The organism is Lacibacter sp. H375 (genome assembly GCF_037892425.1).
GTDB lineage: Bacteria > Bacteroidota > Bacteroidia > Chitinophagales > Chitinophagaceae > Lacibacter.
On the sequence record NZ_JBBKTT010000001.1, the window covers coordinates 57672 to 173014 of the forward strand.

At 39.8% G+C, this 115343-nt stretch carries 101 protein-coding genes (2 of these 101 cut by a window edge); 38 read left to right on the plus strand and 63 right to left on the minus strand.

Annotation, left to right across the window (positions count from 1 at the left end; translation table 11 throughout):
* The 22 genes from WG954_RS00270 to WG954_RS00375 form a co-directional block, all read right to left on the minus strand.
* Positions 1 to 63 carry the beginning of an eCIS core domain-containing protein gene (locus tag WG954_RS00270; protein WP_340432446.1) on the minus strand. Its footprint begins 906 nt before the window's first position, so the window shows 63 of its 969 coding nt (coding positions 1–63); the start codon lies at positions 61 to 63; its stop codon lies off the left edge, out of view.
* Between the two features lie 9 nt (positions 64 to 72).
* Positions 73 to 5238 carry an eCIS core domain-containing protein gene (locus tag WG954_RS00275; protein WP_340432448.1) on the minus strand — a complete coding sequence of 1722 codons (5166 nt, stop codon included), beginning with the start codon at positions 5236 to 5238 and terminating at the stop codon, positions 73 to 75.
* A gap of 92 nt (positions 5239 to 5330) precedes the next feature.
* Positions 5331 to 6083, minus strand: a complete 753-nt coding sequence (locus WG954_RS00280) for a CHAP domain-containing protein (protein ID WP_340432450.1) — start codon at positions 6081 to 6083, stop codon at positions 5331 to 5333.
* Between the two features lie 100 nt (positions 6084 to 6183).
* On the minus strand, positions 6184 to 7527 hold the full coding sequence (locus tag WG954_RS00285; RefSeq protein ID WP_340432452.1) for a contractile injection system tape measure protein: 1344 nt from the start codon (positions 7525 to 7527) through the stop codon (positions 6184 to 6186).
* A 43-nt stretch (positions 7528 to 7570) separates the two neighbouring features.
* Positions 7571 to 10588: a hypothetical protein gene (locus tag WG954_RS00290; RefSeq protein ID WP_340432454.1), complete on the minus strand. Its 3018-nt coding sequence runs from the start codon at positions 10586 to 10588 to the stop codon at positions 7571 to 7573.
* An 11-nt stretch (positions 10589 to 10599) separates the two neighbouring features.
* Entirely contained in the window at positions 10600 to 13248 is a 2649-nt protein-coding gene (locus WG954_RS00295) for a contractile injection system baseplate wedge protein (protein ID WP_340432456.1), read from the minus strand.
* On the minus strand, positions 13245 to 16391 hold the full coding sequence (locus tag WG954_RS00300; RefSeq protein ID WP_340432458.1) for a baseplate J/gp47 family protein: 3147 nt from the start codon (positions 16389 to 16391) through the stop codon (positions 13245 to 13247). Before WG954_RS00300 ends, WG954_RS00295 begins: the two co-directional genes overlap by 4 nt.
* On the minus strand, positions 16388 to 16813 hold the full coding sequence (locus tag WG954_RS00305) for a gp25 family contractile injection system sheath assembly initiator (RefSeq protein ID WP_340432460.1): 426 nt from the start codon (positions 16811 to 16813) through the stop codon (positions 16388 to 16390). The genes WG954_RS00300 and WG954_RS00305 overlap by 4 nt, the downstream gene beginning before the upstream one ends.
* A 2-nt stretch (positions 16814 to 16815) precedes the next feature.
* Complete coding sequence (locus WG954_RS00310; protein WP_340432462.1) at positions 16816 to 17106, minus strand: PAAR domain-containing contractile injection system baseplate protein; 291 nt, start codon at positions 17104 to 17106, stop codon at positions 16816 to 16818.
* Positions 17107 to 17111: 5 nt separating this feature from the next.
* Positions 17112 to 18860 carry a type VI secretion system tip protein VgrG gene (gene vgrG / locus WG954_RS00315; protein WP_340432463.1) on the minus strand — a complete coding sequence of 583 codons (1749 nt, stop codon included), beginning with the start codon at positions 18858 to 18860 and terminating at the stop codon, positions 17112 to 17114.
* Entirely contained in the window at positions 18857 to 19561 is a 705-nt protein-coding gene (locus WG954_RS00320) for a CIS tube protein (protein ID WP_340432465.1), read from the minus strand. Before WG954_RS00320 ends, vgrG begins: the two co-directional genes overlap by 4 nt.
* 25 nt (positions 19562 to 19586) lie before the next feature.
* Positions 19587 to 19772 (minus strand): DUF5908 family protein, encoded by a 186-nt coding sequence (locus WG954_RS00325; RefSeq protein WP_340432468.1) that lies wholly within the window; start codon positions 19770 to 19772, stop codon positions 19587 to 19589.
* Between the two features lie 5 nt (positions 19773 to 19777).
* A complete protein-coding gene (locus WG954_RS00330; protein WP_340432471.1) occupies positions 19778 to 20224 on the minus strand; it encodes a phage tail protein in 447 nt (148 codons plus the stop codon).
* Between the two features lie 8 nt (positions 20225 to 20232).
* Positions 20233 to 20664, minus strand: a complete 432-nt coding sequence (locus tag WG954_RS00335) for a phage tail protein (RefSeq protein ID WP_340432473.1) — start codon at positions 20662 to 20664, stop codon at positions 20233 to 20235.
* A gap of 38 nt (positions 20665 to 20702) precedes the next feature.
* Complete coding sequence (locus tag WG954_RS00340; protein ID WP_340432475.1) at positions 20703 to 22661, minus strand: phage tail sheath C-terminal domain-containing protein; 1959 nt, start codon at positions 22659 to 22661, stop codon at positions 20703 to 20705.
* A gap of 24 nt (positions 22662 to 22685) precedes the next feature.
* Positions 22686 to 23876 (minus strand): hypothetical protein, encoded by a 1191-nt coding sequence (locus WG954_RS00345; protein WP_340432477.1) that lies wholly within the window; start codon positions 23874 to 23876, stop codon positions 22686 to 22688.
* The gene (locus tag WG954_RS00350) at positions 23873 to 24475 is read right to left on the minus strand and encodes a contractile injection system cap protein (protein ID WP_510182578.1); all 603 of its coding nucleotides are present in this window, start codon (positions 24473 to 24475) and stop codon (positions 23873 to 23875) included. The genes WG954_RS00345 and WG954_RS00350 overlap by 4 nt, the downstream gene beginning before the upstream one ends.
* 457 nt (positions 24476 to 24932) lie before the next feature.
* Positions 24933 to 25382, minus strand: a complete 450-nt coding sequence (locus WG954_RS00355) for a PepSY-like domain-containing protein (RefSeq protein ID WP_340432481.1) — start codon at positions 25380 to 25382, stop codon at positions 24933 to 24935.
* Positions 25383 to 25474: 92 nt separating this feature from the next.
* Positions 25475 to 26140 (minus strand): 16S rRNA (cytidine(1402)-2'-O)-methyltransferase, encoded by a 666-nt coding sequence (rsmI, locus tag WG954_RS00360; RefSeq protein ID WP_340432482.1) that lies wholly within the window; start codon positions 26138 to 26140, stop codon positions 25475 to 25477.
* Between the two features lie 82 nt (positions 26141 to 26222).
* A complete protein-coding gene (gene purS, locus WG954_RS00365; protein ID WP_182801900.1) occupies positions 26223 to 26468 on the minus strand; it encodes a phosphoribosylformylglycinamidine synthase subunit PurS in 246 nt (81 codons plus the stop codon).
* Between the two features lie 15 nt (positions 26469 to 26483).
* Positions 26484 to 27245, minus strand: a complete 762-nt coding sequence (locus WG954_RS00370) for a CDP-alcohol phosphatidyltransferase family protein (protein ID WP_340432483.1) — start codon at positions 27243 to 27245, stop codon at positions 26484 to 26486.
* 75 nt (positions 27246 to 27320) lie between these two features.
* Entirely contained in the window at positions 27321 to 28610 is a 1290-nt protein-coding gene (locus WG954_RS00375; protein WP_340432485.1) for an aminopeptidase P family protein, read from the minus strand.
* A gap of 289 nt (positions 28611 to 28899) precedes the next feature.
* Between WG954_RS00375 and pckA the strand changes: the two genes are divergently transcribed.
* Positions 28900 to 30504: a phosphoenolpyruvate carboxykinase (ATP) gene (pckA, locus tag WG954_RS00380; RefSeq protein ID WP_340432487.1), complete on the plus strand. Its 1605-nt coding sequence runs from the start codon at positions 28900 to 28902 to the stop codon at positions 30502 to 30504.
* A gap of 84 nt (positions 30505 to 30588) precedes the next feature.
* On the opposite strand, the gene WG954_RS00385 is transcribed toward pckA, so the two are convergent.
* From WG954_RS00385 to WG954_RS00405, 5 genes are all read right to left on the minus strand, one after another.
* Positions 30589 to 31224, minus strand: a complete 636-nt coding sequence (locus WG954_RS00385) for a deoxynucleoside kinase (RefSeq protein WP_340432490.1) — start codon at positions 31222 to 31224, stop codon at positions 30589 to 30591.
* A gap of 92 nt (positions 31225 to 31316) precedes the next feature.
* Positions 31317 to 32321 carry a tryptophan--tRNA ligase gene (gene trpS / locus WG954_RS00390; RefSeq protein ID WP_340432493.1) on the minus strand — a complete coding sequence of 335 codons (1005 nt, stop codon included), beginning with the start codon at positions 32319 to 32321 and terminating at the stop codon, positions 31317 to 31319.
* Positions 32322 to 32435: 114 nt separating this feature from the next.
* On the minus strand, positions 32436 to 33770 hold the full coding sequence (locus WG954_RS00395; RefSeq protein WP_340432495.1) for an OmpA family protein: 1335 nt from the start codon (positions 33768 to 33770) through the stop codon (positions 32436 to 32438).
* A 91-nt stretch (positions 33771 to 33861) separates the two neighbouring features.
* On the minus strand, positions 33862 to 34278 hold the full coding sequence (locus tag WG954_RS00400; RefSeq protein ID WP_340432497.1) for a septal ring lytic transglycosylase RlpA family protein: 417 nt from the start codon (positions 34276 to 34278) through the stop codon (positions 33862 to 33864).
* A 6-nt stretch (positions 34279 to 34284) separates the two neighbouring features.
* A complete protein-coding gene (locus WG954_RS00405; protein ID WP_340432498.1) occupies positions 34285 to 35982 on the minus strand; it encodes a L,D-transpeptidase family protein in 1698 nt (565 codons plus the stop codon).
* A gap of 228 nt (positions 35983 to 36210) precedes the next feature.
* Between WG954_RS00405 and WG954_RS00410 the strand changes: the two genes are divergently transcribed.
* Complete coding sequence (locus WG954_RS00410) at positions 36211 to 36774, plus strand: M15 family metallopeptidase (RefSeq protein ID WP_340432499.1); 564 nt, start codon at positions 36211 to 36213, stop codon at positions 36772 to 36774.
* Here WG954_RS00410 and WG954_RS00415 read toward each other — a convergent pair.
* The 11 genes from WG954_RS00415 to WG954_RS00465 all read right to left on the minus strand — a co-directional run bounded on the left by WG954_RS00415 (position 36767) and on the right by WG954_RS00465 (position 46404).
* The gene (locus WG954_RS00415; RefSeq protein WP_340432501.1) at positions 36767 to 37069 is read right to left on the minus strand and encodes a DUF952 domain-containing protein; all 303 of its coding nucleotides are present in this window, start codon (positions 37067 to 37069) and stop codon (positions 36767 to 36769) included. The genes WG954_RS00410 and WG954_RS00415 overlap by 8 nt on opposite strands.
* A gap of 2 nt (positions 37070 to 37071) precedes the next feature.
* Positions 37072 to 37515, minus strand: a complete 444-nt coding sequence (locus tag WG954_RS00420; protein WP_340432503.1) for a VOC family protein — start codon at positions 37513 to 37515, stop codon at positions 37072 to 37074.
* A gap of 9 nt (positions 37516 to 37524) precedes the next feature.
* A complete protein-coding gene (locus tag WG954_RS00425) occupies positions 37525 to 38520 on the minus strand; it encodes a chorismate synthase (RefSeq protein ID WP_340432505.1) in 996 nt (331 codons plus the stop codon).
* A 361-nt stretch (positions 38521 to 38881) separates the two neighbouring features.
* Complete coding sequence (gene aroA / locus WG954_RS00430; RefSeq protein ID WP_340432507.1) at positions 38882 to 40153, minus strand: 3-phosphoshikimate 1-carboxyvinyltransferase; 1272 nt, start codon at positions 40151 to 40153, stop codon at positions 38882 to 38884.
* A 47-nt stretch (positions 40154 to 40200) separates the two neighbouring features.
* Positions 40201 to 41223, minus strand: coding sequence for a 3-dehydroquinate synthase (gene aroB / locus WG954_RS00435; RefSeq protein ID WP_340432509.1), 1023 nt, complete (start codon positions 41221 to 41223; stop codon positions 40201 to 40203).
* Positions 41224 to 41352: 129 nt separating this feature from the next.
* Positions 41353 to 42441, minus strand: coding sequence for a chorismate mutase (locus WG954_RS00440; protein WP_340426545.1), 1089 nt, complete (start codon positions 42439 to 42441; stop codon positions 41353 to 41355).
* 47 nt (positions 42442 to 42488) lie between these two features.
* Complete coding sequence (locus WG954_RS00445) at positions 42489 to 42956, minus strand: GNAT family N-acetyltransferase (RefSeq protein ID WP_340432511.1); 468 nt, start codon at positions 42954 to 42956, stop codon at positions 42489 to 42491.
* Complete coding sequence (locus WG954_RS00450) at positions 42953 to 43801, minus strand: prephenate dehydrogenase (protein WP_340432513.1); 849 nt, start codon at positions 43799 to 43801, stop codon at positions 42953 to 42955. The genes WG954_RS00445 and WG954_RS00450 overlap by 4 nt, the downstream gene beginning before the upstream one ends.
* 20 nt (positions 43802 to 43821) lie before the next feature.
* Positions 43822 to 44976 (minus strand): pyridoxal phosphate-dependent aminotransferase, encoded by a 1155-nt coding sequence (locus WG954_RS00455; protein ID WP_340432515.1) that lies wholly within the window; start codon positions 44974 to 44976, stop codon positions 43822 to 43824.
* A 1-nt stretch (position 44977) separates the two neighbouring features.
* A complete protein-coding gene (locus WG954_RS00460) occupies positions 44978 to 45802 on the minus strand; it encodes a prephenate dehydratase (RefSeq protein ID WP_340432517.1) in 825 nt (274 codons plus the stop codon).
* 419 nt (positions 45803 to 46221) lie between these two features.
* Positions 46222 to 46404 carry a hypothetical protein gene (locus WG954_RS00465; RefSeq protein WP_340432518.1) on the minus strand — a complete coding sequence of 61 codons (183 nt, stop codon included), beginning with the start codon at positions 46402 to 46404 and terminating at the stop codon, positions 46222 to 46224.
* A gap of 142 nt (positions 46405 to 46546) precedes the next feature.
* On the opposite strand from WG954_RS00465, the gene WG954_RS00470 reads away from it, so the two are divergent.
* Both WG954_RS00470 and WG954_RS00475 read left to right on the plus strand, forming a co-directional pair.
* On the plus strand, positions 46547 to 47113 hold the full coding sequence (locus WG954_RS00470; RefSeq protein WP_340432520.1) for an RNA polymerase sigma factor: 567 nt from the start codon (positions 46547 to 46549) through the stop codon (positions 47111 to 47113).
* 1 nt (position 47114) lies between these two features.
* Entirely contained in the window at positions 47115 to 48218 is a 1104-nt protein-coding gene (locus WG954_RS00475; protein ID WP_340432522.1) for a S1C family serine protease, read from the plus strand.
* A 75-nt stretch (positions 48219 to 48293) separates the two neighbouring features.
* On the opposite strand, the gene WG954_RS00480 is transcribed toward WG954_RS00475, so the two are convergent.
* From WG954_RS00480 to WG954_RS00500, 5 genes are all read right to left on the minus strand, one after another.
* A complete protein-coding gene (locus tag WG954_RS00480) occupies positions 48294 to 48779 on the minus strand; it encodes a DUF3276 family protein (RefSeq protein ID WP_340432524.1) in 486 nt (161 codons plus the stop codon).
* A 112-nt stretch (positions 48780 to 48891) separates the two neighbouring features.
* Positions 48892 to 50712, minus strand: coding sequence for an ABC transporter ATP-binding protein (locus WG954_RS00485; protein ID WP_340432525.1), 1821 nt, complete (start codon positions 50710 to 50712; stop codon positions 48892 to 48894).
* A 110-nt stretch (positions 50713 to 50822) separates the two neighbouring features.
* Entirely contained in the window at positions 50823 to 51251 is a 429-nt protein-coding gene (locus tag WG954_RS00490; protein ID WP_340432528.1) for a CBS domain-containing protein, read from the minus strand.
* A gap of 98 nt (positions 51252 to 51349) precedes the next feature.
* On the minus strand, positions 51350 to 51844 hold the full coding sequence (locus tag WG954_RS00495; RefSeq protein ID WP_340432530.1) for a cupin domain-containing protein: 495 nt from the start codon (positions 51842 to 51844) through the stop codon (positions 51350 to 51352).
* A gap of 93 nt (positions 51845 to 51937) precedes the next feature.
* Positions 51938 to 52384 carry a hypothetical protein gene (locus WG954_RS00500; RefSeq protein WP_340432533.1) on the minus strand — a complete coding sequence of 149 codons (447 nt, stop codon included), beginning with the start codon at positions 52382 to 52384 and terminating at the stop codon, positions 51938 to 51940.
* A 187-nt stretch (positions 52385 to 52571) separates the two neighbouring features.
* Between WG954_RS00500 and WG954_RS00505 the strand changes: the two genes are divergently transcribed.
* Positions 52572 to 52727, plus strand: a complete 156-nt coding sequence (locus WG954_RS00505) for a hypothetical protein (protein ID WP_182801924.1) — start codon at positions 52572 to 52574, stop codon at positions 52725 to 52727.
* A gap of 148 nt (positions 52728 to 52875) precedes the next feature.
* On the opposite strand, the gene dnaK is transcribed toward WG954_RS00505, so the two are convergent.
* Positions 52876 to 54786 (minus strand): molecular chaperone DnaK, encoded by a 1911-nt coding sequence (dnaK, locus tag WG954_RS00510; RefSeq protein WP_340432536.1) that lies wholly within the window; start codon positions 54784 to 54786, stop codon positions 52876 to 52878.
* 470 nt (positions 54787 to 55256) lie between these two features.
* Between dnaK and WG954_RS00515 the strand changes: the two genes are divergently transcribed.
* Both WG954_RS00515 and WG954_RS00520 read left to right on the plus strand, forming a co-directional pair.
* The gene (locus tag WG954_RS00515; RefSeq protein ID WP_340432537.1) at positions 55257 to 56987 is read left to right on the plus strand and encodes a tetratricopeptide repeat-containing sensor histidine kinase; all 1731 of its coding nucleotides are present in this window, start codon (positions 55257 to 55259) and stop codon (positions 56985 to 56987) included.
* Between the two features lie 77 nt (positions 56988 to 57064).
* The gene (locus WG954_RS00520) at positions 57065 to 58327 is read left to right on the plus strand and encodes an aspartate kinase (RefSeq protein ID WP_340432538.1); all 1263 of its coding nucleotides are present in this window, start codon (positions 57065 to 57067) and stop codon (positions 58325 to 58327) included.
* Here the strand turns inward: WG954_RS00520 and WG954_RS00525 are convergent, their stop codons facing one another.
* The 3 genes from WG954_RS00525 to hppD form a co-directional block, all read right to left on the minus strand.
* Positions 58328 to 60274 (minus strand): T9SS type A sorting domain-containing protein, encoded by a 1947-nt coding sequence (locus WG954_RS00525; RefSeq protein ID WP_340432541.1) that lies wholly within the window; start codon positions 60272 to 60274, stop codon positions 58328 to 58330.
* Between the two features lie 80 nt (positions 60275 to 60354).
* On the minus strand, positions 60355 to 61527 hold the full coding sequence (locus WG954_RS00530) for a L,D-transpeptidase family protein (protein WP_340432543.1): 1173 nt from the start codon (positions 61525 to 61527) through the stop codon (positions 60355 to 60357).
* Positions 61528 to 61618: 91 nt separating this feature from the next.
* Positions 61619 to 62749: a 4-hydroxyphenylpyruvate dioxygenase gene (hppD, locus tag WG954_RS00535; protein ID WP_340432545.1), complete on the minus strand. Its 1131-nt coding sequence runs from the start codon at positions 62747 to 62749 to the stop codon at positions 61619 to 61621.
* Positions 62750 to 62973: 224 nt separating this feature from the next.
* On the opposite strand from hppD, the gene WG954_RS00540 reads away from it, so the two are divergent.
* The 5 genes from WG954_RS00540 to purE all read left to right on the plus strand — a co-directional run bounded on the left by WG954_RS00540 (position 62974) and on the right by purE (position 70256).
* Positions 62974 to 64098, plus strand: coding sequence for a 5-(carboxyamino)imidazole ribonucleotide synthase (locus tag WG954_RS00540; RefSeq protein ID WP_340432548.1), 1125 nt, complete (start codon positions 62974 to 62976; stop codon positions 64096 to 64098).
* Positions 64099 to 64229: 131 nt separating this feature from the next.
* Positions 64230 to 65273, plus strand: coding sequence for an efflux RND transporter periplasmic adaptor subunit (locus WG954_RS00545; RefSeq protein WP_340432550.1), 1044 nt, complete (start codon positions 64230 to 64232; stop codon positions 65271 to 65273).
* 6 nt (positions 65274 to 65279) lie between these two features.
* Positions 65280 to 68378, plus strand: coding sequence for an efflux RND transporter permease subunit (locus WG954_RS00550; RefSeq protein ID WP_340432552.1), 3099 nt, complete (start codon positions 65280 to 65282; stop codon positions 68376 to 68378).
* The gene (locus tag WG954_RS00555) at positions 68335 to 69648 is read left to right on the plus strand and encodes a TolC family protein (RefSeq protein ID WP_340432555.1); all 1314 of its coding nucleotides are present in this window, start codon (positions 68335 to 68337) and stop codon (positions 69646 to 69648) included. Before WG954_RS00550 ends, WG954_RS00555 begins: the two co-directional genes overlap by 44 nt.
* Positions 69649 to 69740: 92 nt before the next feature.
* On the plus strand, positions 69741 to 70256 hold the full coding sequence (gene purE, locus WG954_RS00560) for a 5-(carboxyamino)imidazole ribonucleotide mutase (protein ID WP_340432558.1): 516 nt from the start codon (positions 69741 to 69743) through the stop codon (positions 70254 to 70256).
* 180 nt (positions 70257 to 70436) lie between these two features.
* On the opposite strand, the gene bshC is transcribed toward purE, so the two are convergent.
* The 9 genes from bshC to WG954_RS00605 form a co-directional block, all read right to left on the minus strand.
* Complete coding sequence (gene bshC, locus WG954_RS00565; RefSeq protein WP_340432561.1) at positions 70437 to 72035, minus strand: bacillithiol biosynthesis cysteine-adding enzyme BshC; 1599 nt, start codon at positions 72033 to 72035, stop codon at positions 70437 to 70439.
* A 66-nt stretch (positions 72036 to 72101) separates the two neighbouring features.
* Positions 72102 to 72932 (minus strand): strictosidine synthase family protein, encoded by an 831-nt coding sequence (locus tag WG954_RS00570; protein WP_340432563.1) that lies wholly within the window; start codon positions 72930 to 72932, stop codon positions 72102 to 72104.
* Positions 72933 to 72959: 27 nt separating this feature from the next.
* On the minus strand, positions 72960 to 74204 hold the full coding sequence (locus WG954_RS00575; RefSeq protein ID WP_340432566.1) for an NAD(P)/FAD-dependent oxidoreductase: 1245 nt from the start codon (positions 74202 to 74204) through the stop codon (positions 72960 to 72962).
* 3 nt (positions 74205 to 74207) lie between these two features.
* Entirely contained in the window at positions 74208 to 76562 is a 2355-nt protein-coding gene (locus tag WG954_RS00580; protein ID WP_340432569.1) for a glycoside hydrolase family 127 protein, read from the minus strand.
* 8 nt (positions 76563 to 76570) lie between these two features.
* A complete protein-coding gene (locus WG954_RS00585) occupies positions 76571 to 78532 on the minus strand; it encodes a glycoside hydrolase family 127 protein (protein WP_340432571.1) in 1962 nt (653 codons plus the stop codon).
* A gap of 91 nt (positions 78533 to 78623) precedes the next feature.
* Positions 78624 to 79679, minus strand: coding sequence for a 4-hydroxyproline epimerase (locus tag WG954_RS00590; RefSeq protein ID WP_340432573.1), 1056 nt, complete (start codon positions 79677 to 79679; stop codon positions 78624 to 78626).
* Complete coding sequence (locus WG954_RS00595; protein WP_340432576.1) at positions 79679 to 81985, minus strand: VPS10 domain-containing protein; 2307 nt, start codon at positions 81983 to 81985, stop codon at positions 79679 to 79681. Before WG954_RS00595 ends, WG954_RS00590 begins: the two co-directional genes overlap by 1 nt.
* A gap of 24 nt (positions 81986 to 82009) precedes the next feature.
* A complete protein-coding gene (locus WG954_RS00600) occupies positions 82010 to 83494 on the minus strand; it encodes an aldehyde dehydrogenase (NADP(+)) (protein ID WP_340432578.1) in 1485 nt (494 codons plus the stop codon).
* A 17-nt stretch (positions 83495 to 83511) separates the two neighbouring features.
* Positions 83512 to 84408 carry a dihydrodipicolinate synthase family protein gene (locus WG954_RS00605; RefSeq protein ID WP_340432581.1) on the minus strand — a complete coding sequence of 299 codons (897 nt, stop codon included), beginning with the start codon at positions 84406 to 84408 and terminating at the stop codon, positions 83512 to 83514.
* Between the two features lie 126 nt (positions 84409 to 84534).
* Here WG954_RS00605 and WG954_RS00610 point away from each other — a divergent pair, with 126 nt between their 5' ends.
* The 11 genes from WG954_RS00610 to WG954_RS00660 all read left to right on the plus strand — a co-directional run bounded on the left by WG954_RS00610 (position 84535) and on the right by WG954_RS00660 (position 96388).
* Positions 84535 to 85413 carry an AraC family transcriptional regulator gene (locus WG954_RS00610; RefSeq protein ID WP_340432583.1) on the plus strand — a complete coding sequence of 293 codons (879 nt, stop codon included), beginning with the start codon at positions 84535 to 84537 and terminating at the stop codon, positions 85411 to 85413.
* Between the two features lie 36 nt (positions 85414 to 85449).
* The gene (locus WG954_RS00615) at positions 85450 to 86730 is read left to right on the plus strand and encodes a sterol desaturase family protein (protein WP_340432584.1); all 1281 of its coding nucleotides are present in this window, start codon (positions 85450 to 85452) and stop codon (positions 86728 to 86730) included.
* A gap of 125 nt (positions 86731 to 86855) precedes the next feature.
* Positions 86856 to 87416, plus strand: a complete 561-nt coding sequence (locus WG954_RS00620; protein ID WP_340432586.1) for an RNA polymerase sigma factor — start codon at positions 86856 to 86858, stop codon at positions 87414 to 87416.
* Positions 87406 to 87987 (plus strand): hypothetical protein, encoded by a 582-nt coding sequence (locus WG954_RS00625; RefSeq protein ID WP_340432588.1) that lies wholly within the window; start codon positions 87406 to 87408, stop codon positions 87985 to 87987. The genes WG954_RS00620 and WG954_RS00625 overlap by 11 nt, the downstream gene beginning before the upstream one ends.
* A 44-nt stretch (positions 87988 to 88031) precedes the next feature.
* Positions 88032 to 89042 carry a DUF4097 family beta strand repeat-containing protein gene (locus WG954_RS00630; RefSeq protein WP_340432589.1) on the plus strand — a complete coding sequence of 337 codons (1011 nt, stop codon included), beginning with the start codon at positions 88032 to 88034 and terminating at the stop codon, positions 89040 to 89042.
* Positions 89043 to 89310: 268 nt separating this feature from the next.
* Entirely contained in the window at positions 89311 to 90432 is a 1122-nt protein-coding gene (locus WG954_RS00635; protein ID WP_340432591.1) for a serine hydrolase domain-containing protein, read from the plus strand.
* Positions 90433 to 90578: 146 nt separating this feature from the next.
* On the plus strand, positions 90579 to 94166 hold the full coding sequence (locus tag WG954_RS00640; protein WP_340432592.1) for a sensor histidine kinase: 3588 nt from the start codon (positions 90579 to 90581) through the stop codon (positions 94164 to 94166).
* Positions 94163 to 94909 carry a LytR/AlgR family response regulator transcription factor gene (locus WG954_RS00645; RefSeq protein WP_340432594.1) on the plus strand — a complete coding sequence of 249 codons (747 nt, stop codon included), beginning with the start codon at positions 94163 to 94165 and terminating at the stop codon, positions 94907 to 94909. Before WG954_RS00640 ends, WG954_RS00645 begins: the two co-directional genes overlap by 4 nt.
* A 76-nt stretch (positions 94910 to 94985) precedes the next feature.
* Positions 94986 to 95540: an RNA polymerase sigma factor gene (locus WG954_RS00650; RefSeq protein WP_340432596.1), complete on the plus strand. Its 555-nt coding sequence runs from the start codon at positions 94986 to 94988 to the stop codon at positions 95538 to 95540.
* A 38-nt stretch (positions 95541 to 95578) separates the two neighbouring features.
* Positions 95579 to 95878 (plus strand): hypothetical protein, encoded by a 300-nt coding sequence (locus WG954_RS00655; protein ID WP_340432597.1) that lies wholly within the window; start codon positions 95579 to 95581, stop codon positions 95876 to 95878.
* 9 nt (positions 95879 to 95887) lie between these two features.
* Positions 95888 to 96388, plus strand: a complete 501-nt coding sequence (locus WG954_RS00660) for a Spy/CpxP family protein refolding chaperone (protein ID WP_340432598.1) — start codon at positions 95888 to 95890, stop codon at positions 96386 to 96388.
* A 137-nt stretch (positions 96389 to 96525) separates the two neighbouring features.
* On the opposite strand, the gene rimO is transcribed toward WG954_RS00660, so the two are convergent.
* Positions 96526 to 97836 (minus strand): 30S ribosomal protein S12 methylthiotransferase RimO, encoded by a 1311-nt coding sequence (gene rimO / locus WG954_RS00665; protein ID WP_340432601.1) that lies wholly within the window; start codon positions 97834 to 97836, stop codon positions 96526 to 96528.
* Positions 97837 to 97983: 147 nt separating this feature from the next.
* On the opposite strand from rimO, the gene WG954_RS00670 reads away from it, so the two are divergent.
* The 3 genes from WG954_RS00670 to WG954_RS00680 all read left to right on the plus strand — a co-directional run bounded on the left by WG954_RS00670 (position 97984) and on the right by WG954_RS00680 (position 101265).
* A complete protein-coding gene (locus WG954_RS00670) occupies positions 97984 to 98472 on the plus strand; it encodes a hypothetical protein (protein WP_340432603.1) in 489 nt (162 codons plus the stop codon).
* Between the two features lie 428 nt (positions 98473 to 98900).
* Complete coding sequence (locus WG954_RS00675) at positions 98901 to 100547, plus strand: DNA polymerase/3'-5' exonuclease PolX (protein WP_340432606.1); 1647 nt, start codon at positions 98901 to 98903, stop codon at positions 100545 to 100547.
* A gap of 133 nt (positions 100548 to 100680) precedes the next feature.
* Positions 100681 to 101265 carry a DUF998 domain-containing protein gene (locus WG954_RS00680; RefSeq protein ID WP_340438899.1) on the plus strand — a complete coding sequence of 195 codons (585 nt, stop codon included), beginning with the start codon at positions 100681 to 100683 and terminating at the stop codon, positions 101263 to 101265.
* 123 nt (positions 101266 to 101388) lie between these two features.
* On the opposite strand, the gene WG954_RS00685 is transcribed toward WG954_RS00680, so the two are convergent.
* Positions 101389 to 101787, minus strand: coding sequence for a hypothetical protein (locus WG954_RS00685; RefSeq protein ID WP_340432609.1), 399 nt, complete (start codon positions 101785 to 101787; stop codon positions 101389 to 101391).
* A gap of 336 nt (positions 101788 to 102123) precedes the next feature.
* Here WG954_RS00685 and WG954_RS00690 point away from each other — a divergent pair, with 336 nt between their 5' ends.
* The 3 genes from WG954_RS00690 to WG954_RS00700 all read left to right on the plus strand — a co-directional run bounded on the left by WG954_RS00690 (position 102124) and on the right by WG954_RS00700 (position 104185).
* Positions 102124 to 102567, plus strand: coding sequence for a DUF5990 family protein (locus tag WG954_RS00690; RefSeq protein ID WP_340432611.1), 444 nt, complete (start codon positions 102124 to 102126; stop codon positions 102565 to 102567).
* 93 nt (positions 102568 to 102660) lie between these two features.
* Complete coding sequence (locus WG954_RS00695; RefSeq protein WP_340432612.1) at positions 102661 to 103140, plus strand: nuclear transport factor 2 family protein; 480 nt, start codon at positions 102661 to 102663, stop codon at positions 103138 to 103140.
* Between the two features lie 55 nt (positions 103141 to 103195).
* Positions 103196 to 104185, plus strand: coding sequence for an alpha/beta fold hydrolase (locus WG954_RS00700; RefSeq protein WP_340432614.1), 990 nt, complete (start codon positions 103196 to 103198; stop codon positions 104183 to 104185).
* A gap of 116 nt (positions 104186 to 104301) precedes the next feature.
* Here the strand turns inward: WG954_RS00700 and WG954_RS00705 are convergent, their stop codons facing one another.
* A complete protein-coding gene (locus WG954_RS00705; RefSeq protein ID WP_340432616.1) occupies positions 104302 to 105012 on the minus strand; it encodes a YetF domain-containing protein in 711 nt (236 codons plus the stop codon).
* Positions 105013 to 105051: 39 nt separating this feature from the next.
* Positions 105052 to 105270, minus strand: a complete 219-nt coding sequence (locus WG954_RS00710; protein WP_340432618.1) for a hypothetical protein — start codon at positions 105268 to 105270, stop codon at positions 105052 to 105054.
* Between the two features lie 202 nt (positions 105271 to 105472).
* Between WG954_RS00710 and WG954_RS00715 the strand changes: the two genes are divergently transcribed.
* Together WG954_RS00715 and WG954_RS00720 are read left to right on the plus strand one after the other, a co-directional pair.
* Positions 105473 to 105766, plus strand: coding sequence for a hypothetical protein (locus tag WG954_RS00715; protein ID WP_340432619.1), 294 nt, complete (start codon positions 105473 to 105475; stop codon positions 105764 to 105766).
* 100 nt (positions 105767 to 105866) lie between these two features.
* Complete coding sequence (locus WG954_RS00720) at positions 105867 to 106040, plus strand: hypothetical protein (protein ID WP_340432620.1); 174 nt, start codon at positions 105867 to 105869, stop codon at positions 106038 to 106040.
* 1 nt (position 106041) lies between these two features.
* Here WG954_RS00720 and WG954_RS00725 read toward each other — a convergent pair whose 3' ends face one another.
* Together WG954_RS00725 and WG954_RS00730 are read right to left on the minus strand one after the other, a co-directional pair.
* Entirely contained in the window at positions 106042 to 106524 is a 483-nt protein-coding gene (locus WG954_RS00725; protein WP_340432622.1) for a hypothetical protein, read from the minus strand.
* A gap of 307 nt (positions 106525 to 106831) precedes the next feature.
* A complete protein-coding gene (locus WG954_RS00730; protein WP_340432623.1) occupies positions 106832 to 107275 on the minus strand; it encodes a hypothetical protein in 444 nt (147 codons plus the stop codon).
* Positions 107276 to 107809: 534 nt separating this feature from the next.
* On the opposite strand from WG954_RS00730, the gene WG954_RS00735 reads away from it, so the two are divergent.
* The 6 genes from WG954_RS00735 to WG954_RS00760 all read left to right on the plus strand — a co-directional run bounded on the left by WG954_RS00735 (position 107810) and on the right by WG954_RS00760 (position 113083).
* Positions 107810 to 108190, plus strand: a complete 381-nt coding sequence (locus WG954_RS00735; protein ID WP_340432626.1) for a helix-turn-helix domain-containing protein — start codon at positions 107810 to 107812, stop codon at positions 108188 to 108190.
* Positions 108191 to 108304: 114 nt separating this feature from the next.
* Positions 108305 to 110857, plus strand: coding sequence for a TrlF family AAA-like ATPase (locus tag WG954_RS00740; protein WP_340432628.1), 2553 nt, complete (start codon positions 108305 to 108307; stop codon positions 110855 to 110857).
* A gap of 151 nt (positions 110858 to 111008) precedes the next feature.
* Positions 111009 to 111500, plus strand: a complete 492-nt coding sequence (locus WG954_RS00745) for a hypothetical protein (RefSeq protein WP_340432630.1) — start codon at positions 111009 to 111011, stop codon at positions 111498 to 111500.
* A gap of 97 nt (positions 111501 to 111597) precedes the next feature.
* Positions 111598 to 112101 carry a hypothetical protein gene (locus WG954_RS00750; RefSeq protein WP_340432632.1) on the plus strand — a complete coding sequence of 168 codons (504 nt, stop codon included), beginning with the start codon at positions 111598 to 111600 and terminating at the stop codon, positions 112099 to 112101.
* Positions 112102 to 112169: 68 nt separating this feature from the next.
* Positions 112170 to 112520, plus strand: coding sequence for a DUF6572 domain-containing protein (locus WG954_RS00755; protein WP_340432635.1), 351 nt, complete (start codon positions 112170 to 112172; stop codon positions 112518 to 112520).
* Positions 112521 to 112543: 23 nt separating this feature from the next.
* Positions 112544 to 113083 carry a hypothetical protein gene (locus tag WG954_RS00760; RefSeq protein WP_340432638.1) on the plus strand — a complete coding sequence of 180 codons (540 nt, stop codon included), beginning with the start codon at positions 112544 to 112546 and terminating at the stop codon, positions 113081 to 113083.
* Positions 113084 to 113114: 31 nt separating this feature from the next.
* Here WG954_RS00760 and WG954_RS00765 read toward each other — a convergent pair whose 3' ends face one another.
* Positions 113115 to 113972 (minus strand): helix-turn-helix domain-containing protein, encoded by an 858-nt coding sequence (locus WG954_RS00765; RefSeq protein WP_340432640.1) that lies wholly within the window; start codon positions 113970 to 113972, stop codon positions 113115 to 113117.
* A 440-nt stretch (positions 113973 to 114412) separates the two neighbouring features.
* Between WG954_RS00765 and WG954_RS00770 the strand changes: the two genes are divergently transcribed.
* Positions 114413 to 115343: the 5' portion of a WD40/YVTN/BNR-like repeat-containing protein gene (locus WG954_RS00770; RefSeq protein ID WP_340432641.1), read on the plus strand. It continues 137 nt past the right edge of the window; only the first 931 of its 1068 coding nucleotides appear in the window; the start codon lies at positions 114413 to 114415; its stop codon lies off the right edge, out of view.

Below are 115343 nucleotides of genomic sequence, written 5' to 3' on the forward strand. Positions count from 1 at the left end.
AATGGAAGTAGGTTTTGTGGCTTTAGTTGCAATTTGCCTTTTCCCTCTACGTATTTTCTTCATACTCTTTATTTATAGATAGTATTGACCCTGAATGTCATTTGTAATTGTACGGTTGATATTGTGATCGGATGTAACAACTTCTTCTCCTACCGATGGATCTATTTCCTTGATTGTACACACGAATGTGGTTGGCACAAATTTTTCAGCCTCGAGAATTTGTTTCACATCAGTTAACTGCCCAACGCTATATGCATTTAGGTAAGTATAATCAGACGGCACAACAGGAGCAGCACCTAAAGGGGCATTTTTAAAAGCAATCAAACTGTCTACAATATTTATCAGGGCAGCATTTTGACTTCTGCTGTAATTAGCTGTAACAACATAAATAAACCCTTTTCCATTTTCACTTAATGGTCCTTTCAATCTTGTTTCAACTGCCGTCTCATGCGATCCAGAGCCATACCAATCCCTATTGTTCGCTTGCTGCGATAATATAGATAAGTTACTCCAGGTATCACCAGGGCCGCCCAGATTATCATTTAACAAGTGCGCTCTGATGTAAAATGTATCCTTACTTCCCATACTTGTCTTTCGCTTACGAAGAGCATCCCAATTTCCGCCACCAACAGATGGCTGACCACCTGTTGTTGCCGGATTACCATCTACTATTCTAACACGCATTGAAGAGCCAAATCCGCCATGTACACCACCATATCTTGGAGCTTCTGATGTTAACAATGCACCTGAGGTTTCTCTTATCAACTCAGCTATTTCCGGACCGATTATTTCAAGAATCGCTTGAATCTTTTGTTGCTTATCATCTTCGGACATAGTAGTGTTAGCTATTAAACCGTCTACCTGCTGTAACATTGAAACAAGACCTGCTTTTATTGGATTTAGCTTACTTTGTTTCTTTACAGGAATAACAATACTATTAATGAAATCTCCAAAAACAACTGGTGTTGATGCCATCATCATTTTTCTACTTCCTTTATTGAAGTAAAGTGTATGCGTTTCACCTTTTCGAACACTCACTTTTTTCTTTAGCCCAACCCATCCCATAATTTTTGCACCAACTTGTTTCACTTTCTCTTTGCCCTGCTTCACCTTCTCCTTCGCCCAATCTTTTGCATTATTAATACCACCTTTTACTTTCTTCACCAGTTTATCAAGCCCTAGTTTTTTGGAGAAGGCAATGGCTTTATCCAATACCCAATCAATTGCCTTGTTGATAGGTGTCTGTACAGCTTTAATAATCTTCTGTACTTTCTCAGTTATGCCATTTAACCCAAGTAATGCTGCTAGGAAACCAAGTGTGACAGGGATCATTTTTGCCAATGCATCTTCTACCATCTTTGCTGCCTGACCTAAACTTCCTTCAACGATCAATGCAACAGAATCAATGACAGCATTTACTAAATCCATGATCTGTTTGCCTCGCTCAACAAAGAACATCACTATATCATAAATGAGTTTACATGCTTTGATAAATGCACCTGCTGGATTCATTAGCCCGATCACCCATGTAATTCCTGCTTTAATGATTTTCTCAACTAAGAAATCCTGGATGGCATCCATTACCATCACCTGCAGGTTGCCCACTTTTTCTTTGATGTATCGCCACAGTCCCGGCAAACCTTCTTTGATGATGATCTGGAAAATATCAAACACTTCTTCCAAAGCTGCTACCACAGGTTCACCCATTTTCAACACTGCACGTTGGCGGATATTCGTCCATGTTAGACCGATGATCTGCATTACAAAATGGAAGATGCCCGGCAGATCCCATTTATCAGGAAGTTGCAAACCAGGCGGCATATTACCAAGCAGCCAGGCGATCAATCCCTTCTTCATGTGATCCATGATGTTCTTCACAAAATTGTCGAGCCCCATTTTCACTGCTGCAATAAGATTGCTGAGGAAACCAATCGGATCTTTAATGATCTTACCAATAACATGTGCCACTTTCGCCAAAGTTTCCAGCAACATATCTTTTAACCGGAGTATGGCTTTGATCACACCAGCTATTGCATCAACCGCTTTGCTTAGCCAACCTTGTTTTTCACTCTTGATCTTATCAAATGTTTCCTGCAACTTTTCTACATTCTTCACATAACGGTCGCCAAGTTTTTCCACTAACTCATCATGTTTTGCGTGTACGCTTTGTTCCAGTTCATCAAATTTTCCACCGATATCTGTTTTGGCTTCTTCACCAATTTTTTGCATTTCTGGTGTTAAGCTGTTCCAATATTCATCAATTGCTTTTTTCCCCTCATCAATTGCTGTAATAGCTGCATTGAGTTCTGTTTCAACTTTCGATGCAATGGAATTGATTGAAGTATTCATTGCATTCATGAATGTTGCTTTCTCTTCACGGAATATTTTTCCAATTTCCGGCGACAGTCCACCACGCATATAATCACCAACTGTGTCATCAACCGTTGTAATACCATAGTGATCATCTAAACGTCGATGTACATTCCGTTCAAACACTGTATTGGCTGCATTGGCTGCTGTATCAAATTCAGTAATGACGTTTGTTTCTAAATTAGTAAGCAGTGTGGTAACCTTTTCTTTTGTTTCGTTATAGATACGTTGAAGATTACCGGCAATTTCTTTCCGCTTTTCTTCATCTTTTGTTTTGGTGTTGTTTTTACCTTCATCAACTTTTGCCAATGCGCCTGCTCTGCCCTCATGCATCTCCGTTAGTTTTCCTGCAACTGTCGCTTTCGCCTGGTCTTCAGCTTTTGCAATTTGCGGCTGCTCCTTGGCTCTATATTCTGCCGGTGCATTGCGTGCCTGTGTTTGTGCTTCCTGTTTGCTGGAAAGTGCTTCACCAAATGTTGGTTCATTTGAATTTGCCAGTTGCTCTTCTGTAACATCGCTCTCTGCCATTTGATCATCTAACGACTGTGCATCTTTCTCCATCGAAATTTCTTCGTCTGTCTTCGGCTTTGGCGCTGCTGCTTCAGCTTTGGGAATATGCGGTTTCTTACCCGCATCTTCTGGCTGCATGTCTGCAGTCTCTTTTGGCTTTACTCCCTCTTCTGATGGTGGAGCAGAAGTTGTTGTTTCAATGGCATTACCGGCTTTTTTCTTTTCCTCTTTCACATCTGTCTTCATTCCGTCTTTTGCTTCACTCATTGCTTTTTCTGCCTTGCTTGGATGTTCGTAACGATCAACTGTTTCGTTATCATCTTTTGGCAATGCACCTTCTATGCGATCATTCAATTGTTTTTTAAATGCATCTGCATTGAATTTCTGTTTGTCCTGCAATTCCATTTCGTTCACCTTATGAAACTGCGCCTGGCTGCTTTTATCTAAGTCAACTGGTATTGCAGATGCAAGTTGTGCCGCATCGGCTTTCGATTTCGGTGTATCATGTGTTTTTTGTTTTGATTTTACTGAACCAGCCTGCTGCATGATCTGCTGATAAGCAGGATCTTCTTCCGGTGTTTTAGGTGATGTTGGAATCACTTCTGCCTTTACTTCTACCGTCCCTTCTTTTGTTTCTTCTGCCGGAACAACCGCAGAGGCTTCGTCTGTTACAGGAGCAGGCATTTCTGCTACAGTTGTTTCAGCGGGTGTGTATGGTTTTATTTCAGCAGCTGTTGAAGCAGGGGCTGATAAATATGAAGTTGACGATGCACCTGCATCGCTCATAATTTTATTGATCTCTTCAGGAGTCAGTGCTTCCGGATTTTGCGGCAGCTGTTCCTCCAGTCCATACAATGGATTAAAGAATAATTTCCACACACTCATCGATTGTGAACGTTGTTGTACCTGTGCACCAAGATTATCTTCACCAGCCGTGTTACCATCAACTGTATTCACCGTTGCATTCTTTGCACCACCTGTTGCGTTTTCTACAATTGCATAGTGATGGTATGGCGGACCTTTATATGCAATATCACCGGCACGTGGTGTATAACCGGGAGGATATGCAGACTTGATATCAACTGCAGCTTGTCCCAATTTCCATTTCTTCATTGGAATGCCACCCTTGTTCAATGCCCAGAATGTAAAGATGCCGCACCAGCTAGGCATTGCATCACGCATTACTGCCGGGCCGGTTGGATCCAAAGGATTCATTCCTTTGGCTTCTTTCTTATACCTGATATTATCAATGTGAACGCTTCCTGTTTTGTATGGTTGATTACCTTCAAGTATTGCTTCATCACCCATGGCTGTTTTAAAATATTCCACCAATCGATCTGCACCAACTCGCAAACCATCTGGTGTTGTTTGCGATGCATTTACTTTTCCTATTTGTGATTTTGCATGATGAACTGCACGTATTAATTCAGGCCGTGGTTCTGCAGTAAGTTGTTGTGGTTCTGTTTTGGTTTGAACAAAAGGAGATGTGGCAGGGCTTTTTGCCTTGCGATGAAGTGTTGCGGCACCTTGCTGAATAGTGTGCGTTAACTCATGGGCAAGCAACGAACCTCCGGATGAAGTATGAGGATTATACTTTCCGTGATTAAAATAAATATCATTACCATGTGTAAATGCCTGTGCATTGATATTGCTGCTGAGTTGTGCCGATGTGTTATTGTTGTGAATACGCACCGAGCTGAAATCAGCACCAAACCTGTTTTGCATATTATGCAATACACTATGGTTCAAAGGAGCACCTTGTCCTTTGCTTTGTTGTAATTGTGATGAGAACGTGGATGTGTGAGTTGTTGGTGGGCCACGTTCCTTGCGATGAATGACTGCCGCACTGCAGCAGTTGCTATCTGCAAATCGTTGAATGGTTTCTTCCTGTTCTTCTTCTTTTCGTTGTACTGTTTCTTCTTGCTCCTCTTCTGCTTCTTTACGCATCAACCCGGCACTATATAATTTTGGTTGAACAGTTTCTTCATTTACTTCACCCGGTTCTTCACTTCTCATCACTAAACTGCCACCGGCATTCACAATCATTTTTGGCTGGATCATTTCTTCCTGCTCATCTTCCTTACGTTGCAATTCATCTTCTTTCTTTTCTGCGATTGATGGCACAGCTGCATCAGGCATACGCATAACCTTATCAGCCGTTTCGTCGGCTTCTTTTTCCAATGGATCGTTCGGCTGACTGATATTTAATTTGGCCTGAACTGTTGAATTGAAAAATGATGGATTTGTTTTTGAACTAAAAAAACTCTCCTCACCTGCTTTCCTGAAGAAAGAAGTTTTGTCTGCAGTTGCTTTTACAGCACCTGCAGGTTTGGATGTTTTTTCAGCCGATGTAAACAATTCTTTAAAATTGAATTTGAAAAATCAAACTATAATTAACCAATTATGATCCGTCCAACGGAGCGTACTCATCATTCATTACTCATCACTCATCATTTGTATTCAATAAACCCCCGATTGATCTTTGCAATTTTCCGTTGAAGCCGAAACACGCCAATACCATTTCTGCTTCCCGCATTATTACTGTTGCCTTCTATGGTATGAATAAATCCGCCTTCTACTTTTTCAACTATCCCAGTGTGGCCTGCACTTCCGCCTGTGTTCATAATAAAAATATGTCCGGGCTTTATAAGAGATGGTTTGTTCACTGCTTCATTGGTTGTAATTTTTTTACCTGTTGTTTTATTCCAATGCGTCATTACATGTCCTGTCTTCACTAGTGGGTTTTTCTTACCCAATGTGGTTGATGCTTTATCGAATCCCCAATACACAAAGGCAGCACACCAGAACAAACCGGGAGGCAATCCAACACTTGCAAGGTATTGATCAACCACCGGGCCTTTATTACTGCCGGGAGGTTCTTCCATAACACCAAGTTGCTTGATAGCAGCCTTTACTGATTCTGCAAGCAAAGCATTGGGTGCAGTATCCGTTACAACAACAGTATCTGTGCCAAACAATGTTGACCACGTAAGCGAACCAACTTGTCCATCCACTTCAAGTGGATTACCAAACTGATCCATATGTGTTGCCTGAAAAAGTTTCACTGCATTCTTGGTTTTTACGCCATACGTGCCGGTTCCTTCGAGGTTACCAATATTCAATTCAATGAGCTTTTTCTGAATTGCTTTTACAATTGCTGTATTGCCTTCGCCTTCTTTGATAATTCTGCCTGGGTATTTCATACACTTGATTTTGGTTATGAGTTATGAGTTTAGATTTTCAAATTGCGTGATCCTCTTTCCTTATTCCTTGTTTCTTGTACATGGAGCCTTATGCCTTTTTCTAAGTCCATTCAACAAATAGGGCTTGTTTCATCCAGGGGTAACGGATAATTGAATAAGTCCAAGGTAAGTACTGCATCAACACGTCTTCTGTTCGTTGTTCCACTTGCAGCAACCATTTATCTTCTTTGTGCGACAACTTACCTGTTCGTTGCAAAAAAATTTGTTGTAACGAGGGTACTGACGATTGTTTCAATGCAGGCCAATGAACAATTACCTGTTGCAACAAGTGAAAACATTCTTCACGCTCTTCTGTAGTTAATTGCACATTGCCATCGATCACCTCATGCATTGGAACACCACACAATAATTTATATAAAGGATAGTAGATTTCATCCTGCTCTGCATCGCCAGCAAGAACCGAGAGCAAGGCACAGGCTTTCTGTTTATCTGTGATCGATTTGCGGTCTTCACTCAATATGTGCAGCTCATTAAATAAGGTAGAGATAAATGGCTGCAGTAACACAATTCCTGCATTGTGTATTATGATCGATTCCTGATCTGTCTGCAACGAAACATTTTTTGTTGCTGCTACTTCCTTCAACTCAGTTGATAATTGTTTTGATGATCTGTTATAAGTTTCATGATGATGCATCACCCATTCAACAGAAGGTAACTGTTCTTCGTTTAGCAAAACAGAACTGTTTTTTTCAGAAAGCAGAAACTGCAAATATGTTTTCAATTCAAAATGAGAGAAAGGAATCGTACGATTCCACCTCACACTTCCTGTCTCCAGCAATGTGTGCAATTCCGGATGGAGTTGTTCAAATATCCATTGTTGCACTCTTGATGGTTCATGTTTTAAAAAACGTTTCAACCTCTGCTCATCACTTAATTGAGAAATTAAAAACTGCTTCAACTGATTTGTAGACTGCACAAACGTTTTCTTCCACCAACTTAGGCGCTCATGCCATAATACAAAAGACATATACGCAGGTAAATAACCCCGCTCTAAATAAAATGCCCAAGCTTTTAATAAAAGGTTTACATCAGGTGTTCTTGCATCATTTTTCTGTTCAACTCCTGTTGAAGTCTGAGCAAACGTATTATTTTTTTGCTTCTGTACTTGAGCAACAATCTGCTCCCGTATCTGTTCACGCAAGTGGTACTCCTGCTTTTTCAAATCAAATGAATCACTTGCAATTTGTAGATCAATTGAAAGTTTCTGAATAAATAGTAACTCATCATTTAATGCAAACTCATCAAACACGTCTTCGGCCATTCGTACAAAATCATGTTGCAGGTAAGAAGCTGCGTGTTGACGCATAGTAAATACTTTTCCCGTTTCCACTCCTTTCAGGTGAAACGAAATTTTACCGATGCTATGTGTTACAGTTGCACTCATGGTATTGTTACGACTTTAATGATAGCTGGTTAACAGCCATTCATTACCTTATTGGTGGCCTGTTTTTAATTGTTGTTATTTCTCTGTTTACCACACCAATTGTTTGATCAAAGGCAGCTTTCTGCAGATTCAGTTTTTCAGTTGCCGATTTATCGGCCTGAATAATTACTTCGTTTTTAAGAGTTGCAAGTTTTACATCAACCACCTGTGCATTAGATGCCATATCACGGTTAACAACAGCAATAGCCGAATTTATCTTGGTATCAGTTGTTGCAACGGTTTGTACCAGCTTGGCATCAAATGCATTTTCAACAGATGTAACACGATCGTTTACCCCTTTAACATCCGCTGTTAACTTAGAAGTTAATTCGGTTCTTACATTGTTTAATTTACCATCAAGCAAAACAAGATCATTACCCGTTTTGGTTATTTGTGCTTTGGTTGCAGTAAGTTCGTTTGCAACAGTGGTAACCTTTGTGTTAATCCTGTTTTCTGTTTCTAATATTTTACCGTTGAACTCTGTTCTTACGCCTGTTATCAGCTCTTCAATATCGGCTCGGGTTGTTTCCCTGATACCTCCATCAGCGCTAACTTTAATACTACCTTTTGTAACAACTGTATCGTAAGATGATATTAATTTAGAGAAAGAAGTTTCATACTTGTCTTTAACTACCGCCACTTCTTTTCCAATATTTTCCCGGTTTACAAGCACATCCTGTCCAACTTTGTTTATCCTGATGTCGAAATCGTTTAATCTTTTGCCTACTGCGATATCAGCATTGTTTGTAAGATCTTTCACTCTCAACAATTCGTCTTTAACATTAAAAAGTTCAGTGTTTAAAAGTGGCCGTTTCAGAATATCTTTCGAAATGGTGAAGTTGATTTCTTTCACAGGCCTAATCGGTATGGTTGTAGTATCAACCTTCGATTCCACCAATTCGTCTTTAACAATATAGGGTAGATAAAAATCGGCTACCACTGTTTCAGTGTCGCCAATCTTCTCATACACTAAAATAAACGTACCACCTTTACAAACTCCTCCATTATGCATCATCGCAGGATTCTGTTGCAAAAATTTGCTGAAAATATAACCATCTTCAACCTGTTGTTTTTGCTTTTGCAAAATATCGCCAAGCCACAAAAGTATTCGTGGCTGATCCAGTACCCCCAGATTCTCAAGAGGTGAGCGGAAGGCTGCCGCAGTAAACAGTTTTGAATTTTTATTTATTTCTGCACCTGCATTGGCCATGCTGATGTGCAGATCGTCCCAGGCAACAGCACCAACAACTTCTTTTGACGGTTTGGATAAGGCAAGTTTTGTGGTTGCAATATGTGTATCCAATTCATTTTTTTTACTTACCAGCATATTTCTTAAAGCTTTGGGGTCGCCATAGTCTTTTGTAATGGCAGGCTGGTTTAGTTCATCGTCGTTAGGAAGATTCAATAGCAACGATTCATTATACTTCTTCACATAATCCAGCTTGGTATCCATGTGTATGCGTTCCTTGTCATAAAGCAAATCAAGGATGCCTGGACGTATTGCTTTTGGTGGTAGTTTTCTTATTCTTTCTTTTTGCAGTTGCACTCCTGCAATATCAAAGGGCAGATCAAACTGCTTTCTTATTTTATCAATGGCTATGTATGCATCATCATACGTTTTCCCAACATGCCCCTCAATTCTTAAAAATGGATATTGATCGATATCATACACAAGTGGGGTTGTTACATGTGGCAACGTGGAATATTGCTGCGAATGATAGGATAATATAGTATTGCTTTTGTTACGTCGCCACGCTTTTGCTGACCAGTGTTGTACAACCTTTTCCGCTTCATAGTAATATGGTATTGCCCTGTTACCAATTAATTCATTGATGCCTCCTGAAGGTGTGATTTTTATGATTGCCCTTTCAGGGATGTTGAATGATGCTACTAACTTTGCCAGTCTTGCAAAAAGATGCAAGGCATCTTCCAGTGCTTCGTTCTTGTTGTTGAGTATGGGCGACTCAATAAAACAGCTTCTGTATTTTTTGTTTAACCCAAAATCATCGCCTTGTAATAGTCCTAATGCCACATGCTTAGGAAAAGCATCAGGTGTAGTGCAACAGCCATAGCAAAGATCAAATACGCTTTCCTTGAATTCGCTATATGAAGCAGCCACATCTTTTAAAAAACCATACACATATTGTATACCACGAGCATTATCCGTTACGGCTTTCTTTGCAATTGAGGGAACTTTTGTGACGATATTCATTTCAACCTGGGTAAACAATTCTTTATACCCGCCATTAACCTTATAACACTGTAATAAATCACGGGCAGTTGCTGCTGCTGTTTTCAAACCTTCTTCAAGGGTATTGCTTCCATTGTTAATTGCAGTTCCATAAGTACGCAACAAATCGGCATAGCTGAAGATATTATCATTTTCATTCAACAACACACGTGGAATACTTACTTCCGGCAAACTGAAATATTCATCGCCACAACAGCCTGGATCATTATCGATCAGATCATAATCGCTACGGCTAATGGCAATAAACTTTAATTCTGAATGATGCACCAAACCTTTGTTCTCACATTCATCAGCAGAACACTGATCAGTATCAATTGTGTACTGACTCAGGTAAGCCAGCACAACCGTATTCTGTGGCTGATTATTTGCATTGAAGAAATCTGTTAACCCGGTTGCGCCTTCATTGCTTTCAACCAACTCTGATAAACGCAAAGTTCCATCCTCATTCTTAAGCTTTTCAAATGCCGGATAGTTTGCTTTATTGTCGTCAAGTTGTTTGGCCGCAACTAATACTTTGTCTGTTTCCAACACTATAAGATCACCATCGCTGGTTACGCCTACACCTTTTGTAACAGTAATATTATTTCGGTTAAACACTATGTTGAGGCCGCATACAATGCCCACACCCAACAGTCTTGCACGTGTAAGCCTTTCCTGGTAATCGAAATACTGAACTACATGATTCAGTTGCTCGGCGGTAAGCACCTGGTTATCTTCAAAATAATTGAAAGAGTTTTTTGGCGATTTGAGTTTTACAGGAATATGTTCCATACCAATTGTTTTTAAAGGTTACCTAAACTGGTTCGTCCAAGAATAAGCGGGTTGTCCGGTAGTTCGCCACAATCGGGCAGCACTCCTTTCGGCATTAAACTCCGCAGGTTAAATAAAATATCGATCAATGCTCTTGTTGCAATTAATCCTTCCGTTGTGTTTTGCTTTCCTTCCTGTTTTAGCGTAAGCCATAATTTCCATGCTGTTTCAAACTTTGCCAGCTGCTCATTATTCACCCAACATATTTTGGGATAAATGTGCGCTGGTGTTTGTTGGCGTATCAGGTTCTCCACCTGTTTCCTGAAATCCATATTTCGGAAACGTAATGTTTCAGCAGGCAACACAACAGTGATGCGGAACGAGTAAGGATCCTGCTCGCAATCTTCACAATCATTATCAGTACATACAGGTAAAAAATTCTCTTTGTTAAACAACTCATTTTCTTCTAGCAAAAAAGATGCATCCATACGCAGAAGTAAATGCTCAACCACAAACAATCCTTCATTGCTGTATTGTTCTTTTACCAGCAACATTAATTTCAGGATCGCTGCCTCGGCGATGCTTGCAGTGGCGAAGTATTCAAAACGGCGTGCAAGCAACTCTCCCATTTCATCAATTATATTAAAGTGATAGCGACCATCAGCTGCTTGTTTCAGGTCGTAATAATCACGAAGTGCTGCATGCTCCATTGCCTTTGCAAATACAGCTTCGGCTTCTGCTTTTGTTGCGTATTTCTTGGTATTGCTGAGCAATGTGCGGCTTGCATTGTCAGGATCGGCAATGCGAAACACATATTCAGCTGTTCCGTTGTTGATCTCTTCCACCACTTCTGATTTGATAGTTGAAATTGAATGACGGAAATAATTGCTGATACCAAGCAAGCGACATATCCTGTGTTCGAGACCACTTACATTATCACTATCCCACACCGGCACTTCTGTATAATTGTATCCTGCTGAACGATTTTTACTCAAATCAGGATATTCTTTCAATAGTTGAATTTTTGCCGCCAGCAATTCACTGTCCGAAACATTATCTGAAAGTGTGTACAACTGCACAGCATAATCAGTAAACTGTTCTGAAAATCGACTGAGGAGATGATCAGTAAAACGATTTAACCGGTTGGTATCTTTTTCAAAATTGCTTACGATTCCTGCGAGTGTTCCGCCGGGGTTTGCATAAGATGCTGTATCTATAATAATTTCCTCTTGATTGCTTTGTATTTCTCCGATATCATTCAGCTTTTGATAAAAGTAAGTTTGAGGTGACACAACATCTGTCAACGGCTTCTGTAATCGTAAGATATCCTTTACATGATGCAGTTGTGAAAGATAATTTCCGAGCAACTGATCATAAAACACGAGATAAGCTTTTAATTGCTTCGCTTGCGAACGACGTGTAAGATCAGCATGTGAAGGTAACCCGTAATCACTCACACCATAAACCAATGGCAGATCATTTCGTACAGAACGATATGTACTTACATTTCTGTCAACACCTTTTTCATACTGATAGTCTTCGTAGGTTTTATTTTTCTTCGCCAGCCTGTCAGCTTCCATTTTTTCCCTGTACAAATCGATGGCTTTTTGCTTATTCGCATTTACAGGCACTACATCTTTATAAAAATGTAAAGCCATCTTATCCAAGCAAAGTCCGGGCTTCCTTCCCCTGTCGATACAAAGCACCCATTCATTCTTTAATTCTTTCTCGTCATTGCAAAAATTGAACTTCACTTCTTTTACTGCAATCACATGTTCAACATCCATCATGATGGAAATGATGTCGGATAAAAACACTTTACGTTTCAAGCCCGATAGTTTTATTTCTTCATCAGGAATAAATCCGAATTGAAGAACCGGGCCATTAAAGATTTCATCCATGCGATACAGTTCAGCATTCGTTTTTTTCAACTGCCGCATTTCCGACAACGTGTATTGTCTGACATCGGGTGCTAAATAATTCTGTACCCGGTACAATATCTCCCCATACACTTCAAACGCATTCGCATTGGGTTGTATTTCCACATCAGCACAAATACGAATCTTTTGTTCTTCCACCAGTTCAATATTGCGCAGATCTTCGCAAAGATTTCTGTGTGCATGGAATCTTTCTCTTAGCTGGTCAAATACTTGCTGGCGTTTTTCATCATCCCAATCACCGCCATCAGTTGCTTTCAGATCAAGCTCCACTTTTACATCATAAATGCCATTTAACTGAAACTGGTAAAACTTATCATGTTCAGGCTTTCCTGCAACAATATGTTCATTCTTCACATCAACAAACAACGATTCATCTGCTTTCATCAACCAAGCATTTCGAATACCGTCAATATCAATGAACAGTTTTCGAAGATCGATCTCTGAAACAGGTCTTGTGGGAAGTATTTCTTTTGCAGAATAAAACTGCGATTTAAAATTGGCATCGTTGTTTTCAGCAGTTGATAAAATATCTTTCAATGGAAAAGCTGTGCGGTAGCCAAGATCAGTAATGGCATAAGAAAGCAATTCCATGATGGTGATACCGGGATCATGTGTATTGTAATCGGTCCAGAGATCCGACCCGTATCGTTCGATCCATTTCATCCCTTCTGCACGCAGAAAGGCATAATCCATGGAAGGCGATGCTGGTTTTTGTTTTGTTATGGTAACGGCATTCTTCATACGCAAACTTCTGTTTCCTGGTAAGCGGTGATCAAATGTTGGTTATGCGAAACAAGTATAGCAGCCGGGTTATTGATCTTTATTTCATCAGTATCTACACTCTGTCCGCCATTTACAATATGATACATGTTTAACTCAGTTACAAAATCAACATAGCTGAGTTCTTCAACAAAATTCAGTAACACGCTTTTACGAATATGTCCGCCAAATACAATATCGGTATCTGTTGAATAAGCCCAGGGTGTCAGGTATTTGATGAGATCATTATTTAACAGATCTGCATAAAAACCAAAATCGCCTTCTGTTGTGAATCGAATTTTAAATTGCAGCTTCACTTGCTCGTAAATAGGATTCTTTACTTGTGGTATTACAAAAAAAGGACAAAGCTCTTTCAAGTAATCTTCTATTCTTGTAATCAGGTCAAGACTTACTTTCGGTTCAAGCGGGCTGAATTGATTTTTATTCCGAACGTCCGGTACTACTACCAATGTTACATGACCGGGCTTTACAAAATCGCAAGCACAGTCTGCAGGCAGCACACTATGGTTCAAACATTTTACTTTATATACTTCGGGGAATTCCTGTAATACGATATGTTCATAATCCCAAAGATCAACTGCACGTTGTTTATGACGCAAACGTTCACTAACACGCAAATAGAAATCATCTTTTGATTCTACTGCTTTCCCTCCAAACGATGCATAAGGCTGATTTAATTTTTTTACTTCAGCAACTTTGTTAACCAGCTTATTGATGGTACCTGCAGGTGATTCATGCAATGAACTACTATTTGCAGCTGCTTTAAATGTTGCAGTTACTGCCTGCGGTATAACATCATTGAACAAACAAACAGCATCCACATCCTTTTCTACAACAGCACAAAGCCAGATCTTACCTGCATCAAGCAAGCTGTTATCGGTAGTAGCTTCAGTCGGTATCACCAAACGAATAATACCACTACGCAATAAGTGATTGGTTTCATACTTTAATATTTCCGTTTGCTTCAGTTTTCGCCACTCGTTATTACTCAACGCAAACCAATGAATATTCACAGCTTCCTTTTCCGGATTAGCTGTTCCTTCAGCTAGTTGAAAAAGAAAAGAAACCGATTGACCAGGCAGAGCTCCGGTTAATGAAAACAGAAAGTTTCCTTCGTTTTTATAAGACGGAAAAAGATAAATGCTCTTATTGAACGGAACAGTTGGACCGAATAATCTTGCTGTTTCAGTTTTTAAATAACCATGCTGTTCTGCCTGGCCAAACACCCCGAGATGAAATAATTGAATTTCTTTCCGGTTAAAATCACCAAAGCTTTCTGATGAAGGAATGATCTCTGTTGATGATGCTGTATAATTGAAACGTATTGTTTTTATTGTTGGAGTATAAGGCTCTTTTGGCAACGTAGCTACAGTTATTGGTGGTGTAGCAGTCATTGCAGTTGCTAATACATGCGGATAAATGCTATGCAAAAAATCTTTCTGTAATTCAAAACGAATAAATCCTTTCTCCGGCGAAACCGGCAGAATTGTTTTCTTAGCTACTGCGCTAACCAAATTAAAGTTATATCCAAAAAAGCCTGCGATATATAAATTGGGATTTGATATCAGCGAATGATAAGAGTTGTATGTTGAAATAAAATACGAATTGAGCCAGGGGTAAAATGAAAACAATCCTGGTGAACTTGCTGTGTTAGGCCATGTAACTGTCGACTCTGCATTACTCACATCAAACAAATTGGTTTCACCATTTTTTGATGTACTGCTTTTTACAAAGTAGTCGGCTTTAAAATATTCGTTCTTGTCAACAGGGTTTGATGGATAATTACTGTAATGCGTACTCAGCTTTTCGGGTGGCGCCAGCCATGTTACATCAAAAGAAAATGTGTCTAAATTTTTATGCAACACTTCTTCAAACCCAACATAAAATGAAGAACCTTTTCTAGGAAGAGATCCAAATGGCTGAAAAGGTTTCTTTGCATCAACTACTCCCTGATCGTTCTCCAATCGTAACCCTGCAACGCCATTTACCTTTACATCGATCTTTACTTTACTTACTGTAGAAGATTTTAATGCCCCGAATAAATTACCGGTATTGGTTGTATCGGCTTTTAATTGCATGACCGGCCAAACAGTATTAAATGATTGCCCGTGAATCGCTCCATCATATCTCACCACTTCTTCATCGTCACCTCCTAAACTATGTTTGATGGTGATGGATTGATTGCCTCCACTGAAATTATTTACTGGAGTAATGGTAGCTTCAAATGGGCCTACCCAGTTTTTCTTACCGGTATAAAACACTTCCAGCTTTTCACCATCTATACTTGTAATTGTTTGCAGCGATTGCGCAAGTCCACTCAACTGAATCGTGATGGTTACTTCTCTTGTTCCTTCTTTCAATAACAATAAGGGTGATGCCAATGCAAAACCAATTTTGGTTGATGAAAGATGTTTGCCACCAAAAGCTTTCCACCAGGGTTTTGTTGGGTCAGGTTTTGCACCAAGTCCATCAGGTGAATTAGCAACGCTTGCAAAACGAACCACATCATTTTCAGCAGGATTTAAATAGATCGTTCGCTTATCGGCAATTGTAGCTGTATTAATAATTGTGTCGTCATCTGTTGTATAATGAAGAGGTAATTTCGTTGACGCATCTTTTCCTGCATCAAACAATATGTTTTTTGCAGAGAAAAATTCGGAAGCGCCTTTCGCCAGTTCGTATACCACATGCACTTTATCAGGCTCTGCTTTCAGTTGATGCAGATCGATCACATGCTCATAATAAAAATCGAGATGCTGTTGTGTTAAGCTGTTCAATTGGTTTTGAGCAAAGCCAAACAATTTTATAAATACGAGATAAAGAGCAAACTGCGGATGAAAATCACTTCGGCTGTCAATACTCTTTTTCAGATCTGCAAGGTTAAGCCCTTGCTGAAAAAAATGTTTCCAGTTACCATCGATCGTCAATTGTTCGTTGAAGAAGTTTACCTGCTCTGCAAAATCAATAGCGAACTGCACAAGGTCGTCCATGTTTCGTTCATCAATATTCACATAGTTCTTATTAAGCAGAACTGTTGCTCTTCGCTTTAATCTGCTTGTTCCATCACGCAGCAATAATTGTTCGTATGGTTTACCCGTGATCATTCGCCTGTTGTTTTTAATTCTGTTGCTTCTGCTTTATAAAATGGGAACACATAGTTATAGCGGCTGTTGGTTGTCCGCACCTTGTAATGAATATCAATGAGTATTCTTCCTTCGAGTTCTCCTTCATCATCAATCTCCAGTTTCTCCACTTCAATACGTGATTCATAGATCAACAATGCTGTACGCACTTTGTCTGCCATAACTGTTTTAAATGTAGTGGTTACAGGATCAAACAAAAACTCATTCATATCGCACCCATACTTAGGTTGCATAATGCGTTCGCCGGTTATGGTTGATAGCAGGATATGAAGACTTTGATTAATATCTTCAACAGCTGCCACGGTATTTACCAGGCCGGTTGATTTATTAAATGATGGAGGAAAGCTCCATCCCTTACCTAAAAAATCATCTTTTACTTCCATGATTAACCTCCTATAATAACTGTTGGACAACCAATAACAATTGTTCCGCCATGTGCAGTGGTATCACCCATGCGTGCAGCAGGCATGCCACCAATTAACACTGTTGCAGATCCTTTGACAATACTATCAGGCGGTCCTGTGCAAACCAGCATATCACCAACACGTGCAGCAGGCATTCCACCAATCAAAACTGTTGGGCATCCTGCTGGCATGACAGGTCCACCAACATGCGGCACAGTTCCGTTTACCATTGGGCATACATGCATATCACCCACTCTTGCTGCCATTGACATACTGCTTAATTTATTTGTACAATCGAACCTTTTACTGTTGTTGACCCACTCGATGAAACTTCCATTGTTCCACTTGCATTCAGTTTTCCGCTGGCGCTTGCTTTCAGTTCTGCATTCAATGCTTCCATTTTAAGATCAGTCCCCGCTTTGATGTTAATTGCTTTTGCTGCTTCAATGGTGATGCCATCAGCATTCATTAAAAATTTATTACCATTTTCATCAGCTATCTGAATTTCACCTGCATCTTCATCAACAATTATTTTTTTACCGGCAGGTGTTTCTGTTGTGAACGATTTCTTTTCATCATTCCACACCCATTTCATTTCGCTGCGTGTTTGTAATCCTTTTTCATGATTATCGTTATTCTGTTGAAGCGGTGTTGCCTTTGCAGAACTATGTAAACCACCAAGGATAACAGGGTAGTTGGGATCTTCATTGAGAAATCCGATCAATACTTCATCACCTACTTCTGGCCGAAAGAAAAATCCACGATTGTTTCCTGCATCGGGCATCATCATGCGTGCCCACATACCTTCGTCCTGCATACTGATTGAAGGGATTTTTATTTTCACCCGAAATTCATTCAACGGATCTTCCAGGTCAGTTACAATACCGGTATGCAATCCTTTAATGGCCGGACCATATGCGGCTGCAGGAAATGCACTGATTGGTAATGCCGCTGCATAAGCCGTAGCATCTAAACCAAATTGTGCAGTGGTTGTCCAGCTGCCATCAAACAACTCATGACGAATACCACTGATGAAAGCATTACTGCTGAAACGATCACCAACTCCTGCAATAGAAATCATTTGACCCGGTTTCACATCTGCATAACCCTGGAACTTTGCACTGCCTCTTATTTTCGATATACGATTGCGCATGAGTTGTGCATCGGCCCATTGTTGTAATTGCGGTTCAGACAATGAACCTCCATGCTGAATGATTTGTTTGCTGTTTGCGGTTGCGTCCGACAAATCTTCAGGAGATAAATTTCCTGCTTTGCTGATGGTTGGTACTGTTGCTTCCACATCAACAAGTTCCTGGTTAGCATGGCTCCATGTTTGTGCATGAACAGTTGCAAACTGGCTACGTGCATCAATTTCTGCATCCATCTCCAGCATAGTTGCACCAAATAATACACTTAATGTTTCCGCAGCTGCAAGATCAGGTTTCTTTGCAATGAGCTTACCATCTTCACAAAAACAGATCAACCCGTTTGCTTCTGCACGTGTCATAATAAAATCCCAATCGCTTGCATGGTATTGCACAATTTCTTTTAATGCAGCACCGGTATTTTCAATCTCCGATTCCAATCCTGCATCCTGTATTATTTCTTCTATCACCTGTTGATCGCTCAACTCAGCAAAGTATCTGCTCTTTGCATACGTGCTTAGTTTAATACAGGCATCTTTTGCTTCTACTTCCAACACGGGTGATTTTTCGTTTCGTATTTTGATGGCTTGTTTTACAATGAAACCGGTGAACAACAGATCTTCATCAGCTTCATAGCCTGCCCATAGTTCAAGTTTCTTACCCGGAATAAACAAGTCTTCGTTGCTTGCAGGAAAATTTGATTGCGCAGGATCGCCATCATAAATAATCAGCTTGCAGGAAGGAATACGATAAGCCTGACGTTGTATCACAACAGAACTGATGTTGATACTGCGTGGCACATTTTCTCCTTCGATCTTTACGGTGAACGTAACAACATCGGTACCTGCTGAAGACGATGGTATGGTGCGGGTATCTGTCATGCTTTTATTTTTTCAACTGGTGGAAAAAAAAGTTCCTGTCCCACTTTTATATCACGGTAATGGTTGAGTTGATTAACAGCAGCAACCTGCAGGTATAAATTTTCATCTCCATAAATAGTATAACACATAAAGGGTAATGTATCGCCGTGCTTTACACGACGCACATGTGTCAGGTCCGGTGATTGTGCATTTTCTGCAGCTGTACGTTGCACATCTTCCACCGCACCTATGAACGAACATTTGGCTGATGCACGAATAGGTGTTCCATCGGGTTTGAATAATTTATAAGTAATACTCAGGTTTGTTAACCTGCATTTAAACAACATGGTACCCCAATAGATTTTTACGTATGGTGTTTCGTGGGTCTCTCCTACAAAATCATACACCACCTTTTTCAGTTTATTGATGGTATCGACAATTGAATGAACAACTGTAACAACAGGAACGCCACTTTCTGCAGCAGGAATACCATCACCGTTCAACACACCTGTTGCGTCGAACAAGAAATCAAATTCAAGATTTTGTGGACGGCTGCTGCTATAACGTGGCTGTGCAGCGCTTGTACCACCTGCTTGCTGCTCTGTATATTCAATCGTATGTGTAAGGGTATAAGATTCAGGATTTACCTGTACAGTAAATTCTCCATCCGGCAGTGCGCTGCTATCACTAAAATCTGCGTTGCCAAATGCCTTTAAGGTCATCTTTTGTAACTTACCCGGTATCATATCAACGTTCTTCTTTTTCTTTTAAAATGCGCAATACTTCTTCCACACAAATTTTCACAAGCGATTCTTTTTTTGTTTCATCATCTTTCTTTTCGCCTTCACTTCGTCCACGTTGCTGCCTGTTTTCCGTATTACCGGTTTCATTTACATAAGCAGTGATCTGTATTTCGTTAATAACAACTGGCATAAGGTTTAACGGTTAATGGGTGAGAAATAAGCACAGCTCAATACAAGTGTTTCCACCACTACTTCGCTGTTGTTGGCATTGAAAGATGATAACTCCCACTTGGTTGGTATGCTGTTATACACACGCCACATATACACGGGTGCATGTACTTCGTTGAGTAGGCTGATTGTTAAATTCAATGGACGGAATTCAAAATTTTCCATTGCATTTTTTACCCATCGATAGAGTTCAGAGTATTCGAACAAACCACGCTTTAATGTAATGTCACTGAAGTTTGCCCTTGTTGGCAGCTTATGTGAGAATCGGTTTTCACCACCTTCGTTGATCGATTCTGTTCCCATACTTACAGACAAGCCTGCCACTTCCTGGAAACGTACGTCAACAGGCGATTGCGGAAACAACTCAAAGGTTACCAGAAAATGAAAACCGGTAAGCGGATACTCAAATGGCATACTCTTGTTTATGGAAGTTCAATAACCAAACCTTCGTGTGCGAGTTCCATTGTTTCAATGGCCACTTCGTTACCGTCGGCTTTCAGATCGGATGATTGCACCTTTACCGGGAAAGCATTCTTTACTTTCCATACCATTACCGGTTCGTGCTGCTCGTTCAACAATGAGATGATCAGATCTCTTCGTTCGATCTTATTCATCTGCACGGTGTTTAGCCATGCATAATATTCATTGTCACTTTCAAACGTTCCCCGCTTAAGTGTTACGTTCGAAAACTTTTGCAAACCCGGCATTTTTATTTTTGAATATTCAGGACTTGCACCATCACGGTATTCAATTACATCCAGACTTTTATCTAAACCGGTTACTTCGGTAAAACCAATGCGTGTGCCTCCCCATTCTACCCGGAAATGAAATTTTGATAAAGGATAAGTTGCCATACAATTCGTTTTGTTGTGATTAATGTGAATTCAAAAAATTAAGACTCCTGCATTTTATGTGAGAAGCGTAGGATGATAAACTCTGCAGGACGAACCGCTGCTAAACCAATCTCTACAATCAATTTTCCTTCAAGTATATCCACTGCCGTCATTGTAGCTCCAAGTCCGCAGGCAACATAAAACGCATGCTCAGGTTTTGCACCTGCTAATGCACCTTGCCTCCATAATACGGTGAGATAATTTGAGATCATGGCTTTTACTTTCGTCCAGGTGTTTGCATCGTTGGGTTCAAACACAAATTGCTCGGTTGCTTTTTTCACACTCTCTTCAATCATATTAAACAACCTGCGTACAGAAACATAGCGCCATTCATTATCATTACCTGCTAATGTTCTTGCACCATAGACCAATGTTCCTTTTCCAGTGAATGCACGGATAGCATTGATGGATTTACCTGCTGTTACATCAATATTCAATGCATCTAATTGTCCCGCATTAAATGTAAATGCCGGCCCGATGATACCACTGATGCTCACATTTGCAGGCGCTTTCCATACACCTCGTGTGCGGTCAACAAATGCATAAATACCTGTTACTGATCCTGATGGAGGAAGAATGGTTTTTGTATTCTGAATACCATCAAGTATTGCTTTGTATGCAGGTAATACAATGGCTAATCCTTTATCTGCTTCCTGTTCTGTAAGTGCTGCGGTTTTCACAATTGCACTTGATAAATAACTGTTGATGAAATTAAATTCGGTTCGAAGCAAAGGAATAATACTTCTGATCATGGCTGCATCATCGGCACCCGTCATTACATTCAGAGAAGCAGGTGGCGCACTAAAGATGGTGCCCCAGTTTGCATGTGTGGGTGAAGAGATGGAATGTTGTACAGTATAAGCACCGCTCAATTCTGCATCTGCCTCCACTTCATAACTGATGACCTTTGAATATGCATTACCTAATGACGTGATGGTTGTTTCAAAACCCGGTTTCAGATTGCTGCTTACAGCATCAGCTGTTGCGCCGGTAAGTTTATCTATTTCACGCGCCACATCAAACAGAAAATCCATTACGTTTTGAAGATTGGTTGGATCGGGTGTTGCAGACAGTGCATTCTCCAAAACAGTATATCGTTCTGCTACTGTTGCTGATGCACCTCTTATTGCTGTGATTGATGTCGCAACTTTTCCATTGTCAGCAATTGCAGAAACAACTTTTGCGATCTGGTCTGTAATGGCGGCCTCTCCGCCTGTATAGATCTGGCTCAACGTAATATTTACACCCTCCCGCTGAAAACGATTGGGAGAAGCGGCTGTATTCATAAAATCGCTGTACTTGATCTGGCGTGGCATTATCACTTCCAACCAAGGCGTGTACACAGCTCCATACTTTAAATTGTTGATGCCGATACTGCTTCGGAATGCATCTCCCTTGTAATCATTATTCTTTACATCCATCACTACAAACCTGTCTTTCAGATTTTCACATTGCAGTAATGCTTCCTGGTACACTTCATAATAATCGTTACCATTTGTCAGCAATGAATTATCGGGAAAGATGAGCAAAGTTGGTTCATCTACTTTCTCAATCACTTTCAACCCTTTTCCGTCATCGAGGAAGTCGTTCTTCGATTTCGGATCGGTATAAGAGCCAACGGATACAATGTAGCAATCGCCACCACCATTCTTAAAAAACATCCGCAGCGAATCGTACATAAACAACGCCTGGCTGATGATGGCCGATTTAAAATTGTTCAATGCATCAACAGTCACTTGCGAAACCGCCAATGAAGGTGCACCGCCAAAATAAGTTTCATAATCAAGCAGGCTGCTGATCTTTACTGCTTTGTTTTTGAGATCACCGGGACCATACTCATCTGCTTTTGCGGTGTAACCTATAAAAGCGGGAATTGCGGTTTCAACCTGTGCTATGGAAGGAGGAAATTTCGGTACCTCTTCAATATACACACCTGGAGTTTTTACTGTTAATGCCATAGTTGACAATGTTTAGAATGATGATTAATGATTTAAGTAAACTGATGAACAATTATAGATATCACTACCCTGCTGCAACGGGCTGAGCCATGCTGCTGATGCATTGGGTAATGGACTGATGTTGCCATGTATTGCTGATGTGAATGACAATGTTTTTACCGGCACTTCACTCAAAGGAAAGGGTGCAACACTGACAAACTCAAGTTGATTAGCGGCATTTGAAAAATTGAGTATTGAATCCGTGTCCTGAACCGATGTAACATCGTTTGTTTTAGCAATGTATTTGATCAACACAGAACGATTGCAAAAGCGAAGACTGAACATTCGATCAACTGCTTTACCTGAATCCAGCAATGAAAAATTCGGAGCTGTACCTACCCGGTTGCATAATTCAATAACTGCAACGGGATGTTCAACCATACCAGGATCTTTTACGACAATGAATGATGATTCGCCATTTACATCAATACGATACTTACCGGCATCTAGTCCTTGCAGACTAACATCAACCAATGTTCGTGATGTTTCAAATTTTTGTACAACAGCAATCTTTGCTTCTTTATTAAACAAACCCGTTTGTGTATCGATACCAAAATGCCTGATCACAAATTCTTTTGCAGGCACAGCAACTGTAAACGGATAACTTGTGCTGTAAACAGTTGCTGTATCCTGCTCTGCTACAAACTGCCTCTTACTTCTTTTACGCCAAAAAGATTGATTGCTTATTAAGATACCGTTTGTTGTTGTTTTTAAACACTCATAAACATCAGTTCCATCAGTTACTAAACGACCGGGTTTATAAATAGTAGCGGCAACATGTGATGAAATGCGCTTTGACAAATACAACCTGTTGATGTTGCCCGATGGTAGTACTGGTTCAGTAAATGCGTTATTTGAAAAATTCGATAACCAGTTTGCTTCTGCTTTCGCAGGTCTATAATTTGATTGGGTGATATTATCGAACAAACCATTTTCGGAAACAACGTAAAACACAAATTTCATATCGGCTGGCCAGGCTTTCACCGGCTCAGCTGCATTATTCACTTTTACTGCAATGATGAGTTGATGATCGAGTTGCTTCCATTTAATATCATAGTTCCTGCATAGTTTCTCCGTTGCTGCTGAAGCTTTCAGCAAAAGATTCTTTGCTTTTGATTCACGGTAATAATCGTGCAGCATTTCAACCCGGCAAACTATTTTGTAACTACTGTTCATATTACAGTTGGAGTTTTGTCTTTTGCAATAGTTTCAATTTCAAGAATAATTCCGCCGCCATTCTGCACAAACCTGTCGTCAATTACTACCTGGCGTATTTTATATAACACTGATGGTAAATATTTTCCGCCGAGGCTTGCCCATAAATGATTCACCTGTTCAAAATTCAGTGTCACCAACTCACTACTGATTTGCCGAACAGGTTGCATTGTATCTGTAAACAGCCCGGGACTGTTTTGTGCTGTGAATATGTTTTTATGCTGAAAGAACTGCATCACATAAGAGAGATACAGCAATGCATCATCTGTATAATCACGGTTAACAGAAAACAACACATATAAATTCACAAGCACAGGAGGATTCTTATACTCAACACCTGTTCCTGTTGGCGATGGAAAACTATTGGATGGATGCTTGCTGATACGATCTTCTTCAATATTCACCAATGACATAACAATTTTGGAAGTAACCGAAGTGAGTTCTTCTGCTTTGGCAATATTAGCAGCCACCACAATTCCGGTTGGAGTTGCTGCTCCATTTCGGAGCATAATAAACCTGTTCAGCTCTTCAGTGAAGAACCGAAATACGTGTTGTATCAACCTTTTCCGTTTTAAATGTTAAAAGCAGTTACGTACAATGTGTGCGGTTGGGTGTTGTTAGCCAGGGAAAGATTAAATCAGGTTTTGCAATGGTAGATTCTCTCACATATCATTCGAATGCTAATATTGAAAGTTTTTTAAACATTGTCAATACCTCAAAGCGGTATAAATAAAAATTTCTGCAACAGACAATGCAGAAATTCATCTTTTAGAAAGTTTAAGATTGTATAAAACTCAATGCAGCATTATGTTTCATGATACTTACTGTTGTAAGTAATTTGAAAATTATTTTTTGATGAATAAGCTTGTAGAATAAACAATGCGTAAAATATACATGTGATTTTTACATCATCAGGGTAAAATTACTGACACGTTTGTAAACAACAACTAGCCTTGGCTTTTGAAAACCAAGGCTAGTTATTGAAAAAGAATATTAAAAATATCAAGGATGTTACTTCTATAAACTCAGCAACTCTTCATACAATCTTCCCTTTGTATCAAATACTAATTTCTTTTTATTGAGCACAGATTTCTGTACGATGATGTAATATTCGTTTGCCTCGATCCGTGGTTTTGTAACTGTAAGTACATCCTTCAAAGTCCAGTCTTTGTATTTGCTATTTTTAAACCCTTGCTGCACCACGTCCGGTAATGCTTCCAGTTTCACCTGCTCTTCAGTGCTAACCCAGTCGCCTTTGGGTGTGTAATCAGCTTTGAGCTTTCTTTCACCTAACGTAAACCGTACAACATGGTTATCTATTCCTCCACTCCATTTCAGATCTTTTGCATCAGGATATTGCTTATCAAAACTTTGTTTCACAATATCAGGCACTGAAAATATCTGTTGTGCATTACTAGCAGCATGCGAGAAAATTAAGAAGATCAAAAAAGAAAAAACATTTTTCATAACTCTTCATTTGTATACTGCAAAGCTATGCAGCTTTCGTGCCTTAATATGTTAACAGCACGTTGAATTAATTGACTAAGATTTTTGGAGATTTATTCTTTACCTGCAACGACAATAACAATTTCACCTTTGATGGCTTTGGCAGCAAAATGATCATGCACTTCTTTTAATGTACCACGTTTGTTCTCTTCAAACTTTTTGGTAAGCTCACGACTCACGCAACACAAACGATCTTCGCCAAAATACTGCATGAAATCATTGAGCGTTTTTAACAAACGGAAAGGCGATTCGTAAAAGATCATGGTACGTTCTTCTTCCGCCAATTGTTTGAGTGCAGTCATCCTTCCTTTTTTTTGTGGAAGGAATCCTTCAAATGTAAAACGGGTGGTTGGCAGTGCGCTATTCACAAGCGCTGGCACAAATGCAGTGGCTCCTGGCAATGTTTCAACTGCAATATCATTCTTTATACATTCACGAACGAGCAGAAACGCTGGATCGCTGATTCCCGGCGTACCAGCATCGGTGAGTAAAGCCATCTTCTTACCTTCTTTCAATTGATCTACCAAGTGCTGCACAATTTTATGCTCATTGTGCTGGTGATAAGGTGAGATGGGTTTTTGAATATTGTAATGATTCAATAACACTCCACTGGTGCGTGTGTCTTCTGCCAAAATAAGATCAGCTTCCTGCAGCACTTCCAAAGCACGGAGTGTAATATCCTTTAAATTTCCAATTGGAGTGGGAACAAGAATTAACATAATTTGAAAATTTGAAAATGAATGAATTTGAAAATGAAAACCGAAACTGATTCAATTTTCAAATTTTCAATTCTTCAAATTATCAATTAACTGAAATTTCGTACTGCTCCATCACCGGGTTGGCGAGGAGTTTTTTTGCAGCTTCTTCAGCAATTGCTTTTGCATCGTCGGCAGTAGCTGCATCGATCTGCATGCTGATATTTTTTCCAATACGTACATCAGCCACACCTTGTAAACCTAAATTACTTAATCCACCCATTACAGCTTTACCTTGGGGATCTAATAAATCTTTGAGTGGCATTACTTTCACCTGAACTGTGTACGTCATTGTCGTATAATTAAATTATGAGATTTGTTTACGAAGCAGCAAAGATAAAGCAACGTAGGTTAAATAAATAAGCGGAATAGCCGCCCATTGAAAAACGACCGCCAAAATAATGGAGATAACCGCCAGTATGATCTTGGGCCGATTTCCCTTAAAGCTGTAATCTTTAAATTTCAAGCTCATAATGGGCAGATCGGAAACCATTAAATAGCTGATAAGAATAGTGATGGTGTACAATACCCAGCGGTTCAATACAAATTGCGCCAAATCCCAGCTATTATAAAAAACTACCAATGGTAAGGCTGCTACCATAAAACCGGTGATGGGTGTAGGCACTCCACGAAAAGAAATGGATTGACGTTCATCGATGTTGAACTTTGCAAGGCGCCATGCTGCACCTCCAGCAATGAGTATAGCTGGCAATAAAAGCCAAATAGATGTATCGAAAGCTGTTTCCTCTTTAAGATAACTCATGCGCAGCAGTTGATACATGATCATTGATGGCGCTACACCAAACGTCACACAATCGCTCAACGAATCGAGTTGCTTACCCATTTCGGATGATGCCTTCATTAAACGGGCAAGAAACCCATCGAGAAAATCAACAATACCAGCAGCAAAAATGAAGAAAGACGCATACGCCATTTTCTCCGGGAGATTAATAACAAGGTTCTCTCCATTGATCGTTGTAATTGATTCGCCGGGCTGAAGAATAAGAATGATTGCAATACAACCGAATACAAGATTCAACAGCGTAAAAAGATTTGGAATTTGTTTCATGTAATTGTTCGTGGTTCATAGCGCATAGTTAATGGATCGCAGCTATGAACTATGAACCATCAACTATGAACTGTATTATTTCTTCATCAATGCTTCAATCTCTTCAACAGTAATGGGAATATTCTTCATGAGATCTTTATTTCCATTGCGGGTGATCCAGAAATTATTTTCAATACGCACACCCATTTGTTCTTCTTCAATATAAATACCGGGTTCGATAGTGAATACCATACCTGCTTTTACAGGTTCTGTTTTTGTACCAAGATCATGTACATCAATTCCAAGATGATGCGAAATACCATGGTAGAGATATTTACGGTAAGCTCTATTCTCTGCGTCTTCATTCTTCACATCTGTCTTTTTCAACAAACCAATTTTTAAAAACTGTTGTGTTGCTTCTTCTCCCACTTTATTTGTGTAATCAACAATGGTAATGCCTGGTTTAAGAATGCTCTTGCAATAGTTGTGAATGTTCAGGCATGCATTATAAACTGTTTTTTGCCGGCGTGTAAACTTACCATTCACTGGGACAGTGCGTGTAAGATCGGCGCAATAACCACCATACTCTGCACCAAAATCCATCAATATCAATTCACCATCTTTACATTCTCCGTTATTGTTAACGTAGTGCAATGTTCTTGCATTATCACCACTGGCAATAATACTTCCGTAAGCAGGACCAGTTGATCCCTGCGATAAAAATGAGTGATAGATCTCAGCTTCAATTTCATTTTCCAATACACCAGGTTTAATGAAACCGAGTAAGCGACGGAATGTTACATCAGTAATATCCATTGCCTTCTGCATCAGTTCTATCTCTTCTGCAGTTTTAATTGGACGCAACTCTCTCATAATTTTTGCAGCACGTTGAAAATTATGCAGAGGATATTTTGCTTTCATCTCATCAATGAAACGATAATCACGGCTACGGATAGGCGACGCTTTTCGATCGTTCTCGTTGCTGCTTAAATAAATGTTGTCAGCCAAGTGTACCCATGCCTGTAACAATCCTTCAATACTATCTAACCAAACTATTGTTTGAATACCTGAAATCCCTCTTACCTCATTTGCACGTAAGCGTTTACCATCCCACTTTTCTTTTAATTCGTTGGGACGAACAAGCACCAACACCTCCCTGTATTTTGGATCCGGATTATCGGGGAAGAGGATCACCATACTATCTTCCTGCATCACACCGGTAAGCCAAAATAGATCGCTGTTTTGTTTGTACGCATGCAATGCATCACCATTCATGGGCCACTCATCGTTGCTTACAAAAACAGCAATTGAATTTGGCTGCATGGCTTTGATAAAACGTTCACGGTTTTTTGTAAACAGTTCGGGCTTAATGGGCTGAAATTTCATATATCAAGAATTTGGTGCGCAAAATAAGCCATCGGACGGGGCTGCCCAATTCTGCAGTCAATTAATCCACGAAAAGTGAAAAACTAACGACCGTTTGATAAATATTTATAAATCCTCCACCTGCTCTTGGATATTGTTCAATAATATTCATAATAGTAAGCTCATTTTAAAAATTATCAACCAAATCCTTGATTCTGTTTGATTTAATATAGTCGGGAACGATTGCGTAATTTTTCTGGAATCGGCCAACCCTGTATTTTTGACGAGCTATATAAACGAACTATTGATTATGTCTATACCAAGTGTATTCTTTCCTGAGCAGAAACTATTGAAGCTCGGTTTAAAACTATCGAGTAATATCCATTATCAACTCAGCCCAGAAGAGTTAGCCGAACAAACAATTAACCGTGGACAAGGCAGGTACAACGACACGGGTGCGCTTTGTATCAATACTGGTAAGTTCACCGGTCGCTCCCCAAAAGATAAGTTCATTGTACTTGATGATATCACAAAAGACACGGTTCATTGGAATGATTTTAACCAAGCCATTGATGAAAAATATTTCCATATTCTTTATAAAAAGATGATGGATTACCTGGGCAAAAAAGACGAATTATGGGTGAGAGATTCCTATGCCTGTGCCGACAATAACTATCGTCTCAACATTCGTGTAGTGAATGAAAATGCATGGAGTAATTTGTTTGCCTATAATCTTTTTCTTCGTCCCACAGATGAAGAACTGGAAAGTTTTGAACCTGATTGGCATATTATACAAGCCCCCAATTTTACAGCCAACCCCGAAACCGATGGTGTGCGCAACTGCAACTTTTCTATTGTAAGCTTTACTCACAAAATGATCCTGATTGGTGGCAGCGGCTACACAGGTGAAATGAAGAAAGGAATTTTTACCGTGCTTAATTATCTGTTGCCTCAGCAAAAGAATGTATTGAGCATGCATTGCAGTGCGAATGTTGGACAGGATGCTGATGTTGCTGTGTTCTTTGGATTAAGCGGCACTGGTAAAACAACCTTAAGTGCAGATCCTGCACGTAAATTAATTGGCGACGATGAGCATGGATGGAATCATGGTTCCGTTTTTAATTTTGAAGGTGGCTGTTATGCCAAGTGTATTGATCTTACTGCCGAAAAAGAACCGGAGATCTTTCATGCTATCCGCCCCGGAGCATTAGTAGAAAATGTTCAGTTCTTCGAAGGTTCAAATAAAATTGATTTCAGCAGCAAAGCCATCACCGAAAATACAAGAGTAAGTTATCCCTTGCATTTTATCAGCAATGCTTTGGAGCCTGCTGTTGGTGGTTTACCAAAAAATATTTTCTTTCTTACCTGCGATGCAACAGGCGTTTTACCTCCTATTGCTAAACTTACACAAGGTCAGGCAATGTACCAGTTCATAAGTGGCTATACTGCAAAAGTTGCGGGTACAGAAGCTGGTGTTACAGAACCTAAATCAACCTTTAGTGCATGCTTTGGCGCACCTTTCCTCCCATTACATCCGGCAAAATACGCAGAGATGTTAGGTAAGAAGATGGCTGAAAATAAAGTGAATGTTTGGCTGGTGAATACCGGTTGGACAGGCGGTAGTTATGGTGTTGGTAATCGTATCAAACTTTCATACACAAGAGCATTGATCAGTGCGGCATTGAATGGTGAATTGAATGATGTGGACTATGAGAACATGCCTGTGTTCAATCTTGCAATTCCAACTGCATGTAGTGCAGTTCCGTTAGAAATATTAAATCCCCGCAATACCTGGACAGATAAAGCAGCTTATGATGCAAAAGCGAAGTCTTTAGCTGAACAGTTTATAACTAATTTCAAAAAATATGCTTCCGGCAGTGGCGAAGAAATTCTAGCCGCAGCGCCGCAAGTGTAAGTGGTCGTAATCGATTGTTTGCTAAGAACAGAAAACCCCGCTATTCCTGGCGGGGTTTATTATTTACAAAATGGTTATGTTCTTCTAAAACAATCCGTACAACTGCGAATCGATGCGATTTATGATCTCACCTAAATGCTCTTCATTTTCTGCAAATTTGTTCTGATCAACATCAATCACCAATAAACTTCCTTCTTTATATTGATCGATCCACTTGTTATAATACTCATTGAGTTTTTTGAGATAATCAAGTCGGATATTTTCTTCATACTCTCTGCCTCGCTTTTGAATCTGTGCTACCAACGTTGGTACCGATGCTTTTAAATAGATCAACAGATCAGGAGGAGAAACCATTGTTTTTAATGTGGAGAAGAATGAAAAGTAATTCTCAAAATCACGTTTGCCCATCAATCCCATATCATGAAGATTGGGTGCAAAGATGTGTGCATCTTCAAAAATGGTACGGTCTTGTATAACGGTTTCTGTTCCACGTTGAATTTCCAATACCTGGTTTAGGCGATTGTTTAAAAAGTAAATCTGCAGGTTAAAACTCCACCGTGGCATGTCTTCGTAAAAATCGTTGAGGTAGGGATTATGATCCACATCTTCAAACTGGGGTATCCATTTGTAATGCTTTGCCAGCATTTCAGTAAGGGTCGTTTTTCCAGCGCCGATGTTACCGGCAATAGCCACATGTTTTGGTTTTTTACTTTTCGCCATAAATCAGATAATTCCAATGTCTACCATCCAAAATAGAAGGACGTTCAAAGTAAAACTTCTTTTTGGATTTTGGGTTTTGGACCTTGTGTTTTTTAAAAATAATTAAGTCCCATTGCTTCTCTCGTTAATTCAATGGTTTTGCGGGCACTGATCCTTGCTTTTTCAGCTCCTTTCAACATCACTTCTTTCAAATATGCATCATCGTTTTCAATAGCTTTTGCTTTTTCACGAATAGGCGAAACAAATTTGACCATATCTTCACCCAGTTGCTTTTTCATATCACCATAACGAATCACACAATTATTGAAATCGTCTTCAAACTTCTGAATGGTATCAGGTGTACTTACCAAACGCATCAACTGGAAAATATTTTCAATATAGTCAGGCTTTGTGGAATTCTGCTCAGTTGGACCAGCATCCGTTTTTGCTTTCATCACTTTTTTACGGATCACTTCATCCTCATCTGCCAGGTAAATCGTTGCGTTTTGGTTTTCACTCTTACTCATCTTTCCTGTTCCATCAAGGCTGGGCACTTTTATCAACTCCCCTCCAAAATTAAACGCAGATGGCTCAGGGAATACGTCTCCATAACGGTGGTTGAAACGGTTGGCAAAATTGCGGGCCATTTCAAGATGCTGCTCCTGGTCTTTACCAACCGGAACATAACTGGCTCGAAACAGTAAGATATCTGCTGCCATTAACACCGGATAAGTAAGTAAGCCTGCATTTACATTATCAGGATGCGCTCTCACTTTATCTTTAAAGGTTGTTGTTTTTTCCAGCTCACCTTTATAGGCCATCATGTTGAGATAGAGATAAAGCTCCGCTGTTTCATATATATGACTTTGACAATAGAACGCCACTTTTTCAGGATCTAATCCGCAGGCGATGTTCTCTGCAAACACACGTCTTACATTTGCTTTCAACTCCTTTGTATCAGGATGCGTGGTAAGTGAATGCCAATCGGCCACCATAAAAAAACATTCATACTCATCCTGCATTTTCACATAATTCTTCATGGCACCAAAATAATTCCCGAGGTGAAGATAACCTGTTGGGCGGAGGCCACTCATTACTATTTCTTTCTGTTTGCTCATACTATTTGATCTTTCTTACACAAATAAGTGGGCGAAGATAAAACTTGTTTTCTGTGCTATGGACAAAAAAATCCCCCCGTAAATCGGAGGGATTTCAAAATAAATATCTTTCAATTAATAACTTCTCAATTTCAATTCAACCCTGCGGTTTTTCGCTTTACCGGCAGCTGTTTTATTATCAGCAATTGGTTTATCAATTCCATAACCGGCAGAAGTCAAACGGCTCTTGTCAATACCTTGCGCAACCAGATAAGCCTTTACAGCAGCAGCACGGTTTTCAGATAATGTTTGATTCTTAGCCGCATCACCACTGTTATCAGTATGCCCTTCAACATCCAACTGAAGTGTTGGATTATCTTTCAATATCTGCGCCACTTCGTTTAACGGAGCATATGATTTCTTCTGCAACTGATAGCTACCAGTATTGAAGAAAATATTGCGTGCAGCAAATTCAACTTTTGTTTTGATTTCTTCCTTTACTTCCGGGCAACCTGCATTTGCTGCAATACCTGCAACAGCCGGGCATTTATCTTCTTCATCATTCACCCCATCCTTATCAGTATCAGGAACAGGGCAACCGTTGTAACGTGCTACACCTGCCTGTTGAGGACATTTGTCTTCTTCATCATTAATACCATCCTTATCGCTGTCGGGGATTGGGCAACCACTATAACGGGCCAAGCCTGCAACATCAGCACATTTATCATCTTTATCAGCAACACCATCTTTATCCTTATCAGGACATCCACGTAATGCAGCTACACCAGCTTCATCGGGACAAACATCATCCACATCCAATACACCATCGCCATCCTTATCTTTCGGAGGTTCCGGAGTTGGGGGAGGCGGAGGAGGTGGAGCTACCCTTTCTTTAAGTGGTACGCTTACCCCAAAAGAATGCACCAATCCATAATTAGCCCTTGATGTTACCGGAACACGGTAACCAGTGTTAAGATGAACAAATACCTGGTTGAATAAATTCACCTGTAGTCCTGCACCAACTGGAATTTGTGCCATCCAGTTTCCCCTTTCAACTGAAGCGCCTATACCGGCTTGTAAATAAGGGACTACCCAATAATTATCAGGAAGCAGTTTTATGTTCAGATTTGCGTCTATTTCACCATAAAATTTATCACTTGTGCCAACATCCAAGGTATTTCGGGAAGGGTAGGTTAAGAAAGTTCCGCCAATCCTGGCCATAACATCAATATTGTTTGTAATTCCTTCCATATAGTGAAGCGTAAGCCCAGGTTGCAAACGATCCCTTTTTCCCAAACTCTTTTCCCTAAGTACAGTTGAAAGACCTTTATTTTTTATATCAACGCCAGACTGAAAATCGAACATTGAAAACTGAAACCCAATTGAAGGCAGTTTTTTTAGATCCTTATTCTGAGCGCCTGCAGTTAAAAAACAGCAAAATGCGACCAGTAATACGAGCGATTGTTTCATAATATGAATTGTTTTGGAATGAGCAAAAATAACGGTAGGTAGCATAATGGTAAAATTAATTACCCACATTCTTATGAACTTAAGCCTCAATTTATTTCGATGGCGGCTTTTTACCCAGTACCTCAACTTTTACACGGGTTAGTCCGCTTTTGATGAATCCGAGTTTTGTTGCCGCCAGTCTCGACAGATCAATAATACGTTTGTTCTTGTGGTGCAGCCGATCATTTATTTTAACTACAACTGAGCGTTTGTTGCGAAGGTTGGTTACCCGTACATAGGTGCCTAAAGGAAGGGTGTTGTGTGCTGCAGTTAGCTTCTGATTACTGAAAATTTCGCCATTGGCTGTTTTGCGACCGTTGAATTTATTGGAGTAAAAACTGGCAAGCCCATATTGGATCTTTGATTTGCCGTTTGATTTTTTTACAGATTTTGTACTGTCTTGCTGAGCCGTAACATTGAGTACCGATGCTGAAAAAACCAAAACAAATAGAAGGCAGAATTTCTTCATCAATCGTTATTTGGTTGAGAAATAAGCTTCACGTGCCACTTTATCTTCGTTGTAAATATCTTCAAAGAAAATAAGCTTCCCCTCTTTCCCGGCTGCGGTAAAGTAACGGAAATAAACGGGAAGTTTGGTTTTTACCTTAACAACATGTTTCTCTTTTCGTTCAAGCCAAACTTTAATAGAATCACTTTCAACACGGGATGGATCAAATTCATAATTGATACTGTCAAGGGCAGAAATATAGTAGGTGAGTTTCTCCCATTCCTGCACACGAACACAACCATGACTTAAAGCACGTTTTGCATTCTTAAACAGATACCGTTGATTTGTATCATGCAGGTAAACAGAATATTTATTAGGGAAATTAAATTTCAGAATACCTAATGCATTATCATCTCCACTACCTTGTACTACTTTATAGGGAATTCCTTTCTTATATTTTGTCCAATCTACAGCATACGGATCCACCTCTTCGCCCTCCCAGGTTAGAAGTGAATACCCTTTTTTTGCAAGATAGCCAGGATCTCTTCGAAGAGAAGGAACAATTTCCTTCATGATGATACTGTTAGGAATGGTCCATTGCGGATAGGTAACCATATCGCTGATACGGCTTGTCAACAAAGGTGTTCGTGTATTTGGTTTACCCACCACCACTTTGCTTTCAAGACGAAGAGTATCATTATCCCACAGCTCAAGTTTATAAGCGGGAAGATTGACCCATATATAGCGCTCGGGCATTTTTGGAGGTAACACTTTATAACGGTCGAGATTAATAGCGATGCGTTTGAATTTTTCTGCATCAGTATTGTTGAGAAGACGAACCACCTGCACCCCAAATTTGCCATCAACAGTTAACTCTCTTTTCTTTTGCAGTTTAATAAGTGCTTCTTTTAATTGTGCTGAATCAACATTTTCTAATTGCCAGCTTAGCATTCCTTCTTCCTGTAAACGTTTCATCAACGATTTTACAAAGGCCAATGAATCTTTATAGGGATAGGAAACATAAGTATATTTTTTTTCGAAATCGGCACTGTCAATAAATTGCTTTGATGCCACTTTTAATTCAACATAACCATCGTGTGATGGTTCTAATGCATGAAACACTTCCGATATAGATTTTCCATTTATTACAGCATTCAGATTCGACTGATAAAATTTATCCGTGAGCACAGAATCCGGATTCATGAAGGTGCTATCAACTTTCAAACGACCCACATGCAGATGAGCAGCGATATTGAAAAATGCGTCCGTCAATAATACGTCAGCCTTCGACCAAAGAGCGGCATCCCTCCTGTCTCCAACAGCAGCCGTATCTGCAGCAAAACGTGCAGCAAGATTCTTCAGAACAGGATAATGATAATCGTTGGGAAATAAACCATACAATTTTGCCTGTTGAATAAACAACAACATCGAATCGGCTAAAGAAAGAAATTGCTCGTCGCTGCTCCAAACAGCTTTATATCCTGTTTGCTTATAGTAAGCATCAACAACATTTGGACGGGAAACTTTGGTACTGTCATCGGCTTTCCCATCATCTTCAATACGGGAAAGTAATTCATTGATATTTTTCTTAACCCGTTCGTTCATTTGTTCGGGTTCAACAACAATATCTTTCACCTCTTTTGTTTCTCCATCGCCACAAGCATTCGTGGTCAACATAAAAACAAATAACAGGAACAAGGAAGAGGCGGTAAACTGTTTTCTCATCTAATGATTACATTTATCTTTCCATCACCAAAAAGTTCAGTAATGGATGTTTTTCAGATAGTCAAAATAGCGAAACGGTTGCACATAGCAATAACCGCTGTCTTGTTTTTTTCCCTGTTGGTTTTACCCTCATTTGCGCAAAAGCTGAAAACCAGCAGATATGGCGTTCGGTATATTGCTTCTGAAAAAAGTTTCCGTCAAACATTAACATTGGACAGCAATAAAAAAATGGTCGAATTGAAACAGCTGATGCCCGCACTTATTTATGAATTTCACTATGCAACCAGTGACAATTTTGTAAAACGACCCTTATATCCAGTGAATACTGATTTCACCTTTTTAAGATTACCTGCTGCAAATGCCTTGCAAAAAGTACAAATAGAGCTGAATGAAAAAGGATTTGGGTTGAAGATTTTTGATGCTTACCGTCCCTACTCTGTTACCGTAAAATTCTGGGAACTGATCAAAGATGAACGTTATGTTGCCAACCCGACGAAAGGAAGCGGGCATAACCGTGGCCTTGCTGTTGACTTAACCATTGTTGATTTGAAAACAGGTGTTGAATTAAATATGGGCACTGACTTTGATAATTTTACTGATACTGCACATCATACATTCGCACAATTAAACACAACCATTTTGCGAAACAGGAAACTGTTGAAAGAGTTGATGCTGAAACACGGCTTCAATTTACTGGAAACAGAATGGTGGCATTATTACTGGCCGAATGACAGGAATTATGAAGTGTTGGACCTTGATTTTAAGAAACTGAAGAAACTTTCTTCTAATTGATTGCAACTACATCAACAACTGCATCAACATTAATTGTTCCATACACATGCGGAAATGTATCTTCAGTTGAAGGACTCCACTCAAATACAAAACGGCTTGTCAATTTATCCGTATCGACCACAAGTTTAACTAAATCAGTTTTGCCGGCGAAATAACGTTCAAGCACACCTGCCACCTGGTTTTCCTGTGAGCAATGAATAAACCCTTCTTCTTTGAGAGAAGGCGTTTCATAGTAGCCGTTTGCTTTTGCTGCATTCCATTCAGCAGCTGTGGTAACATGATAAATAATGGGCATCGTTAACGTTTTACTTCGTTCAGTTCAATTAAATAACCATCGGGATCGGCAAGATAGATCTGCACAGCACCATCAAAACGAACTTGTTTATGAAAGTTCATATTATGTTGCGTTAAATACTTTTCAGCAGCAGCAATAGAAGTTACAAACAATGCAAAATGACCGCCGTTGCGATCGTTCTTTACTTCAAAATTTCTTCCTGCCAGTAAATGTATCTGTTGATCAGTTCCCAACTTAAACCAGGAACGGATTGCTTTTAATGAATCAGGCACTGCAACAGGTTCAAGCCCCATTACTTCTTTATAAAATTTGGTACTTGCTGCAATGTCTTTTACGTGTAAGGCAACATGATTGTGTTTCACCACTTCGATCTTTGCATCTGTTTGTGCAAAAGAAATTGTTGTGATGAGTAAGGCAAAGAAGGCAATCGCTAATCGTTGAAGCATACTGTAAAGTTAAGAGACAATTCGTTTGATCCGTTGTTCCTGCAACATAAGATCAGCCAATACAATAGCTGTTGCAGCTTCTACAATAACAGGGGCACGCAAAGCAACGCACAGATCATGACGTCCCTTGATGGAAAACTTTTCCATCTGTTCTGTATCCCAATTTAAACTGGTTTGTTCTTTTGGAGTTGAAGATGTTGGCTTAATGGCAATACGGAACACTAATTCATTTCCATTGGTAATACCGCCTACCACACCACCGGCATGATTGGTCACTGTTTTACCAATCATATTTTCAATCGCATCATTATGTTCGCTGCCGAACATTTTTGCAGCAGCAAAACCGGTTCCGAATTCCACACCACGTACTGCAGGAATAGTAAACATCATTTGAGCAAGCAATGATTCAACGGAATCGAAATATGGTTCACCTAAACCAACAGGTAAACCCGTTACTCTGCATTCAACTAAACCTCCAACTGAATCTTTTGCATCAATTGCATTTTGTAATCCTTTCTCTAAATCTTTTTCGCCGCCGATCTCTTTTACTTCTGCATGAATAGAAACACCAGTCATGAGTTTTTTTGCAATGGCACCAGCGGCAACTAAGCCTGTTGTGAGTCGTGCACTAAAGTGTCCGCCACCACGATAATCTTCATGTCCGCCAAACTTTTGATGTGCCACCCAATCAGCATGACCGGGACGTGGAATGCTGCGTTGCTTGTTATAATCTTCGCTGCGTGTATTATTATTTTCAAAGAAAATGGCAATAGGAAAGCCGGTGGTCTTCTCATTAAACGTTCCACTTTTGAAAAACGGATAATCCGCTTCCTGGCGTGGAGTAGTTCCTTTTTGTTTGCCACCTTTTCTGCGTTCGAGATCAGGTAAGAGATCATCAGCTGTTAACGACAATCCTGCCGGACAACCATCTACTACAATACCTACGCTTTCGCCATGCGATTCGCCAAAGATGGATACACGAAATAATTTACCGAATGAGTTCATATAACTATTTAACCTTTCGTTTTATTAACAAGCGTACTAAAAATAATATTCTTTCTATGGTAAGTGCATAGGAAAATGAACAAACCAAAATTGGCAGCATGAAATCCCAAAACCACCCAACTGAATCCCAAAACGAAAAAGACCTACATTGTCGACTTACTGGATAAACTAATTTATCATACAACCCTTTGAAAAATGCCTGGTGAGCGCTGAGTTTATCGTCATAATTTTTTGAGTCAAGTGCAACAATTAATGCCCAGCAAAACAAAAAAACAAGGGAAACGAATATTCCCAAAAATATCCACAGTTTAAATCCTCTGAATATTAACTTGAATAGCTTCTCCAACTTTCATTTAATGAATCAGTAAGATACGGAAGCTTTTAACAATTTAAGATGCTCATAAAAATCAGGGTATGATTTGTTGATTGCTTCAGCTTCTTCAATCGTTACATCACCATCTGCTTTCAACGCTGCCACTGCACAAGCCATGGCAATACGATGATCGTGACGTGAATGGACAGTAGCGCCTTTTAATCCGCCGCCGCCATGAATAATCATGAGATCATCCTGCAACTCAATCGTTACACCCAACTTCGCAAATTCTTCCTGCAAGGTGATTGCACGGTTACTTTCTTTATGTGTTAAACGAGTTGTTCCTTCAATCACTGTTTTGCCATTGCAATAAGCTGCCAAGGCAACCAACGGCGGAAACAGATCGGGACATTCCGTTGCATTGAAATGAAAAGGCTTCAACGGAGCCGGACCAATTTCAATTTGCTCAGGTTGAATAGAAATAATACAACCGCAATCCATCAAGGCCTGCAACACGGCTTTATCAGCCTGTGTTGAAAATACATCTAATCCTTTCACTACGATGTTTCCTGCAACTGCACCTGCAACGAGTAAGAATGCAGCACCACTCCAATCGCCTTCTACAGTGTAATGGTGAGTCGTGAGTGGTGAGTCGTGAGTGGTCGGAGCAAAATAAAATGATTCGTAATTTTTATTCTCCGGCACTTTCAAACCAAACTGTTTCATTACATCAAGTGTAAGATCGATGTATGGTTTGCTTTTAAGATTAGTAACAGTAATTGATACATCACTTGCATTACTTGCTGCATAAGCCAGCAACAATCCCGTTAGGAACTGTGAGCTGAGTGAACCATCGATAGTAATATTTTTCGGAACGATTGGTCCTTGAATATTCAACGGCAATTTTCCTGCATTGCTTTTCACCTGCACATCAAGTTGCGGCAATATCTCATCGAAGAAATCCATTGGTCTTGTAGTTAAACTGCCGGTGCCGTTTACTGTAAGCGCATGATTGCTTAATGCAACCAACGGTGTAAACATACGGATGCTTAATCCACTTTCGCCGCAATTAATTTCACTGCTCACAGGTTGCACACCATTACTTTCAATGATGAGTTCATTTCCATTATTGGTGAGCGTTCCACCCAGGCGTTGCGTAATATCCATCGCCGCTTTATCATCGTTACTATGACCGGGATTTTTAATGATGCTTTTTCCCTTTGCCACCAAAGCTGCAGCACATGCACGCTGCATCGAACTTTTTGATGCGTTCGATTGAATAGTTCCGGTTATGGTTGATGGATGTATTGTTACTTTCATGACTTCATACGGTGGGTCACTCCCAAGTGTGGCCACCGGCTTGTTACTTATAATTTATAAATTAATTCTTCTAGCTGCACCAACGGAATATTCATCACTTTGGCTTCGCCTATTTTATTGAGCACAACATATTGCATTACATCCTGCGCTTTCTTTTTATCCTTCTTCAATGTTTCAAATGCTTCAGCTTTATCAAAAGTAAATGAAGAAGTGAGTCCGTATTGTTCAATGAGTTTGGTGAGGCGTTGTGTTTCAGTTGAAGAAAAATTATTGATCTCTTCCGAAATTTTTGCTGCTGCCACCATACCAATACTTACTGCATGTCCATGCATCAATTGATATTTATTCTCAATGGCATGTCCCAAAGTATGACCGAGATTCAACAGCTTACGATCTCCTTTTTCAAACTCATCTTCCTGCACCACTTTTGTTTTAATTAAACAGTTACGTTCAATTAATTGCTGCAATGGTTCTTTGTTATCCTGGTAATAAGTGATAGCATGTCGCTCCAGTTCATCAAACATCGCTGCATCTTTAATGGCAGCATGTTTAATTACTTCAGCAAAACCATTCTCCCATTCTTTCAGCGGCAACGTTTCAAGTAATGAAACATCATACAACAAAAAAGAAGGCTGACGGATAATACCCACCATATTCTTATATACTCCTACGTCAATTCCATTCTTACCACCAATGCTTGCATCAACCATGGCAAGAATAGTTGTAGGAATAAATCCGCAGGCAATACCACGCATGTACACAGCAGCAATGTAGCCAACCATATCAGTTACCACACCGCCACCAACACCAACCAGTGTTGATTTACGATCGGCACCCAGTTCAATCAACTGACCAATCACATCATCAACTGTTGATTGTATTTTATGAGCCTCACCTGCTTTCATGACAATGGTTTTCCAACCATCGAACTTTGCAGTATGTGCTGCAAATACATTTTCATCGGTGATGAGCACAGTGCCGTTCTTATCTGCAACAGCAGATAATTGTTCCATGCTGCCGTTGAAATAATCAACCGATGCCGTAGAAAATTGATAAGTCTGTTTTACCATAATATCATTGCCGCAAAGGCGCTAAGTCGCAAAGAAAAAAGATGAATAGAATTGTTACAGCACAAGTGAGTGACACAACGAAAGCAAAATAATTGCACTGCAGCCCACTCACAACTCAGCATTCACCATTCACGAATCAAGCACCTTCTTCTGATGATTAATGCTTTCCATATGCACCGCATCAAAATACTTGGTGATGAAATCTTTACTCAACCCTTTACGCTCACCTTCTTTAAATGCACGCTCAAGGATTTCGTTCCAGCGGTTTGTTTGTAAGATGGTGATGTTGTTATCTTTCTTGTACTGACCAATGTTCTCAGCAATTTTCATACGCTGACCAAGGATCTGCATCAACTCATCATCGAGTTGGTTAATTTGCTGACGTAATTTTTCCAATGCCTGGTGAAACTCATCTGATGCTACATCTTCTTTACGCCAGATGATGCTGCTCAGCATTTCTGCCAAACGCTCAGGAGTAACCTGTTGTTTCGCATCGCTCCACGCATTATCCGGATCAATATGACTTTCGATCATCAAACCATCAAAGTCGAGATCAATTGCTTTTTGTGCAGTCTCCTGTAAAATATCTCTGCGACCGCAAATATGTGAAGGATCGTTAATAATAATCTGATCAGGATTGCGACGCTTCATTTCAATCGCTAAATGCCACATCGGTGCATTGCGATATTCTGTATTACCGTAAGAAGAAAATCCACGGTGAATTAAACCAATTTGTTTGATGCCTGCACGAGCCACACGTTCAACTGCACCACTCCACAATTCAAGATCAGGGTTGATCGGGTTCTTGATCAACACCGGAATATCGACACCACGTAACGCATCAGCAACTTCCTGTACGCTGAAAGGGTTCACAGTTGTACGTGCACCGATCCACAATACATCCACTTCAAAGTTCAATGCATCTTCCACCTGTTTACCCGTTGCAACTTCAACAGTTGTTGGTAAGCCTGTTAATGCTTTTGCTTTTTGCAGCCATGGTAAACCTTTTGCGCCAATACCTTCAAACATGCCGGGTTTGGTACGTGGTTTCCAGATACCTGCACGCAACATATTTATTTTTCCTGTTGCTGCCAGGCGCTGTGCGGTTGATACTAATTGATCTTCGGTTTCGGCGCTGCATGGTCCGCCAATGATCAGTGGCTTTTTACTCCATGCTTCCTGCACTTTCTCTTTCATGTTTGCTTCTAATGTTTGCATTGTTATTGGTTGTAAAGTTAAGTTTTATGTTGCGAACACTTGTTCTGCTATCTGGCTGCTGTTGTGTCACTCACTTCAGCGTTCTTTTTCCAATCTTCTTTTTTCATTTCAAACTTTATCTCACCTTTTCCATACACACCTTTTTCAATCCATCCCTGCCTGCGATAGAATGTTTCTGCTCTTGTACCGGGGCTTGTACTCAACCACACCGTTTCATTTGTTTGACTGAAATACCAGTTCATCATCAGATCATGTAACTGCTTGCCGATTCCTTTTGCTTCACAGCTCGGGTCAACAAACAACGCCCAGATATTATGATCTACTAAATCAGCAATAGAAAATCCAACCACCACATCATCAATTACACAAACCCAACCTTTACCTCTTCTTGTGATGTAATCTTCCACATCTTTATCTGGCACCAATGCAGGATTGCTCAACACATTTTCTTTTACAGCGTTGCGTACAACCTGTATCTGCTGAATATCCTGTATCGTTGCTTCACGATAGGTCATTTGATGATGCGTCTTATTTTGTTTGCGTGTTCAATTAAATTTTGTAAGTCTGTTCCTTTATCATCTCTGATGCTGTCTCTGAATTTTGTCAACTGTTGTATATGTTCATTCAACACATCCAGCACATTTACTTTATTCTGCAAAAAGATCGGCACCCACATAGCCGGATTACTTTTTGCCAAACGAACCGTACTTTCAAAACCTGCACTCGCCATTTCGAAAATGGCATTGTCTTCTTTCTCTTTTTCCAAAACTGTATTTGCCAAAGCAAATGAAGTGATGTGTGAAATATGACTTACATACGCTGCATGCAGATCATGTGCTTTTGCTTCCATGCTCAGCAGGTGCATGCCTATTTTTTTGTACATATATTTTGTCCACTCCAGTGCATCGAGATCGCTATCACCTTCATTGCAAATGATCACTGCTTTATTTTCATACGCACCACGTACTGCTGCTGCCGGACCGCTGTACTCCGTACCCCACATGGGATGCGTTGCAACATAACGTCCACGTTTTGGATGGTTTGCTACTGCTTCCGTTAATTGTGATTTGGTAGAACCCAAATCAACAACAATCTGCTGATCTACTTTATCAAGAATAGAAGGCAACAATCTCACCATGAGATCAACCGGAAAAGCAAGAATCACTACGTCGCTTTGTGCAATGGCTTCATCCAATGGCAATATTTCATCTACCAGTTCAAGTTCTAAAGCTTTTGATTCATGTTCTTTATTGGCATCAGCACCAATCAAACGTGATGAGATCTTTTTCTCATGCAGCTGAATGGCAAGTGAGCCACCAATTAAACCCACACCAATGATTGCAATACGTTTACGTTCCATACTTTTTCACTTTTGACCTTTTACTTTTGACTTATACGAGCAATTGCTTCTTCGAATCTTGCAACCGGCGCACACAAACTCACCCGTATGTATCCATCACCTGCATTTCCAAAAATGCCGCCCGGTGTAATAAATACATTACTGTTATACAATACTTCGTCACTCAACTCATAGCCGGTTTTATATTTCGCTGGGATCTTTGCCCATACGAACATACCAACCTGATCTTTTGAATACACACAGTTCAACAGATCCAATAATTCAAATACTTTTTCTCTGCGTTCACGGTAAATTTTGTTTACTCCATCATACCAATCTTTGCCAAGATTCAATGCTGTTGCCGCAGCCAATTGCACTGGCAGAAACATACCGCTATCCATATTACTTTTAAAACGAAGCACTTCATCAATACGTTCTTTTGCTCCGCTCAGCATACCCACTCTCCAACCCGCCATATTCTGACTTTTGCTGAGTGAGTTTAATTCCAGCACACAATCTTTTGCGCCATCAATACTCAATAAACTCATCGGATGCTCATTCAAAATAAAACTGTACGGATTATCATGAATGATGAGGATACCTGTTTTCTTTCCGAATGTAACCAGTTGTTCAAATAATTTCCTGTCGGGCAACTGTCCGGTTGGCATCTGCGGATAATTCACAAACATCAATTTCACTTTTGAAAGATCAGCTGCTTCCAATGCTGTAAAATCAGGTGCATAGTTGTTGTTTTCTTTCAAATCGTAATTCACCGAAACCCCACCTGCAAGTTTTACAGCACTCCTGTATGTTGGATAGCCCGGATTCGGCACCAATACTTCATCGCCTTCATTTAAATACGTCATACAGATATGCATGATCCCTTCTTTGCTACCAATGAGCGGAAGAATTTCAGTATCAGCATTCAAATCAACATTGTACCATTTCTTATACCAGTCACTCATAGCCTTGCGTAACACAATTGAACCCTTGTACGATTGATAAGCATGTACATTCGGCTTCGCACTTTCTTCCTGCAAGGTTTTAATTACATCCGGGTGCGGTGGTAAATCGGGGCTGCCAATACCCAGATTGATGATTTGTTTACCTTGCTTGTTCAGTTCATCGATTTCCCGCAACTTCTGCGAGAAATAATACTCACCAATACCATCCAATCGTTTTGCTGTCTGTATCATATTAAACTGTCTTTCCGTTTTTATATACACCATAGATTTTCAACTCAACAGTTGAAGGTTTAATTGCTTCAATTACTTTCTGAAACTGCTCAATGGTTTCAAATTCCATATCTGCATGAAAGCTGTATTTAAAATCTGTCCCGGGTATCGGGAAACTTTGCAGCTTACTTAAATTAATGCCACCATCTGCAATTTGTCCCAGCACTCTTGCTAAACTTCCTTTTGAATGATCGGTTACAAAATTCACCGATGCTTTATTGGCATGTTCAATAGATCCGTTTTGTTCACGTTGTAAAATGAGGAATCTTGTATAGTTGTTCTTCATGGTTTGAATGGCCGGAGCAATAATGTTCAACCCATATAATTCTGCAGCCAGTTTACTTGCAATGGCTGCAATATGCTTGCTCTTGTGTTGATGGATATGTTTTGCACTCAACGCCGTGTCTTCTGTTTCAACCAACTTCCATTTATACTTATCCAAAAAATCGTAACACTGCTGCAAAGCCATCGTGTGCGAATGCACTTCCTTAATGTCTTCCAGCTTTACTCCCTGGTTAACGATCAGGTTTTGTTTGATGTGCAGATACACTTCGCCAACAATCACCAGGTTACTTTTCTGTAATAAATTATAGTTGGGCAAAATGCTGCCGGCAATAGAATTTTCAATCGCCATCACTGCGCCGTCGCTTTCTTTTTTATTGGCGCCGATCTTTACCACCTCCCTGAACGTTGCACAGGGGATTACTTCCACATCCTTTCCAAAGAATTGTCTTGCCGCTTCCTGGTGAAAACTGCCTTCGTAACCTTGTATCGTAACTTTTGCCATAATGCTTAAAATGAAGAATCCCGACCTTTTGGCCGGGATTCTTTATGTTGATTCGTTTCGTTCGTTTAGTTCGCATTCAACAACAGGAGTCCCGGCTTCATTCTAAAATAAAAGAAGCTAAAATAAAAGAAACGGTATCCTTTGTTGATTGTCATCAAGTCAAAAATAAACCAGAGCAAGCATAAAACAAGTGTTAGTCGTAAAAAAAATCTGTGCAACCGTTTGGAGCAAGTTCAGGAACTATTAGTTTTAAATTGATGGTTGAAGTAAAAACGGTTGATTCAAGACACGAAAAAAGCCATTCCAGGAATGGAACGGCCGTTAACGATTGCTTGCCATATGAAAATCTTTATCCTCGGGCTTAGTCACTACCCGGCAAGCTGGGATTTTCTTTCTTCACGAAAGCCCAGGGTAACTAATTACTTTTTAGTTGTGTCAACTGCAGCTGGAGCTGTAGTATCTTTCGCTGTAGTATCAACGATAACTGGAGCAGTTGTGTCAGCAGGAACTACAACTGTTGTGTCAGTAGTTGCTTCTTTTTCACCTTCATTGTTACAAGCTACAAAACCGAGGATAGCGAACGCTAATAAAACCTTTTTCATTCTTTCTAATTTTTAAAGTTTAAGATAATTATCAGGGATTAATACAGGAAGCGGGAAAAGGTAACCCGGTTTTTTTAAAAAATATTTTTAGCCGTTCTTTGGGTTACAATTTGCCCTTTTGGGTATTAAAATAACACAGCTAGTGAAACCTGAGATAAACGAATCGGAATTATTGGAAGGATTGGCCCGTAACGATAGAAAGGCGGTTGAAACCCTATATAAGCAGAACTATAGTATGGTTCAAGCGTTTATACTGAACAATAACGGTACAACAGACGATGCAAGGGACGTTTTTCAGGAAGCTATGATCGTTCTTTATGAGAAGGCAAAAAATGGACAACTGGAGCTGAATTGCCAGATCAAAACTTATGTTTACTCGGTTTGCAGGCGGCTTTGGTTGAAACGTTTACAGCAGTTGCAACGTTTTGGGGCTCCGGTTGAAAGTTTAGAAGATGTGGTACCGGTTGAGGAAGAGCTTGAAGAACATGATCGTAAAAACGAAGCGTTTGGGGTAATGGAAAAAGCACTGAACCATTTAGGTGAGCCCTGCAAAAGTTTACTGGAATCGTATTATATCCAGAAAAAACAAATGCTGGATATTGCCGCTGAGTTTGGCTACACCAATGCCGATAACGCCAAGAACCAAAAGTATAAGTGCCTTATGAGACTAAAGAAGTTATTCTTTGCTCAATATAAAAAAGTGGACTGAGATGGATGAAATTTTACTATTAGATGCAACTGAGCGTTACCTCAACGGCGAAATGAATGCCGAGGAGAAAGCTATGTTTGAGAAACTTCGGGAAACAAACCAGGAAGTTGACCAGATGGTAGTGGAGCATTCGTTTTTCCTGCAGCAGTTTGAACGTTACGGTGGTGTGAGGGAAATGAAACATTCGTTGCATGAGGTGCACAACCAATTGCTCCAGGATGGAGAGATAAGAGAAGAGGTACTGTCAACCAGCGCTAAAGTGGTGAACATGTGGAAGCGTTACAAACGAACCATGACCATTGCTGCTTCTATAGCAGGTATTACTGCTATCTCTATCAGTGGAATGACGTTGCTGTTTACTCCAAAAAGTAACAATAAGCAGGTACAGGAGTTAGTGAATACGGTGAACGTGATCAAGGAGAAACAAAGACAACAGGATAACCGTATCAATCACATAGCCAACGCAACAAAAATACCTACCGGAACTTCTGTAACAGGATTTGGTTCTGCATTTTTAGTTGATGGCAAAGGCTACCTCGTAACCAATGCACACGTATTGCGAAATGCAAAAGGTATTATCGTATTAAATAGCAAGGGTGATGAATTCAAAGCAATCATTGTAAAAGTTGATGCAGCAAAAGATATTGCTATTCTCAAGATCGTAGATAAAGACTACAAATCACTTGGTACACTTCCGTACGGTATCCGCAAATCATCAACCGATATTGCTGAACCTATTTTCACACTTGGTTATCCACGTAATGAAATTGTTTACGGTGAAGGTTACCTGAGTGCCAAAACAGGTTTTAACGGAGATACTCTCAGTTGCCAGATAGCTGTTGCGGCTAACCCCGGTAACAGTGGTGGACCGGTATTTAACAAGAATGGTGAGGTTATTGGTATCCTGAGTACAAAAGAAACAAAAGCTGATGGTGTTGTATTCGCCATCCAATCGAAATATATCATTGAAACCGTGAATCAATTGAAAAAAGATGATTCAACCATTGAGCTGAAACTGCCTTCTAAATCTTCAGTAAAAGGAATGGGTGCAAGCGAACAGGTGAAGAAGATCCAGGATTACGTTTACATGGTGAAAGTATATTGATGTTTTTCTGTCCGGTTATGAAACTAAAAACCCCCAACTAGTTGGGGGTTTACTTTTATCAGTCGGTTTCGGTTCTTACCATTTATCAACCTCTTCGTTAGCGAGGTTATCGCCACTTGTTGCAGGTACTTGTTCAACTGCAGGTGCAGCAGGTGCATCCTGAACAGGGGCCGGAGTTGATGCCGCAGGTGCAGCAGTTGCTACAGGCGTCCCATTTGACGATTCAATTGCCTCATTATTGCTGTATTCACCATCGCCACTTGATGGAGCATCTTCATGGTTGAATGCATCAAAATCAAAATCGGGCATTAATTCTGTTTTCACATAATCAACCGCTTCATTCAATCCTTTAATAAACTTGTTGAAGTCTTCTTTGTACAGAAAAATCTTATGACGGTCGTACCCTTCACCCGTAAAACGTTTACGGCTCTCCGTAATGGTGAGATAATAATCGTTGCCACGTGTAGATCTTACATCAAAGAAATACGTTCTTCTCTTACCAGCACGGATGCGCTTGCTGTAAATACTTTCCATCCGTTTGTCATTGTTTTCGTACGCCACAGTTTTTAGGTTTTAGTTTGCAATGCTTTTTTTCAAACAGCGACAAAGATATATTTCTTTTCGATTTGGCAAAATTTTCCAAAAAGCTTCAAACGACGTTGATTTTCACCTCTCAGGAAGGAGTTTCCTCGAGCTGTTGGCGATTGTATAAATCAGCATACAAACCCTGCTGCTGCAGCAATTGCTCATGCGTTCCCTGCTCAGCAATCCGGCCTTTGTCCATCACAATGATCCGATCGAATTGAAGAAGGGAAAATATACGATGGGTAATAACGATGGCCGTTTTATGTTGCAGGTAAGTTGCCAGATGTGTAAGTATTTCCTTTTCAGTCCGGGCATCCACCGCATTCAAACAATCATCCATAATAATAAGACCAGGATCTTTCACCAATGCACGGGCAATAGAAATACGTTGCTTTTGTCCGCCACTAAGTGTTACACCCCTCTCCCCAACCATTGTTTGGTATCCTTGTGGGAACGATTGAATATCCCGGTGCACCGATGCAGACATTGCTGCGGTTTTAATTTCCTCCTCAGTATTATTCCCTGTTCCAAATGCAATATTGTTCGCAATGGTATCACTAAACAGAAATACCTCCTGTGGTATATAACTTACCTGGCTGCGGTAATGCTGTAATTCCAGTTGCTTTATTTCAATACCATCAATCCGCACAGTTCCTTTTGATGGGTCATAAAATCGAAGTAGCAATTGCGCAATGGTTGATTTGCCTGAACCTGTGCGACCAATGATGGCCACCTTCTCCCCTTTCTTTATGTGAAGGTTGAAATCTTTCAATGCAACAATACCGGTGTGTGGATATACAAAACTCACGTTTTCGAATTGCACATCACCTTCCAGTTTATTTTTTATACCGTCAACAGGTGTTGGTATAGTTGTTTTTGTAAGTAAAAATTCATTTAACCGTTGCTGTGAGGCTGCTGCCCGTTGAATGGTACTGGCCACCCAACCGATGGCACTCACAGGAAATGCCAGCATCGTGAGATACATAATGAAGGCAGCCATATCGCCGAAATTGATCTGGCCTTCCATATATTTCAATCCACCCACCAATATAACCAGCAATGTGCTGATGCCAATGATAAGACCCATGATGGGGAAATAAATAGCTTCAACTTTATATAACCCTGTTGCACTGTTTCGGTATTGTTCACTATTGGTTTCAAAGAAACGCAGCATGGCTTTTTCCTGTACAAAAGATTTAATGACTCGAATGCCAGAATATGATTGCTGTGCGTTGGTAGTGAGATCAGAAAGCTTGGCTTGAACCTCTTCGCTCTTTTTATGAATGATGTTGTTTACAAAATAAATAGTGATGGCAAGGATAGGCATTGGTGCCAATACATACAATGACAGCTCTGCATTCTTCTTCACCATATAAAATACACTTAGAGAAATAAGCGCAATGAGGTTGATGAGATACATGATGGCAGGACCAGTGTACATACGCACCCTGCTCACATCTTCAGCCATGCGATTCATGAGATCTCCTGTTTCATGGGTCTTATAGAAGTTAGCATCAAGTTGCAGGTAATGTTGAAATACTTCGTTTTTTTGATCGAATTCAATATGCCTGCTCATCACGATGATGGTTTGCCGCATCAGGAACATAAAGAAACCCCGCAACACAGCAAACAGTAACAACATTGCAGCAAGCATTGCCACAATACCTGTTGGCGACATCGACATTTTTTCGATCCCGTTAACAGTAGCAACTACCAGCCAATCATCTTGCCGGAGTAAGCCCTTGGGAGTGCTGCTTGTTAAGAATGCCTGTACCTTATCAATAATATAGCCGGTTACCTGCGGTGCTAATACCGCAAAATAGTTGGAGATGAAAATGAAAATAATACCCAGCAACAACCGCCACCTGTACTTCCAGAAATATTTATTGAGATACGAGAGATGTTTCATGCAGCGGCAAAGTTACACACGGAAAGGCCACGGCAAGACCGTTCATCAAATGATGGAATAGTTTAACGGAATGTTTTCTTTGGCCGTTACTGACTGCCGGCTATTAAAATTTATGATTGGATATAATTCTGCAACTGTTCAATTGTTTCCTTCTGCGAAAGGATGGTTTCTGTAACCACATCATTAATTGATATAATACCAGTTACCTGATCGTTCACAAACACAGGCAGGTAACGGATATTACTTTCGCTCATAATGTGCATGCAGGTTTCAATAGAATTTTCAGGGGTAATGCGTGGCAAACCTGTGGTCATAATATCTTTTACAAATGTTTCGGTTGATGATTTTCCTTTCAGGATAACCTTACGGGCATAATCACGCTCCGTCATTACCCCAAGGTATTCACTTCCCTCCATCACCATAACCGAACCGATATTTTTTTCGGCCATTAACTGCAATGCATTGATAACAGGCAAGCCTGGTTCAACTGAAATAACATTTTTGCCTTTGCGCTGGAGTATATGCGAAACTTTTCTCATTCTATACGGGTTTAATTCAGGTTTAAGTTAATGAAAATCCATAAAAAAAGATGTGCAGATTTTACAACACATCTTTTCATTTTATCAGCTAGTTACTTCTACCTGCCAAAATCATCCTGCAAACGAACGATATCATCTTCATCTGAAGGATTTGCTGTATCGGTGTGCTGCCATATCTCAGCAATTACACCCCAATCTTTTAATCCAACCAAACGATGGCGCTGACCGGTCGACAGTACAATAATATCTCCCGCTTCAAATATATTCACTTCTGTTTCTTCATCGGTATCACTCATTACAACACCCACTTCTCCTTCAACCACACGCCATATCTCAGCACGACGATGATGGTATTGCCATGATAAGCGTTTGCCAGGTTCTACTACCAGAATCTTTGGGCTGAGTTTATTACCCAGCATTAAATCTTCTTTTTTATAAGTAGGAAAGTATGTTTCAATGAAAAGATCGGCCTGGCTTTCATCCAACACAAAAAATCCACCCCATGGACGGCTGAAATCAAATGAATGAATGCGAAATCCATCCTGCTCAATATACCGCTGCTGTTCTTCTAAAAATTGCTGTTTGTCGCTCATATATAAGTTTGTTTCGAAGTAAAAATAAACCAAGGACGTATCAGGGCAAAAAAAAACCCTCAAACTGAGGGTCTTTTTTATAAGTAGATTGAATTAAGCTGCTATCGCTATCAACCAAAGGATAAAGAAGATCACTGCTGCCAGCCATGCTAGGCCAGACAGGAACCAAACGAATGGAACAAACCATCCAATGATTGCCAAAACAATTGCAACCAATGCGAAAATGATCCACAAACGAAGCATTTGTCTTTCATCCTTTATATCAATTGACTTGCCTTTGTTGAGTTGTTTGCTCAATTTCTTTTGTGCCATTTTCAGAGCAATCTTCTGGCCGAATGTCATTTTCTTGCCAGTCATTTCTTGGACTTTTGCCGGAGTAAGGGCCAGGAATGCATCCATATTGGTTGCTTTTACTTTTTCTATGGTGGTTTCAACACCAGCTTTTGCATTGTCTGACGCATTTGCAGGAACATAGATAATGCCTGCATAAGAAGAAACACTGAATACGGCTGCTAATAGGACGATGATAATCTTTCTCATAGTAGAGCTTTGTTTTTTGGTTAATAATGGCAGCAAAGTACTGAAAATGAATTAATAAAACCAATAACATATACATGTGATGTTACAAATGGCCTACAGGAAGTAATTATGGGCAGGTGAATTGAGATTTTCTACAGTACTTTTCTGTTCACTCCTCTTCCCTTATCTTCGCAAAAATTTTTAACGCATGGAAAAGAAATCATCTGCATTAAACTGGATCTTGTTTTTTGTTTCTGTAGCTGCTTGTGTGATATTTTACTTTACTCCGGCTTTTGCCAATTACATCACCGCAACTTTTCCTTTTATCTGTTATTACTTCGTAAAGGCGCTGGACCTTATTTAATTATTAGTGTAACTTTATTATAAATGATTGCCCGTTGCTGAATAGCGACGGGTTTTTTAATGCTCCCATTTTCTTCATAATAGAAAAGCCCCGACAAATTTGTCGGGGCTTTTCTATTATAATTAATGCTTCAATTCAATTGAGCGGCTTATTTCACCTCTTCAAACTGTGCATCTTCTACATTATCACTTTTCGGACCTGCTGAAGCATCCGGACCGGCACCTCCATCAGCACCAGGTTGCGCACCCTGTGCCTCCTGTGTTGCTTTGTACATTTCTTCACTTGCTGCTGTCCATGCCGTGTTCATTTCTGTCATAGCTGCATCAATAGCTACTAAGTCCTGTGCTTTGTGAGCATCTTTCAGTTTAGTAAGAGCAGCTTCAATAGGTGCTTTCTTATCAGCTCCAATTTTATCGCCGTACTCTTTCAACTGCTTTTCTGTTTGGAAGATCAAACTATCAGCCTGGTTGATCTTTTCTACTTTTTCTTTTTCTGCCTTATCAGCTGCTTCGTTGGCCTTAGCTTCATTCTTCATCTTTTCAATTTCTTCCTTGCTCAAACCACTACCTGCCTCAATACGGATCTTTTGTTCTTTACCTGTGCCTTTATCTTTTGCACTTACATGCAAAATACCATTAGCATCAATATCAAAAGTTACTTCAATTTGAGGAACACCACGTGGAGCTGGCGGAATACCATCGAGGTTAAACATACCCAAGCTCTTATTATCCTTACTCATCGGACGCTCTCCCTGCAATACATGGATTTGTACACCAGGTTGATTATCGGCCGCAGTAGAGAATGTTTCACTTTTCTTAGAAGGAATAGTTGTGTTGCTGGCGATCAACGTCGTCATTACACCACCCAAAGTTTCAATACCAAGACTCAGCGGAGTAACGTCGAGCAACAATACATCCTTCACTTCACCGGTTAATACCGCACCCTGAATAGCTGCACCAACTGCTACTACTTCATCAGGATTTACACCACGGTTTGGTTTTTTACCAAAGAATTTCTCAACGATCTCCTGCACTTTAGGGATACGTGTACTACCACCTACTAAGATTATTTCATCAATATCGCTGGTAGAAAGACCTGCATCTTTCAATGCGGCTTCGCAAGGCTTCAAACAACGGGTGAATAAATTATCAGCTAATGCTTCAAATTTTGCACGGGTTAATTTTAATACAAGGTGTTTTGGAACACCATCAACTGCTGTAACATAAGGCAGGTTGATCTCAGTTTCGCTTGAAGAAGACAATTCAACTTTTGCTTTTTCAGCAGCTTCTTTCAAACGTTGTAAAGCCATAGGATCTTTACGCAGATCAATTGCTTCCTGGTTTTTAAATTCATCAGCCAACCAATCGATGATCACTTTATCAAAGTCGTCACCACCAAGGTGTGTATCACCGTTAGTAGATTTTACTTCAAATACACCATCACCTAATTCCAAAACTGAAATATCGAATGTACCACCACCAAGATCAAATACGGCGATCTTCTGGTCTTTGTGTTTTTTATCGAGACCGTAAGCCAATGCCGCAGCTGTAGGTTCATTCACAATTCGACGAACATTTAAACCTGCAATTTCACCGGCTTCTTTTGTAGCCTGGCGTTGTGCATCGTTAAAGTAAGCAGGCACGGTAATAACCGCTTCTGTTACTTCCTGTCCCAGGTAATCTTCAGCTGTTTTCTTCATTTTCTGAAGCACCATTGCTGAAATTTCCTGCGGCGTATACAGTCTGCCATCTATGTCAATACGAACGGTATTATTGTCACCTTGAGACACTTTATAGCTCCAGTGTTTGATCTCTTCGCCCACTTCGTCAAACCGACGACCCATAAAACGCTTCACGGAGCTAATAGTATTAATTGGGTTTGTGATGGCCTGGCGCTTTGCAGGATCACCCACTTTACGTTCACCGTTTTTCAAAAAAGCCACTACCGACGGGGTTGTACGGCGCCCTTCATCGTTTGCAATTACAACAGGCTCGTTCCCTTCCATGACGGACACGCAGCTATTTGTTGTACCTAAGTCGATTCCTATAATCTTTCCCATGATCTGGATTGTTTTTAAGTTCACTTACTCTACTCAATGATAATGCCATGGGTGCCGAAGGTGAAAAAATGGCAGAAACGGAAACGTATATCCTTTCTTGTTTCACTATTTAAGAGATCCAGCAATCGCTTTAATGGACAGGCATTTTGATTATTTACCAACCCGGGTGGTCTATTTCCATTAAACTAAGCTCATTTTACAACTGTTAGCTTTACTTTTTTTACCTTTCCCTTATTCAGTTTTTCAAAATTACCCAAAACCAGTTTTCAGCATTGTACCGTTACCTATTACTCTTACTTTTCCCACTGTGCTTATTAACAAAAGTTATTGCTCAAAAGAATGACTCTTTGTTAATGTTACTAGAACGGTCAGATATACATGACACAACACGTATCAACAGCAACAATATCATAAGCAGAAACCTTGCATATGTTAAGCCCATTGAGGCGCTTTCTTTTACTCAGAAGGCAATGGAGCTTTCTCTCAGGATTAGTTATAAAAAAGGTATTGCTGAATCGTACCGTAATCTCGGCAGCATTTATACCTATTTTGGCAGCTATTACCATACGGTATTTAACCTCCAAAAGGCAATTGAAGGTTATCGGGAATTGCACGACTCTGTAGGATTGGCAAATTGTTATATTTCAATGGGGCATATGTACCGTTACTTGAACGACATACCGAAAGAAATAGCCTATCATAAATTATCATATGAAATCCATTCACGGCAAGGTATACTTGAAAGAATAGGCGTTACGGCCCATAACCTTGGAGAAAGCTACTTTAACAACAAGGAACTTACAAAAGCAAAAGATTTAACGGAACGGGCTATCGGCATCAATAAGTCAATAGGCAATGTACAAGTTCTCTCCTCCTGCTATAAGGTAATGGGGAAAATCCTATTGGCTGAGAATAATGCAGATGAAGCTGAAATATACTTCATCAAAATTCTACAGATCTCCGATTCACTGAAAGACAATTCGCAAAAAATTGCCACCATTGAAGCTTTTCTGGAACTGGCAACAATCAATAAATTAAGGAAAAATTTAAAACATGAAGAGTTTCACTTGCATGAAGCTGCATCATTTGTATCACATTACAAACTTACACGTTACACAAGACAGATTTATCTGAACCTGATAGATCTGTATACCAGAACTAACCAGAAAAGCAAAGTACTTGAATACACTTCAAAATTCATACAAGTATCTGACAGCCTCGCAAAAATTGAGATGCGTGATAAAAATCAATTGGTTGCAGGCTTTACCAAAATGTATAAGGTTGAAAAAGAAAACAGTGCCCTTGAGATTGAAAACAAACTAAAGGACGAACGTGCAAAACAAAAAAATATAATTCTTTATTTTATTGGTGGTTTCTCCTTTATTACAATAATCCTGCTTCTATTACTGATCAGGACAATTAAAAAAATTCGTACTACCAATGAACAATTGGAACAAAAGAATATTATTATTGAAAGCCAGAATGAAAAACTGGCAGAATTAAATCATACAAAGGATAAATTTTTCAGCATTGTATCGCACGATTTACGTGCACCACTTAATGCTGTTTCCTCGTTTACTCATTTTTTATTCTCGGGTCAATTAAAAAAATTGCCCGATGAACAAATGCAAGAGTTAGTAACAGAATCGAAAAACCTCATTGATAATGCACGTAAATTAACCGATGACCTTATTACCTGGGCCCAGCTACAAATGAAAAAAGCAGAAGTACATCCTTCGTTATTTACAGCAGCAGATGTAGTAGATGAAACGATAGCTGTCTTTAAAGAGCCGTCGGCAAAAAAACAAATAACCATCAGCCATACAATTGATGAAAATATCAATTTGTTTGCTGATAAAAATCAATATTTATTTATTATTCGAAACATTATAAACAATGCAGTGAAATTTACAACAGCCGGTGGCACTATCAGTATTACCGCTGCAACTGATGGCATTAATTCTACGGTATCTGTTACCGATACCGGAACCGGGATGAGCAAAGAAGTATCAGATTCTATTTTTACGGTTGGAAAGGTGGCCAGTAAAAATGGTACCGAAGGTGAAATGGGCACCGGTCTCGGGTTAATTATTGCTCAGGAATTTGTTCATCTCAATAAAGGAGAAATAAAAGTATTCAGCGAGTTAGGAAAAGGCAGTTCATTTTCTGTTACAGTACCCTCTTACGAATTTAAATTGTAAGGTCATGGCTATAGTGCAGTAACAAATATCATCAGACCATAGCTCTGCCCTATCTTTGCCAATCAATTTTCAAATGCATGCGTGTTTTCAAATTCGGTGGTGCCAGCGTCAGTAACTATGAAAAAGTGCAGAACCTTGGCAACATCCTCAAACAATTTCCTGATGAGCAATTGATGATCGTTATTTCGGCGATGGGCAAAACAACCAACGCATTGGAGAAAGTAGCCGAAGCTTTTTTTGCTGGCAAGAAAGAAGAAGCATTGCAATTGTTCCGTGCAGTGAAGCTTCAACATCTTGATGAAGCAAAGTATTTGCTCGTTACACATTTCAATCCGTTGATGGTGCAGTTCAATAATTTCTTTACGGAAGTGGAATGGCTGTTGCATGATCAACCGGTTCGTGATTATGATTATTATTACGACCAGATCGTTTGCCTTGGTGAATTATTGAGCACCTCCATTGTAAGCGCATACCTTAATGAAATTGGCATCAGCAATCAATGGATCGATGTTCGTGACGTATTCCGTACCGATGATAATTTCCGTGATGCTGCTATTGATTTTTCATTTACACAACAACAAGTAAATACAATCATCAAACCTTTATTTACAATCAACAATATTGTGGTGACGCAGGGTTTTATTGGTTGTACTGATGAAAATGAAAGTACCACACTTGGTCGTGAAGGAAGTGATTATACTGCTGCGGTATTTGCATATATGCTCGATGCAGAAAGCGTGTCCATCTGGAAAGATGTAAAAGGTGTAATGAATGCTGATCCGAAATTATTTGCCGATGCACAATACATCAGCGAATTGAATTATGATGAAGTAATTGAAATGGCATATTATGGTGCACAAGTGATCCATCCAAAAACCATTAAGCCACTACAGAATAAAAATATTCCGTTGTATGTAAAATGTTTTGCTGATGCAAGCTTACCCGGCACTGTTATTCATAACAACCCCGTAAAGAATCTGCCGCCGATCATTGTCATCAAACAAAACCAGGTATTGCTGCAACTGCACACGAAAGATTTTTCCTTTATTGGAGAACAACCCATGAGCGATCTGTATGAAATAATGGCGAAGCTGCACATTAAACCCAATCTTATTCAAACACATGCCGTGAATTTGCAGTTGTGTATTGATGATCGTACTGACAAAGTGGAGAAACTTGCATTAGCTGCCTCCGATGAATTTGATGTCCAAGTGGAGAAGGGATTAACGTTGCTCAGCATCCGGCATTACGACTCTGAAACCATTGAGCGGTTAACAGCAGGAAAAACAATTGAATTAAAACAGCAAAGCCCTGAAACGGTGCAGATGCTATTGTTGTAATTATTGCTTCAGCAGTTTTGCTGAGTACGAACCATCTTTATTTTCTAAACGAATATTATAAATTCCAGCAGGTAAGTGTTTCACCGAAACAACAGTATTGATTTGCGATGATTGAATAAATAGTTGTTGATTGATGACTTGTCGACCAGTTATATCGGTTACAACTACATATGTTTTACCAGTGAAATTCGCTGGCAATTGAATTGTTACATCATCGTTTGCAGGATTGGGATAAAGATGAAATGTTTTTCGTTCCGGCGCTTCAATAAATACATGATTCGAGTATTGTCGTTCGCCGTTCAACGCATAAAGCACAAGACGATAAGTTGCATTGGAGCTTGTTTCTTCATCTGTATAAAAACCATTTACAGTTGAAGGGTTAATTTGTTCAGCTATTTTTTTAAACTGTTCATTACCTGTTTTTCTCTCCAATATAACTTTTTGAACGTTTTCAACATTCGTCAATGTCCAGTTTAGTTGAATAGATCGGTTGTTTCGCTTACCAGTAAATTGTTTCAACAGATCAAGTGGCAAAATAGAACAGTCGATAGTATTGGTTCCTTGAGGTGCGACGAAACCTGATTGAACAATACCAGCGGTTCCAGCAGCAGCACCGTTGGGTAATCCCTCACACGATGGATTATGTGATGGTGCATTTTTGATAATACCGCTTGCACCACCACTTACATTAGTTGTAATTGTACCTGGTAAAGTTCCACTGTGCCAAATAACACCACCACCACCACCACCACCGGGACCTGGGCAAGCAGTCTGAAAACCAGCGTTGCTGCCATTTGCCCCCCTTGCTTGTATAATTGCACTGCCGGTATAAGCCGTTATGTTTAGCATAACCGCGCCGGCGCCACCACCGCCACCACCGCCGTCGCCATTGGCTTCTGTTTTAACCGGTAAGCCAGGATTTACACCCTGCGCTCCGTTTGCTGAGATAGTAAACCCATTTCCGACTAATTCGTTTGCTTTAATAAAAATCAATCCACCTCCATCTCCACCAGGGGTTCCTTCAGAAACTGAAGCGCCACCATAATCATTATTACTTTCTCCGTTTCCTCCGGCACCACCTAAAAAAACTCTATTGTTTGAGGATGAATATCCAAATCCACTCAAAGCAAGGCCGGGTTCGCCATGCACTGTGGCAACACATGTCACTGATTTATTCCCGCCATTACCACCAGCCGCATAATTCGATCCACCACCACCACCGGTATTATCTTCATTCCCACCACCACCACCATTTGCCTGCTTTCCCCTCCCATATTCTTTATTACTGATAAATGCTGCAATACCCTCTCCTTTGGGGGCTCCTTCGTTTCCTATTAAGCCGTAATACCAAGCAGTTTCAGAACCACAATGATATGTTGTGTTTCTAAACAGTGGCCCGCCTTTAAATCCTGCACTATCGGCACTGATATTTGCATTCAGTGTAATTGTACCCGTTGCTTCAAAAGCAATAACTCCTCCAGTTTCAGAAGCGGGATTCCATTCTGTTGCTAACAATGTACCAGCAACTGTAACATCTGTAAATACGGGTACACGTATCACCTGAACGCTCGAAACATCATACGTATTCAATAAATGGTTGCTTAATACAATTGTGTTATTCAAAAACCCACATATAGATGAAAATTCATACTTACCTGCATTTCCGACATTTGCGATTGAACTGATATTTCCAAAACTTGAAGTATTTGTTTGATCAATCGTTGCTCCCTTCATTTGAATGATAAGGACACGATCACCCGTTGAAAGGCCAGCAATACTTTCCAGAGTGATTCCTGTGTATGAGTAAGAATTGTGTGTGCCGTTGACAATAGCCGTTACGTTATGATAACTGTTTATAACACCGGATATAGATTGCCCCTCGCTTCTTTTTGGAGATAAAAAAGCAGTTAGAGATAAGCAGGTAATTATAAACTGTCCAAATTTCATGTGGTGGGTTTTTCCACGGCGTACAGATCGCTTTACATGAATGCTGGATGTTGGGTTTTGTGGTTCGAACTCGAAAGATACTATAAATCTTCGGGTGCTGCAATATTGAGGTTCTGAATCAGCTTTGTATTTACAGGCTGGCCATCTTTAGTAGCCGGTTGCCATTTCAATTCTTTTTCAAATTTTTCTTTCACTACTCTGTTCAATTCGGCATGGCCACCACGAATTACCGTTGCTAATGCAGTGTTGCCATTTTTATCAACAATGAATTCAACCTGCAGAGACATTGAAGCATTTCCTTCCAAATATGGAACAAGAGATTGACTTAAATTAAATAACCATTTTTGTAAGGCTGCATTACCATCTTTATGAAAAGGAACACGATCAACCTTTTCTTCTAACGCCCAGGCAGCATATGGATTTGCCTTATTGTTGGTTTCAATTACTTTAATACGCTTTACTTTCGGTGTTTCAGGATTTGTGGCCACTACATAACTGCCATCCTTTGCAATTAGTACCGTAGGCAGCTGATGCGTGTCTTCAAAGAATTCATATGCATCTTTGATCTGCTTTGCAAACTCCTGAACATCCTGCTTGTTTTTTGTTTTGGTCACAAGCTGCTCCATGCCCTTTTGATTATCGTATCGAACGGGGTAAATATGAACCGGGATAAAATCCTGCCCCTGATCTTTTACAACTGATGCGAGATAATACACTTGCTCAATCAACGAATCTGTCAAGGGCAAACAACCAATGGTTACACAGTTGCCATGAATGTAAATATCGCCACCAGGTTTGGTATGATCACTTAAAATAGCATCAGATGCATTAGGATAATTTAAACCCAAGGCTAAATGATAATTACTGTTGGGTTTAAATTCATTTATATAATAGAAACCTTCGGGAATCTGCTTATCGCCTTCTTTACGCTTTGGTCCGTAGGTGCCGGATGTGGCACATACCTTGTATACTTTGAAGAGTTCAAATTTTTCGTCCCAGTCGTTCTTCAGCCACACTTCCAATTGCTTTTCGTGTTTAAAGGCACGCACATACATGTACTTTAAAGGCCATTGAAAACCTTTGTCTTTTAACTCTTTTCGTAATGAATCTTCTACTTTGGAAAATATACCAGCACCTTTAAAGCTACGTGCGGCAGAGACGGTAGCACTACTCCCCTCATATGGCGATTGTGCAGATACACCTGTTACGCACAGGCTCAAACTAAGAATAAGTAAAAGGCTTTTATTGAGCATACTGGATTTGTTATGAACGGACTGTTGTCAAAAATATTTCAATTTGTGGATAAATTCAAATGAAAAGGGGCAGTAAAACTGCCCCGTAAAATTACAGATTTCCTCTGGCTTCCTGCTCTCTTTCTATTGCCTCGAACAAGGCTTTAAAGTTTCCTTTACCAAAACTCTGGGCCCCTTTACGCTGAATGATCTCAAAAAACAGCGTAGGTCGGTCTTCAACAGGCTTGGTAAATATCTGAAGTAAATATCCTTCATCATCCCTGTCAACCAGAATACCTAATTCTTTCAACGGTGCAAGATCTTCGTCAATATGGCCAACACGATCGAGAAGATCATCATAATAGGTAGTAGGGACCTGCAAAAATTCTATTCCTCTGCTGCGTAATTCAGTAACCGTTTCTACAATATTATTGGTAGCCATGGCCACATGTTGCACCCCTTCGCCATTATAATAATCGAGATATTCTTCAACCTGTGATTTCTTTTTCCCCTCTGCCGGTTCATTGATGGGGAACTTTACATAACCGTTTCCATTGCTCATTACTTTACTCATCAAAGCTGAATATTCTGTTGAGATGTCGTTGTCATCAAAGCTGAGAATATTGCGAAAGCCCATAACATTTTCATAAAACCCTACCCATGGATTCATTTGGTTCCAGCCAACATTACCAACACAATGGTCAACATATTGCAAGCCCGTTTCTTTTACTTTGAAATACGGATTGCTCCACTCCTTGTAACCGGGCATGAACACGCCTTTGTAATCTTTGCGTTCAATAAATAAGTGAACTGTATCGCCATAAGTATGAATACCACTGATAACAACTGTTCCATGATCATCGGTTAAGGTTGTTGTTTCCTTATAAAGTTTTGCACCACGGCTGGTTGTTTCATGCAAAGCCGAAGCCGCATCGTCAACCTTTAAAGCCAATGCTTTTACGCCATCGCCATGTTTATAAATATGATCAGCCATTTCATTATCCGGACGCAATGGTGTGGTGAGCATCAGCGTAAGTTTGTTTTGACGTACCACATAACTTGCCCTGTCTTTGATACCTGTTTCCGGACCGGCATAAGCCAATGGTTGAAATCCAAATGCTGAAATATAAAAATGAGCGGCCTGCTTGGCATTGCCTACATAAAATTCTACGTAATCAGTTCCGTGCAACGGAAGAAAATCTTTTTGTACAGCCTGTTGTTTGTTAACAGCAATTGTTGACATGATTGTTGATTTTAAAATTCAATAAAAGAGGAACAAATCAGGTTCAAAGAACAGAACCTTTCTCAAACAATCAGTTGGAGTCAATCGCCAATACTTCCATCAGCAAACAGTAATTGCTGCGTTTATCGTGGAAGCGTTTATTGGCATAATCAGGGTGCATAGGGCAAAATTAAATAAAACCGGCAACTTCAAACAGAAACCTTCTAAGCAATTATCTTTGCCGCATGCAAAAAATCGGCATCCTCGGCGGCGGACAGTTAGGCCGTATGTTATTACAGGCAGCAGCCAATTATCCTGTTGAAACATATATACTTGAAAATGATGAGCATTGTCCATCGGCACATCTCTGTCATCACTTTACAAAAGGCGATATCAAAGATTTTGAAACCGTTTACAACTTTGGCAAAGGATTGGATGCTATCACCATTGAAATTGAAAGTGTAAATGTGGAAGCATTGGAAAAACTGGAAGCAGAAGGCGTAAAAGTTTTTCCAAAACCAACTGCTTTGCGCATCATCAAAAATAAAATTGAACAAAAGAAATTCTATCAACATCACCAGATACCAACATCTGAGTTTGTAATCACCGAAAACAAAGAAGAACTGAACGCATTGGTTTCTTTTTTACCGGCGGCACATAAAGTAGGCATGGGTGGTTATGATGGTCGTGGTGTTGAAATATTAAAAACAGCAAAAGATCTTGAACGTGGTTTTGATGCACCTGCAGTATTGGAAAAACTGGTACCCATTCAAAAAGAAATTGCCATGATCGTGGCAGTGGGACAAGATGGTGAAACAACCATGTACCCGCCAGCTGAAATGGTTTTTGATCCACATTTAAATTTGTTAGATTACCAGGTTTCCCCTGCCGAACTTCCTGAAAAAACATTCTGGAAAGTGGAAGCTATTGCCATGGCGGTTGTACGAAATCTTGAATCGCCCGGTTTATTTGCTGTAGAATTATTTGTTGATAAGAACGGCGATGTATTGGTGAATGAAACAGCCCCACGAGTACACAACAGTGGTCATCACAGTATTGAAGGAAATTACTCATCGCAATTCGATATGTTGTGGCGCATTATGCTTGGTTACCCACTTGGCTGTACCGATGCCATCATGCCATCCGTTATTTTAAATATTGTTGGTGAAGAAGGTTACAGCGGAGCTGCATACTATGAAGGTCTTGATGATGTATTGAAAATGGAGAATGCCTTTGTGCATATTTATGGCAAAACACATACCAAGCCGGGTCGTAAAATGGGCCACGTTACCGTTATTGGTAAAGACCGAAGCGAGCTAACATATAAAGCCAACCGCATCAAACATTTATTGAAAGTAAAAACGAAGTAAACGCCCCTTTTATTCATAAGAATTCGTATACAAGCAATTATTTCCGAAGACTAACCAATGTTTTTACCACTCATCCAACTGTAGGGGCATAAAATTGTTCTATGCTTACCTTTAGCCATTCTATACAACACATGAGAATAATTACATTGGTAGCAGCTGCCATATTCGTATTGGCAACAAGCTGTAAAGACGAAAAAAAACAATCCGCAGCACCACAGGGAGGCCGTCAGCAAGCACCGATGACGGTTGTTGGTTATATCGTTAAAACAGGATCTGTAAGCGAGCCCGTTCAACTTCCCGGTTCACTTTTGCCGATGGAAGAAACACAGATACAGGCTGAAGTAAGTGGTCGTGTAGTTTCACATTCCATTAACGAAGGGGCTTACGTTAATAAGGGAGCATTGCTGGTAAAATTGTTTGATGGTGATCTGCAGGCACAATTAAAAAAGCTCCAGGTACAATTACAAATCGCTGAAAAAACAGAAGAACGCAATAAAGAGTTGTTGAAAATTAGTGGTATCAGTCAGCAAGATTATGATCTTAGTTTTTTACAGGTGAGCAATATTAATGCAGATATTGAACTGCTGCGTACGAACATAGTAAAAACAGAGATTCGTGCACCATTTAATGGCAAGATCGGTTTCAGAAATATTTCAAATGGCGCATACATCACTCCGGCAACTATCATTACCAGTCTTCGGCAGTTAAGCCAAATGAAACTGCAGTTCAGCGTTCCTGAAAAATATACTTCCAAAATACGCATCGGTCAAACCATCAGCTTTTCAACTGAAGGTAGCAGCAGAAAATTCCTGGCAAAGGTGTATGCAACTGAATCAACTGTAAGTGAAACTACACGTGGTTTAAATGTGCGTTGTATGGTGCAGCAAAATGATGCCGCATTAGTGCCTGGTTCCTTTGCAAAAGTAGATATGGACTTTGCAAGAAATGACTACGCTATCCTTGTTCCATCGCAAGCCATCCTGCCACAGGCAAGAGGTAAAAAACTGATTTTATACAAAGATGGTATTGCCAAATTTGTAGATGTCCAAACAGGTATTCGTGATTCAGCCAACGTAGAAATTACAAGTGGCGTTGTTCCTGGTGATACTATTATTACAACCGGACTTCTCGGTTTAAAACCAGAAGCAAAAGTGAAACTCTCAAAAGTTCAATAATTAAGTATGACTATTTCCGAACTGAGTTTGAAACGACCCGTGCTGGCCATTGTGATGAACATCATGATCGTTTTGTTTGGTGTCATCGGGTTTCGTTTTTTAGGTATTCGTGATTATCCTGCTATTGATCCTCCCAATATAAGTGTACGTACTTCTTACCCCGGTGCCAATGCCGACGTTATTGAATCGCAGATCACCGAACCGTTAGAAAAATCGATCAACGGAATTGCCGGTGTAAAAAATATTACCAGCAGCAGCAGCCAGGGTAACAGTAATATCAACGTTGAGTTTGAATTGGGTTTTAATCTTGAGGAAGCAGCAAATGATGTGCGTGATAAAGTATCACAAACAGTTCGTTCGCTGCCAGCCGATCTTGATGCACCACCTGTTGTTACAAAAGCTGATGCCAGCAGTGATCCGATTCTTTCAATGACCATTCAAAGTGAAAGCCGGAACCCGCTACAGGTTACAGAATATGCTACAAATAATTTGCTTGAACGTATACAAACCATTCCCGGCGTTAGTACTGTGAATATCTGGGGCGAAAAAAGATATGCTATGCGTATCTGGTTTGAACCTGAAAAATTATTATCATATAAGTTAACTGCAAAAGACGTGCAGACAGCACTTCAACGTGAAAACCTGGAATTACCATCTGGTAAAATTTCAGGTAACACCATGGAGTTAACTGTTAGAACCTTTGGCCGTTTAACTACGGAAGAAGATTTCAATAATCTCATTGTTGCAAATATTGAAGGGCGTGATATTAAATTAAAAGATGTAGGACAAGTTATACTTGGTCCGGAGAATGAAGAAAGTGGTTTGAAGGAAAGTGGAACACCGATGATCGCCCTGGCAATTGTTCCTCAACCCGGCAGTAACTACGTTGCAATTGCCGATGAATTTTATAAACGTTACGAACAAATAAAAAAAGAAGTACCTGCAGATATTACACTTGATGTGGGTATGGATCAAACAAAGTTTGTACGTAAGTCCATTGCTGAAGTAGAAGAAACGCTTGTGCTTTCTTTTGCATTGGTGGTGCTCATCATCTTTCTCTTTTTCCGAGACTGGATCGTTGCAATCCGTCCTTTGATCGATATTCCTGTTTCATTGATCGGTGCATTCTTTATTATGTATCTGAGCGGCTTTACCATTAATGTGCTTACACTACTAGCCATTGTATTGGCAACGGGCCTTGTGGTGGATGATGGAATTGTGGTAACAGAAAACATCTTTAAGAAAATGGAACAGGGCATGGACAAATACAAAGCTGCCCGTGAAGGTTCTAAAGAAATTTATTTTGCGGTTATTGCAACGTCCATCACATTAGCCGTAGTATTTCTTCCTATCATTTTCTTAGAAGGATTTGTGGGACGCTTGTTCCGTGAGTTTGGTATTGTGGTAGCGGGTGCGGTATTAATTTCTGCATTTGTATCACTCACATTAACACCTGTACTCAACGTTTATCTTACCCGCAAAGGAGGAACCAAACATGGTTGGTTCTATCGTGTAACAGAACCATTCTTTACCGGTATGGAACGTGGCTACCATAAACTGCTTATCGGTTTTATGCGTGTAAGATGGGTGGCACTTATTTTAATCCTCGCTTGTTTTGGTATCATCTGGTTAATTGGGAATACGCTGCAAAGTGAACTTGCACCAATGGAAGATCGTAGCCAGTTTCGTTTACAGGTAAGTGCTCCAGAGGGAACCAGCTTTGAAGCAATGGATGCTTATATTGATAGACTGAATCAACTTGTCCTGGACAGTGTGCCAGAAAATAAGGTATTGATCTCCGTTACTGCGCCGGGTTTTACAGGAGCAGGATCAGTAAACAGTGGTTTTGTCCGTTCGCTACTTGTTGATCCCGATGAACGTGACCGTTCGCAACAAGAGATCGTCGATGTGATCAATCGAAATCTTCCAAAGTATAATGAAGGAAGGGCATTTGCCATTCAGGAACAAACCATTTCAGTAAACCGTCGTGGCGGTTTGCCAGTAGCATTTGTGGTGCAAAACAATAATTTTGACAAGCTGAAAGAAGTATTACCAAAGTTTTTAGAAGAAGCACAAAAAAATCCTGTGTTCTCCAGTGTTGACATCGATCTCAAATTCAACAAACCCGAGCTACGTTTAAATATTGATCGTTTACGTGCAAGTGAATTAGGTGTAAGTGTATCCGATATTTCTGAACTGATGCAGTTATCACTAAGTAACAGAAGACTGGGATATTTTATTAAAGATGGTAAGCAGTACCAAGTGATTGGCCAGGTATTAAGAAATGATCGTGATGATCCAACCGATCTGAAAAATCTTTTCGTTCGAAATGCTGGCGGACAAATGATCTCTGTTGATCAATTCGTAAGTTTCGAAGAGGAAACTACCCCGCCAACGCTTTACCATTTCAACCGTTATAAATCAGCAACTATCAGTGCAGGTTTAGCACCGGGCAAAACAATTGGTGATGGCATTAAAGAAATGGAAGCTATTGCAGATAAGTTGCTTGATGAATCGTTCAACACAGCATTATCAGGTAACTCAAGAGATTTTGCGGAGAGCAGTGGCAATACATTTTTCGCATTGGGCCTGGCATTGATATTGATCTTCCTTGTATTGGCGGCGCAGTTTGAAAGTTTTATTGATCCATTAGTGATCATGTTTACTGTACCATTGGCTATCGCAGGTGCATTATTCTCGTTGTGGTTATTCGATCAAACCATCAATATCTTTTCACAAATTGGTATGATCATGCTGATCGGGCTAGTGACCAAGAACGGTATCCTGATCGTTGAATTTGCAAATCAGAAAAAACACACAGGCATGCTGAAGAAGCCTGCGGTTATTGAAGCAGCAACGATGCGTTTACGTCCTATTTTAATGACGAGTCTTGCGATGGCACTTGGTGCATTACCATTGGCATTGTCATTAGGTGCAGCATCAACAAGCCGCATTCCGTTGGGTATTGTAATTGTGGGCGGAATTATGTTCTCGTTGGTATTAACACTGTTTGTAATTCCTGCCATGTATTCGTACCTGTCATCCAAAAAAATTAAAGTGCATGAAGAAGAGACTGAAACTGTTATCACTAAGCTTTCTGATTAACATCCTTGCATTTGCTCAGGAACCGTCAAAGCTGAGTGTTGATGATGCTATACGCATGGCCGTTGAAAAAAACTTTGATGTTGAGATCGTAAAGAATGAACAACAGATCGGCGCTATCAATAACAACTGGGGCACTGCGGGTTTGTGGCCCAATATCAATCTTAACAGCACACTTGGTATTGCTTCTAATAATCTTGAACAACGTTTATCAAACGGCACAACCATTAAACGTAATGGTGCTGTTCTTCGTAACCTAAATGCAGGTTTGGCTGTAAGCTGGCGCATCTTTGATGGTATGCGGATGTTTGCAAGCAAACGCCGTTTAGAAGAATTAGAAAAGATCGGCGAACTCAGTTTCCGCAGCCAGGTAAATACAACAGTGTTTAATGTGATTGCTGCTTATTATGAAATTGTACAGCTTAATCAACAACGAAAAGCATTACAGGCAACCATCAAGTTTTTTGAAGAACGTAAACTGATCGCTGAAAGCAGGTTTACAATTGGCACTGCACCTAAAACAGATTTCCTGCAAGCCGAAGTAGATCTCAATCAACAAAAAGGAAGTTTGTTAGCCATTGAAAATAATATCCGTATAGCCAAAGCCAATTTCAATAATCTATTGGCCCGCAAACCTGATACAGTTTTTGAAGTAATGGAAGTGATTGAACCAGATGCTACAGTTAGCTACGCAACACTGCAACAAAAAGCTACAACAGATAACTATGATCTGTTACTGGCTCAAAGTAGCTTGTCTGTATTAGTACAACAAAAGCGTGAGATCATTTCACAACGTTTACCATCAGTTACACTCAACGGCAATTTCAATTTATCACAAAGTAAAAACGATGCAGGTTTCACCTTATTCAACCGTAACCTCGGACCTAACGGGAATATTGGAATAGCCATTCCTATTTTCCAGGGTGGTAATATCAAACGCCAGGAACAGGTGGCTGATATTGGCATCAAAAACCAACAGATCGTCATAGACCGTTTAAAGAACCAGGTAAATACAAGTTTGCTGAATGCTTTTTATAATTTTCAAAACGCACTCAATCTGGTAAAGCTTGAAAAAAACACATTGGCATTGATCGAAGAAAATAATGTGATCGCTACTGAACGTTTCCGAAAGCTGGCCATCACATCACTTGAATTACGCCAGGTGCAGATCGATTATATCAACGGACAAACACGTTATATCAATTCTCTTTACATGGCTAAGCTCGCAGAGGCTGAAATGAAGTTGCTGGCAGGAGATCTCAACAAACTTTAATTTATCTCAACATATTTTACAGGTCCGGTACATCAGCCGGACCTTTCTTTTTTTACTGCTTTTAGTTTTGTTTCTTTGCAGCAAATCAATTTATGGCAACTCCAATCATTGGTATTATCATGGGTAGCGACAGCGATCTTCCTGTTATGCAACCAGCAGCCGACATCCTGAAAGAATTTGGCATCGATTATGAATTAACGGTTGTGTCTGCTCATCGCACACCCCTTCGTATGGTGGAATATGCAAAAACTGCAAGAGATAGAGGATTGAAAGTAATTATTGCTGGTGCAGGTGGTGCAGCACATTTGCCGGGTATGGTTGCCAGTATAACAATTTTACCTGTAATTGGTGTGCCTGTAAAATCATCGAACTCGATCGATGGTTGGGACTCTGTTCTTTCTATTTTACAAATGCCGAATGGTGTACCAGTTGCTACCGTTGCTTTAAATGCCGCAAAAAATGCAGGCATACTTGCAGCAGAGATCATTGGAACATTTGACGAAACAGTGGCTGCGAAAATTTCAACTTATAAAACAAGTATGAATGATGAAGTACTCACCAAGGTTAACAAGTTGAAACAACAGGGCTGGGATAATAAGTTTGATTAACATATATGATAAGAACTATAGCAGAGATCATTGTATGCACTTTGCTATTGTGTGCCTTTTTACTTCCTTTTATTGGCTATTTCTTGGACTACAGAAGAGATAAAAAACTTTTTCTAAAGGAGTTAAAAGACGCCGGAGAAATGGTAACTAATTTCTTTATAAGGATGTTCAAATAACATTTTACTTAATGGTTAATACTACAAAATCCTGTTCCAGTGAAAGAGAGTGTTGATACAATGCATCAATAAACTCACCTCCCTGCTTTGCATAAAAGCTTAGAAAACTTTCTTTACGTTCCTGCAAGCCATTACCGGGAAACAGTTGTTGTTTGATCGTTTGTATCTGGCGTTGTTCATCGGCATACTTTCTTTTTTCTGCACGAATAATCTTCTTTTCCAGTTCCTGCAAGCGATAAACAGCTTTTACTTTTAATGCTTCAACATGTTGCAACAAGGTGGGATCAACAGTTGCTGCCTGTTCCTTCAATAATTCATACAACTCTTCGGCTTTGGTTAAACTGCCGTTGAGTTGAATTTTATTGACTGTTGTGCGATGTACATATTGATTGAGTAATGCTTCGCTGCTTTTGAAAAAATCTTCAACCGTAAAACCAAGCTTATCTATCTTCCCGATCCATTGCTTTTGTGTTACAAGGAAAGAATTACGCAATACCAACACAGGAAAAGGAACATGATGATGTGCAAATACATTTTTCAACTCTAACCAATAAGCCAACTCTCCCCCGCCACCAATAAATGCAATGTTGGGAAGAATCGTATCCTGGTATAACCCACGCAAAATTACATTGGGACTAAATCGTTCCGGATGTTCATTCAATTCCTTCAACATTTCATCTTTCGTAAACTTAATTGTTGAATTTGCAACCGCAAAACCTTCACCATCAGCTTCTATCCTTTCACGCAGGTCTTCATCAAAATAAAATAAATTGATCTCTCTGCCACCTGCCTGTACTTTATAATGCTCATCAAGTTTAGTGATTGTATCTGCCACTTTTTTTGCCGATGAACGATTCAGCAACTCATCTTCAAATACCGGGATCATTTGCTGCTTAAGTTCTTTCGCATCAGCATTGATCACAATTAATCCAAACCGTTCGAACAGAAAATGTACAAACTCAAATGTTGCATCCTGTATGGTTGTTTTCTCTTTGTAACAAGCGAGCAATGCATCTACTATTTCTTTGCCATGTGGTTCAACCAGTAACTGTCCACTAATTGCATGGATGAGTTGTGTGATATGCTTATCAACAACCATTCTTCCAAATGCTCCGTTCTGTTTCGTAGCCCATTGATATTTTACCCCATTCACTGTAGCATAGCTCAATTCTTCAAAGTCTGCATCTTCGCTACCCATATAATAAACAGGTACGAAGTTGTATTGCGTCAATTCCTGTTTTAAAGTATCAGCAAGTTTAATGGCATGCAGAATTTTATAAACGAAATAAAGCGGACCGGTAAATAAGTTGGGCTGATGCGCCGTGGTAATAGTGAATGTATGTTCGTTCAGCAACAAATCGATATTACGGTTAACCGCTACTGATTCACTTACGGAACTATATTGTTTTTTTAAATGATCGACCAACACTTTACGGTTGGTCTTATACGCCGAACGTTGTGCAATTGCCTGCTTAATACCTTCAAGATTGGGCCTGTGCACATAGAAAGGCTGCAATGCCTCAGCATTATCCAGGTAATCCAATACAATTGATGAGAAAGCAGCCGTGTTACGGTAAGTGATCCGTTGCGATGTACAGTCCATACGTTTTGTAAAATTAGGAACATCCGAACGGTTACACACAACCGTCCGACAAGTTTTCACATTCCTTTATTTAAGCTCGTAGGCTACCACCGAGTTCTTCCAGAAAGTGGGGATGTATACGATACGTTTCGCAGCATCGTAACCAATATCAGCGGAGTTAATCTTTTGTTCCCTTCCATCAAGCAAAACCTGTTTGGTTCCATCAGCATTTACATAATAAACTACACCCCCCCAGGTTGAGACGATGTAATCGTTGCCTCCAACGTTTTCAATACCATCTGTGCCACCTTCCATTCCTTCGGCCAGTTTGGTGAGCGATCCATCTTTTTCCATGCGATACATGCTACCGGCATCAAGCACATATAAACTGCCTTTGTGCTTTAATATGCCATTCGGTCCTTTCAGTTTTGAACTGTCGATCAGCATTGATGCTTTACCGTCTTTCACTTCATAAACACGTCTTGCACGTGAGTCGGTTACATAAACAGTTCCATTTTCATCGGCCGACACATCATTCAAACCTCCAGCACCTTCAATTGCAATTCGTTCAATAATAGTTCCGCTCTTTACATCTATCACTACCAATTCAGTAAGATCGGCAACGTATAATTTGTTTTTGTGTAATCCCATGCCTTTGGGAGCCTGCAAACCACTCACCCAATCAACAGCAATGATCTTTCCATCAAGCCCAACTTTTCCAATCGAGCCTTTTCCATCATTCGCCCAGGGTTGACCATCAATATTTGCTACGTACAAGACATTATTCTTCCCATCAAATAAAACAGATTCAGGAACTTTTAAAAGCGTATCAGTTGACCACAATTTTACTAATTGCTTTTGAGCAGATGCCACTGTGAAGAGAGCAGCAGCAATAACAAGCAGAAATATTTTTTTCATATCGTTTTGAATGATTAGAATAGCAATTTACGAAAATCGGTGAGGATCGTAAGGTTTTAAATCAACACTGGCTAGTTGTTCGTTGGCCAGTTCTGCCACCAGCTTTCCTGTTCCTGCACCTAAGCTCAAGCCGATCATTGCATGACCGGTTGCAATAATTGTATTACTGTTCAATCTGCCAATGTAGGGCAGCCCGTCGGGGGAACAAGGTCTATAACCGTACCATATTTTATCTTCGGCAGGTAGTGGTATTTTAAATTGGGGAACGAAACGTTCTACTGCGTTCAGAATGCCTTCCACCCGTTTAAATCGTGGAGGAGTTTTAGTTGAGGTAATTTCCATTGTGCCACCAAAGCGGATCTTGTTTCCATCCATTGGCGTAATAGCAACACGACCTTCCTGCAACACAGCAGGATGATTAAATATAAAAGGCGAATCTTCTAACGTAACAGAATAACCACGACCGGGCATTAGTGGCAAATTCATTCCAACCATTGCCGCAATTTCTCTCGACCAGGAACCGGTTGCTATCACCACCACATCTGCATCGTAAGTTTTTGTTGAAGTTTTTACAGCCGTTATTTGTTTGCCGCTTTTAATAAATCCATTTACTTCCGAATCAGGAACTAACTGCACACCGTTGCGTTGCAGAATACCCATCAACCCTTTCATTAATTTTTGTGGATACAAATGCGCATCGCATTTAAAATACAAAGCACCACGTATGTTGAGTTCAACCTGAGGTTCCATGGCCTGTACTTCATCTTTCGACAACATCACTGCATCCAAACCTAGTTTGTGTGATACTTCCGCAACATGATGCGAATGCTCTTCATTCGCTTCTGTTTGATACATTTCCAGCAGCCCTTTTTTCTCATATCCAAAATCAAAGTCCGGAAGTTTCGTCCACTCTTCATAAAGCTGCTGACTGAATAATGCAATGTCACGCAAAGGCACTGCTGTATCAGCAACATGTTTTGCAGTGGCACTCTTCATAAATTTTAACCCCCATGAAATAAGGGCAGCATTTAAACGTGGCTCAACATAGAACGGGCTTCTTGAATTCCACATCCATTTCAAACCTTGTGTTACAATACCCGGAGTTGCCAATGGTACAAAGTGGCTCGGACAAACATACCCTGCATTACCATATGAACAGTTATCGGAGAAATCGCCTTTATCCAATACCGTTACATCCCAACCGCTTTGTTGCAGATAGTAAGCAGAACTTAAACCAATAATGCCGCCGCCAATGACAATTGCTTTGCCCATAATTTATTGTTGATCCTTTATTGTTCGTACGCCAAAAACACGACCTGCAGTTTTTCCATGATTCGCATCGATCTTCACAATGATCTTTGTTTTACCACTGATCATGGTTGCAGGCAGCTTGTATTCAACATCAAAAAACTTACCCGTCTTACCTCCTTTCCATTCTACCGTAACAAGCTTTACGCCATCCACTAAAATATCAAATACTCTGTCTTTATCATCACCAATGTAGGTAAACAACAATGAATTATTTGTTGATGCATCCACTTTCATTTCAAATTCAAAAGAATTATTACTCCTTGCTTCACGCCCCATTCTGTCCATCGCATCGCTTACATAAGAACGTTCTGTTGCTTTAAGGTTATGATCACGCTCGGGTTGCATTTCACCAACACGGAAGTTATCGATGGTTCTGTTTTCAATTTGTTGCAAACGTTTTTTCTCTGCGTCATAATCGGCCTGCAGTTTGGTGAATTCTTCCGGGGTAAAATAATCCCAGTAAACGCTGTAATACTGATCATAGGTTTGGTAGAAAGGAATAAGCTTTACATCAAATGGTTTACCAACCGCTTTCATTTGAAATTGCAACGAAGAAGTTGATTGGATCCAATCACTCACATTGCGGTTTGAAGTCAATAACACTGGCACACCAATAACAGGATCGGGCTTTTCTTTGCCCAACAAACCAGCCAACACCAATGGCCCATATTTGAATGCGATACGATTAGGATTATCCGGCATTGCTTCGGTGTAAAGTTCCATCTGCAGATCAACTGTTACTACATCGCCGGTTTTCCATAAACGTGTTGCAGTTAAGTACCTGGCTGCATCTGTTTCTGTTTTTACAGGTGCATTGTTCACTTTTATAACAGCAGTTGCATTACTCCATGATGGCTTACGGATCTTCAGTATAAACGAAGTTGGCGTTGCAGCGGTAACAACAAGTCTAACCTGTTTGCTTTCCGGAATATAATTTGTTTGTGTGATGCTGATCTTTTTATCTTTCCAGTTTAATACCGATGGAATAAAAAGATTCACAAAGAGAATATTCTTTCCATCGTAACTGTATATCTGTTCGGCATACTTTGCATGATTTTCGATACCGCTGCCCACACAACAAGTGAATGTATTGAACTGATCACTGAACTGCTTCTTTGTTCCCATACGTAATGGAACAAAATAAGTCAGCATGCCATTCTCGGGGTTTTGCGATGCAAGAATATGATTGTACAAAGCACGTTCGTAATAATCCATTAACTGTGCAGAAGGTTGCCATGCAAATAAATGTCTTGTCAGCTTCAGCATATTGTAGGTGTTGCAGGTTTCGCAGGTGTTATCGCTTAAACGGTCGTTTAGTTTACCTGATTCGCCGCAATACTCGTAGTTACTGTTGCCACCAATTACATAGCTGTGATTATGCACCATTGTTTCCCAAAAGAAGGAAGCAATAGTTTGATCACTTTTGTTTCCGGTTAACTCATATTGTCTTGCACTGCCAATTGCTTTGGGCACATTGGTATTGCTGTGTTTGCCGGGCAAAGGATCGATGCGTTGTGCCAGTTTACCCATTACAAACTCATCGTAAAATTTATACGAGAGATCAAGATATTTTTTATTGCCGGTGAAGGAATAGATATTCGCCAGCACATCATTCATACCGCCATATTCACAGTTCAACATCATTAATCGTGTTGAATCGGGTAAATGATCGACGGTGTTGTATGTCCAATCGGCCATGCCAGTTACCAGCTTCAATGCTTTGTTGCTGTTGCAATACAAATACGCATCACATAAACCGGCCATTACTTTGTGCACGGTGTACCAAGGGCTCCATCCACCATTCAAATCAAAACCGGATGATTTGATTTCTCCTTTTGCTACTTTACCAAATATGGAATCCTCTTTTGGTATGGCGCCAATATAACCGGTTTTGCGTGCCAGCTGACAACGTTCCAGTTCTGCAACGATATAATCAACACGCTTTTTAAATTCAACATTTCCTGTTGACACATACATCATCGATGCAGCCGAAAGATAATGACCCAACGTGTGACCTGATAAACCTAATATCTCCCATCCGCCATACACAGAATCTTTCACGGGCAATCCTGCATTTTCATAAAAACGATACAGCAACCGATCTGCACTTAACGATAGCAGATAAGCACTATCTAACTGCATTGCTTTTGCAAAAGGACTTTGTAACAGTTTCACATCACTCAACGGAAAAGCAAATGCTTTTATCTGTACAACAGGCTGCACTTTTACTTTTGCATTCTTCCTTTCAGGAATATACGATTGTGCAGCACATAAAAGCAGCGAAGACAATAATGTAACTGTACAGATTAATTTCTTCATAGTTGTTATCAGTAATTAATTTTCACATCCTTAATAGTTGTAGGCAACCACACCTGCATTTCATTTTTACCACGGTTGGCCCATGTGTAATAAGGGATGGCAATGATCTTTCGTTTTTCTGTACGGATCGACAAGCCATCTTCCGCAACAAGAACAACAGGTACTTCAGCTGTTAATGCTTTCACCGGTTCATCCATTATTTTATAATCGATCGTTTCAAACTTTGTGTTTGGCGGCAACACAATATTCCATGCTTTATTATTGTTATCTGCACCTTCAACACAATATACAATTGGTCCACGTTGAATGGCAATGCGGCTGTTGTTTTGCTTCACTGAATCTTTTGCCATAACAACCTTTGTTTCCATTGGTAATATCCATAACACTTCATCGCCAGATTTCCATTCTCTTTCAATAACAACATAGCCATTCTCGTTTTTATAAGGTACCGGTTTTTTGTTCACCACTAAAGCAGCTATATTACCGGTTTTATTTGCAATACTGTAAAGATTTCCTGTATTGCTGTTGTCTTCCACCCAACTTGGTATCCGTAAGAACAATTTAAACTTTTGTGTCTTTGTTACATTCAATGTCACTTTCACCTTTCCCTCCCAGGGATAATTCGTTTCCATCTTTACATCCACTTTTGTTTTCGGCAACTGAATACTTGTATTGCTGCCAACAAACAAATTCACATAAATACCATCGTTGCTCTTTGCATAAATATAATCACCGAGCGATGCTACCATGCGTGCAATATTTGCCGGACAGCAAGCCGTACCAAACCATTCCCTGCGTTGATGTTGTCCACGTGATGCAAGCGGATTACCGTAAAAGAAACGATCGCCGGTTAAACTCAAACCATCCAAAGCGCCATTGTATAAACTCCGTTCCAACACATCCATATACATGGCATCACCTGTAAGTGCATTCATCCGTTGATTCCAGAACACCATACCTACACTTGCACAGGTTTCGCAATAAGCCTGTTCATTCGGCAGATCATAATCATTACTAAAACCTTCGTTACTTCCTGCAGAGCCAATACCACCTGTGATATACATGTTGCGATACACCACATCTTCCCAAACCTTTTTCATGGCACGCATATAATCTATATCACCTGTTTGTGCTGCCACATCTGCTGCACCTGTGTACATATACATGGCACGTACAGCATGACCTGTAATTTGTGTTTGTTCTTTCACCGGCAATACATCCTGTGCATAAGCCGTGTCTTTCCAATCGGTCCATGTATATCCTTTTGCTAACCGTTTACCACGTTCGCTCAATAACCAATCGGCCAGCTTTAAATATTTTTCATTCTTAGTTGTCTTATACAATTTCACCAATGCCAACTCTAATTCCTGATGACCCGTTACCCAATGACGTTTACCGGGGCCAAACAAGGCATCAAAATGATCGGCCCATTTAATACAAACATCTAAAAATTTGCGCTTGCCTGTTGCATTGAAATATGCAACTGCTGCTTCAATCATATGACCTGCATTGTAATCTTCATGCATACTCATATCGGTGTAACGATCCTGCAAGCCTTTTAAGGTGTACCATGTGTTGAGATAACCATCGGGTTGTTGTGCAGCAGCGATCTTATCGATCCACTCATCGCATTTCTTTTCCATTTCTGCATTGGGATGTGTCTTCAATGAATAGGCCATTGCTTCCAATGCCTTGAACACATCACTGTCATCGTAAAAAATACCTTCGTGTTGTTCACCTTTGTTTCTTGCAACACGTTCAAAATTGCGGAGACGTGGTGTGGCTACTTCTGTTTGATAAATACAGGCAGCTAATGTTTTGGTCGCAACTTTATCAATCTTTGGCTTCCAGAATGCATCCGTCACATTCACCTGTGAAAAATTAATGAACTCAATTTTTTGCAAACCGTTTTGTGCAAACAGGTTTAATTGAAACAGACAAACAAGTAAAAGGAGAAATACTTTTTTCATGTAACCAGCTATTGAAAACTTGTAAATAAATTATTGTTATGCGAAAACTCTGTTTTCTTGATTCCATCTTGTTCATCCTATAAATCATGGTTCAGATAACCTGAAACCCATACGCATACGGATCATCATCTTTATCAATGCTGATGGTATTGTAACCATAGATCTTTGCCCAACCTTCAATACCGGGCCTGATCGCTTCGATGCCATTCAACTCTAACTCTTCTTCAATGGTACCAATGAACTTACTGCCGATAATACTTTCATGAATAAACTGATCACCTTTCTTCAGCTTACCTTTTGAATACCATTGCGCCATACGTGCAGAAGTACCAGTACCGCATGGACTACGATCAATTGCCTTGTCGCCATAGAACACCGCATTACGTGCAGTGGATGTGGGATCGATCACGGCACCCGTCCATAAAATATGACTGCAACCATTGATCGTTGCATCTTTCGGATGAACGAACTCATATTTTGCGTTGATATTCTTCCGTAACTCTCTTGCCCATGCAATGAGTTTATCGGCTGCATAATGTTCCAGACCTTTAAAGTTTTTCTGCACATCCACAATAGCATAAAAATTTCCACCATAAGAAACATCCACCACCAACTCACCCAACTCAGGACATTCTACGATTAATTCTGTTGAGTGTAAATAAGCAGGTACGTTCTTCAATTTTACACTTTTCACTTTCGATTTTTCACTGGTGTATTGAATTTCCACGAGCCCCGCTGGTGCTTCCATACGAATAACACCCGGCGTTTTTGGTACGATCAATTTTTCTTCAACAGCAATGGTAATAGTGCCGATGGTTCCATGTCCGCACATCGGCAAACAACCGCTTGTTTCAATAAACAATACGGCCACATCATTTTGCGGATCATGCGGTGGATAGAGAATACTTCCACTCATCATATCATGTCCACGTGGTTCGAACATCAACCCTTTTCGAATCCAATCATATTCTTTTAAAAAGTGCTGACGTTTTTCACTCATGTTCTTTCCTTCCAAAGCAGGACCTCCCTCTGCAACCAAACGAACAGGGTTACCACAAGTATGCGCATCAATGCAATGAAACACCCAACCGCCGAAACGATTGAGCGAACTGTTGGGATATTTTTTTATGATCGGGCTAGTTGCCATTATTGTAAACTGTTTAAATCGTCGAGCACATACACACCTCGGCCGTATGTACCGATCACTAATTTTTTATCTCTCGGATGAATAAACAGATCGTTCACAGAAACAGATGCAGGAATATTTCCGTTTACAGCGATCCATTTCTTACCGCCATCCTTACTCATGTACACACCAAAATCGGTTCCGCAGAATAAAACATTTGCATTGTCGGGATGCTCGGCGATTACATTTGCGGGAGAAGCCGGTAAATTAGAAGCAACCGATTTCCATGTTGCACCATAATCATCACTTACATATACATAAGGCATGTGATTATCCGCACGACGATCATTCAAAACAAGATACACTCTTGATGATTTGAATTTAGATGCAGCAATTTTTGCTACATGTTTATTATACGGAAGCCCTTTAGTGATTTCTTTCCAGCTACCACCATCGTTTGTAGTCAACCAGACACGACCATCATCAGTTCCGGCGTACAATACACCTGCCTTATCACCTTCAGCAACTGCAGTGATGGCCTGGTGATAAATTAAGTAAGGATAATTTCCGTTGCGTTGTTTCTTGTTATACGACAAATCGCTGCTGATCATCTTCCATGTTTCACCGCCATCTTCTGTTTTGTACAAATGCTGCAAACCATGATATAACACTTTGTTGTTGAACTTGCTCATTATAGTTGCTGCCAGCCATTCGCCACGCAAGGAATCAATACGACCTACATCAAATTGCTTGAACTGTTTTGTGCCTTCCCTTCTTCCTTTGCTCATATCAGTACGCATCAAGCGTCCATAGTAAGAGGAAGCATACACAATATTTGCATCAATAGGATCAACTGCAATTTGTGTTCCTTCACCACCTGGTGCCATGCGCCACGGACGAAGTGTTGTATCTGCTGCTATTCCAAACGTATTGCTCACGTTGCCGCTCATTGTTCCTTCATCCTGCACCGCACCAAAAATGTTGAAGGGCGTTTGCATATCGTATGCAACCGTATAGAATTGTGTTGTAGGAATTTCATCGAAGAAGTTTTTCCATTTTGCACCGGCATTATACGTAATCGAAACACCACCATCATCGCCCATGATCATACGATCAGGATTTTCTTCATCGATCCACAATGCATGATGATCACCATGTGTCCACTCACTTTGCTTATCTGTTGCTTCCCAAACCTTCCATGTTTTACCACCATCTTCGCTGATCGCCTTCTCTACACCAAATGCATATACACGGTTTTCATTTTTCGGATGCACTCTTATCTGGCTGAACACCCAACCATAGGTTCCTGAAAATGGTTTTAAGAAATCATGCACTTCACCCATCTTCTCCCAGCTTTCACCTTTGTTAGTGCTTCGATAGATAGCAGCGCCAATCACTACCTTCTGCACTTTACGTTCATAGCTATCCGTTTCACCTGGATTGGGATCACGTTTTTTATTATGATCATCAACAAATGCATATAATACATTCGGGTTAGAGCGACTAACTGCAAGGCCTATCCTTCCGGTGAGTTTTGTATCAGGCAAACCTTTGCTGATCTTCTTCCATGTTTTACCGCCATCGGTTGTTTTATAAATATGATCGCCAACTTCAGGCACTGGATCGCTCCAGCGTTTGCGGATGCGGTTCCACATGCTTGCGTATAATGTGTTGGGATCACCTGGATCCATCACCAGATCAATACAACCGCTCTTCTCACTTTCAAACAAAATATTCTTCCATGATTTACCGCCATCAGTTGTGAGATATACACCACGGTCTTTGTTATCCGTCCACTCGTTACCGCTTGCAGCCACATAAACAACGTCTGCATTTTTTGGATGAACAATGACACGTGCTATCGTTCCTGTATTTTCCAAACCAATATGCTGAAATGTTTTACCTGCATTGGTTGATTTATACATACCAATTCCCGGCAATGATGCACGGAAAATATTTGCTTCACCAGTACCAACATATAATACATTGGAGTTTGACGGAGCCAATGCAATATTGCCAATGGATTGTGTAGCTTCCTTATCAAAGATGGGTTTCCATGTAGTGCCTGCATCTTCTGTTTTCCATAAACCACCTGTTGCGAAAGCTGCATAAAACACATTCGGATTACCGGTAATACCCACCACGTCGGTACTGCGGCCACTTCGGTTATCGGGCCCTGTTAAGCGCCACTGCAGATCTTTATACGGCGATTGCTGCAATAACAATTGCTGTTGCTTAAAAGCAGCGATCTTTTGTACGCCTGTTGTACTCTTGTTTTGCGCAACAGCACAAAAAGGCAAGATCAGAAAAAGAAAAAAATTTCGCATGGATGGTTCTGTGATTAAAATGATTCAGACGGGTTTCTTCGTCAACTCACTGTCCACTCTTCTCCAGATATTTAATGGATTTTCATTCTTCAATTCATCGGGCAATAATTCATTATCCCAGTTTTGTAAAGAGATCGGTCGTGCAAAACGTTTAATACCGTCAGCACCAACACTTGTAAAACGACTGTCGGTTGTTGCGGGAAACGGGCCACCATGGTGCATACTTAAACAAACTTCTACACCGGTTGGCACACCATTCAATATAAAACGACCGCAGATATTTTTTACAGCTTCGATCAATTCTTCATTCTTCTTCAACTCATTTGTTGTTGCCATGAGTGTTGCCGTCAACTGTCCTTCCAGTCGCTGTGCAACAGCCAACATCTCTGCTTCATTCTTACAACGGATAATGAGTGAATACGGACCAAACACTTCCTGGTGCAACAATGGATTGTTTAAAAATGTTTCTGCACTTGCAGTAGCAACTGTTGGTAATCCTTCATCTTCTTTCACAGCAGTTTCACTTTCTGCTACCAGGTGCACTTCATCCTGCAACAATGCATTTCCTTTCTTCTCTTTGTATGCTTTTACAATACCTGCATGCAACATAGCAGCAGGTTGTGTTTTTTGTATTGCTTTACCCAGATCATGCGTAAATGTTTTCAATGCTTCACTTTCAATGGCGATGATCAACCCGGGATTGGTGCAAAACTGTCCCACACCTAATGTAATGGAACCCGCATATGCTGTTGCAATGCCTGTTGCATCACTTGCCAATTTCTCAGGTAATAAAAACACAGGATTCACGCTGCCCATTTCTGCAAATACAGGAATCGGTTCTTTACGTTGATTGGCCCAATCGAATAATTGCTTGCCGCCACCATACGAACCGGTGAAGCCAACTGCTTTTGTATGCGGATGTGTAACCAATGCTTTTCCTGTTTCAAACCCTGCACCATATACATGTGTAAACACACCTAATGGTAAATTATTAAATGCAGCTGCTTTAAAAATTGCATCTGCTACTATGTGCGATGTTTCGGGATGTGCAGGATGCGCTTTCACAATAACAGGACAACCCGCAGCCAATGCACATGCTGTATCACCACCTGCTGTTGAATACGCAAATGGAAAATTGCTTGAACCAAAAACCACAACAGGCCCCATTGGTATCAGCATTTTTCTGATGTCGGGCTTTGCAGGCACTTTATCAGGAATCGCTGTGTCAATACTTGCTTCGAGCCATTCACCATTTTCGCATGCAGCTGCATAACTGTTCAATTGAAAAATAGTACGGCCACGTTCGCCTCTTAATCTTGCTTCAGGTAAATGCGTTTCACGCATGGCAGTTTGAATCAAGGTATCACCACAGTTTTCCAACTCAACGGCAATGGAACGCATAAAAGCTGCACGTTCTTTCAAACTTTTTTTACGGTAGATATAAAATGCTTTCCATGCTTCCTGCATGTAAGCATCAATTTCATGTAAGGGCGTATCTGCTAAATTCATGTTTGTTATTTGATGGATTATAAAACCGGTCGTGCAGCGAGTCCATCGTTAATGATTTTTAAAATACGATCCCGTTCGCTGCCCTGTAAAGTTAAGCGTGGGGCACGAACATATTCACTTCCAATTCCTGCTTGTGTTGCAGCGAGTTTAATATACTGCACCAGCTTGGGATGAATATCCAGTTCAAGCAATGGCATGAACCAGCGATATATAGCTGCTGCCTCTGTAATCTTGCCTGCCTTTACCAAATTGTAAATTGTTACTGTTTCTTTCGGGAAACCACATACCAATCCTGCAACCCAACCATCAGCACCCAAACACAATTCTTCCACTGCCAATGTATCAACACCACAAAGAATTTTTAAACGTGTACCAAAACGATTGATCAATCGTGTTACGTTGGTGACATCTCTTGTACTCTCTTTCACAGCAGTGATGTTGCTGCATTCGATCAATTCTTCAAACATATCAAGCGTAACATCAATTTTATAATCAACCGGATTGTTATAGATCATGATCGGCAGATCAGTTGACTTCGCAATGGTTTTAAAATATTCCACTGTTTCCCTGTCGTCACTTTTGTAACGCATTGGTGGCAACAACATCAAGCCTGCTGCACCCCATGATTTGGCATTGGCTGCCTGTTGCACCGCAATTTTAGTTGTGCTCTCTGCAATATTCATGATCACCGGAATTCTACCGTTGATGAATTTGATCGCATGTTTGATCAGTAATTCCTTTTCTTCTGCAGTAATAGTACTGGCTTCGCCAAGTGAACCTCCAATGATCACACCATGCACGCCTGCGTCAAGTTGTGCCTGTAGATTCTTTTCAAACATTTGCAGATCAACTTCATCGTTAGCGGTAAACGGTGTAAGTAAAGCGGGAAATACTCCTTTCCATTCAAATGACATAGTATAAAATTTTAAACGAAAGTAACCGATGCCTGAATGAAAACAGAGGCGGTTCTTAACGGATTCTTTACCGATATTAACCCTATATACCTGTATTTTTACAATAAAGGCTAATATTTGCTAAAAATGAAGATTGTACAGTTTACCATACCTGTGGCAGGTGACAGTTCCATTGTGGTGCAGCACGAAGTGTTGCCGCAGTTTTATGTACACCTTCATAGGCACCAGGAAATTCAGATCACCTGGATAAAAGAAGGAACAGGCACATTGATCGCCGGTAATTACATGCAGCCATTCTTACCCGGTGATATTTATATACTCGGTGCCAATCAGCCACATCTTTTTAAAAGCGATCCTGTTTACTTTGATAAACGCAAGAAGAAAAAAGTAGAAGCACTGTCACTTTTCTTTAATCCTGCACAATTTTATGAAACAGTACTTGCATTACCGGAAACAAAACCGATCCGTCGATTCATTGAACAGACAAACTCCGGGTTAAAAATTTCTGCTGCAACAAGCAAAAAGATTTCTGTTGAAATGCAGCATGTGCAACAGGCAAAACAAGCTTACCGACTTTCGTATTTTATTCAGCTGTTGCAAACACTCAGCAACAGCAAAGGAAATCGGGTTCTTTCATCGGCATCAACTATTTACAGCATTTCTGATACTGAAGGTTTGCGTATGAATGATGTGTATCGTTATACCATGGAACATTATACCGAGCACATAAGTCTTGAACAGATCGCTGCCGTGGCACACTTAACGGTGCAGGCATTTTGTCGCTACTTTAAAAAACACACCCGCAAAACCTATATCAGTTTCCTGAACGAAATACGCATTAACGAAGCCTGCAAAAAAATGACGATCAATGCAGAAGTTGCTATTTCTTCAGTTGCATATGAATGTGGCTTCAGCAGTGCGGTAAGTTTTAACCGGGTGTTTAAGCAGGTAACCGGCGTTTCGCCTTCCCGTTATTTAGCCGATTACCGGGAGCAGGTAAACTGACGGGCTTTTCTTATATTTGAATACGATTGTTTGCACATGGAAACCTACGGTAAAATTTTACTCATTGCCATGCCGGCTTTTTTATTGCTGGTAATTGCTGAAGCCTATTATGGTGTTTGGAAAGGAAAACAAACTGTCCGCAACCTTGATATGATCTCCAGTCTCAGCAGCGGCATTACAAATGTTACAAAAGATGTATTGGGTTTAAGTATTGCCATTATCGGTTATGGTTGGCTGGCTGATAAATTAGCCATTGTGCATATTGAGAATACAATCCTCACTTACATCATCGCATTTATGGCGCTCGATTTTGCGGGCTATTGGGTGCATCGCCTCGATCATGAATATAATTTTTTCTGGAACGCTCATATCATTCATCACAGCAGTGAAGATTTTAATCTGGCCTGTGCATTACGACAAAGCATTTCTGTTGTATTCCGTCTCTTCACTATCTTTTTATTACCGGCAGCGTTGCTGGGTGTACCAACAATGGTGATCGCTGTTGTTGCTCCTCTTCATTTGTTCGCACAGTTCTGGTATCATACACAACATATCAATAAGATGGGATTTTTGGAGAAGATCATTGTTACTCCTTCACACCATCGTGTTCATCATGCCATCAATCCCGAATATTTAGATAAGAACTATGGACAGATCTTTATTTTCTGGGATAAATGGTTTGGTACTTTCCAGGAAGAACTGCCTGATAAAAAGCCTGTTTACGGTATTACAAGACCGGTGCAAACATGGAACCCCATCAAAATAAATTTCATGCACCTCGGTTTATTGATCAAAGATGCATGGCTCACAAAAAGCTGGAACGATAAATTCCGCATCTGGATGATGCCAACCGGTTGGCGGCCTGCAGATGTTGCGGAGAAATATCCTGTGCATAAGATCAACGACGTTTATAACATGCAGAAGTATGATACCAAAGCTTCACCTTCATTACATGTGTGGAGTTGGGTGCAGATAACTATGACATTATTGTTTATCAGTTATCTCTTTGGCAATATTGCCTCCATCAACGCATTGAACGCTTATTATATTTATATCTACGGCCTGTTCATCTTCCTGGGCGTATATGCTTATACTGATCTGATGGATCGTAATAAATATGCAATTATTTGGGAAGTAATCAAGAACAGCTTAGGCATCGCAATTATTGTACAAACCGGAGATTGGTTTGGTGCAGCCTCACTTAGTCCTGTTATTAAATATGTCATTGCCGCTTACTTTTTACTTTCTACAATGGTTACGCTGTGGTTTGTGATGAAGCATGCAAAGGAAGATCAGCAGGTGATGCTGGTGGCGTGAGTTTTTTTGATACGCTATCGCTTCCACTCATCCTTCTTTTCCTCCTTTCATCTCTTCGCCAATAAATTCCTGTCCCGGCCGTGCAACAAAATCAATGACCTTTATACTTTCTATTATAAAAACCATTGAACCTGTCAACAATCATCCCATCAGCAGACTTATTGGTGCAGCAATGCCTCAACGGAGAAGCTTCGGCATACAGGGCCCTGTATGACCGTTACTCAAAGGCCATGTACAATACAGCGCTGCGGATCTTAAACAGAACGGACGATGCAGAAGATATTCTGCAGGAAGCATTCACCGATGCATTTCAGCAACTCCGTTCGTTTGAAGGCAGATCAACATTCGGTGCATGGTTACGACAGATCGTGGTGTATAAAAGCATTGCACATCTCAAAAAACAAAAACTGCATGTGAATGGGTTGGAAACTGATGCAGAAAATATTGCAGATGAAACGGTGCTGGAAGAAGATGAAGTGTGGTACACGGTTGACAGTATTAAACAAGCCATGCAAAAATTACCAGATGGTTACCGCACTGTATTAACGCTTCATTTGATTGAAGGTTTCGAACAGGAAGAAGTAGCGGAGATGATGAAGGTGGCACATTCAACTGTTCGCACACAATACATGCGGGCAAAACAAAAATTATTACAGCTGTTAAAACAAGAAGTATATGAGCAGTAACCTGGAAAAATTTGTGAACAGAAATCGAAGTGAATTTGATACCGAGCACCCGGGTGCCGATGTATGGAGCAAGATCGAAAAAACACTTCCTATCAAAAAAGAAGCAAAGGTTTTTTCGCTGAAAGACATTTATAAGTTCTCCGCAGCGGCCGCTGTAGTATGCATTGTGTTAACCTCGGTTTACTTTCTTTACATCCGTCAGCAGAAGAATGAATTAACGGTTCGAACTGAAACAAAGACAAATGCTTCAGAGTTAAATGGCATTGCTCCGGAGTATGTGGCTGAAGCGAAGCAGGTTTTTAATGCTATTGAAACACGCCAGGAAGAATTGAAAGAAGCAACAGCTGATAATCCTGAATTGTACAAACAGTTTTTAGATGATCTGCAATTACTCGACAGTACTTATAACATGCTGCAAAAACAAGCAGCTCATACGCCCAATAAAGATGTGATCATGAAAGCAATGCTACAGAATCTGCAACTGCAGGCAGAACTGTTGTATCGCCAGCTGATGATCACCAACGACATCAAGAAACAAACAAAACAAAACAATGGATTACCGAATGGTTAACACCATTCAACTGATTCACTTTACATCATTAAAAAAGTATGAACATGAACTTATCATTCAAAACCATTCTTGGTATGGCCCTGCTGTTTATTACAGTGCAGGCAACAGCTCAGCAAAAAGAAGAAAAGACGGAGAAAAAACGGTACGAGCATTTTAAGGAACGTACTATTTCTAAAACCTACTCAGCTTCCGGTAACACCCTGAATATCGATAACAGTTTCGGCAACGTAACTGTTACTACCTGGGACCGTAATGAAATCAAAGTAGACATTCACATTGAAGCAAGTTCAACCGAAAAAGAACTAGCTGAAAAAATGTTCGAGAATATCGATGTTACTGAAAGCAAAGATGGCAATGAAATAAAATTCAAAACCACCACGAGTAAAAACAAGAGTAACAATAATAATTACAATTGTAAGAATTGTAAAAGCAGTATGAGTATCAATTATACTGTGCAGATACCTTCAAACAATACATTGAAAATTGAAAACTCTTTTGGGGCTATCAAATTACCCGACTACAACGGCAGTGTTTCACTCAGCAGTAAGTTTGGTTCATTAACTGCAGGCAACCTGCCTAAAACAGAAAAACTGGTGGTTGAGTTTGGTAAAGCAACTTTGAAAAATGTAAACAACTCAACTTCTACATTTAAATTTTCAACTGTAACAATTGAAAATCTTACAGGCAGTAACAAGATCAATATGGAGTTTTGCAGCAGTAGCCGCATTAACATAGATAATGATCTTACTTCGCTTACATTGAACGAATCTTACAGTACCGTCAACCTACGTCCTGCTTCAAATTTTTCTGCTACTTACAACATCAAAACAAGTTTTGGTTCAGTAACAGACCGCAGCAATGCAAATATTAAACGTACTGATTCACCTGATAAATATGGTCCTGATTCAAATCGTAATTATGAAGGAAAATCAGGTTCCGGTTCTTCAAAAATAGAAGTGAAATCAAGCTTTGGCCGCATCATCATTGGTGAAGCAACCGCAGAAGATCTGAAAGAAAAGAAAAAAGAAAAAACAAAAACGAAAGAAGTTATCTAATAAAACCTTTTTCTCATGTTGATTATACTTCCCTTTTGATTCTTCAAAGGGGAACTTTTCAAACAGCTGCTTGCTGTAGTAAGCTGTAATAGTTTAAAAAAGACAGCTAACCTTATCATCGCTCCCCGCTTGCTTGCGCAAACGGGGATTTTTTATTCCATTAACCGCTGACTCAAACGCAACTGCCGCAAACTAACCGGTATACCAGCTATTGATTTTTGGCCATCTACTTTAGCAGTACCAAAAAATTAAACCAAAAATCAAAGACATGAAACAAACACTTTTTCTTGCCAGTTTTATTTTACTGGTAATTGCCTGCCAAAAAAAAGAACAGGGCATTAACAGTAATCAACCAAAATTTGATCTCGATAAATTTGAACAGAATATCAAAACTACGTATGGTCCACAGGCAGTAGGTTATTCTTATACCATTGCTATCGGCGATAAGATCATGCGGTATGGTGCAGCAGGTAAAGCCACCAGATCGGATGGAGATGTACCATACAGCATTGAAACAAGACAGGAAATATTCAGTGTTACAAAATTCATGACGGCCATTGCAGTTTTTAAAATGCTACAGATTAAAGGCATTTCTCCCGATGCATATATCCATAATTATCTGCCCAATTCGTGGACCATACATCCCTCGTTAATGCAGATCAGCTTCCGCAGGTTATTATCACACAACAGCGGCTTTGCAAAAAACGATCGTGACTATGCATCATTAAAACAAATGATGAATATGCCACAAGGCGATACAACACGCACTTACAACAATGCCAACTTTGCATTGTGTCGTATCCTGCTTCCTTATATGAAATATGGCAAAGGCTATTTTGCAGCGGCTGAAATGAATAATACATTGGAATCTGCAACAGCATTGGAGTTTAGAGAGATCATGCGTGATCTTGTTTTGCAACCATCAAACATTGCGCATTGGGAAAAAATTGATTTTAAAAACTGGAACCACCTGGGGTTGAATAATTATCCTTACACTATGTACTACCGTTGGAACAGCAATCTGTCGCCGGTAACAAACAGTGATGATGTATTGATTGCCGGTTCAAGAGGCCTGGTGATGAGTACTTATGAAATTGCTCAGGTAATGATCGCTTTTGAAAATAACCAACTGGTGCCAGAACAAACAAAACAATTAATGAAAATAGCCGGTTGTGGTTTTGATGGAGTGAACGGTATTGCCGGTGATAAAGGAAGATACTATTGGAAAAATGGTGCTGGCCCTGGCAGCGGCCCAGGTGGCGAATGTATCATTATGAGTTTCCCAAACAGTGTATATGTAAGCATTAATTCAAACAGTAATGTGAGTGATAACGTACAACATGTTGCCAGCCCTTCAAAACTGGCGCAAGCTTATGACAATGCCTGGTAATAAATAAGAAGTTATGTTGCTGACCTTGTTTACACCTTAATTGTTTTTCGTTGCTGATCAAACTCCGCCTAAATGCGGAGTTTGGTTACAACGCTTTGAAAGAAAAAGAGTAATTTTTAACCCTTGAAACAAATTGTTGTATTCATTTGATCAGAGCAATCCATATTGCAGTTCTCCTTTTCATTGCATTTACTGTAAAAGTAGCTGCACAAGGCCCGGCATTTTATCACCTCAGCACAGCAGAAGGATTAAGCGATAACAGTGTGAATGATGTAAAGCGTGACCGGAATGGAATTCTCTGGATCGGTACATCCGAAGGGCTTAATAGTTTTGATGGCAACAGCATCAGCACTTATTATAAATATGATCATCCAAAACTGGCAGGCAATGATATACTGCAGGTGATCTGTGACAATGAAAACCGCATCTGGTTGCGAACAGCAACGAATTTTGTAACAATGCTCGATGCAAAGCGTAATTTTCATTCGTTCGCTATAGGTGATTCAACAGAAAATACATTTCCTGTAAATTACTTACTAACAAAAGAAAAGGGGCTTATTGTTCGAAAAACGACCGGGCATTATGTTTTCAATACGTCAAACAATCGTTTTGAAAAATGGAATACAACCATTGATTCCTTATTGCCAAAAACTATACGATTTGTTGAACCGTTTGATGAAGATAAATTCATGGTGTATGGAAGGGGGCGTTTACTACTGATTGATTATGCAACGCAGCAAAAATTAATGGACATTAAACTGCCCTCTTTGTTAATGGGTGCTGCACGTATCAACAATAACGAGATACTTACCTATACCCTTTCCGGAAGTGGATTTTTCCGTATCAATATAAAAACACAAACTGTAACACACAGCTATACAAACCTGAAAGATCAAAACGGAAACACATTGGTAAAAAACCTTCGAAATATTACACGCATCAATGAACAGCAGTTTGCAATCAGCACACGTTTTTCCGGCATGTATTTGATCGATCTTGAAAAAGAAAGTTTGCAGTTGCTAAAGCATGATCCATTGAACGAACGCAGTATAGGTGGCGACAATACAAGTGCTTTGCATTACGACAGCAGCGGCTATCTTTTTGTTACAACTCGCACGTCCGGACTGCATTACCTGAACCTGAAACAACCACAAATTGCTTATCGTCCCTATTTTAAAGATGAGCAGGGCAATATATTTGATGGATATATTCAAACCATTACTGCAAAAGATGGATTGGTATGGCTGGGCGCACAGGATCGTTTGATCCGTTTGAACGGAATAACCAATAAAACAACTTTCATTAACTATTATTTGCCTGATGGAAGAAATCTTAACAATGAAGAGACGGTACGGGCATTGTATACCGATGAACAGGATCGTTTATGGGTTGGAACGACTCGCTATGGTATACTAGTGCTTGACAAAAACCAAAAAACAATTGCACACTTTGGCAGAATGAAAGGAATTACAGATTCACTCCCCTCTGCCTGGACGAATGGGTTTTGTGTTGATGCCACATCAAATTTGTGGGTGGCAACCATGCGGGGTATTTGTAGGATCAATACAAATAGTTTACAGGTTACAAATTTCACAACACATCGTTTATTAAATCAATTAAATGGTATCTATACAAATACGGTATGGATAGACAGCAAACAACAGCTATGGATCGGTACCAACCGTGGTGCATGGTGCTATAATGAACAAAAACAAACATTGAAACATTATAGTGACAAAGAAGGGCTATCACACAACCGTGTTTTCTCCTTCAATGAAGATAACAAAGGCAATATTTATATTGGAACCATTGCAGGTTTAACAGTACTTGCACCAAACGAAACAACAACAGTTTACAACCGTAGCAAAGGTTTACGCAATGATAAATGCGAAGGCATTTTAAAAGATGAACATGGTTTTCTGTGGATCGGTAATCTCAATTGTTTGATCCGCTTTGATCCGGCTACCAATAATTATGCGGTGTATGAAGAAGGATTAGGATTTAGTCATGCTGGTTTTCGAATGCGTAGCTGTTTTAAAGCAGCAGATGGTGAAATGTTTTGGGGAAGTGATAAAGGACTCAACTCTTTTTATCCGCAGCAACTGAATACCATCTCTGTGCAACTGCAGCCTTCCATCAATACACTCTACACAACAGATAGCAGTTATCGTTTTACAACCAGCGACACCGTTCGATTTCCCTATAACACATCCGCTTTTCATTTCTATTTTTCATCAGGTGAATTAACAGGATCAAAGAAAATTCAGTTCCTGTATAAGCTTGATGGCTATGATACTGATTGGAAAAAGCCAATCGCTTACGGACAAGCTGTGTACAGCAAACTCCCACCCGGTAATTATTTATTCCATGTAAAAGCGTCGAGAGACGGTATCAATTGGTACGAAGCTGCACATCCTGTTCAACTCAACATCAGTAAACCATGGTGGCAGCTAACATGGTTCAGGCTTAGTTATATCGTTGCATTCTTTGCATTGCTTTATGGCATTTATAATTTACTGCAACGACGCAAAAAAGAAAAAGAAGTAAAACAGATGATCGATTACTTCGCTCATTCAGGTTTTGAACATTCATCGGTAGATGATATTCTGTGGGATATTGCCCGTAACTGTATCTCCCGATTAGATTTTGAAGACTGTGTGATCTATACAGTTAATGAGGATGAAAAAGTATTGCTGCAAAAAGCGGCGTACGGACCCAAAAGCCCGAAAGCATACGAGATCAAAAATCCCATCATCATTCCGTTCGGAAAAGGGATTGTGGGTGATGTAGCTGCAACAGGAAGAGCCAACATCATCCACGACACATCAAAAGACAAACGATACATTGTTGATGATGAACAACGTTTTTCCGAAATAACAGTGCCCATCATTCACGAAGGAAAAGTAATTGCTGTGATCGATTCAGAACATTCACGTAAAAACTTTTTCACCAAACAACACCTGGAAGCTTTGCAAACTATTGCTTCACTCAGCTCCGCAAAAATTTCCCGTGCTATGGCCATGGACGCCATGAAGAAAACAAAACTGGAAGTAATGGAGTTGAACGTAAAAATGGCTGAATCGAAATTCATGAACCTGCGGTTACAGATGAACCCGCATTTTATGTTCAATGCATTAAGTTCCATTCAACATTTGATTGTATCTCAGCAAACAACAAAAGCATACAAGTATCTCACCATCTTCTCCAACTTCCTTCGTTCATTACTCAACTATGCAGAAAAGAATTTTATTCCGTTGGATGAAGAGCTGAAAATATTGCAGATGTATGTGGAGCTGGAATCGCTTCGTTTTGATCAATCGTTCAGTTACGAAATCAATGTAGATGAGAACCTGAGCAATGATGAAGTACTTGTGCCGTCTCTCATGGTACAACCATTTGTAGAGAATGCTATCTGGCATGGCCTGTTGCACAAAGAAGGTGAAAAGAAACTAAAGATCGAATTTGTGAACCATAGTGATGATCATTTAACCTGTACCATAGAAGATAATGGAGTTGGTCGCAGCAATGCGGCGGCCATACAGCGACAAAAGATCAGCAGTAAAATACATGAAAGCAAAGGCATTGGCATTATTGAAGAACGGTTGAAACTGTTGCAACAGAAAACCGGCAAGCCTGCGCATGTGGAGATAAAAGATATGTTTGATGCGCAGCAACATGCGGCAGGCACCAAAGTAATTATTACAATTCCTTATTATAACCCGGAAGAAACATGATAAAAGCATTGATCGTTGATGATGAACAATCGAGCATTGACTTACTGGAGTGGCTTATTGAGCAGTATTGCCCGGATATTTCTGTTGTACAATCGGCACGCAGTGTAAAAGATGCATTGCCGCTCATTCATAACTTTCAACCCGATATTGTTTTTCTTGATATACAAATGCCGCATCAAAGCGGCTTCGATCTGCTCACCACCATTGATCATTGGAATTTTGAAGTGATCTTCACAACTGCTTTCAACGAATTTGCCATACAAGCCATTCGCTTCAGTGCATTGGATTATTTATTAAAACCCATTGATGAAACAGAATTAAAAAAAGCAGTAGAACGTTTTAAAGCCAAACGAATTTTTGCGCCCGCTGGTCAGCAGTTGTTCCGCAACTTCATCCAGAATATTTCGCAAGGAAAAAAAGAAAAATTCAAACTCGCATTGGCCGATGCATCAGAAGTAAAATATGTTACACTCGATGAGATCATACGGTTACAAGCCGATAGCAATTACACCAAAGTTCATCTCACACAGAACCGAGTATTTGTTTCAGCCAAAACATTAAAGGAATATGATGAGATATTGAAAGAGCAACATTTTCTCCGCATTCATAAATCACATCTCATCAACCCCACACATATTGAAAGCTATGATAAGCAAGGATGGTTAAAAATGAGTGACGGATCGGAAGTGGAAGTGGCCCGCAGAAAAAAAGAATATGTGCAGGAAGCATTGAAAAATATCTAAGCATATCAATCCGCAAGTCATATTTTTTTAATGATTCACTCATTCCTTCTTATCTTGACCGCCACATTAACCCTGCATGCTTAGCTTTTCAGAAAACGAACAGGCGTTCAAAGACTTTATTACACAACACCAGCCACGGGTGTACAATACTGCATTGAACCTGTTGCAGAATGCTGAGGATGCCGAAGAAATTACACAAGATGTTTTTATAGAAGCCTGGAACAAGGCCCATACATTTAAAGGTGAAGCACAGGTGAGCACCTGGCTTTACCGCATTACCGTTAATAAAAGTATTGATCATATCAGGAGCAAAAAGCGGAAAAAGCGATTTGCCTTCCTCACCAGCCTGTTTCATGAAAGCGGCGAACCCATTAGTGATGCAGGAGATTTTGTGCACCCTGGCGTGGTCACCGAAAACCGGGAAAAGGCAGCGATGCTTTACAAGGCCATAGATCAGTTGCCTGAAACCCAGCGAATTGCATTTTTATTAAGCGAAACGGGGGGATTGAGCTATGCCGAAATAAGCGAAATTACCGGCAGTTCCGTATCTTCCATTGAGTCATTACTGTTCAGGGCACGCAAAAACCTGAGGGGTTTGCTGGCCGGTTACTATAAAAATTTACCTGAATAGCAAGTTTTTTACATCATGAACGTCAAAATGGTACAGCAATGAAGAAAAATCAGGAACAATGGATCGATGAAGTAATGGGCAGCCTGCAGGGCATTCAACCTGCAGAAGGCAATCCTTATTTACACACCCGTGTACTGGCCCGTTTACAACAAAACCCCGCCCGTCAAGCAGTGCAGGTGAAATGGGTATATACTGTAGCTATTGCTTTTACTGTTATGTTGCTTCTGAATGTAATGGGTTGGAATATGTCGTTTAACAATGATGAGCAGGATTCTGTAGACATTGAAACCGTGATCAACGAATACGAATTGGAAAATAATTATACTTCTTTACCCTGATGTTAAGATATGAGTAAGACAAAATTTCTCACAATCCTCGTTGTGTTATTATTAGTGCTGAATGCAATTACCCTTTATTTTTTTCTGGGCAACAAACCTGCTCCCAGAAAAAAACCGGGTGGCAACAGACCTTACTCTGAATACATCACCAAAAAATTGAATCTTGATACTGTTCAGCAACAAAAACTGAAAGAGTTGAGAGATAAACACAAACAGGAACTCGACTCACTACGCAAAGAAGACAGACAGATACAGGAAGCAAAAACTCAAATGCTGAAGGATGGCGTGACAGATAGTTTAAAACTTGATTCCGTCTTTACTGTTGCTGCTGCAAATAAAAAGAAATTTGAGATGGCGTTTCACAATCATTTTATGCAGATAAGGGCCTTGTGCCGTCCTGATCAGTTGCAACTCTTCAATCAAACATTGGATGAAATGAATAAACGCAGAATGCAGGCATGGGGTGATAAAAAAGGTCCGCAGCAATCAAAAGAGGAAGAAAAAAAATAAAAAAGGTAGGTACTTCTTTACATAAATAATCCCGATCGTATTGATCGGGATTATTCTTTTATAACGTTATTTGGTGCCTTCCCACTATCCACTAACTACTAACGGCTTTATTACTTATTGTCTATTGCCAATAGCCTTCAATCAACAACTTCCCCTTCCAGATCATAATCAAACGCCTTGGTAATTTTTACATTTACAAACTCACCGACCTTTAATCGTTTGTCTGTTTGAATGATCACTTCGTTATCTACTTCCACCGAATCAAATTCTGTACGGCCGAGATAACGACCTGCTTCTTTTTTATCAACAATTGTTTTAAACGTTTTTCCTATTTTCTCCTGGTTGAGTTCATATGAAATTTCCTGCTGCACACCCATAATCTCCTGTGCACGGCGTTCTTTTTCTTCGGCAGGTACATCATCCACCAAATCAAAACCACTGGTACCTTCTTCATGGCTGTAAGTGAAAATGCCCACACGGTCGAATCGTTGTTTTTGCAGGAAGAGTTTTGTTTCTTCAATATCATCCAGTGTTTCGCCGGGAAAACCAGCGATCAAGGTTGTACGTAAACAAAGCCCCGGAACTTTTTCTCTCACTGCTGCAATCAATTCTTCCGTTTCAGTTCTGGTAATTTGCCTGCGCATTGCTTTCAGCATATTATCACTTGCATGTTGCAACGGCATATCGAGATAATTACAGATATTATGTCGTTCACGCATCACATCCAACACATCTAATGGAAATTTATGTGGGTATGCATAATGCAAACGGATCCACTCTAAACCTTTTACATCTGCCAAACGGTGCATTAAATCACCCAACATGCGTTTTTTGTAGAGGTCTAAACCATAATATGTCAGTTCCTGTGCAATGAGCATGATTTCTTTTACACCTTTCTTAACCAGTCCTTCAGCTTCTTTCACCAAATCATCCATGCTCTTGCTCACATGCTGACCACGCATTAATGGAATTGCACAAAACGCACAGGTACGGTTACATCCTTCACTGATCTTTAAATAAGCATAGTGCGATGGTGTGCTCAACAAACGCTCTCCCACCAGCTCCGTTTTATAGTCAGCTTCAAATTGTTTTAAGATCATGGGCAGCTCCATGGTTCCATAAAACGCATCCACTTCAGGAATTTCTGCTTCCAGGTTATTTTTGTAACGTTCGCTCAGGCAGCCTGTTACAATCACTTTATCCAGTTTACCACGACGTTTCAGTTCCACCTGGTCTAAAATAGTATTGATGCTTTCTTCCTTGGCCTTATCGATAAAGCCGCATGTATTTACTATCACGATGTTGTGATCTTTTTTACTGCTCTCGTGTACCACATCAATTTCATTGGCCAATAACTGGCCGCTCAGCACTTCACTATCCACCATATTCTTGCTGCAGCCAAGGGTTATGATGTTTACCTTATCCTTCTTTAATGTCTTACTTTTCATGTAACGTGTTACTGATCAAAATTTCGTTTGCTTTTCTCAGCGTGCAAAGGTAACAGATTCAGGCAGAAAGGAAGCCATTCAGCATGATCTGTTAAAGTTTGGCATCATTTTTTCAATGGGGGTGGTACATCTAAAACTCACATTTTTATGAAGAGACTTATTATGGCCGCCATTGTGTTAACAGCATTTGCACAAGGGGCCGCAGCTCAGGCAAAAGGAAGCAGTTACAAAACAGCATTAGGTGTAAAATTTTACCCCGGTGCAGGTATCACACTCAAACATTTTGTGAAAAGCAATGCAGCTCTGGAAGGTATTGCCTATTTCTGGGGAAATGGTATGCGTATAACTGGTTTATACGAGTTTCATGGTAACATCAATGGAGCGCCCGGCTTAAAATGGTATGTTGGACCCGGTGCACACGTTGGTTTCTGGAATAGCCGCTACTGGAGAAGAGAGTATGGCGATTATCGTGGTGGAGCCGTAGCAGGTATTGATGGTGTTTTGGGTCTTGACTACAAGTTCAGGGGAGCACCGATCAATATGTCGCTCGACTGGCAGCCCTCCTTTGAATTTGGTGATTACGGAGCAGGTTTCAGCGGTAACTGGGGTGGTTTAGCCATCCGTTATACCTTCTAAACAGGAAATCCTGTGAAGGAAATAAAAGGATACTCTTAAACTTAAAAACAAAGTTTGAGGGTATCCTTTTTTCTGTTGCAACAGTGGTATTTTTAGTCTGTTGGCAAGAGCCAACTACCCTATAAGAGAACCATTTTAATCCAATCCTGAACGAAAACTTAATGATCCCGTATCGTATGAAAAACAACGGATGAAATCATCCGCCAATGTCCCTTGAGAAACTTCCACACGGAAGTTTTTCTTTTTTACAGCTTTTGCTTTGCTTCGTTTTTAATCCAATTCAACAATGCATTCTGAAAAGTATTTTCTTTGTAAAAAGAACATACTTTTCGTGTGTTCATTTTTATTTTTTTGACCACAGAGGATAAACGATAAAAATTATCATCGCTATTGATATAAATTAGCTCAATAATTTTTATGTTTATTGCATGCCGGATAATTACCAGATCGCCGATATGTTTTCGCTGCTAAGCAAACTCATGGATATTCATGGCGAAGACAGTTTTAAAGCAAAGACCTACGCAGCTGCTGCGTTTAATATTGAAAAGCTGCCGGTGCAACTGGCCGATGTTGATCCGGCAAAAATTTCTACTTACAAAGGCATTGGCGCAAGCACATCGAAAAAAATACTGGAGATTTTACAAACAGGTGAGCTGAAAGCGCTCACAGATATAGTTGCACGCACGCCACCAGGTGTTATTGAAATGCTTTCTATTAAAGGAATCGGACCCAAGAAAATTTCCACCATCTGGAAAGAAATGGAAATTGAAAGTATTGGAGAGTTGTTGTATGCCTGCGAAGAAAACCGTTTGTTACTTTTTAAAGGCTTTGGTGAAAAAACACAGGCCAATGTAAAAGAGTCGATAGAGTTTTTTCTGAAGCATAAAGACATTCATTTGTATGCTGATGTTGAAGCATACGCCATGGCAGTTGATAAAAACCTGCGGGAACATTTTAAAGACTATCGCTTTGAACTAACGGGTGAGTTCAGACGACAGATGGAAATTATTCATCAGCTTGAATGGGTAACCACTACTCCTCTTGCAATATTATCCCCGATTTTCACAAACAATAATTTTGAAGTAAAGGAACAAACCGATTCTTTCCTTTCGGTGAAAGGACCGGAGAATATTGTGTTGCAGTTTCATCTTGCAACTGCTGAAAATTTTGGAACCGTTTTGTTTCAAACATCAGCTACTGAACATTTCCTGCAAGGCTGGGGAACAGTAGCAACTGTTGCAGAAGAGCAATTGTTGTTTGAAGAAAAAGGTGTTGCCTTTATTCCTTTCTGTCTGCGTGAAGAATGGGGAACCGAGGCAATTCCTGATCTTATTCAACCTTCGTCCATCAAAGGCATTATTCATAGTCATAGTAACTGGAGCGATGGTGGCGAAACCATTGAAACCATGGCCCGTCATGCACAGGAGAAAGGATTTGAATACCTGGTGATCAGCGATCATAGCAAGAGCGCCGGTTATGCAAATGGTTTAAGTATTGAACGTATAGAAGAACAACACAAGTATATTGATGAGCTGAATGCTAAACTCAACGGCTTCCGCATTTTTAAAAGCATTGAAGCTGATATTTTGGGTGATGGTTCATTAGATTATGATGATGATACACTTGCCACATTCGATCTTGTGATTGCTTCGGTACACAGCAATTTAAAGATGAACGAAGAGAAAGCGATGATGCGTGTGATGAATGCCATTGAAAACCCTTACACCACTATACTCGGCCACATGACCGGACGATTGCTATTGAGTCGTGCCGGTTACCCACTCGATCATAAAAAAATTATTGATGCATGCGTAGCCAATAGTGTAGTGATAGAACTAAACGCACATCCACGTCGCTTAGATATTGACTGGCGATGGATACCTTATGCATTAAGTAAAGGGGCTTTACTTTCCATTAATCCTGATGCACATGAACTGAGTGGATATAACGATGTGAAGTATGGTACACTTGCTGCACAAAAAGGAAGGCTAACGGCCAGCCGTAACCTCAGCAGTTTTTCATTGCGGGAATTTGAAGAATATATAATGGATGTGAGGATGGAGAAAGGGATATAGTCCGTTACTATTACCATAGCTCCATCTTGTAAAGGGAATTTAAAATTGTAACTTAGATTATCATTTTAAAAACTTCCAGATGGAGAAAACCAATTTGAAATTTCTCGCCATAGGTGGGTAAATTGGTCCTATCCTGTTCACGGTAACAACCTTGATCTGTGCAGGTCTTCGTCCTGGCTACAGTCATATTCATCATTTTATCAGTGAATTGGGAGCCACAGGAACGCCTGATGCCGCACTGATGAATTGGTTTGGTTTCATTCCATCAGGAATCTTGATAAGTTCATTTGGCTTGTCGCTAACGTTGCTTCTTCCAAAAAAAGTTCTTGCTCGTGCGGGTTCAGTTTTAGTAATGTTATTTGGATTGGGAATGACTATCGTCGGTTTTTTTTCCTGTGATGAAGGATGCCCAAGAGATGGTTCATTGGAGAATAATATTCATGATCAGATCTCCGGTCCTGTTTTTCTATGTGCCATCATAGGGATCCTGCTGTTGGGTATTGCATTCAGGCGCCTACCCTATTGGAAGAAATTGTGGCTTTATTCGATCATCTCAGCAATCCTTTCAATTGTTTTTCTCATTCTCCTGATAAATTCACTTGAAGAATATAAAAATACCGGGCTGTGGCAGCGTCTGTTACTATTCACAATTTTTTTGTGGTTTGGAATTACTGGAATACATGTATTCAAGTATTGGCGTAGCAGCATATTAAATTAAAAGACTGCATGTAATTTACTATGCCGAACAAGTCAACACAAGGATTTATTTCCCGATCTGCCAAGTACAAAAAATAAAAGAGTCGCCCAGGAAAGGCGACTCTTTTTTATTTGCTCTTGTTGATTATTTTTTTACGATCAGAGTTTCCTCAGTTATGCGTGAGCTGTTTTGTACCGAAAATACCAAAGGCTTTTTAGTGCTCATGCCAATAATTTCGAACGTAAGACCAACTGTTCCTAACTCTTCAGTGTTTAACTGATACTTACGTTTAATATTAACACCGCTTAACGTTTCTTCGTGAATAACTGTGCCAAATTCATCTTTTACAACTACAAAAAACTTTTCGTTTTGTGCATTGTTTAATGAAAGCTGGAAAACAGGTTGCGCATCGATATGTGTAATCAATTTTAATTCTGCTGCCGGTGTTACTTCTTCACTTGTTGTTGCATTTGCAAAGTTTACTGCGATAATTGCTACGAAGGTAAATAATCCGATCACTGTGTTTTTTACTGTTGTTTTCATTGTTCTTATGTTTATAAGTTTAAATAATTATTACGTTTTCTTTATGCAGGCAAATAACCGGGTAATCTACGGATGAAGCAGATTGTCGAATGATCGTTGTTTGAAGTATTGTTGGATCTTTTCAATCCTTTAGCGTCATTGACAATACAAAAGTAAAGGAGCTTTCACAGCCCGGCAATTCATAAAACAGTCGCTTTAATGGTCTTAAATTTCAGAATGATTTGTGAAAACCCTTTATAGTAAAGGATTACAGGAAATTTGTTACATGATGTCCAATAGCAGAAACAGCTGTAAAAAAAAGCTGTAATTTTCTTATTCTCAACCAAGATTGAACATATGGAAGCAGAAATAAATCTTCAAATTATTCTTGTTAAGCCCACACCGGCTGTATTGTTTGGCTTACAAAAAGGATCGGGCAACATTTATGAAACGCTGCAAAAGCAGAAGTCGGTTTCGACCGACTTGTTATTTACATTCCCGATAAAAATCAAAGGCGATAAAGGGAAAGATGCGTTTCCAAAATTATCGGGTCCATTTGTTCAAGGGCCAACAGGTGCAAAATTCGTTTACATTGATATCGGAAAATGCGCCGGGCAAATTGATACGATCTGGTCGAGAAGATTAAAAGTTCCATTAACAGGCATTACATGGGACATGATCGACAAATTGATTACAAACCCTGCATTGATACTTGAAACAAAAGTTCCGGGAACAGGGAAAGATGGCGGGCCAAATTGTGCAACGGTAAAACCATTTGAGGGTTGGCGGATTAAAAGGTGAGTCGTGAGTGGTGAATAGGCAGTGGAATGTTCCTTGATTAAACAGCAATACTACTCTGCAAATAGAGTTTAAACATATTTCAACACAAGAACGATGAAACAACGTTTAATCATATTAGTTGCTGTGTTTTTAATGACCCATAGTTGTAACAGTAAACAAAATTCAATTACAGAAATGAACGTAACAACAGATACACTTAAGCAAGTGCTCGATGCATTTAACCGGCATGATCTCGATGCAATTATGGAGTACTTCTCTGAAGATTGTTCTTTTGATTTTCCAAGAGGACCTGAACCATGGGGACAACGCTTTGTTGGCAAAGCACAAGTGCGTGAAGGATTAGCCGGCAGGTTCAAAGGTATTCCTGATGTTCACTATGGCGACGATCAACATTGGGTCTCTGAAGATGGAACGAAAGGAGTTTCAGAATGGACACTTACCGGAACAACAACGTCAGGTATTAAATTGAATGTACGGGGTTGTGATCTTTGGGAATTACGAGATGGTAAGATCTCCCGGAAAAATTCTTACTGGAAAATAGTTGAACAGCCAACCCAACCTGCAGCGAAATAAACAGCACAAAAGAAGATGGTAAAGACAATAACAGATAAGAAAAAATGAAAGTACTATGCTGTTAAAAGTATTACTACCGGGTTTGTTTGTCTTGCTTATTTCCTGCCGGCAATCGCAAAAATCAAAGCAAATGGAAACAGCTTCAATTTACCAGGAGGGTTTCGTTATAGGCAATGGCGTTAAACTGCAATACCTCGATTGGGGTGGCTCAGGTCAACCACTTATTCTTATTCATGGCTTAGGTGATTCCCCGTTGTTATTTGAAGATATTTCTTCATCACTAAAAACAAATTTCAGAATCATTGCTTATGCGAGACGGGGCCATTGCAAATCAGAAACAAATGATGCGGATTACAGCAACTCCGCACTTGTTGCGGATCTGAAACTTCTTCTCGATAGTTTAAAGATTAACAAAGCCAGTTTATTGGGATGGTCAATGGGCGGCAATGAAATTACTGAGTTTGCCATCCGATATCCTGAAAGGGTGAACAAACTGATTTACTTTGAAGCAGGCTACGACTTATCTGATGACTCTTTTAAAGAGATCTTAAAAACACTGCCAAAATCATTTCTTGCCGACAAATCCGATTTGTCCAGCTTAGATGCGTATCGAAATTGGTATCACAAATTTTGGTTTGCAGATATGGAATGGAACGAAACGTTGGAAGCAAATTTAAAAGCAACCATCAAGATCAATCCCGACAGTAGTGTTACAACCATACCAGATGACAGTATTTTTAAACGAACCTTAGAATCAGCCATGAGTTACCATCGTGACTATTCAAAAATTCAATCACCTGCGTTGGCAATTTTTACCAGGAAATTCTTTGTTCCGCCTGTAACAGACAGTAATATAGTTGCAGTATACGAAGACATGGAGAAAAGAATCATCGACCCCTGGAGATTGCACAGTATCAATCAAATGAAAACGGAATTAAACAACCTGGCTATAAAAGAATTGGAGGCGGGTTCTCATGTTTCTTTTATTTTTTTAAGTAGAGATGTATTGGTGGAAACAATAACTGCTTTTCTACTTAATGACTGATGCATGAATTGCAAAGGAAATTTAAAAGAGGTGCCGTACAATCATTGCCGTCAACCGATAAGAATGGCAGATCAACAAATAAATCGACACCTGTCTTCACTGAACAAAAGTTGTTTTTACCGGATACGTTTTTTATTACTTGCCTTTACCCATCTTGTTTTTTTACATTCAGGGCAAGTAACCGTTGAGGCTGGTTGCAATCTCTCCGTATGGCCACAAAATGAGCATGCATAATGATCAACCTCTTTAATTTCATGTTGACCGCTGTGCAATGAATCAGGCATGATGGGTAAACCAAATTTTACTTCTTCATCCGGATAATAAAAGATGCTGATATTGCCTGAACTTTCTACAATGGCTTCTTCAATTTGTCCTAATTGCGATACACCCTGCATACGCAGTTCAGCAAAAAATTCATCTTCTCCCAGCGCTTCCTTCGAAAAATTTTCTATGGAAAAAGAACCGTTTCTGATGAGATAAACCGGTTTGCCCTCCACCATTTTTTCGAAATGCTTATTCGTGCCAATAAAGTAAGTGATCAAACTATACAATGCCACAATCACTGTAAACACCAGCAGCGCTGGCAAAATACCTACATCTTTATATAACATTGGATCACCAGCTGCAGAACCTAAACTGATAATTGCCACCAGTTCAAAGATCGAAAGTTGTTTTACACCCCGCTTCCCCAAAATACGCAGGCTCACCACGATGATGATAAACATGATGATGGTGCGTAAAATAACTTCAGGCAAAAAATTCCAATCTTCGCCCCCGATCATGATCTCTTTCCAATTAAAACCTGAAGAAGCCTGCAGTAAGTACATACAATTGTTTTTGCTTTTTCGCCAATGTTTACGCCAGGCTTATCCGTTCGTTTTTTTTCTGTCCAAAGCTACCAGTGCCACACCGGCAACAATGGCAATCACCCCTGCATAAGTTGGCCAGGCCACGGTTTTCTTTTCTTTTGCATTGATCTCTATGGGACCAATGTCCACTACCTTTTTCTCCTGCGTAAAACTAAATCCCTTCATTACCAGCATTAAGATACCGGCGGCTATCAGTACAATTCCAATAATTTTCATACTCATTCTTTCAATCAATAAGCCAATTTTGGTGCCACAAAGGTGGAAAAGAAGATAGTGGGAAGGTAGGTAGCCAGCCTATTATCCATGCCTGAACCTGCCTTAAAAGTGGGCGTAATGTGCCTTCAAAAGCGAAGGATGAGCGAAGGATGGTTGGATTTGCCTGCCTTTTTGTTTATCTTATTTACACCTACCTGTACCTATGGCACGCACAAACAACAATATTCTTACGAAGGCATTAAAAGGCCAAATCGGCAAACAACTTGTATTTAAGCAATACGGGAAGAAAACGGTAGTAACCCGTTATCCTGATATGAGCAAGGTTGTACCGAGTGAATTGCAAAAAGAACGAAGAAGCGATTTTGCTGAAGCGGTTGCTTATGCAAAATCGATCAATAATGATCCTGTGATGAAAGCGAAGTATGCGAAAAAGCTGAAGAAGGGAAAGTCGGTTTTTCAATATGCGATTCAGGAATATTTGAAGAACAACGCTTGAAAGCGGCGCTACGCTTGCTTTGGATTACCTAGAGACACGGAGCATTTCGCTCACAGATTACACTGATTTACACTGATGGGTTGGCCACAGATGGACGCAAATGAACACAGAAGATCCTGCGACTCCCGCATGGTACGGGACAGGTTCGCTCAGCCCTTCGACTTCGCTCAGGACGGGCCACGAATTACACGAATTGATACGAAGGGTGAATGGAAGGTCGTTAGCCGATGGTGGTGAGTCGCTAGTGGTGAGTGGTGAATGCCTGGCAGATTGAGCTACCCGACATTTTGCTGACTCTGATTATTTGCAGTTAAAGAATTTACACAAGCATTATCGGTTTGGCCGGGGAAGGCGGTGATGATGTTGCCGCTGGCGTTTGTGATGACGGTGATGTGTGTGGCAGGGAGGCCGTTTCTATCGAAGCCTATGTGTTGGTTGGTTTGGAGTGTTCGTTGGAATGTTGCTTTGCCTGCAACAGGTGTGAGGGGCATGGGTTGGGCTTCTTTTATGTAGTGCAGTATTTCAATTAAAGAGATGTGGAATTTTCCTGCATCGGGATGGCGGGGTATTTTGTAGTAATGCCTTTCTAAAATGTGTGCGAGTGCTGTTACGCTCAGGTAGTATGTGCTGGAACGGAATTTTCGTTTACACAGGACCGGTATGCTGTTGTAGGTTTCGTTGCATAGTTCATCGAGCCAGGCTTGGGTATCGGCAAGGGTGAAGATGAGTTTGATGAAGTGGGGTTCGTTGAACAGCATACCTTAGGTTATATTTTTAAAGAGAATTGTGCAAGCACAATTTGTTTTCTTGTCACTTTTTGCTTGTCCAAAAAGTAACCAAAAAGGACCCCGAAAACCAATGTACAGCCTGGTTTTCGGATTACGCCCTGATCAATATTGGTACTACTGTATTTAATTACTGTTGTAAGTACATCAACCCTTCAGGTGTAACAGGTTGATTAAATTTTTGCAGTTTGTTGAGGGTGGTGTTTTTGAGTTTTTGTTTTTGTTTTTGTTTTTGTTTTTGTGTTTTGTTTTTTGCCTATTGGATTTTGCCTATTGCCTTTTATTTCCGTCGGCGTGGGTGGCGGTGCCATTTTTTGTACCAGAAGTTGAAATAGTTGTTGCGCCAGTTGGCATGGGCGGTCTGGAATTTTGGTTTTGCATTTTTGGGCCAGAGCATGTTGATGGCATTTAGTTCGTTCATCATTTGGCGGATGTTTTCCTGTGTGTAATATTCCTGCCCGTAGTGCATGGCGATGATGTAATCCTGCAGGTGTGCCCTCGCCTGTTCTTTGCCTTCTGCTTCGAAACTGCAGTAGCTGCAATTTTCCATGAACCAATGGAGCATGTCGTTGGGTGTAGTGTCTAATAGCTTGCAGAGTAAGAGAAAACCGTATGGTATTTGAAAGCGAAATTCCTGTCGGCGACTGTAGTGTTCGGTTTGCCATTTTAGTTCGGGTTTTGGAGTTTTGCTAGATAGTTTGGGGGTGTCTTTTGTAATCAGCATTCCTTAAAATTTTAGGTGATGAGTAATGGATTGTGTAAACACAATTTTGTTTCTTGTTACTTTTTGCTTGTCCAAAAAGTAACCAAAAAGGACCCCGAAAACCAATGTACAGCCTGGTTTTCGGTATTCGCCCTGATCGAGTTTGGTACTACTGTGGTTAATTACATTGGTGCCTGCATAAACATCCTATGTGCTGCATCTGGGCTATTTCATACAGATTGTTTGTGCATAGAGTCGTGATAGTAAATGAAAAGCTGGTGGCCGAAAGTTGTGAAACGTGAGTCGTGAGTTAAGAGCCGTTCTGAAAAATAAATGGTGGGTAAGGAAAGGTTTTTCAAAAGAGATTGGTTGCTTACAAATTCCCGGATGACCTAACAAAGAACAGGTGTTTTGACGGTGTATTGTACCATGGTTGTTTGTATTTTACAAAGCATTAGTAGTATGTTACGGAGATTGGTTCATGGTTGATAGTTCATGGTTCATGGGAAGAAGAAAACCGTTTTATAAACAGGCAGAAATAATTACTTTAGCATTATGACAGAAAAGACCATACACGAAGGAAGAAATGTAAAACGCATCCGTGAAATATTAGGTATTAAGCAGGATGCACTTGCCATGGAATTAGGATTGAGCCAGCAGGCTGTTTCTGCATTGGAACAGAAGGAAGCTTTGGATAGGGATATCCTTGAGAAGATTGCTAAAACTTTAAAAGTAACTCCTGAAGCAATTAAAAGTTTTAATGAAGAAACTACCATAAACTTTATTTCGAGCACTTTTAATCATCATGACAATTCATCGGTTTACGGACACTATACTTTTAATCCAGTAGAAAAAGTGGTTGAACTTTATGAGGCACTACTTAAAAGTGAAAGAGAAAAAATTACATTACTAGAAAAAATGTTAGAGAAGAAATAATGAAATTTTAAAAGCCACCGTTATACGGTGGCTTTATCTTTTTAATCCAATTGACTATCTGCTTCCCCAACATCTTCCTTTTTTATAAAATCATCATTATATAATAAATTAAATATGTTTGGCTCAACTTGGAAAAAATGGGATTTGCATTTTCATACTCAAACCTCTTATGACTATGAAGATAAATCTATCACGGATGAGAACCTAATAGAAACCCTTGTCTCTAAGGGAGTGGAAGTTGTCGCAATTACTGATCACCATTCAATAAATAAAGAAAGAATAAAAAATCTTCAAAAACTCGGTGAAGGCAGATTGACTATACTACCTGGTATTGAATTTCTATCTGATGCCCGTGGTGATGAACCAATTCATTTTATCGCAATTTTTGATGAATTATGTGATATCGATTTTGTTTGGAAACAGATTGAGAGCAGAACTGATATTAAAAGAATACAAGGAGAAGGGAAAAAATACAACGAAGTTTACTGTCATCTTCTCGATACAATTCAATTAATTAAAGAACTAAATGGAATTGTTACAATTCACTCAGGTTCAAAATCGAATGGTATAGAAAATATTACCCATTCTTTAAAGCATGCATTGGCGCAAAAAGAAGATATCGCAAGGGCAATAGATATCTTTGAAGTTGGAAAGGAGGATGATATAGACGGATATAAAACCAAAGTAATACCTTATATTTTAAAGGCTATTGGAAAGAGAATTCCCGTTATCTTATGTTCTGACAATCATAACGTGAAGAACTATCTTACAAAACAAAACCTTTGGATAAAAGCAGATTCAACTTTCGAAGGATTAAGACAAATTTTATTTGAACCGCAATATCGAGTTCATATTGGGGAGTTCCCTCCAATTAATCCTCCAATTAGAATAAGCAAAGTTATTTTAGATTTTCCTTTAGATTCAAAATTTGAAAATGAAATATTTTGCCTTGCGGGAAAAAGAGAACTTCATTTCAGTCCAAATTTTACCTGTATTATCGGAGGAAGAGGAACGGGGAAAAGCACAATTCTAAATCTGATTCACGAAAAATTAAAAATTGGTGAAAATCAATTTTTTAAAGACAGAAAAATAAAAGATGTTAGCGGAAAGACAATCTCAATTGATTCATGCATTAAAATTGACAATGATGATGAGGAGAAATACGTCGAGTTTTTAAGTCAAAATGAAATTGAAGATTTTGCACAGAATTATCATAAACTAACGGCAGCAGTTTATGCAAGAATTATAAAGAGAGACGAGGAAGGTAAGATTTTGGAATATGAAACGCTATTAAAAGAAAAGCTTAATTTATTTCGAACATACATTGTAAAAAAAAGAAGATTATCCTCGTTAAAATTAGAATTAGAACAGAAACGAAAGGAATTAGAAACGAACAAAAAGATTATTGATTCATTTAGTAGTAAAGAATACACAGATATCAACGAAGAAATTAAAAAAATATCGAGAGCATTTAATGATTTAAATTATGCAAAAAATAAATATTCAGATTTGATTAAAGACTTAGAAGAGATTTTAAAAAAATATTCGATTAATCAACAAAACGCTAGTGCTTATTTATCTGAAATTATCGGGATTATCACTGCATTAAAGAAAATAATTGAAGAATCATCAAAAGTTGATTTTGCTCAGGTGGAAAAAATAAGTGCCGAACAAAAAGAAAAAATTCAGGAAAAGAAGAATGAGCTTGCAACTTATTTGCTTAATAAAGGCCTTACCGAAGAGAACCTAAACGACATTGCTAATTCAAACATACTTGCAAATCGTCTTGAAATTGAGATTCAAAGTGTGGCCGAAGAAATTGAAACTACACAAAGGAGACTGGATGAGTTCGATAAACAAGGAATGTTGCAAATAAGCACAGAATATCAAGCAGAGCTCGAGAAGCAAATAAAAGCCATTAGTACAATTTTGGAAAAGGTTGAAGGAAAATCTGTAAAACCCATTTCGTTGCACCTAGACTTTGATGTTAGTACCGCAAATGAAAAAGTTTTTCAAGATTTCAAATTGGCTTTCGAAGGACAAATAAACAAAAGTTCTCACAAGGGAGATAGTATATTAAGAGATGTTTTATTTTGCATTTTACCAAAAGAAATTTCTGATAAAGAAACCTTTTTAAGTACGCTAAAATCTTATTCCACTTCTTCCAGCGCTAAGACATTTTTGATTGATCTATTTACAGAAGACATAAATTTTGAAATATATCAACTTATTTGCGAGAGAACATTTCTAGATTATTCTGAATTTAAAAAAATTCGTGTTCAATATGACTCAAGACCGATTGAGAACTCGTCTTTTGGACAGAGGTGCACAGCGGTACTAGTTATACTTTTATTATTAGGAAACAACCCAATTATTATAGATGAGCCCGAGGCTCATTTAGATAGCTTACTTATTTCCAATTATCTAGTAGATCTAATAAAGGACAAAAAGCAGAATCGCCAAATTATTTTCGCCACGCATAATGCAAATCTTGTGATTAATGGAGATGCCGAACTAATTCACATTTTAGATATAAATGAATTTACACAAACAACTTCAATCACAAGTACTACGATTGAAAATACAAAAACAAAAGAAATTCTGATTGGCTTGGAGGGCGGAAAAGAAGCATTCATAAAACGAGAAAGCAAATATCAATTTAGGTAAAATTGAATTCACTACAGACTTAATATTTGCTCACTTAGCAGTAAGTATCATGAGGGGATGCCTACCGGCAAAGACATGTGCCACGGACCAAGCACATGCCCATCCGACACCTCGCTTACGAAGTATAGCAGATTCATCAATACAAAAATCTATGACTATCTTAAACGTTATTATTGGATTTCTTGTTTTATCCCTGTTTTCCTGTGAGACAAAACCAACCATTACTGACAAATCAATCAATGACACAACAAGGGTATTGGCAACAGTGCTCGAACAAGCTATTTCAGTAGAATTTATGCCGTCTGCATCAGCATTAAAACGAGTCTCTAAGTTTAGCGATTCTATTTTATTAACTGCTGATTCCCTGCCTTTAGGCTTATTACCAAAAAAATCAGGAGAACAGATTTTTAAAGTACTCCCTAAAGAAACCATTTACAAAATATTGACAGGATTAAGTTACAGGCAAGAACCTCCTAATTATTTGTGTATCTCACGATTTGAGAAAAGTGACACAGGCTATTATGTTCAGACTCAAAACCTGAGTGCTTTGCCATTTGGCGAAGGGGGTTCATTAGGACTGTACCTAAAAGAAGATGGAGACTCTTTAAAGATTATAAAAAAATCATCATGGTCTATCAATTAGAGAAGCGGATAAGTTGATATGCTTTTAAAGAAATATTTTTCGAATACCTTTCAGAACACAAACAGTTAACTTTATTTCCAATTGCAAAACAACTATTATGCAACAAATCAAAACACTCTTTTTATCCATTCTGTTACTTACCACTGCTACTACCTTCGCACAAAGCCAAGAGCTTTTAGATGGCTTGCCAACCACAAAGGAAGAATTTATTGCAAGTGAGAAAAAAGTATTAGCTACAATTGACTGGCTTGAGAACACATCTCTCAATCAAGACCAAGAAAAAAGAAAACTCCAAAATGCCATGCTCGTTTCATGGCTTACCAATTCACCAACTGTTACTTTAGAAATTAACGCAGACGTTTTAACTTTTACAAAGAAGAATGCTGATTTGCTTATAATATTCATGGGAGGATGGACGAGATATTCTCTTCAAAATGGCTATTCCAAAGATGCAGTGCAAGGATCAATTGCAGGTATAAAAAGCGCCATCAAGGTTTATAAAACCGGGCTGCTAAAAAAAGACAAGGAGATGCAAAAGATGGTGGATATGGATGAAAAGGGAGAGCTTGAAGCGTGGGTTAAAACCAAGCTGAAGAAATAATTGTTTAAGAATGCAGTTATAGTTTTGGTTGGTGAGGACACCAACCGTTAACCAAAATGTAGAAATTTATGTCCGTATTAGATCAAGAACAATTTGACTTTATAAGTATACATAAAGAAGGATATGTAGTGCTTTCCATCAGTGACCACCTAGAATGGGATGAAGAAGGAGAGCATTTATTTATGTTACAAAGTAAAATCAATAATTACCTTGACGGCATTGAAAGTGGACAACTAGTCACTCAATATCCAGATGCAGAGGGCAAACAAATCCTGATTCAAATAATTGCAAAATTCCGTCCAAATAAAAAAGGCTATGAATTCTTGCGATTAGCAAATAAGACTCTCCAATCTGCCGGATATAGGATGAATATAGGTTTTATCAATAATGGTGAACTGGAAATAGAAGAAATTGAGTAAGCTCCCATTGTTGGCTGCTATTAATGAAGGCTGCATTTATTATATCACTACTCGCAATTTTGGCATCTTGTAAAACAAGTGTTCAGCGACCAATTAGTGTGAATTTAATTTTTACAAGACCAGCATTTGTAAAGATAGATTCAATTGAACTGGCAAACAATGGTTTGAGAATATATGCTCCTTATAAGATTAGTGTTTCAAAAAATTACTTTCCTAACGCTGACAAATTTCGCTTAGGAACGCCGCTACTTTTTGTAAGAGACACATCCACTATAAGCACAGCCGTCACATATTTTTTTTCGGAGCCAGATAGCGTAATAAGACTTGTCGAGTATTCCTGGAATCGTGGTAAAGACAAGAATGAAATAGAACGACTTTTTAACTTTAATGATTCAGCCATTTCTAAACAACTAAGGAACCAAGGAATCAAAACACTAAATAAAAAAGATACATGGTCACAAGTGACAAAAATATGGACTTCTGATTCCGTTTATGTTAAGCAATTTATGCTTATAGAGGGTGCCCCAAGCAGGACAAGGGTTTTAATTAGCTGGAATCATTGAATAGACACTTTATTGATTTTATAACTGATATCTACTCAATCATAAATTTGTAACCCCTGCCATGTACGTTAATAAATTTAAGGGAGTTATCGTCGCCTACTTTCTTACGTAATTTCGACACCAATACATCCACATTTCTGCTGATGACAACGATACCTTCATCTTCCCAGATTTCTTTCATGAGTTTTTCCCTTTCCACGATCTGATTAATGTTTTCTGCAAATATTTTCAGTGCTTTTGTTTCTTTCTCCGAAAGCGTAATGGTTTTATCCGCAGTTTCAAGAACATTATTAGCTGCATGGAACTTAAAGCTTCCTAATTGTATGTAATCGCTATTATCAGCGATTGGTGCTGCCTCTTCTTTTTTCCAAAACCTGTCTTTCATATAAAAACCAAGAAATCCCACTGGAATGATCAACAGCAACAACCAAGCGGAATTAAACCTGTTGTTCTGCAACAATTCAATTTCAATTACATAACAACCAACCTCCAGCTTACGACCCCTGCATGGTGTTAAATCGCCTGCCTGTTTATTTATTTCGAATGCGAGGACCGTTTCATTTTGTTTACAATTCCTCAAATTCACGATATAATTGGTTGCCGGTGCATTTTTTTGAAAAGTCCGTTGCACTACATTGATGAGTGTATCTGAAATAAACCCAAAATGATTTTGAAAGGAGATCTGGTAGGTGGTTTCGTTTAACTTCTTAACCGGCATTACCCGTGATGAAGAATCTTTCGCTGTGAGCAAAAGCTGGTGTCCTAAATCACGCAATACAACTTCTATATGTTTTTCAGGGATCTCCTTCTGTGTATTGATCACTGCAACAGCAGAGATCAACATAACAATGATGATGATGGAAGATGCAAACAGCACAAACGGTTTCATATGTTCATTTTTAGTGCGCAGGCTATTGCCTGCTATTTTTATTTGTCATATGGTATCCCCAATCATCATTTGTTGGTGGCGTGCATCAGCTCGTGGGGATTTCATATGTTCATTTTAGTGCGCAGGCTATCGCCTGCTATTTTTATTTGTCATATAGAATCCCCCAATCATCATTTGTGCAAGTTGTGAGTCAGCTAGTGGGGGATTTCATGCTGCAAATTAATCTATTAAAGCCCGGTTTTCAGGGGTTTTACAAATGTTTTACGGTTCCTTTACATCTCTTTACTATAAAAACTCTGTGGGCTAATTGACAACGGATAGCTTTAGGTTATAATGGTGAGTGGTGAATGGTGAATGGTGAGTCGTGAGAGGTTAATGGTTAATAGACAATGGTCAATAGGCAATAGTCAACTTTATTGTTTCATAAAAATATATTCGTCATGAACATCTACAGTCTTACTTTTCTGCTCCTTTTTAAATTCGCCTTTGCATTCCCTGTCACGGATAGTGAGCAAAAACCAACTTCACCTAAGCCCGGGGTTGCGAACCTCGTTTTTAAATCTGCTGATGGCGGACAAAGCTGGCAGAACATCAGCGAAGGGTTGCCCGGAGACAAGCTGGAGGGTAGCCTTTTTGTAAATGATGGCGGGTTCTATTTACGCACCGGCAAATATATCTATCACAGTAAACCAAACAACAAGGCGCCTTTCTGGGAGAAAGAAAGTTTCCCTGACGAACACAGCAATATTGCCCCTGGTAAGAACGGGATGTTTGCCTACGATTATCACCAGGGTAAGTTCAGGCAACGAATAAACGGATCGGCTGAATGGAAACCTGTGTATGAGAATTTTCAGTTGAAAGGAATCATCGACGTTGTTGAAATTACCAGTGGCACTGTTTTCATTGTTTGTGACCGTGGCCGTGGCCTTTACAGATCCACTGACAAAGGAAAAAACTGGAAAGAAGTTACCCGTGGCGTATGGAAATTGGTAGAGTCGAACGGTGTACTGATGGCGAACAGTGTGAATGGAACAATCAGATCGACCGATGATGGCAAAACCTGGGAAACTGTGATCAGTGAAGGCGGTGTGGGCATTGATATAACACGCATCGATGGTGGTTTTGCTTCTATCACGTTCAATACACAGTCGAATACCAGGAGAATCAGGGTATCCTACGATGGAGGAAAAACCTGGCAGCCAATTGATGCCGGCTTACAGACATCAACTTTCGGTGTTCCGGTAGCAAAACCTTTCTCACAAATGAATCAACCTGATTCAGTGTGGAATCCCATTGCCATAAATACCGAGCTTCCTGAGCAAGCCTTTATCAGTTCAATTGTGCAGGTTGGTGAAGACTTCTTTTGTGGTC

What these genes read in the sequence shown, in the direction of transcription:
- aroB (WP_340432509.1), bottom strand. Translation starts at nt 41,223, where the DNA reads ATGGTAAAACAGACTTATCAATTTTCTACGGCATCGGTTGATTATTTC.
- WG954_RS00645 (WP_340432594.1), top strand. Translation starts at nt 94,163, where the DNA reads ATGATAAAAGCATTGATCGTTGATGATGAACAATCGAGCATTGACTTA.
- WG954_RS00310 (WP_340432462.1), bottom strand. Translation starts at nt 17,106, where the DNA reads ATGTCAATGGCAGCAAGAGTGGGTGATATGCATGTATGCCCAATGGTA.
- WG954_RS00415 (WP_340432501.1), bottom strand. Translation starts at nt 37,069, where the DNA reads ATGCCCATTATTTATCATGTTACCACAGCTGCTGAATGGAATGCAGCA.
- pckA (WP_340432487.1), top strand. Translation starts at nt 28,900, where the DNA reads ATGTCTATACCAAGTGTATTCTTTCCTGAGCAGAAACTATTGAAGCTC.
- WG954_RS00690 (WP_340432611.1), top strand. Translation starts at nt 102,124, where the DNA reads ATGGAAGCAGAAATAAATCTTCAAATTATTCTTGTTAAGCCCACACCG.
- WG954_RS00450 (WP_340432513.1), bottom strand. Translation starts at nt 43,801, where the DNA reads ATGGAACGTAAACGTATTGCAATCATTGGTGTGGGTTTAATTGGTGGC.
- WG954_RS00580 (WP_340432569.1), bottom strand. Translation starts at nt 76,562, where the DNA reads ATGAAGAAATTAATCTGTACAGTTACATTATTGTCTTCGCTGCTTTTA.
- WG954_RS00500 (WP_340432533.1), bottom strand. Translation starts at nt 52,384, where the DNA reads ATGAGAAAGATTATCATCGTCCTATTAGCAGCCGTATTCAGTGTTTCT.
- WG954_RS00335 (WP_340432473.1), bottom strand. Translation starts at nt 20,664, where the DNA reads ATGGCAACTTATCCTTTATCAAAATTTCATTTCCGGGTAGAATGGGGA.
- WG954_RS00615 (WP_340432584.1), top strand. Translation starts at nt 85,450, where the DNA reads ATGGAAACCTACGGTAAAATTTTACTCATTGCCATGCCGGCTTTTTTA.
- WG954_RS00585 (WP_340432571.1), bottom strand. Translation starts at nt 78,532, where the DNA reads ATGAAAAAAGTATTTCTCCTTTTACTTGTTTGTCTGTTTCAATTAAAC.
- WG954_RS00730 (WP_340432623.1), bottom strand. Translation starts at nt 107,275, where the DNA reads ATGCTGATTACAAAAGACACCCCCAAACTATCTAGCAAAACTCCAAAA.
- WG954_RS00660 (WP_340432598.1), top strand. Translation starts at nt 95,888, where the DNA reads ATGAGTAAGACAAAATTTCTCACAATCCTCGTTGTGTTATTATTAGTG.
- WG954_RS00685 (WP_340432609.1), bottom strand. Translation starts at nt 101,787, where the DNA reads ATGAAAACAACAGTAAAAAACACAGTGATCGGATTATTTACCTTCGTA.
- aroA (WP_340432507.1), bottom strand. Translation starts at nt 40,153, where the DNA reads ATGAAAGTAACAATACATCCATCAACCATAACCGGAACTATTCAATCG.
- WG954_RS00485 (WP_340432525.1), bottom strand. Translation starts at nt 50,712, where the DNA reads ATGAAACATCTCTCGTATCTCAATAAATATTTCTGGAAGTACAGGTGG.
- WG954_RS00355 (WP_340432481.1), bottom strand. Translation starts at nt 25,382, where the DNA reads ATGAAAAATGTTTTTTCTTTTTTGATCTTCTTAATTTTCTCGCATGCT.
- WG954_RS00465 (WP_340432518.1), bottom strand. Translation starts at nt 46,404, where the DNA reads ATGAAAAAGGTTTTATTAGCGTTCGCTATCCTCGGTTTTGTAGCTTGT.
- WG954_RS00460 (WP_340432517.1), bottom strand. Translation starts at nt 45,802, where the DNA reads ATGGCAAAAGTTACGATACAAGGTTACGAAGGCAGTTTTCACCAGGAA.
- purE (WP_340432558.1), top strand. Translation starts at nt 69,741, where the DNA reads ATGGCAACTCCAATCATTGGTATTATCATGGGTAGCGACAGCGATCTT.
- WG954_RS00700 (WP_340432614.1), top strand. Translation starts at nt 103,196, where the DNA reads ATGCTGTTAAAAGTATTACTACCGGGTTTGTTTGTCTTGCTTATTTCC.
- WG954_RS00445 (WP_340432511.1), bottom strand. Translation starts at nt 42,956, where the DNA reads ATGACCTATCGTGAAGCAACGATACAGGATATTCAGCAGATACAGGTT.
- WG954_RS00370 (WP_340432483.1), bottom strand. Translation starts at nt 27,245, where the DNA reads ATGAAACAAATTCCAAATCTTTTTACGCTGTTGAATCTTGTATTCGGT.
- WG954_RS00345 (WP_340432477.1), bottom strand. Translation starts at nt 23,876, where the DNA reads ATGAACAGTAGTTACAAAATAGTTTGCCGGGTTGAAATGCTGCACGAT.
- WG954_RS00395 (WP_340432495.1), bottom strand. Translation starts at nt 33,770, where the DNA reads ATGAAACAATCGCTCGTATTACTGGTCGCATTTTGCTGTTTTTTAACT.
- WG954_RS00555 (WP_340432555.1), top strand. Translation starts at nt 68,335, where the DNA reads ATGAAGAAGAGACTGAAACTGTTATCACTAAGCTTTCTGATTAACATC.
- bshC (WP_340432561.1), bottom strand. Translation starts at nt 72,035, where the DNA reads ATGGACTGTACATCGCAACGGATCACTTACCGTAACACGGCTGCTTTC.
- WG954_RS00325 (WP_340432468.1), bottom strand. Translation starts at nt 19,772, where the DNA reads ATGCCAGTTGTTATTAACGAAATACAGATCACTGCTTATGTAAATGAA.
- WG954_RS00610 (WP_340432583.1), top strand. Translation starts at nt 84,535, where the DNA reads ATGAAGATTGTACAGTTTACCATACCTGTGGCAGGTGACAGTTCCATT.
- trpS (WP_340432493.1), bottom strand. Translation starts at nt 32,321, where the DNA reads ATGAGCAAACAGAAAGAAATAGTAATGAGTGGCCTCCGCCCAACAGGT.
- WG954_RS00375 (WP_340432485.1), bottom strand. Translation starts at nt 28,610, where the DNA reads ATGAAATTTCAGCCCATTAAGCCCGAACTGTTTACAAAAAACCGTGAA.
- WG954_RS00625 (WP_340432588.1), top strand. Translation starts at nt 87,406, where the DNA reads ATGAGCAGTAACCTGGAAAAATTTGTGAACAGAAATCGAAGTGAATTT.
- WG954_RS00630 (WP_340432589.1), top strand. Translation starts at nt 88,032, where the DNA reads ATGAACTTATCATTCAAAACCATTCTTGGTATGGCCCTGCTGTTTATT.
- WG954_RS00715 (WP_340432619.1), top strand. Translation starts at nt 105,473, where the DNA reads ATGGCACGCACAAACAACAATATTCTTACGAAGGCATTAAAAGGCCAA.
- WG954_RS00675 (WP_340432606.1), top strand. Translation starts at nt 98,901, where the DNA reads ATGCCGGATAATTACCAGATCGCCGATATGTTTTCGCTGCTAAGCAAA.
- WG954_RS00525 (WP_340432541.1), bottom strand. Translation starts at nt 60,274, where the DNA reads ATGAAATTTGGACAGTTTATAATTACCTGCTTATCTCTAACTGCTTTT.
- WG954_RS00425 (WP_340432505.1), bottom strand. Translation starts at nt 38,520, where the DNA reads ATGAACTCATTCGGTAAATTATTTCGTGTATCCATCTTTGGCGAATCG.
- WG954_RS00455 (WP_340432515.1), bottom strand. Translation starts at nt 44,976, where the DNA reads ATGATACAGACAGCAAAACGATTGGATGGTATTGGTGAGTATTATTTC.
- rsmI (WP_340432482.1), bottom strand. Translation starts at nt 26,140, where the DNA reads ATGTTAATTCTTGTTCCCACTCCAATTGGAAATTTAAAGGATATTACA.
- WG954_RS00600 (WP_340432578.1), bottom strand. Translation starts at nt 83,494, where the DNA reads ATGAATTTAGCAGATACGCCCTTACATGAAATTGATGCTTACATGCAG.
- WG954_RS00570 (WP_340432563.1), bottom strand. Translation starts at nt 72,932, where the DNA reads ATGAAAAAAATATTTCTGCTTGTTATTGCTGCTGCTCTCTTCACAGTG.
- WG954_RS00330 (WP_340432471.1), bottom strand. Translation starts at nt 20,224, where the DNA reads ATGCCATTTGAGTATCCGCTTACCGGTTTTCATTTTCTGGTAACCTTT.
- WG954_RS00720 (WP_340432620.1), top strand. Translation starts at nt 105,867, where the DNA reads ATGAACACAGAAGATCCTGCGACTCCCGCATGGTACGGGACAGGTTCG.
- WG954_RS00475 (WP_340432522.1), top strand. Translation starts at nt 47,115, where the DNA reads ATGGATGAAATTTTACTATTAGATGCAACTGAGCGTTACCTCAACGGC.
- WG954_RS00635 (WP_340432591.1), top strand. Translation starts at nt 89,311, where the DNA reads ATGAAACAAACACTTTTTCTTGCCAGTTTTATTTTACTGGTAATTGCC.
- purS (WP_182801900.1), bottom strand. Translation starts at nt 26,468, where the DNA reads ATGACGTACACAGTTCAGGTGAAAGTAATGCCACTCAAAGATTTATTA.
- hppD (WP_340432545.1), bottom strand. Translation starts at nt 62,749, where the DNA reads ATGTCAACAATTGCTGTTAACAAACAACAGGCTGTACAAAAAGATTTT.
- vgrG (WP_340432463.1), bottom strand. Translation starts at nt 18,860, where the DNA reads ATGACAGATACCCGCACCATACCATCGTCTTCAGCAGGTACCGATGTT.
- WG954_RS00410 (WP_340432499.1), top strand. Translation starts at nt 36,211, where the DNA reads ATGGTCGAATTGAAACAGCTGATGCCCGCACTTATTTATGAATTTCAC.
- WG954_RS00490 (WP_340432528.1), bottom strand. Translation starts at nt 51,251, where the DNA reads ATGAGAAAAGTTTCGCATATACTCCAGCGCAAAGGCAAAAATGTTATT.
- WG954_RS00295 (WP_340432456.1), bottom strand. Translation starts at nt 13,248, where the DNA reads ATGAAGAATGCCGTTACCATAACAAAACAAAAACCAGCATCGCCTTCC.
- WG954_RS00755 (WP_340432635.1), top strand. Translation starts at nt 112,170, where the DNA reads ATGTCCGTATTAGATCAAGAACAATTTGACTTTATAAGTATACATAAA.
- WG954_RS00725 (WP_340432622.1), bottom strand. Translation starts at nt 106,524, where the DNA reads ATGCTGTTCAACGAACCCCACTTCATCAAACTCATCTTCACCCTTGCC.
- WG954_RS00540 (WP_340432548.1), top strand. Translation starts at nt 62,974, where the DNA reads ATGCAAAAAATCGGCATCCTCGGCGGCGGACAGTTAGGCCGTATGTTA.
- WG954_RS00300 (WP_340432458.1), bottom strand. Translation starts at nt 16,391, where the DNA reads ATGATCACGGGTAAACCATACGAACAATTATTGCTGCGTGATGGAACA.
- WG954_RS00340 (WP_340432475.1), bottom strand. Translation starts at nt 22,661, where the DNA reads ATGGCATTAACAGTAAAAACTCCAGGTGTGTATATTGAAGAGGTACCG.
- WG954_RS00575 (WP_340432566.1), bottom strand. Translation starts at nt 74,204, where the DNA reads ATGGGCAAAGCAATTGTCATTGGCGGCGGCATTATTGGTTTAAGTTCT.
- WG954_RS00305 (WP_340432460.1), bottom strand. Translation starts at nt 16,813, where the DNA reads ATGGAAGTAAAAGATGATTTTTTAGGTAAGGGATGGAGCTTTCCTCCA.
- WG954_RS00655 (WP_340432597.1), top strand. Translation starts at nt 95,579, where the DNA reads ATGAAGAAAAATCAGGAACAATGGATCGATGAAGTAATGGGCAGCCTG.
- rimO (WP_340432601.1), bottom strand. Translation starts at nt 97,836, where the DNA reads ATGAAAAGTAAGACATTAAAGAAGGATAAGGTAAACATCATAACCCTT.
- WG954_RS00495 (WP_340432530.1), bottom strand. Translation starts at nt 51,844, where the DNA reads ATGAGCGACAAACAGCAATTTTTAGAAGAACAGCAGCGGTATATTGAG.
- WG954_RS00550 (WP_340432552.1), top strand. Translation starts at nt 65,280, where the DNA reads ATGACTATTTCCGAACTGAGTTTGAAACGACCCGTGCTGGCCATTGTG.
- WG954_RS00670 (WP_340432603.1), top strand. Translation starts at nt 97,984, where the DNA reads ATGAAGAGACTTATTATGGCCGCCATTGTGTTAACAGCATTTGCACAA.
- WG954_RS00420 (WP_340432503.1), bottom strand. Translation starts at nt 37,515, where the DNA reads ATGCTTCAACGATTAGCGATTGCCTTCTTTGCCTTACTCATCACAACA.
- WG954_RS00745 (WP_340432630.1), top strand. Translation starts at nt 111,009, where the DNA reads ATGACTATCTTAAACGTTATTATTGGATTTCTTGTTTTATCCCTGTTT.
- WG954_RS00505 (WP_182801924.1), top strand. Translation starts at nt 52,572, where the DNA reads ATGGAAAAGAAATCATCTGCATTAAACTGGATCTTGTTTTTTGTTTCT.
- WG954_RS00440 (WP_340426545.1), bottom strand. Translation starts at nt 42,441, where the DNA reads ATGCAAACATTAGAAGCAAACATGAAAGAGAAAGTGCAGGAAGCATGG.
- WG954_RS00695 (WP_340432612.1), top strand. Translation starts at nt 102,661, where the DNA reads ATGAAACAACGTTTAATCATATTAGTTGCTGTGTTTTTAATGACCCAT.
- WG954_RS00385 (WP_340432490.1), bottom strand. Translation starts at nt 31,224, where the DNA reads ATGGCGAAAAGTAAAAAACCAAAACATGTGGCTATTGCCGGTAACATC.
- WG954_RS00530 (WP_340432543.1), bottom strand. Translation starts at nt 61,527, where the DNA reads ATGCTCAATAAAAGCCTTTTACTTATTCTTAGTTTGAGCCTGTGCGTA.
- WG954_RS00650 (WP_340432596.1), top strand. Translation starts at nt 94,986, where the DNA reads ATGCTTAGCTTTTCAGAAAACGAACAGGCGTTCAAAGACTTTATTACA.
- dnaK (WP_340432536.1), bottom strand. Translation starts at nt 54,786, where the DNA reads ATGGGAAAGATTATAGGAATCGACTTAGGTACAACAAATAGCTGCGTG.
- WG954_RS00595 (WP_340432576.1), bottom strand. Translation starts at nt 81,985, where the DNA reads ATGCGAAATTTTTTTCTTTTTCTGATCTTGCCTTTTTGTGCTGTTGCG.
- WG954_RS00765 (WP_340432640.1), bottom strand. Translation starts at nt 113,972, where the DNA reads ATGAAACCGTTTGTGCTGTTTGCATCTTCCATCATCATCATTGTTATG.
- WG954_RS00735 (WP_340432626.1), top strand. Translation starts at nt 107,810, where the DNA reads ATGACAGAAAAGACCATACACGAAGGAAGAAATGTAAAACGCATCCGT.
- WG954_RS00515 (WP_340432537.1), top strand. Translation starts at nt 55,257, where the DNA reads ATGGAGCTTTCTCTCAGGATTAGTTATAAAAAAGGTATTGCTGAATCG.
- WG954_RS00705 (WP_340432616.1), bottom strand. Translation starts at nt 105,012, where the DNA reads ATGTACTTACTGCAGGCTTCTTCAGGTTTTAATTGGAAAGAGATCATG.
- WG954_RS00285 (WP_340432452.1), bottom strand. Translation starts at nt 7,527, where the DNA reads ATGAGTGCAACTGTAACACATAGCATCGGTAAAATTTCGTTTCACCTG.
- WG954_RS00740 (WP_340432628.1), top strand. Translation starts at nt 108,305, where the DNA reads ATGTTTGGCTCAACTTGGAAAAAATGGGATTTGCATTTTCATACTCAA.
- WG954_RS00405 (WP_340432498.1), bottom strand. Translation starts at nt 35,982, where the DNA reads ATGAGAAAACAGTTTACCGCCTCTTCCTTGTTCCTGTTATTTGTTTTT.
- WG954_RS00605 (WP_340432581.1), bottom strand. Translation starts at nt 84,408, where the DNA reads ATGTCATTTGAATGGAAAGGAGTATTTCCCGCTTTACTTACACCGTTT.
- WG954_RS00520 (WP_340432538.1), top strand. Translation starts at nt 57,065, where the DNA reads ATGCGTGTTTTCAAATTCGGTGGTGCCAGCGTCAGTAACTATGAAAAA.
- WG954_RS00750 (WP_340432632.1), top strand. Translation starts at nt 111,598, where the DNA reads ATGCAACAAATCAAAACACTCTTTTTATCCATTCTGTTACTTACCACT.
- WG954_RS00710 (WP_340432618.1), bottom strand. Translation starts at nt 105,270, where the DNA reads ATGAAAATTATTGGAATTGTACTGATAGCCGCCGGTATCTTAATGCTG.
- WG954_RS00320 (WP_340432465.1), bottom strand. Translation starts at nt 19,561, where the DNA reads ATGACCTTAAAGGCATTTGGCAACGCAGATTTTAGTGATAGCAGCGCA.
- WG954_RS00545 (WP_340432550.1), top strand. Translation starts at nt 64,230, where the DNA reads ATGAGAATAATTACATTGGTAGCAGCTGCCATATTCGTATTGGCAACA.
- WG954_RS00280 (WP_340432450.1), bottom strand. Translation starts at nt 6,083, where the DNA reads ATGAAATACCCAGGCAGAATTATCAAAGAAGGCGAAGGCAATACAGCA.
- WG954_RS00400 (WP_340432497.1), bottom strand. Translation starts at nt 34,278, where the DNA reads ATGAAGAAATTCTGCCTTCTATTTGTTTTGGTTTTTTCAGCATCGGTA.
- WG954_RS00290 (WP_340432454.1), bottom strand. Translation starts at nt 10,588, where the DNA reads ATGGAACATATTCCTGTAAAACTCAAATCGCCAAAAAACTCTTTCAAT.
- WG954_RS00760 (WP_340432638.1), top strand. Translation starts at nt 112,544, where the DNA reads ATGAAGGCTGCATTTATTATATCACTACTCGCAATTTTGGCATCTTGT.
- WG954_RS00590 (WP_340432573.1), bottom strand. Translation starts at nt 79,679, where the DNA reads ATGGCAACTAGCCCGATCATAAAAAAATATCCCAACAGTTCGCTCAAT.